Genomic DNA, 115,343 nt, shown 5'->3' with positions numbered 1-115,343 from the left:
ATCAGCTTGTCGCCGTTGGTGTCGCCATTGGTCTTCTTCAGCGCCTCATAGATCAGGTGGATGCCGTCATAGCCGCTCACGGCCATGAAGCCCGGACGGTTGCCGAACGCCTTCTTGTAGGCCGCGACGAAGTCCTTGTTCATCTGCGAGGGATGCGCCGCGGAGTAGAGATGCGCGGTGACGGTGCCGAGCACGGCATCGCCCATGTTGTTGAGCAGGTCGTCATCCGTGACGTCGCCGGGTCCGATCACCTTGATGCCGGCCTTGTCGAGGCCGCGCTCGGCATACTGCTTCATGAAGTTGCCGCCCTGGCCGGCCGGCACGAACACGAAGATCGCGTCGGGCTTGGCGTCCTTCATGCGCTGGAGGAACGGCGCGAAGTCGGGATTGGCGAGCGGCGTCTTGACCTCTTCGACCACCTCGCCGCCGCCGGCGGTGAAATGCTGCTTGAAGAAGTTCAGCGCGTCATTGCCCGGCGCATAGTCCGAGGTCAGCGTCGCCACCTTCTTGATGCCGTTCTTGACCGCCCAGTCGCCGATGATGGTCGAGGACTGCGCCAGCGTGAAGCTGGTGCGCACGATATAGGGCGAACGCTCGGTGATGATGGAGGTGCCGGCCGCCATGACCACTTCCGGAATCTTGGCCTGCGTTGCGAGCGGCGCGGCCGCGAGTGCGGCGGGCGTCACGCCGAAGCCGGCGATGAAATTGACCTTGTCGTTGACGATCAGCTCCTGCGCAGCCGTCTTGGTCTTGTCGGGGATCGCAGCGTCGTCCTTGAGGATGACCTCGATCTTCTTGCCGGCGACGGTGTCGCCCTTCTGCTGCATGTAGAGCTTGATCGCGTTCTCGATCTGCTTGCCGGTCGAGGCCTGGCCGCCGGTCATCGGCAGGATCAGGCCGATCTTGACGCTGTCCTGGGCCTTCGCGGGCGCGACGGCGGCGAGGCCCGCGACGGCCGCGACGGCGGCAGTCCAGTTAAGCTTATGCGAAAGTTTGCGTTCGAACATCAGAGGTCCCTCCCCTTACAATTCCTGATTCTTGTGCGCTGGACCGAGTGCCCGGTCCTTGCCCTAACCTTAGCTCATGCGCGCGTGATATCGCGCGTCACATGGCGTCTTTCGCGCCCACCTTGTCAATCGGACGTTTGGCGACTCTTCCGCGCAAGCCGAGCGTTCCGATTGCCGACGGTGGGGGCGGCTTTGCGGTCACGTCGGAGTAACCCCCGCGCATCCCGATCGCAGCCGCTTCCATTTGTACGATTGTACAAATAAAATGGACCTGTCAACGAAAAAGCCCAAGCGCCAGCCAAGCCAATTTGTCGCGAGCCTGCCGCCTAAGTCTAGGAAAGCGACGGTCTGCGTGGATGGAGGATTTCGTCTTTCTTTTGCAGAATTCGGACATCGGCGAGCAATTGCCGGCCAAGACCCGGTAAGAAATTACCTACCTCGAATAAGTCTATTTTACCTTGTTGAAGGCTACTCTCCTCGCGCCAGGCCGATCTGGCGTCCCAACGACCGAACCCGCGCGCCGCATAATGCCCAAGCCATTCCGCTCCGCTCTCGCCCTCGTTGCGCTCGCTGCTGGACTGGCCGGTTGCGGCACCGTCAACGAAAGGCTCTCGGCTGGCGTGGGCGATTACGTCCCGCAATGGGCTGGCGGCCTGCCTGCCGATGCCCCGCCGCGGCCGGGCACGCCGCAATACGACGCCTACATGAAGGAGCGCGAACGCAAGCGGCTGCTGCCGGCGGCGGATCGCGAAAAGGAAGAGCAGGCGCAGAAGGGGGCGACGGGGTCCACGTCGGCCGGCGCGGTGCGTTGAGGGGGCGAATGGCGAATAGGGAGTGGCGAATATCGCCTCCCTTTCCATTCGCTATTCGCCACTCCCCATTCGCTAATCCACGAACACCACGGTCTTGCGGCCGTTGAGGATCACGCGGTCGTCGAGATGGTAGCGGATCGCGCGGGCAAGCACGCGGCGCTCGATGTCGCGGCCCTTGCGGACCAGATCCTCCGGCGTATCACGATGGCTGATGCGTTCGACATCCTGGTCGATGATCGGGCCCTCGTCGAGATCGCGCGTGACGTAATGCGCAGTGGCGCCGATCAGCTTGACGCCGCGCTCATGGGCTTGGTGATAGGGCTTTGCGCCCTTGAAGCCCGGCAGGAACGAGTGGTGAATGTTGATGCAGCGCCCCGACAGCTTTGCCGAGAGATCGTCGGACAGGATCTGCATGTAGCGGGCGAGCACCACGAGATCGGTCTTCGTACTTCCGACGAGATCCATGATCTGGCCCTCCTGCTCGCGCTTGGTCTCCTTGGTCACAGGCAGATGATGGAACGGAATGCCGCCGAAATCGAGCCCGGCATAGACCTCGCGCGGATGGTTGGAGACGATTGCGGTCGGGATCATCGGCAATTCGCCGGTACGCCAGCGATAGAGGATGTCGACCAGGCAGTGGTCGGACTTCGACACGAGCAGCATGACCTTGCGATGCGCAGCGCGGTCGCGCATCTGCCACTCCATGCCGAAACGCTCGGCGATCGCGGCAAAGCCGGTCTGGAGCGCCGACAGTTCCACGGCGAGATCGGCCGCGGTGAACACCACCCGCATGAAGAACTTCTTGGTCTCGACGTCGTCGAACTGCTGGGCGTCGAGAATGTTCTGTCCGTTGTGGGCGAGGAAAGTCGACACCGCCGAAACGATGCCGGGGCGATCCGGACAGGACAGGGTCAGGACATATTGATGATCTGGCATGTTGATGAACAGGCTTGGCTCTTGATGAAGGTTTGGGCAGAGGCTGCGGAGTCCAGCGATTTGCGCCCTGCTCTATCACCGACCCCGCTCTTGCGCCAATCCCGCACGCGGAGTCAGGATGAACGTACCATTGCGAATTTGAACGGAGCGCACCCATGGCCGACCGCTTGAACGGCACCCGCATCCTGATCCTGGAAACACGCGAGGAGGCGCAGTTTTCCAAGCTTCTGGCCGAGCAAGGCGCCGAGGTCGTGCAGTGCCCGATGTTCACCATCCAGGATGCGCCGGACCCCGCCCCGGTCGAGGCCTGGATCCGCCGCGCCATCGACAAGCCGTTCGACGACCTCGTGCTGATGACCGGCGAAGGCCTGCGGCGGATCATGAAGCTCGCGCGCGCCCGCGGGCTCGACCAGGCTCTCGTCGCAGCGCTCGCCGGAGCGCGCAAATTCACCCGCGGTCCGAAGCCCGGCAAAGCACTGCGCGAAATCGGCCTCGAGGCGCAGCAGACCACGGAGAAGCCGACCACCGAGGGCGTGATCGAGATGCTGGGCAAGCTCGACCTGAAGGCACGTCGTCTCGGCCTCCAGCTCTATCCGGACAAGGACCACAGCGTGCTAACCGGCGCGCTCGCCGCGCAAGGCGCCGAGGTCGATGCCGTGCTGCCCTATGTCTACGATTCCAAGGCAGCGGATGCCAACATCGTCACTGCGATCGACGACATGGCCGAAGGGCGGATCGATTCCATCGCGCTGACCAATCTCGGCCAGGTCCGCCGCCTGATCGAGGCCGCCAAGGCGCATGGCAGCGAGGCGCGGCTTCGCGCCGGCCTCGAGCGGACGCTGATCGCCTCGGTCGGTCCGGCGGTCTCCGGCGAACTCGCCGCGCACGGCCTGCGCACGGATGTCTCGCCGGCGGAAGACGCCTATTTCATGCGTCCGTTGATCTCGGCAATGGCCACGGCGCTGGCAGAGCGGAAGCCAGCGGCGCGCTGATCCGCAGGGCCGCTACATCGCGGCATTGCCCACGAGCACAAACGGCGCCCAGATGCCGGGCTGCGCATTCGCACCGCCCTTCGCAATCAGGGCCGAGATCGAGCGGCGCAGCGCCTCGGCGCGGCCGATATCCGGATGTGCATTGAGGGCATCGATCGTGCCGGTGGTGATGACGACCGCGGCGTCGGAGTTGACCGCCCAGTGCGACACTAGCAGCGCGCGCGTGCCCGCATAGAAGAAGGCCCGCGCAAGGCCCGAGAAGGCTTCGGAATTCGCCGCCTGACCGCCGGCCGTGTTGCATGCCGACAGGATCACCCAGTCGGCGTAGAGCCTGAGACCGGATATCTCCGACGACGAGAGATAGCCGTCATCGGTGGGCGTCGCAGTCGCGGGCGGGCTGAGGATCAGCCCGGGCTCGATCGAGCCACGCACCTGCCCCGCAAGCGCCCCATGTGTCGCGAAATGCAGGATGCGATATTTCGCGAGATCGCCGCTCTGGCTGAGCGTCTTCATCCTGGTCTCGGAGGCATCGTTGGCGAGGACCACATCGCCCTTGGCGGGCGCGAAGGTATTGGCCACCGCACACAATTCGAGCGCGGTTTCCGGCAACGGCATCTGGCGCCTGAGCTGCACAATGTCCGCCGTGCCGCCCGACAGCGCGTCGACGGCACGCAAGCTTCTTTGCGCGACCTGGGTCGCCTGCGTCGGGATAGCGGCGCAGGTTTGGATCTGGCGCGCCAGCTTGGCGCGTGCGATTGCGATCTCGCCGCGGCCATCGCCATCGAGCGTCGGATTGCCGACGCCGAGAAACGGTTTCGACGCCGCGCTCCTGCGCGCGACCTGGCGTAGCGCCTTGAGGCTGGAGACGGAGGGCAAGACGGTAGTCGCAAATCGCTTGACCAGCCAGGACGTCTTCGCGAGATCTCCACCTGCCACGGGCTTGTCCGTCAGCAGGACCTGGAAAGGCAGCGTCGCCAGGGGGCCTGACGGCACCAGGATCAGCTCCTTGCCATCGATGTCGCGCGCGATCGGACCGAGCAGAGCCTGGTAAAGTGCAAAGGCGCGCTCCTGATCGAACGGCAACGGCTCGTCCGCGCCCAGCGGAGTCTTGCGACCGAGCCTCTGGGGGCATGTGGAAGCCTTGTCCAGCCATGCCTCCGCGTCGAGACCGCAGCGCAGGGCGCCGATGGCCTCGTTGAGCTGGCTCTCGCCGAGGTCGGCCGCATGCCAACGCACATCCGCGCGGGTCACCGTCCAGACAAAGGTGGCACGCGACGTCGTCGTGAACAGCAACATCGCCTCATTGGGACGAAGCTGCTTCTGGACGTCCTCGATCGTGATCGGCGTCTTGGTCACCAGCGCCGCATAGTCCGGAAACTGGGCGGCGATCGTGCGATCCAATTCCCTGATCTGGCCTGCGATGGCCGAGGCACGGACGCGAAGCGCCTGCGCCGCAGCCGCATTGCGCGCGCCGTTGGCTTGCGAGATCGCCGCCACCAGCATCTTGTCGGTAGCCACCGCTTGTGCACCGAGATCCTGCCGCTCGCGGACGCGGACCGCGAGATCCCCGCGGCCATCCGCGACTCGGGCCGACATCCCGGCGATCGCGCGCGCGGCCTGCTCGTCACCGATCCACTGCGCCGCCTCGAATGCCTGCGACCGCAATGCGCTCCTCTGCTCGCCACTGGCGGCATTCGCGAGATTGTAGGCGGCAACGATCAATCCTGGATATGGATTGGTGTCTTCACGAGCCCTAAGGTCGCTGCGGCTCTCCTCGCCGAACTCCGCGGCACGGCGTCCGTTCTGAATAGCCACCGCGCGCGCGAACGCGTCGCGTGCCTGCTGCGAATCCTTCAAATCGAGAAAATGGGCGCCGAGATTGGCGAAGCTGTTGGCCACGTCCGGATGCTGCTCGCCGAGAGCACGCAGGCGGATATTCAGCGCGCGCTTCAGCAGCGGCTCGGCCTCCTGCGCGCGGCCGGTGCTGTCCAGAACGACGGCCAAATTGTTGAGGCTGCTCGCGACCAGCGGATGAGAATTGCCGAGCGCGGCTTCGCGTATGGCGAGCGACCGGCGAGCGAACGGTTCAGCCTCGGCGTAGCGATCGCCGTCGCCCATCAGCGTCACCAGATTGTCGAGAGCGATCGCAACGTCGAGATGAACAGGGCCGAGGGCCTTCTCGCGAATGGCGAGCGATTTGCGGAACAGCTGCTCGGCCTCCTGCTTGCGATTGAGATGGGTCCAGGCCTCCGCGAGGTTGTTCAGAGCCGTCGCCACGTTCGGATGCGCCGCTCCGAAGGTCTTTTCCTGAATTGCGAGCGCCCGTGTGAGCAGCCCCTCGGCCTCGGCGTCCCGCCCCTCGCGCGAAAAAACCAAGGCGAGATTGTTGAGGCTCGCAGCGACGTCGGGATGATCGGGCCCGAGTGACTTTTCCCTGATGGCCATGGCCCGGCGGGCCAGTTGCTCGGCGTCCTGAAGCCGCCCCTGCGCGCGCCGGAGCTCGCCGAGATTGTTGAGCGTCGCAGACAAATAGATGCTGTCCGGGCCGTGCCGCTTCTCCTGAAGCGCGAGCGCTTCGACGAAGTTCGCTTCGGCCTCGTGCAACCGGCCTTGCGCGCGGTTGACCTCCGCGATGTTGTTCAGCGTCACCGGGATCATGATGTCAGCCTGTCCCGGAGACTTCCTGAGGACCACGAGGGCGCGGTTGAACATGTCGAGCGCCTCCGTCTCCTTCATCTGGCGGTGACGGAGATTGCCGAGCTGCATGCGCGCCAGCGCCGTCGTGAGTTGGTCCGGGCCGAGCACGCTCTCGTCGATGGCGATGGCGCGTGACGTGTCCCGCTCGGCTTCGCTCAGCCGGCTCAGGCCGAGCTCGATCTGGCCGAGCGTCGTGAGCACGGCGGCGACATCGGGATGATTGGGCCCGAGGCTCTTTTCACGAATCGCAAGCGCCCGCCTCAGCACGGTTTCGGCCTCGCTGGTCTCGCCCTGCGCCTGGAGCGCCTGGCCCAGCACCAACAGCGTGGTTGCCGTCAGCGGCGACTGCGGCCCGAACTCTTCTCGGACTCGGCGACGAGCTTTCGTGCCAGTCCGACCGCCTCGCCGTAGCGGCCTTCCTTGGCCAGCGCCGTGATGCGCTGCATCAGCGTCAGCATGTCCTGTGGACCAGCCCGGCAGGGCGACGCGAGGACGCTCACAAAAATCAGGAGACCCAGAAGCCGCGCGGCAAACGTCTGCCAACGTACCCACATGCTGTGATTGCTCCGCTCCCCCGAGCCCGCCGGCCCTTAGGGCCACAGCAAGATGAAAACTATGTGACCGCATCACGGGTGGGAAGAGGCAACCGGGGACCTCGACGCCCGAGTCTGCGCAAACCCGTGACGCGGCCGGCGCGCTGAAACCGTCGCGCATGGCGGCATGCGGCAGCTTCGATTGACACGGGCATCGCCGGCGCTACGTTCTCGTGCAGAAGAAGAAACAAGGCAAAGGAATCGCCGTGACACGCGTCATCGCGACGTGAGTGGGGTCGCGCGGTCTTCGGCGCTCGCGCCATTCCGCATCCGCAATTATCGCTTCCAGTGGCCGTCCGATCTGCTCACCTCCTGGGCGTTCGAGGTCGAGACGCTGGTGCTCGGCTGGTACATCCTGGTCGAGACCGGCTCGGTGCTGCTGCTTACCGTGCTCGCATCGCTTCAGTTCGTCGGGACCCTGGTTGCGCCGATATTCGGCATGATCGGCGACCGTATGGGTCATCGCGACCTGCTGGTCGCGATGCGTCTTGCCTATACGGTGCTCTCGTCGACCATCATGGTTCTGGCGCTGACCGGTCACTTGTCGCCGCTGAGCGTCATGATCATCGTCGCGATCATGGGCCTGATTCGTCCCTCCGATCTCGGCGTCCGGGGCGCATTGCTTGCCGAGATCATGCCGGCCGAACAACTGGTCGGCGCCATCAGCGTTGCGCGCACGACCCAGGACAGCGCCCGCATCGCCGGCGCATTGACGGGCGCCGGGCTGTTTGCCCTCCTCGGCATCGGCTTCGTTTATGTGGCGATCGCCTGCCTCTACCTCGCGGCCGCGCTTCTCATGTTCTGCCTGACCCGGCCGAAAAGGACCGTCACGACGAGCGATCTTCCGGCGAACAGCCACGCCGTTTCCCGATTACTGGGCGACCTCAAGGAGGGGATCGTCTACGCCTGGAACGGCCCGGGAATGCGCGCGGCGCTCTGCGTCGCCTTCCTGGCCAATCTCACCGCATTTCCCTTCACTGGTGGATTGCTGCCTTACATCGCGCGCGAGATCTTCCAGACCGACCAGACCGGCCTCGGTTATCTCTCGGCGAGCTTCGCCGTCGGCTCATTGATCGGCTCCATCACGCTCAGCCTCGTCAACGGGGTGCGCATTGCCCGGCTTCTGATCGGCGCGACGCTGGCCTGGTACGCCATGCTATTGGTATTCGTCGAGGTCAGGACCATGCCGGTGGCGATGGCCTGCCTCGTGCTCGCCGGCATTGCGCAGAGCATGTCGATGATCTCGGCGGCGGTGATCCTGATGCGAACGGCGAGCGCACATCTGCGCGGCCGCGTGATGGGCGTCCGCATGATGGTGATCTATGGCCTGCCGCTCGGATTGCTTGCGGCCGGCAGCTTGATCGACATCATCGGCTATTCCGCGACGGGCTCGCTCTATGCCGCCGCGGGCTTCATCGCGATGCTGGCGATCGCGCTCCGCTGGCGCGCCGACCTCTGGCCGGTTCACGCCCCCGCCAATGCGCGGTGACGATTGTCGACGCCCTAATCCCCGTAACCGCGCAACCGCTCGATATCGAGGATGGTGACGCCGCCATATTCGAGCCGCAGCAGCCCCTCCTTCTCCAGCCGGTTCAGCGCGCGGTTGGCGTTCTGGCGGGACATGCCGGAGAGCGCGCCGATCTCCTCCTGGGTGATCTCCAGATGCGCGGTCGATTCGGGATAGAGGATCGGGTTGAACAGCGAGGCGATGCTGCGGGCGAGGCGCGCGGTGGCATCCAGCGTGCGGTTGACCTCGAGCATGCCGATGAACTGGCCGAGCCGCTCGTTGAGCTGGCGCACCAGAAAGCGGTTGAAGCCGACGCTGTTCTCGAACAGCCACATGAAGGCGCTGCGTTCCATCAGCGCGACCCGACTATCGCGCAACGCGACCACGTCATAGCGCCGCGGCTCGTTCTTGAGTACGCTGCCTTCGCCGAACCAGGCCCCTGCCGTCAGCCCGGCCAGACTCGTCTCCTTGCCATCGCGCGACACCCCGCCCATCCGGGCGAGTCCGCTCACCATGCCGGCCCAATAGTCGAAGGTATCACCACGCATGAATACGGTCTCGCCGGTGCCGTAAGACCGCTCGGTGATTCCACCGCGTGCGACCTCGATCTCGGCTTCCGTGAGCTCGCGCGACCAGGCGGCGATGCGCTTCAGATGATCCTCTGAAATCATGATGGAGAGGCCAGCCGCACCGTTTCGTCACTCCGCCCTTCTGCTGCACTGCAACACGATCACCCCACGGTCCATCCGACGAAAGATGGCCGCCACGCCCGCCCAAAAACTTTGTCGTCGAATTGTCAGGCCGAAGACATTTCAAAATAGCGCTTTCCCGTATTGAGAGCCACCTTGGGCGATGCGACTTTTGATCCCTCACGGGAACGAAGGCGGCGCGGGTCCGGTCGAGACCATTGGCGGCATGGCCTCACCGGGACGACCGTACTAGGATCGCCCGAAAACAACGGATGAAGAGCGCCACTGAATGCGCCATCACCGGGAGGGATTTGTTTGGTGGCTACCAGTCTCGAAGTGCGCGGCGTGTCCTTGCGATTCGGTGGCGTCCGTGCGCTGACCGATGTCGGCTTCGCCATCAGGGAAGGCGAGCTGTTCTCGATCATCGGCCCCAACGGTGCCGGCAAGACCTCGATCGTGAACTGTATTTCCGGTCGCTACAAGCCGACCGAAGGCCAGCTCTTTTACCAGGGCCGCGACATTACCGGTTTGACGCCGAATGCCCGCGCCTCGCTCGGCATCGGCCGCACCTTCCAGAACCTTGCGTTGTTCCACCACATGAGCGTGCTCGACAACATCATGGTCGGCCGCCATCACCTCTTGAAGAACAATTTCCTCACGGGCTCGCTGTACTGGCTCACCGGCGCGCGCAAGGAGGAGCTCGAGCACCGCCGCAAGGTCGAGGAGATCATCGACTTCCTCGATCTCCAGTCGGTGCGAAAAGCCACCGCCGGCACCCTCTCCTACGGCCTGCGCAAGCGCGTGGAGCTCGCCCGCGCCATGGCGCTGGAGCCGCGCCTCATCCTCCTCGACGAGCCGATGGCCGGCATGAACTTCGAGGAGAAGGAGGATATGGCCCGCTACATCGTCGACCTCAACGAGGAATTCGGGATGACGGTGGTGATGATCGAGCACGACATGGGCGTGGTGATGGACATCTCCCATCGTGTCATGGTGCTGGATTTCGGCAAGAAGATCGCCGAGGGCGATCCCGCCGCCGTCCTCGCCGATCCCCATGTCAAGCGCGCCTACCTTGGTGAGGAAGACGAGGTGCTGGTCGATCCCGATGACGCCTCGCCGGCGCAGGAGAGCGCGGCATGATGGATTACGCAGGACGCGTCGCGCAGGCCGACACCTATCCCAAGATGCTCCGGCTCAACGCCAGGGAGCATGGCAACGAGATCGCGCTGCGCGAGAAGGATCTCGGGCTGTGGCGCCTGTTCACCTGGAACGACTACCAGACGCGGGTGCGCGACTTCGCGCTCAGCCTCGTCGAGCTCGGCCTTGGCCGCGACGACGTCATCGGCATCATCGGCGACAACCGGCCGGACTGGGTCGCAGCCGAGGTCGCGACCCATGCGATCGGTGGATTGAGCCTCGGCCTCTACCGCGACGTGCTGGACGAGGAAGCCTCCTATCTCCTCACCTATGGCGAGGCACAGCTCGTCTTCGCCGAGGACGAGGAGCAGGTCGACAAGCTGCTCGCGCTGGCCGAGCGCGTGCCGAAGCTGAAGCACATCATCTATTCCGATCCGCGCGGGATGCGGAAATATGACGATCCCAGGCTGATGTCGGCGGAGAAGTTCGCCGAGCTCGGCCGCGCGCGGGCTGCGCGGGAGCCGGAGCTTTACGACAAGCTGGTCGATGCCACCAAGGGAGAGGACGTCGCGATCCTCTGCACGACGTCAGGCACGACCTCTCACCCCAAGCTTGCGATGCTCGCCGCCGGTCGCGTGCTCGGCCATTGCGCGACCTATCTCGCCTTCGACCCCAAGGGGCCCGACGACGAATATGTCTCGGTGCTGCCGCTGCCTTGGATCATGGAGCAGGTCTATGTGCTCGGCAAAGGCCTCTTGTGCCGGATGAAGATCAACTTCGTCGAAGAGCCGGACACGATGATGAACGATCTGCGCGAGATCGCGCCGACCTTCGTGTTGTTCGCGCCGCGCGTCTGGGAATCGATCGCCGCCGACGTCCGTGCCAAGGTGATGGACGCCACGCCCTTGAAGCAGCGCATGTTCGATGTCGGCATGAAGTCCGGTCTGGCCGCACTCGCGCAGGGCAAGCGCTCGGGTCTTGCCGACGCGATCCTGTTCCGCGCCCTGCGCGACCGGCTCGGTTTTACGCGCCTGCGCTCGGCCGCGACCGGCGGCGCGGCGCTCGGCCCTGATACCTTCAAGTTCTTCCAGGCCATGGGCGTGCCGCTGCGCACGCTCTACGGCCAGACCGAGCTCCTGGGCGCCTACACGCTGCATCCCGAGGGCAAGGTCGACCCTGATACGACCGGCGTGCCGTTGGCCGACAGCGTCGAGATCCGGATCGACAATGCCGACGTCCACGGCGTCGGCGAGATCGTGGTGCGGCACCCCAACATGTTCCTCGGCTATTACAAGAATCCCGAGGCCAGCGTTGCCGACATCAAGGACGGCTGGATGCTGTCGGGCGACGCCGGCTATTTCAACGACAACCAGCAACTCGTCGTCATCGACCGCATCAAGGATCTCGCCGAGACCTCGCGCGGCGAGCGCTTCTCGCCGCAATTCATCGAGAACAAGCTGAAATTCTCGCCCTACATCGCCGAGGCCGTGGTGCTGGGCGCCGGCCGCGACGCGCTCGCAGCGATGATCTGCATCCGCTACTCCATCATCTCGAAATGGGCGGAGAAGAACCGGCTCTCCTTCACCACCTACAGCGATCTCGCCTCGCGGCCCGAGGTCTACGCGCTGCTCCACAAAGAGGTCGAGACCGTCAACGCCACGCTGCCGCCGGCGCAGCGCATCTCGCGCTTCCTCCTGCTGTACAAGGAGCTCGACGCCGACGACGGCGAGCTCACCCGCACCCGCAAAGTGCGCCGCGGCGTCATCAACGAGAAATACGCCGGGATCATCGACGCGATCTACCGCGGCGATGCCGACATCCCCGTCGACACCGTGATCCGCTTCCAGGACGGCACCACCCAGCGCGTCCGAACCACGCTGCGCGTGGTGGATCTGGGCGAGCACGGGCACTTGGCGGAGGCGGCGGAGTGAATTTGCTTCCAACCCAGCGCGTGATGCTCGTCGATGCGCCCTCTCCCCTTGTGGGAGAGGGCATCTCCCTAGCCAACCACTCCCTCACTCGGGTGAGGGGTCTTCTCTCGGCACCGTCACTGTGGAGACAACCCCTCACCCGTCTTCGCTTCGCGAAGCCACCCTCTCCCACAAGGGGAGAGGGAAAGAGCGCGCCGGACTTGTCAGCGAGCACCACTGCATGAACACCGCCTTCCTCTTCCAGCTCCTGGTCAACGGCCTCGTGGTCGGCACGCTCTATGGCGTGGTCGCGATGTCGTTCGTGCTGATCTACAAGGCGACGCAGGTCGTCAACTTCGCGCAAGGTGAGTTGCTGCTCGTCGGCGCCTGGGTGTGCTGGGCGCTGCTGGCAAAATACCAGGTGCCGTTCTGGATCGGCATGCCGATCACCCTGGTGTTCATGTTCGTGTTCGGCATCGCGGTGCAGGTCCTGATCCTGCGGCCGATGATCGGCGAACCCATCATCTCGGTAATCATGGTCACGATCGGCCTCTCCACCGTGCTGCAGGCGACGCTGAAGTGGATGTTCGGCGTCAACCCGCAACCGTTCCCGCGCGTGTTCGAGAGCCAGTCGGTCAGTCTGCTCGGCCTTCAGATCCAGACCGTCTATGTCATGAGCCTCGTCGTCTCGGTCGCCATGATGATCGGCATGGCCTGGTTCTTTCGCGCCTCCAAATATGGTCTTGCGATGCGCGCCACCGCGTTCAATCAGCAGGTCGCGCAGTCGCTCGGCATTTCCGTCAAGAGCGTATTCGCGATGGCGTGGGCGATCTCGGCAACGGTCTCCGCGGTCGCAGGTGTCGTTGTCGCGGTCGTGAACGGCGTGTCCTCGGGCCTTGCCGCCTACGGCATCAAAGTGTTTCCGGCGGCGATCCTCGGCGGGCTCGATTCCGTCGGTGGCGCCGTGCTCGGCGGCATCATCATTGGGCTACTCGAAAACGTCGCGCAATATGTCGACAGCGAGTACCTGCACTGGGGCAATCTCTACGAGATTGCGCCGTTCTACGTCCTCATCATCGTGCTGATGATCAAGCCCTACGGCCTGTTCGGCACCCACGACATCGAGCGGATCTGATCCATGGCCGGCCCTGCCCTCATCCCCGCTGGTGATTTCCGCACAACCTACGCGGCCGACACCACGATCTTCCCGACCACGACCAGCCGCAATTTTGCGATCGCGGGCGTGCTGCTGCTGTGCCTCGCGCCGCAATTCTTCAGCGGCTACTGGCTCAGCATCCTAATCCAGATCGGCATCTTCTCGATCGCGGCGCTCGGCCTCAACATCCTGGTCGGCTTCACCGGCCAGATCTCGATCGGGCACGCCGCGTTCTTCCTGCTCGGCGCTTTCACGTCGGCCTATATCTCCAACAACGCGCCGATCCCGGTGTTCTTCGCGATCCCGCTCGCGGGCGTCGTCACCGCGCTGGTCGGGCTGATCTTCGGCATTCCGGCGGCGCGGCTGAAGGGACTCTACCTCGTCATCGCGACGCTTGCCGCGCAGTACATCCTGCTCGACTTCTTCTCCCGCGCCGAATGGTTCTCGGGCGGATCAGTACCGGCGAGCGCAAATCCGTTCTCGATCTTCGGCTACACGCTGCGCGGCGACAGGCAGTATTTCTACGTCGTGCTGGCCTATGTGCTGGCGAGCTATATCCTCGTCACCAATCTGATGCGTACGCGCGACGGCCGTGCGCTGGTGGCGATCCGCGACCATTATCTCTCCGCGGAGATCATGGGCATCAACCTCACCAAGTACCGCACGCTGTCGTTCGGCCTCGCCGCCTTCTTCGCCGGCATCGCAGGGGCGCTCTATGCGCATTACCAGCTCGTCGTCTCGCAGGAAGGTTTCGGCATCGAACGCTCGATCCTGTTCCTGGCCATGATCATCATCGGCGGCACCGGCTCGATCATGGGCACGCTGATGGGCACCGCCTTCGTGGTGCTGCTGCCCGAGGCGATGGAATTCGTCAGCCACTATCTCAAGGGCGGCGCGATCGACAAGGCGCTCTCGCTCAACAACAACATCACGTTCCTGCGCGAGATCGCGATCGGCGTGATCATCATCGCGTTCCTGATGTTCGAGCCCGACGGCCTCGCGCATCGCTGGCGGCAGATCAAGGCGTATTGGAAACTCTACCCGTTCTCGCATTGAGCGCGGAAACTTCACTTAAACAATAACAGGAGGAACCGACCCATGACGATGAAGTCCCTTTTGAGCACCGCATCGCTCGCCCTCGTGATCGCCGCATTCTCGGCGGGCGCGCAGGCGCAGATCGCGATCGGGCATCTCGCCGACTATTCCGGCGGCACCTCCGACGTCGGCACGCCCTATGGGCAGGCGGTCGCGGACACGTTCGCCTGGGTCAACAAGAATGGCGGCGTCGGCGGCAAGCAGCTCAACGTCGACACCAACGATTACGGCTACCAGGTGCCGCGCGCCATCGCGCTCTACAAGAAGTGGTCGGCGCCGGACTCCAAGGTTGCCGCAATCATGGGCTGGGGCACCGCGGACACCGAGGCCCTGACCGGCTTCCTCGCCCAGGACAAGATTCCGGACATGTCCGGCTCCTACGCCGCCGCCCTCACCGATCCCGAAGGCGTCAGTGGCAAGGCCAAGCCCGCGCCCTACAATTTCTTCTACGGCCCGAGCTATTCGGATTCGCTGCGCGCGATGCTGATGTGGGCGGCCGAGGACTGGAAGGCCAAGGGCAAGTCCGGCAAGCCGAAATTCGTGCACATGGGCGCCAACCATCCCTATCCGAACGCGCCGAAGGCCGCCGGCGAAGCCATGGCGCAGGAGCTCGGCTTCGAGGTGCTGCCGCCGCTGGTGTTCGCGCTCGCCCCTGGCGACTACAGCGCGCAATGCCTGAGCCTGAAATCATCCGGCGCCAACTACGCCTATCTCGGCAACACCGCGGCCTCCAACATCTCGGTGATGAAGGCCTGCAAGACCGCCGGGGTCGAGATCCAGTTCCTCGGCAATGTCTGGGGCATGGACGAGAACGCCGCCAAGACGGCGGGCGACGCGGCGAACGGCGTGATCTTCCCGCTTCGCACCGCGGTGAGCTGGGGCGGCGATGCACCCGGCATGAAGACGGTGATGGAGATCTCGAAGATGTCCGACCCCACCGGCAAGGTCTATCGCCCGGTGCACTATATCGCGGCCGTCTGCTCGTCGCTCTACATGAAGGAGGCGCTCGACTGGGCCGCCAAGAACGGCGGCGCCACTGGCGAGAACGTCGCGAAAGGCTTCCATCAGAAGAAGGACTGGGTGCCGGCCGGGATGGAGGGCGTCTGCAATCCCTCGACCTGGACCGACAAGGACCACCGCGGCACGCTGAAGGTCGATCTCTATCGCACCAAGGTCTCGGGCGCGACCGACGGCGACCTCAACGACCTCATGGCCAAGGGCACCATCAAGCTCGAGAAGGTCAAGACGGTCGAGCTGCCGCGCAAGCCGGAACTGCTGGGCTGGTGAGGCAATCTCAGACGTCATGGCCGGGCGAAAGCGCGAAGCGCGTCTTCGCGCAGATGTCCCGGCCATCCACGTCTGACCACGCGGCACGATAAACGTGGATGCCCGGGACAAGCCCGGGCATGACGAAAGTAACGGATTGGCGACATACCCAATGACCGAAACCATCGAAGCAACCCGTCCCTCGCCCAGCATCGTGCCCCCCGCCGCCCTCCTCAGTGTGCACAACATCGAGGTGGTCTATGACGACGTCATCCTGGTGCTGCGCGGCCTCAGCCTCGACGTGCCCAAGGGCGCGATCGTGGCGCTGTTGGGGGCCAACGGCGCCGGCAAGTCGACGACGCTGAAGGCGATCTCGGGGCTGCTCAAGACCGAGGACGGCGAGGTTACGCGCGGCGAGATCCTGTTCGAGGGCGACCGCATCAACGGCATCGATCCCGACAAGATCGTGCGCCGCGGCATCTTCCAGGTGATGGAAGGCCGGCGCATCGTCGCCGACATGACCTCGCTGGAGAACCTCAGGCTCGGCGCGTTCACCCGCCGGGATCGCGAGGTCGATGCCGATCTGGACATGGTGTTCAATTACTTCCCGCGCCTGAAGGAGCGCACCGGCCTTGCCGGCTATCTCTCGGGCGGCGAGCAGCAGATGCTTGCGATCGGCCGCGCGCTGATGGCGCGTCCGAAGATGATCTTGATGGACGAGCCGTCCATGGGTCTGTCGCCGCTGCTGGTGAAAGAGGTGTTCTCGATCATCCAGAAGATCAATCGCGACCTCGGCGTCACCATCCTGCTGGTCGAGCAGAACGCGCGCGCCGCACTGTCGGTGGCGAGCCACGGCTATATCATGGAGCAAGGCAAGGTCGTGCTCGACGGCACCGCCGACGAGCTACGCGACAATGAGGACGTCAAGGAATTCTACCTCGGCGGCGCAGGCGACCAGCGCAAGAGCTTCAAGAACCTCAAGAGCTTCAAGCGGCGCAAGCGTTGGCTGTGATCCACAGCGAGCCTAACCCAGCACCTGCTCCGCTTCCGTGACTGCGCAGAGAACATGATAGAACGACGACGCAGGAATGGTGTCGACCAGCGATTTGCCGTCGCGGTCGAACTGATCGTACCAGCAGCCCTTCACGGGGTGGCTGAGATAGTGCCGTTCCAGCCGCACCAGCGCTGCGCGCGCTTGATCCGCCGCGCCGGCCTCGCCGGACTCGGCCTGCGCGATCCACGCCTTTGCGATCTCGGTCTGCGGCCACAGCCGACGCGTGCTGCGACGGATGTTGCCGGCGTCATCGCCCTCGTCGATCAGACAGCCCGTGGCCTCGTCGCGATAGCGCAGCGAGGTCGCCAGCAGTTCGGCGCGCCGCTGCCCGGTCGGGCATCCCGTGATGCGTTCAAATCCCTTCAGGAGCCAGACCCATTCCGCCTGGTGACCGGGCTCGACGCTGACCGGCTCGATCTTCGACCAGTCCTCCTCAAAATACTCGCTGAGCACGCACTTCCGCTTGTCGTAGAGATTGGCGAGAAACAGCGCGAAGAATTCGCCAGCGCGGTTCTGGAACGACAGATCCTGAGTCGCCTCGAAGCACGCGATCATCGCCTCGAACAAATGCATATGCGGGTTCTGCCGGCGCGGCAGCGAGACCGGAAGGCCTTCGTGGACGCCACCATGCGGCGAACGCAGATGACCGTCGACAAAGGCGAGCAGCGCGTCGATCTCGGCGCGGACCTGCGCATCCTGGTCGAGCGCGTAGACGCTCGCGAGGGCAAACAGGATAAAGGCGTGGTCATAGGCATCGCGGCGGCCGTCCAGCACGGACCCCTCCGGCGTCAGCCGGTGCACGTAGCCGGGGCGACCGTCCGGCGCTTTGGCTTTGGCCAGCAGATGCTCCAGCCCCTTCAGCGCGATGGCGCGCCCCGCGGGGTACCAGCCCATCTGTGCGGCCTTGGCATAGCACCAGATCTGGCGCGCCTGCACAAACACGCGCCGGGGCGCGGCGGCGTCCGCCCCGCCGTCACGGTGCAGCCGGTCGATGAAACCGCCCGCGCCGTGATCCCAGCCGATGGTCGACCACAGCGGCAGCGCCTCGTCGATCATGCGACGCTTCAGGCGCACGACGACATCGGTCGCCCCATCCGCCGCAATGCTTCCCTCGTCCGCCATCGGGTCCTCTCTAGGCCTCGCCAATGGCCGTCTGATACCGATGCCGGCGGCGGCGCGCAACGGACCATGCCAACCCGGAAAGATCAGCCATGACCGCCCATTACGACGCTCTCGAGACGCGCGACCAGGGCGCGCGCGAGGCAGAGCTGTTTTCCCGCCTTCCGGAGGTGCTGCGCGGCGCCATGGCCGCTCCAGCCTATGCCGAGCGGCTGCGGGGGCTCGACCCGGCCTCAGTGAGGTCTAGAGAGGCGCTGGCGGGCCTGCCGGTGCTGCGCAAATCGGAATTGCCGGCCCTGCACAAGGCCTCCGCGCCCTTCGGCGGCTTTGTGGCGGCCGCGCCCGGGTCGTTCGCCCGCCTCTTCACCTCGCCTGGGCCCATTTTCGAGCCGGAGGGACGCCAGGCCGATCCCTGGCGCGGCGCTCGGGCGCTGTTCGCAGCCGGATTCCGCCCCGACGACATCGTGCTCAACACCTTCAGCTATCACCTCACCCCGGGCGGCTTCATCTTCGATGCATCGGCACGCGCGCTTGGTTGCGCCGTGATCCCGGCCGGCCCCGGCAATGCCGAACAGCAATTCGAGCTGATCGAGGCTTACCGGCCGGTCGGCTACAGCGGCACACCGGATTTCCTGAAGATCCTGCTCGACGCTGCCGCGAGCTCGGGGCGCGATGTCTCCTCGATCAAGCGCGCGCTGGTCTCGGGCGCGGCGTTCCCGCCCTCGCTTCAGGCCGAGATCAAGGCGCGCGGCATCGACGCCTACCAGGCCTTCGGCACCGCCGATCTCGGCCTGATCGCCTTCGAGACCGAAGCCCGCGATGGCATGGTCGTGAACGAGGACCTGATCATGGAGATCGTCAAGCCCGGCACCGGCGATCCCGTGGCGCCGGGTGACGTCGGCGAGATCGTCGTCACCTCGCTCGACCCGCATCATCCCTGGATCCGGCTCGCTCTCGGCGACCTCACCGCGGCGCTGCCCGGCACGAGCCCGTGCGGGCGGACCAACATGCGCATCAAGGGCTGGATGGGCCGCGCCGACCAGACCACCAAGGTCAAGGGCATGTTCATCCGGCCCGAGCAGATCGCCGAGATCGGCAAGCGCCATTCATCACTCGGAAGACTACGCCTCGTCGTCACGCGCCAAGGCGAGACCGACGGAATGACGCTGAGAGCGGAAACGACGGCCGCGAGCGATGCGCTACGCGAAGAGATCGCCGGCACCTTGCGCGCCGTGACGAAGCTCGGCGGCAATGTCGAGCTGGTCAGCCCCGGCGTGCTGCCGAATGACGGCAAAGTGATCGCGGACGAGCGGTAGTCTCAGCTCGACTTCGAGAGCCGATAATTGCCGAGATACAGCACGTCCAGACCGGAGCAGAAATACGTATGCAACGCCTCCAGCGGGGCATTCACCGTCGGCTGCTCGTTGATGTTGAGGCTGGTGTTGATCAGCACCGGCAGTGAGCTGGCTTTCGCGAACTCGCCGATCAGACGGCTGTAGAGCGGATTGCTGTCTGCATGGACGCTCTGGATGCGCGCGGTGTTGTCGACGTGGACCACCGCGGGCATGGTCTCGGCGACCTTCTCGTTGACCGGGAACGTCACCACCATGAACGGCGCGTCGAACGTGTCCTCGAAGTACTCGGCCTGGCGCTCGTACAACACTGACGGGCAGAACGGACGGAATTCTTCGCGATATTTGATCGTGAGGTTGATGCGGTCCTTCATGCCAGCATGGCGCGGATCGGCCAGGATCGAGCGGTTGCCGAGCGCGCGCGGACCGTACTCCATCCGTCCCTGGAACCAGCCCACGGTCTTCTGATCCGTCAGGTCGGCGACGCAGCGCGACACGGGATCGTCGAGCAGCTCGAACCGCGCGCCGATCTTGTCCAGCGTCTCCCGGATCGTGTCGTTGGAATATTCCGGCCCCCAGTAGGCGTGGGTCAGCGGCGCGATCGCGTGGCCCGCCTCCGCGCATTTCATCATCGCAGCGCCGAGCGCCACGCCCGCATCGTGCGGGACCGGCGGCACATAGAGACGCTTCACCGACGGTTCGGCCGCGATCTCCATGTTCATCTTGCAGTTCAGCCCAACGCCGCCCGCGATGCAGACATCGCCGCAGCCTGTCTCGGCGATCGCGGAACGGATCACCTCGGTGGTGACGATCTCGAGCTGCTTCTGGCCGCTCGCGGCAATGTTGGTCAGGCGCTGGTCGAGCGGCTGGCTACGTAGCCGCCGCGGGCCCAGGATCTCCTCCATCTTCTCGGTGAAGATGCGCTCCTGCCGCGTCGAGAAATCGCTGGTATAAATGTCCGCGTCGCGCCTGCGCTTGTCGAGCGCGGGATCGAGTTCGTAATTGATCCCATTCGGCCTCAGGAGCTTGGCGAACTTGTCGAGATAGTCCGGGGTGCCATAGGAGGACAGGCCCATGACCTTGTACTCGTCATTGGTCATCTGATAGCCGAGATACTGGGTCAGCATCCCGTAATAGAGCCCGAGACTGTTGTGGCGGGCGAACCGCGTCAGCACGCGGAAATCGTTGCCGCGCGCATGCGCGACGAGACCGGAGCTGGAATCGCCCGAAAAGTCGAAGCAGGCCACGGTTGCTTCCGAAAAACCGGAGCCGTAGAACGAGCTCGCGGCATGACAGAGATGATGGTCGTAGAGCTCGATCTTCGGGCTGTGGCCGAATTGATATTTGAAATATTCAGTGAGGCGCTGCGCGTAGTTCGTGTAGGTCTTCAGCGGCGAGCAGATCCAGTCGACTTCACGCATGGTGATGCCGGCCTGCTTCAGGCAGAATCCGATCGCACCACGCGGCAGCTCGCCGCGCGCATGTTTCGCCAGCGTGAAACGCTCCTCTTCGGCGGCGGCGATCAATTCGCCGTCGCGCAGCAACACCGCCGCACCGTCGTGGTGCCCGTGCTTTATCCCTGAGCTGATTCCGATCACATACATGTCGTGTAGACCCCTTGCGGAGCCTTCTATAGAAACGGCAGCCAATGTAAATCGGGGCGGTCAAGTCAACGTGCTTGACAGCGGCAATTTTGGCGCAGCCCCAGCTCCGAGGAACCTTGCATCGCCCATGCGGCTCCCGTATTACCGACGTGGCGTGGCCCCAATAACGGCCCAGAATCGGCCTTTCCCGGACCTCAAACGTGCTTGAACGAACGCTGATCACCGAGACCGAAGCGACCTGCGAAGCCTTTCGGCGCCTCGCCCGGACATGCTCAGCATCTCGAGCCGGCTGTCTTTTGGTGCTTCGGCCGGGGACAAAATGATCGCTGATCTCACGAACACGTCCCTTGTCAGGCAGGGTATCGCAGCGGTCGTTCCGCTTCGTGGCGGATCGAAGTCCATTCCGGGCAAGAACATCAGACCCTTCTGCGGCAAGCCTCTCTGCGAATGGACGCTGAGGGCCCTTCTCGGTTGTGACTTGATTTCGCGGATCTTTGTCTCCACGGATAGCGATGAGATTGCGGCCGTGGCCAGATCAATCGATGCCAGAATCCTGATCCATCCGCGCCCTGCTCATCTGGCCACAGACAGTGCGACCACGGAAGCGGCGCTCGTCGACCTCATCGCCGCCTGCGGCATCGATGAAAAATACCTCGTCACCGCGCAGGCGACGAGTCCGCAAACAACCACCACGGACATCTCGGCGGCGATCAACCATCTTCTCGAATCGGGGGCCGACTCGCTGGTGACCTGTGTAAGGACCCGGCGGTTCTTCTGGAATGACAATGGAACGCCGATAAATTACGATCCGGCAAAACGCCCGCTGCGCCAGCAATGGAACGGCACTCTCATGGAGAACGGCGCCTTCTATATCTCGCTTGTCCAGCAAATCAGAAGCGGCAACGCCCGCCTTCACGGCAAGATTACGATCCACGAGATGGATGAAAGCTCGAGTATCGAGCTCGACGAAATGTCCGATTGGGAAGCAGCCGAGGCAGCGTTCCGCGGGAACATCGCAACATGATCATCGATAGAGATCTTCAAAGCTATCTGATCCACGAAGACGCCTCCATTCAGGAGGCGGCGAGCAAGGTTGCGGCAAACCGTCGTGAAATCGTCTTCTGTGTCGATGGCGGCGGGCGGCTGCTCGGCAGCCTGTCGAATGGCGATATCATTCGCTGGATCGGCGCCGGCGCTTCCGCCGGCGTGGCGGCGGCAGTGGGCGACCTCTGCAACCGTCGCGTCCGCAGCGCCGTCTCGGGTGACCGGGAAACCGCAAATCGGCTGCTCAGAGAGGTGCTCTACGTTCCACTGGTCGACGCCGAACGGCATGTCGTCGGCGTCGCCCGGCAACGGCACCCCGGCGAAGGCATCAAGATCGGTAGCCGCATCATCGCGGAGGAAAATCGGACTTTCCTGATCTCGGAGATCGGAAACAATCATAATGGCAGCCTCGAAGCTGCCTTCGGATTGATCAAGGCATCCGCGGAGGCCGGTGCCGATGCCGCCAAGTTTCAGATGCGCGACATGACTGGTCTGTACGGAAAGCGCACCAAGAGCCAGAGTGAGGACCTCGGCACCGAATACGTGCTGGATCTTCTGGACCGGTTTCAGCTCAGCGACGAGGATCTCTACCGCTGCTTTGACTATACGTCATCGCTGGGGATGGAGCCCCTGTGCACGGCGTTTGACATCAACAGCGCCGACAAGTGCCGAGCCTACGGGTTGAAGGCCATCAAGACCGCATCCGCGGACCTGACCAACCACGAATTGCTGCAGTACATCGTTGACCAGCGTATTCCCACAATCTGCTCGACCGGAATGTCGACGGAAGACGAGATCCGCGAAACGGTGAAACTGTTCCAGACATCCGGAGCCGAGTACGTCATGCTCCATTGCAATTCGACATATCCGGCGCCGTTCCGCGACATCAATTTGAGATACATGCAGCGACTGCAGGAACTCTGCGAGAGCGTCGTAGGATATTCCGGACATGAACGCGACGTCTTCGTTTCCGTCGCAGCCGTCGCGATGGGCGCCCGCCTGATCGAGAAACATTTCACGCTTGACCGCGAACAGGAAGGCAACGACCACAAGGTTAGCCTGCTACCGCATGAGTTCAAACGCATGGCCGAAGGTGTGCGCCAGGTCGAGGACTCCCTGGGCACCGCCCTACCTCGAATTCTGAGCCAGGGGGAAAAAGCCAATCGCATCAGCCTCGGCAAATCGATCTTTGCGGTCGACACGATCGAGGCCGGAGCGACGATCCAGCGCGAGGCGCTGGAAATTCGCAGCCCCGGCCAGGGCCTTTCTCCCAACCGCATCAACGAGGTGATCGGCCAGAAGGCGCGGCGCACGATCCCTGCGCAGACCCCGCTGTATCCATCCGACATTTCGGAGCTCAATCCGATCAGCGGAGACAGCGCGAAACCGGGGTTCCGTCGTCCATGGGGTATCCCCGTGCGCCATCGCGACGCCAAAAAACTGATCGAGGCGATCAATCCCGACTTTGTCGAATTTCACCTCAGCTACCGTGATCTTGGCATCGTCGACGCCGATTTTCTGGGCGAGCGCTATGAGTGCGGGCTGATCGTGCATGCACCGGAACTTTTCGAAGGTGATCATGTCCTCGATCTTACGACGCCCGACGAGGCTTATCGCAGGCGTTCAATCCAGGAAATGCAACGCGTCATCGCCAAGACAAAAGCGCTGGCGCAACGCTTCAGAAAGAACGGCCCCACGGGCATCATCTGCAATGTGGGCGGCTTTTCATCGGTGCGTTTCTTGACAGCGGAAGAGAGGGCCGCCCGTGAGGTTCAGCTCCGGTCAAGCGTGCGGGATCTCACGGATCCGGAGGTCGAGATCTGGCCGCAGACCATGCCGCCCTATCCCTGGCACTTCGGGGGGCAGCGTTACCACAACCTTTTCGTGTCCAGCAGCGACATCTTGCGCAGCTGTCAGGAGCTGGGCATGAAGATCTGCTTCGATACCTCTCACTCCCAGCTTGCATGCACCGAGAACGGCTGGTCCTTCGACGAGTTCATGGAGACGATCGGGCCATTCGTCGCCCACGTGCATATGGCGGATGCACGCGGTGTCGATGGAGAAGGGCTTCAGATCGGGGAAGGTGAGATCGATTTCGGAAACGTCTTTCGTGTGCTCAACAACAAGGCGCCGCGCGCGTCGTTCATTCCTGAAATATGGCAGGGACATGAAAACGACGGAGAGGGTTTTCGGATAGCGCTGCACCGCCTTGCGCATTTCGAGCAGCGTTGAAGCTGCAACCAGTCCTAGGGGGCCGGTTTGAACTCGTAATAACTTGCATAGCTCCAGAGATCACCGAACTTGAGGCCTTTGTTGGTGATGAACCCTGCGAGCGCGATGTATCCTTTTCCCCTTCGGACGCATCTCAGTCCGGCGCGGTTGAGCAGAGAAGTCATGACAGCCGATGGAAACAGCGAAATATGGCCGAATTCGCCGGGCTTCTCGGTGCGATACCTGAAGCTGTTACCCGTCATCAGCCAGGAAAACCTCTGAAACATATTGGCGCAATTGGGTATGGTGACATAAATAGAACCGGAGTCAGTCAACATTTGGCGCATGGAGCGAAGGACTTTCGCCGGCCTTTCGAGGTGCTCCAGCGTGTCGAGGCAAACGATGATATCGAACTTGGAGTCGATCTCGCGTTCGAGAACCTGGTCGTTCAGATCAAGCTGCCTGTAGGAAGACAATACGCCCGGGACCACCGCGGCGGGATCCGTCCAGTCGACACCGTGAATTTCACTGAAGCCGGATGACCTCATGAGCTTGGCCAACAGCCCAGTGCCGCACCCAACGTCAAGTACCCTGCTGCCGAGAGATGGCTTGGCCTCCAACAAGAAGTCAACCAGATCCTGATGGCGTCGATACTGGGGCAAGTTCTCCTTGCTGCCATCAGATGTCTTGATTCGACTGATCATGTCGCCCGTTTGTTCAAACACCTGGTAACTTCAACTGTTGAACCATATTGCCGCAATTCGCAAGAGTAGAATAGTCAGCGAATCACACTACCGGCGAGGACGAAGGGTCGCTACACGCAATATTTTTCACCCCATGGCACGATCATCCTCTCTCACGAACGCGAGCTAGTTTCGGCCTGCCGTGCCCATACCGGAATTACACTCGCGAGCCTTCACCTTAAGCGCTCAAACGACAACAAACGGATGCCCCTAGGAATAGAGCATTCGCGCCGGCCCACATGAACCTGATCGGTATTCCAACATTGCCACGATCTATGCTCTGCTATACAGGCCACGATGCCGGCGCGATCCACCGCGACCAGAGGGCGCAGCGCGAAACGACCGACGCCGTCGCACCCGCTCAGCCGGGGGACAGCTGAGATGCGCTGGCAAGCGAAGGCGCGCGCGTTCGCGGTGTTGTCGAACATCCCGTTTGGAGACGACCTGCACTATGCCCTGCAACGCTACGTCACACGGCGGTTGCCGCGCCCGGAAAAGCAGGTCAGATCGATTTACGGCTTCGCGCAGCGGTTGGTTGGCATCTACGCCGAATACGGCAGTCGACCAATCCAAGACTCGACGTTCTTCGAGTTCGGCGCGGGGCGCGACCTGATCGTTCCACTGGCGTTCAGCGCCCACGGCGCCAAGCGGTTCATCACCGTCGACATCGAACGACTGGCCAAGCTGGACTTGGTCCGTTCGAACGCAGCTGTCATTTCCCGGGCGAGCGGTGCCAACCGCCCCGACATCAATTCCCTGGAAGACCTCGAACAGTCGTGGAGGATCGAATATCGCGCACCAGCCGATGCCCGGACGACGGGCCTGCCGGCCGGTTCGATCGACTGCGCGGTCTCCGTCGAAACGCTCGAGCACATTCCCAAGAGCGACATCGCGGCAATCTTGAAGGAGCTGCGGCGCATCATTCGTCCTGACGGATTGGTCCTCATGCAGATCGACTACGGTGATCACTTCAAAGGCTTCGATCCGTCGATCAGCTCGTTCAACTTCCTGACTTACTCCGAGGAGGACTGGGCACCGTTCCAGTCGCGCTTCCAATACGTCAATCGTTTGCGCCACAGCGAATATCTGGAGCTGTTTCGAGAGGCCGGGTTTGAGCTGCTCAGCGACCAGCCCGACCGCCGGCCAGCGGAGCGGCATATCCTGGAACGATTGGCACCATGCTTCAAAGGCTTCTCCGAAGAGGACCTGTTCACGCTCGGCTCCCTCATCGTCGGCCGCCCGGCCACCCCATCGAAAGGGAATTGAAGCTGCTCGGCCGTCCCGAGCCGGGGAGATCGCGCGATGTGGGCGATCGGCGCGCTTCTGCCGGCTCTGGTGCTCGAGGCTCGCCTTGCCCGTTCCGGGATACTGCTGCTGCCTTGGGTGCTGTTTCCGATGAAAAAAAATCCGGCTCCGGCCGCGGGTTCCCGCGGCTCGGGCGCAGCCGCGACCGAAGCCCCCGCGATCCCGACCACGGACAAACAACCGCAGATAGAAACCGATCCTTCTACGCCTTGCCACGGAGGTTAAGTCTCGGTAAGAGACCGGGAAAATGGGCCTTGGGTCGACAGGATGAGCATGACGATAAATGGCGCCGGGACGACCGCGGCGGATGCATCCAGCGGCCGGAAATTGCGGAATTTTGTCGGCCGGTTTCTGATTCCCCGGTCGCCCGTCCTGCTGTCGCCCTGGCGCTATGTCACGCTGCTGCCGCCGGTTTTCGCACTGCGGTTCCATGCGAGGCGGTTCTTCTGGCGGCTTACCGGGCACGGCCTGAAGCAACTGGTCAGGGGGGAAGGCGTCGAGAGCAGCTTCGTCGCCGAGAAGGTGCTGCCCTACAATCTCGGCAACATCAACATCATCAACCGCGGACGGACCGAGCGCGTCATCGCCCTGCTCCGCTCGATTCGCGGCCTCAAGCTCGGCGCGCTGGACACGCTGGTCGTCGGCCCGCGCAATGAGGCCGAGCTCATGCTGCTGTCCTCCTACGGCTTCGCCGCCTCGAAGCTGACGGCGATCGACCTGTTCTCCTACGCTCCGACGGTGCGTCTGATGGACATGCACGATCTGAAGTTCGGCGACGACCAGTTCGACGCCGTCTACAGCGCGTTCGTCATCACCTACAGCGATGACATTCCGAAGGCAGTGGCCGAGACGATCCGCATCGCAAAGGACGGCGCACTGATCATCTTCGCCTACGAGCACCTCTCCAAGGGCGCGGGCAACCTCTTCGGCAAGAACAATCTTGCCAATGGTCCCGACGATCTGCTCGAAATCTTCGGCGACAAGGCCGGCCACGTCTACTGGAAAGAGGACTTCGAGAGCGAGGGGCGCTTCACGTCCTCGGTGGTATTTCGCATCAACAAGCGCGCCAGCGTCGCTAAATAGCTGTTTGGGGGAGATTGGGACATGCCATCGCTTCGCAAGATCGCTTCGAGGGCGCGCATGCAGACCCGCGTCGCGATGTTCGGCAATAATCACTCGTTCGGCGTCAACCTGCGATATGCGGCCTACGCCAACAACGCGCGGCGGAACTGGAAGCCGTTCGCAAAGGCCACGCCCGAACAGCTTGCCACGGCGGAGCGCTTCAAGCGGGAGGGCTTCGCGGCATTGCCGCCGCCCGCCAAGATGACACCCGAACGGCTCCGAACGATCAAGGAAACGGTCGACCGCAAGTTCGCCGAGCAGAACAACGGCTTCGTAGTCAACTACGGCATGAACCGCATGGTCGACGGCCTCGAGCTCATTCCGGAGATCATCGACTTCATCGACGACGATCTGGAGACCGCTGTCGAGAACTACTACGGCAGCCACTTCAAGCTCTTTGCGGTCTCGTTCTATCGGACCATGCCCACGCCGGATAAGCCGGATTCGAGCTTCCTGTGGCATCTCGACAACTGCCCAAGGCAGGAAATCAAGCTGATGGTCTACCTCGACGACGTCGTCGCCGAGACCGGCGCGCTCAGCGTCAAGGACAAGCCCTTCAGCGACGGACTACGCAAGGAGGGCTTCTTCGACCGCCGCCGGATCAGCCAGTTCGTCAACCGGCTCGACGACAATGGCTCGACCAGGGTGCTTGAAGGCCCCGTCGGCACGCGTCTCTTGTTCGAGAACGGTGGATGCATTCACAAGGCGACCTCGCCCAAGCGCGACCACCGCGACGTCGTGACCTTCGTCTTGATCCCATCGGACATGCATTGGCGCCCGCACTTTGCGCGGAACCGCAATCTGCTAAGCACGAACGCGGGCATCTGCATTGATCCGTTCCGGGATCGGCCTGAGCATGTCGGATATCAGTTCTAGGATTCACACAGCGCGCACGGGAACGGGGGGCGGCGCCGAGCAACGCGCTGCTCGGACGATTCCCCTTTCATGTTGAGACAGGCCGCCATCCTCGTCGGAGGGCTGGGCACCCGGCTAGGTGAGCGCACCAGGCTGGTTCCGAAGCCGATGCTCGACGTCGGCGGGCGGCCGTTTCTCGACACGCTGATCGACGAGCTCGTACGCTATGACGTGTTCGATGAGATACTCCTGCTCGCAGGACACAAGGCCGAGATCGTCGAGACCCATTATGGCAATGCGACCAGGGGCCGGGCGAAGATCCTCGTATCGCGCGAGATCGAGCCGCTCGGCACCGGCGGGGCGCTCGTGCATGCGCGCGACCTGCTGCACGACCGTTTCCTGCTGCTCAATGGTGACTCGCTGTTCGACTTCAACATGCTCGACTTGATCGCGCGGGCCGATGACGGCCGCGTTCATATGGCGCTGCGCGACGGCGTCGTCGGCGATCGGTACGGCCGCGTCGTGCTCGAAGGCGACGTGGTGCGTGACTTCATCGCCCCTGGCGCGGGCGCCACGGGACCGGTCAATGCCGGCATCTACGTCGTCGACAAATCCATTCTCGCCGACATCGCGAAGCTTCCCGCCTCGCTCGAGCAGGACGTGTTCCCCGGCCTTGCCGCGTCGGGGGCGCTGCGGGGCACGGCCTATCGCGGCTACTTCATCGACATTGGCATTCCAGACGATTTCGCGCGCGCCGATCGTGAATTGCGGGAGAAGCTGCGGCGGCCGGCCGTGTTCTTCGATCGCGACGGCGTCCTCAACCACGATTCAGGATACACGTTCGAAACGCACAAGCTCGAATGGATCGATGGCGCCCGCGAGGCCGTGAAAGCCGTCAACGACGCCGGCTATTTTGCCTTCGTCATCACCAACCAGTCCGGCGTCGCGCGCGGCTACTACGAAGAGCACCACGTCGTCACCCTGCATCGCTGGATGGCGGACCAGATGGCGCCGATCGGCGCGCATATCGACGCGTTCGAATACTGCCCTGATCATCCCGACGGCACGGTCGCGCGCTATTGCCGTACGAGCGACCGACGCAAGCCGGCGCCCGGCATGATCACCGACCTTCTCGGGCGCTTTCCCGTCGACATGACGCGCAGCATGGTGATCGGCGACAAGGAAACCGACATGGAGGCGGCGCAGGCGGCCGGCGTGGCCGGCCATCTGTTTTCGGGCGGGAATCTGGAAGCATTCGTGAAGCAACGCCTGATACCGGCCAGGACCGCCTAGAGGTGCCCAAAAGCGCTGCCTCCCCCGGGCATTTGGCGGATGCCGAACGGTGCTCTGTTGCACGCGGCGGCTAGTGTGCTATAGCGCCATCTTGTTGCGAATACTGGCTTAATCGCCTTTTGGGGTCCGGCATGGAAGATCTGAGGGACGCCCGCGTCCTCGTCACCGGCAGCGATGGCTTCATCGGCTCGCATGTCGTCGAGGAACTGGTGAAGGCCGGCGCCCGCGTCAAGGCGGTCGTCTACTACAACTCCTTCAGCTCCTGGGGCTGGCTCGACACGGTCTCGCCCGGCGTGATGACGTCCGTCGAGGTTGTTGCCGGCGACATCCGCGATCCCCATTTCATGATCCAGGCCGCGAGCGGCTGCACCGACGTGCTGCATCTGGCGGCGCTGATCGCGATCCCGTTCTCCTATGTTGCGCCGGATTCCTATGTCGAGACCAACGTTCGCGGCACCGTGAACGTGCTCCAGGCCGCGCGCATGGCCGGCGTGCGCCGCTTCGTGCAGACGTCGACCAGCGAGGTCTACGGCACGGCGCAGAGCGTTCCGATCAAGGAAAGCCATCCGCTGGTCGGACAGTCGCCCTACTCAGCCTCGAAGATCGCCTCCGATCAGATGGCGCTGTCGTTCCAGGCTTCGTTCGACATGCCGGTCGTGGTGATCCGCCCGTTCAACACCTTCGGTCCGCGGCAATCGGCGCGCGCGGTGATCCCGACGATCATCAGCCAGATCGCGACCGGCAAGCGGAAGATCCGCCTCGGCGCCGTCAGCCCGACCCGGGATTTCTCCTTCGTCACCGACACTGCACGCGGCCTGATCGCGGGCCTCACGGCGCCTGCGGAACAGGTCGTCGGTCAGACCATCAATCTCGGCAGCGGTTTTGAGATCTCGGTCGGCGCGACCGCACAGATGATCGCCGACGTCATGGGAACGCCGATCGAAATCGAGACCGACGAGGCGCGCCTGCGCCCCGCCAACAGCGAGGTCGAGCGGCTCTGGGCCGACAATTCCAAGGCACGCCAGCAACTCGGCTGGAGCCCCGAATTCGGCGGTGTCGACGGCATGCGCCGCGGCATGGTCAAGACGGTCAACTGGTTCACCAATCCCACAAATCTCAACCGCTACAAGGCTGACGTCTACAATGTCTGAGGCGATGGTGGACAGTCCCGTGACCAGATCAGACTTCGAGCCAGAGACGATCGTCGACGCCGTACGGCGCGCGGTGGGAACCCCCAATGGAATCCTCGGCCTGCACGAACCGGTATTTGCCGGCAACGAGGTCGCCTATCTCGAAGAGTGCATCAAAAGCACCTTCGTCTCTTCGGTCGGCCCGTTCGTCGACCGGTTCGAGCGCATGCTCGAGGAAATCACCGGCGCCAAGCGCGCGGTTGCCGTCGTCAATGGCACGGCCGCGCTGCATGCCTGCTTCCGCCTCGCGGGCGTCGAGCCCGGCGACGAGGTCATCTCGCCGGCGCTGACCTTCATCGCGACGACGAACGCGATCGCCTATTGCGGGGCTGTGCCGCACTTCGTCGACAGCTCGTTCGAAACGCTCGGCATGGACGCGGGTGCGCTCGCGGTGCGCCTGGACGCGGTCGCGCAGAAGACCGCGACCGGCACCATCAATCGCGAGACTGGCCGCCGCATCGCGGCGATCGCTCCGATGCACACGTTCGGGCACCCCGTCGATCTGGATGCGATCGCCGCCCTCGCGGACGAGTGGAGCATCGCGCTGGTGGAAGACGCCGCGGAGTCGCTCGGATCGACCTACAAGGGCCACGCGGTGGGATCGCGGGCGCGCCTCGCGGCCCTCAGCTTCAACGGCAACAAGATCGTCACCACAGGCGGCGGGGGAGCCATCCTCACCAATGACGAGGAACTGGGACGCCGTGCCAAGCATCTGACGACGACGGCAAAGCTGCCGCACAAATGGGCCTTCATCCATGACGAGGTCGGCTTCAACTATCGCCTGCCCAATTTGAACGCCGCGCTCGGCTGCGCGCAGCTCGAGCAGCTCGACGGGTTCCTGGCGAGCAAGCGCCGGTTGGCCGCGGCCTATGAGCGCGTCTTCGTGAGTGTGCCCGGCGTCCGCTTCTCGCGGGAGCCGAAGGACACCACGAGCAATTACTGGCTCAATGCGATCCTGCTCGACGAGGTCCATGCCGGCCGGCGCGACGACGTGCTCGCCGCGCTGAACGACGCCGGCTTCGGCGCGCGCCCGGCCTGGACGTTGATGCACCGCTTGCCGATGTTCGCGCAAAACCCGCGTGGCGATCTCGGCACCGCCGAATCGATCGAGCGCCGCCTGATCAACCTTCCCTCCAGCGCCAGCATCCGGGCCCGCGATGAGTGAACCAAGCCGAAAGATCTGCTTCGTCACGGGCAGCCGCGCCGATTTCGGCCTCATCATCTGGCCAATGCGGGCGATCCGGGAAACGCCCGGCTTGACGCTTCAGCTCGTCGCCACCGGCATGCATCTGTCGCCCGAGTTCGGCTATACCATCGACAACATCCGGGACGAAGGTTTTGAGGTCGACGAAAGCGTCGAGACACTGCTTTCGAGCGATTCCGGGGTCGGCGTCTCCAAGTCGGTCGGCCTTGGCGTGATCGGATTTGCTGACGCCTTCGCCCGGCTGAAGCCGGACCTCGTCGTCGTGCTCGGCGACCGCTACGAGACCTTTGCGGCGGCGCAGGCCGCGATGTTCATGCGGCTGCCGATGGCGCATCTGTTCGGCGGCGACGTGACCGAAGGTGCGATCGACGAGGCCATCCGCCACGCCATCACCAAGATGTCGCACCTGCATTTTGCCACCAACGCCGACTCGGCGCGGCGGTTGGCCCGGCTCGGCGAGGACCCGGCACGCATCTTCACCGTGGGCTCGCCCGGCATCGATTCGATCAAGCGCCTCAAGCTGATGGATCGCGAGACCATCGGCCGCGAGGTCGGGATGACGCTCGGCAAGCGCAATGTCCTGGTCACGTTCCATCCTGTTACGGTCGAGATGGACCGTTCGGTCGGCGCGCTGGATGAATTGTTCGCATCGCTCGCCGCGCTCGATCCGGAATTCAGCCTGTTCTTCACGCTTGCGAATGCCGATGCGGAAGGCCGCGCGCTCAACGAGCGGATCAAGGCCTTCGTCGCCGGTCGGGCGAACGCCATCGCGGTCGCCTCCCTCGGCCAACTTCGCTACATCAGCCTGATGAACCAGGCCGATGTCGTCGTCGGCAATTCGTCGAGCGGCATCTATGAAGCGCCCTCGCTCAACGTTCCGACGGTCGACATCGGCGACCGGCAGAAGGGACGTGAGCGCGCCGCCTCCGTGTTCCACGCCGCGCCCGATCGCACATCGATCTCGAAGGCGATCGCCGACGCGCTCGCGCGCGGACGGCAGCCGACGGTCAGTCCCTACGGCGACGGCGAGACCAGTCGCCGCGTCGCCGACAAGATTGCGGCGATTGCCGATTTCAACACCCTGCTGAAGAAGGGTTTTTACGACGGCGAGGCCGCGACATGACGCGCACGCTCATCATCGCCGAGGCCGGCGTCAATCATTCCGGCAGCCTGGAAACGGCCCTCGCCCTCGTCGATGCGGCCGCCGATGCCGGCGCCGACATCGTCAAGTTCCAGACCTTCAACGCCAACTCGCTCGCCGGCAAGCGCGCGCGCAAGGCCGATTACCAGCAGCGCACGACGGACGCCGCCGAGAGTCAGCAGGCGATGCTGAAGCGGCTCGAACTGCCGCATGCGGCGCATCCGCCGCTGATCGCCCGCGCCAGGGAGCGCGGTATTGAATTCTTGTCGACGCCGTTCGATCATCAGTCGCTGAATTTCCTGCTCACGCTGGGCCTCCCCCGGATCAAGATCGGCTCGGGGGACCTCACCAATGCGCCGCTGCTGCATGCGATCGCGCGCGCGGACATGCCGCTGATCCTGTCGACCGGCATGGCGACGCTGATCGAGGTCGAGGAGGCGCTGGGCGTGCTTGCGCACGGCTACGGCCGCAGCAACACGCCGCCCGGTCTTGCGGCCTTCCGCGCCGCATGGCGGGACGGCGAAGCCCGCACCCGATTGTCCGAGCGGGTCAGCCTGCTCCACTGCACCACCGAATATCCCTGCCCGTCCGAGGACGTGAACCTTGCGGCGATGCAGACGATGCGGACCGCCTTCCAGCTTCCGGTCGGCTATTCCGACCATACTGACGGTATCGAGATCTCGCTGGCGGCGGTGGCGATGAGCGCCACGATCATCGAGAAGCACCTCACCCTCGACCGTAACGCCGAGGGGCCGGATCATGCGGCATCCCTCGAGCCCGGCGATTTCAAGCGCATGGTCTCCGCCATCCGTCGCATCGAGCAGGCGCGTGGCGACGGCATCAAGACGCCCAGGAATTCCGAGATCAAGAACATCGACATCGCCCGCAAGAGCATCGTGGCCGCGCGCGCGCTGAAGATCGGCGACGTGCTTGCGCCCGAGGATCTCACCTGCAAGCGACCAGGGTCCGGCCGGCCGCCGATCGAATATTGGTCGCTGATCGGCACCACGGTCACCCGTCCTTATGACGAGGAAGAGCCGCTATGAGGATCGGCTATTTCGGCGACGGCGTCTGGGCACAACGCGCCTTCGCCCGACTGATCGACGATCCCCGCTACACCATCGCCTTCGTCGCGGTGCGCGCGTCCCGGCCCGATTCGACGCTTCTCGCGCTCGCGGAGGCCAAGGGCATTCCTGTGCTGAAGCCTGCGGCCGTCAATGCGCCGGAGAGCCTTGCCGAGATCGCGGCCTTTGCGGCCGAGCTTCACGTCTCGATGTCCTATGACCAGATCCTCCGCGAGACCATTCTGGCGCTGCCGCCGCGTGGCACGCTCAATTGTCATGCCGGCGCGCTGCCGTTCTATCGCGGCCGCAATCCGCTGACCTGGGCGCTGATCAACGGCGAGGCCGAGTTCGGCATCACGGTTCACTGGGTCGATCTCGGCATCGACACCGGCGACATCGTGCGGCAGATCAAGGTGCCGATCTCCGCAACCGACACCTATGCAACGCTGCTCGAGATAGCCGAGACGCTTTGCGCCGATACGCTCGTCGAGGCGATCTCCGACGTCTATCACGGCACCGACAAGCGCATCATGCAGTCGACGATCGATCCGGTCGGCCTTTATTGCTGCCGACGCAGGCCGGGCGACGAGGAGATCGATTGGTCATCCGGCAGCGTCGCGCTCGAGCGTTTCGTCCGCGCACTGGTGCCGCCCGGCCCCGGCGCGCGCACGATCTGGAAAGATAGGTCCTACGCCCTCGTTGCAGCCGAGCTGATCCCGGGCGCGCGATCCTATGTCGGTGCGCCCGGCGAGGTAATCGGCAGGGACAATGGCGGCATCCTGGTCAAGACCGGCGACAGCTTCATTCGGATCACGCGCTGGGCGCCGGTCGGAACCGACGGCACCCTAGGCGCGGCGCTCGTTCCGACCGCAACGCGGGGCAGCCGCTTGGGCCGAAACCTCACAGCCGCCTTGGCGCAGGCCGAGGCGAAATTAGCGGCTCTGGAGATCAAACTGGGGCTCGGCCGCAGGGATTGACGTCCCCGTTCGCAGCCGCGATATAGCAGCTTTCTGATCGGGTGAGCGCCGTCTCGGGCGCAGCCGCGAGGTCCATCACCATGAAGTCCTGGCAAAAGGCCATCGTCGGAACGGAAGCCACGGTGAGCGAGGCCATTGCCGCCATCGAGAGCGGCAGCATCCAGATTGCGTTGGTCCTCGACAACGGCAGACTCGCTGGCATTGTCACCGACGGCGATATCAGGCGCGGGCTGTTGCGCGGCATCCCGCTGACCGGCCGCGCGATCGACATGATGAACGCCAGCCCGGTCTCGGCTTCCGTCGCCCTGCCCCGCGACGAACGCCTGCGCCTGATGCGGCAGAGATCGATCAAGCAGCTTCCACTGCTCGATGCCAACGGCAACGTCATCGGCGTCGAAACCTTCGACGAGCTGCTCGAAGCGCCGCAATACGAAAATCCGGTGCTGATCATGGCCGGTGGTCTGGGCGAGCGGTTGGGCGCGCTGACGCGCGAAATGCCGAAGCCAATGCTTCACGTCGGTGGCCGCCCACTGATCGAGACCATCGTGCGCAACTTCGTTCAGCAGGGATTTCGGAACATCTTCATCTCGGTGAACTATAAGGCCGAGTTGATCCAGAACCATTTCGGCGACGGCACCAGCTTCGGCGCAACGATCCGCTACATCCATGAAACCGAGCGTCTCGGCACCGCAGGCGCGCTCGGACTGTTTCCCTCGACGCCCGACCTGCCGCTCGTCGTGACCAATGGCGATATCCTGACGACCATCAATTACGGCGCGCTGGTCGACTTCCACAATGCAACGCCGGCCGAGGCGACGATGGCGGTGCGCGAGCACAAGGTTCACGTCCCCTACGGCGTCGTCACCGCAACCGAAGGATATCTCCAGGTCATCCGGGAAAAACCGACCGAGAGCTGGTTCGTGAGCGCCGGAATCTACGTCATTGGTCCCACCGTCTTCCGGCTCGTCGACCGCGACGTCAGGGTCGACATGCCGGCGGTTCTGGAGCGCGTGGTCGCGAACGAGGGCCGCGTCGCGGTGTATCCGATCCGGGAGTACTGGCTCGACATCGGCCGGGTCGAAGATTTCGAGCAGGCGCATGCCGAGTTTCACGAGGTCTTCCAGTGAGCGCACGCACCGCGGTGGTCGCAGGCCTGGGTTCGATCGGAACGCGCCATGCGCGCATCCTCGCTGAACTCGGCCTTGCGGTCTCAACGGTCAGCCGCCGGGGCGGCGGCGATCACCGCAGCCTCAGCGAGGCGCTTTCGCGCGGCCAGGTCGACTATGTCGTCATCGCCACCGAGACGGCACAGCACGTCCACGCCTTGCGCGAGCTTGCAGAGGCGGGTTTTCAAGGGACCGTTCTGGTCGAGAAGCCGATGCTCGCAAGGCCCGAGCCGCTGCCAGCCCTCCCCTTCGCAAAGCTGTTCGTCGCCTACAATCTGCGCTTCCATCCGGTGATGGTCGCGCTCTTCCGGCGGCTCGAGGGACGCTCCGCTATCACGGTCTCGGCCTATGTCGGACAGGACATCAGGGATTGGCGGCCCGGTCGCGACCACCGCGATACCGCTTCCTCGACGGTTGCCGCCGGAGGCGGCGTGCTGCGTGACCTGAGCCATGAGCTCGACTATCTGCTCTGGCTGTTCGGGCCGTGGCAACGCGTGGCTGCGCTCGGCGGGGCCTCTGGCGCGCGCGATCTCGAGGTCGAAGACCACCTCGCACTGCTGATGGAGATGGCGCGGGCACAGGTCGTGCAGGTTCATCTCGACTATCTTGACCGCGCCGGCCTGCGCCGGATCCGCATCAATCTCGCCGACGAGACGATCGAAGCCGATCTCGTTGGCGGCGCCCTGATCGTCAATGGCGTCGCCACGCCCTGCGCGAGCGAACGTGACACGAGTTATCGGGCAATGCATCAGGCCGCGCTGAGCGGCAGCGACCCGGTCTGCTCGCTCGCCGAAGGCATTGCCGTTGTGGACCTGATCGACGCCAGCGAGCGCGCCCTGCATTCGAAGAGCTGGATTTTCGCATGAGCCTGTTATGTACGATGTGCGCGCGTGGCGGTTCGAAAGGCGTCGCCGGCAAGAATGGCCGCACTCTTCTCGGCAAGCCGCTGCTGGCCTGGAGCATCGCCCAGGCGCGCGAGACCGGCCTGTTCGCGACAATCGCCTTCAGCAGCGATTCCGACGCGCTCCTGGACGCGGCGATGCATGCCGGCGCCGACCTCGCGGTCAAGCGCCCCGATGATATGGCGAGCGACACCGCGCCGAAAATCCCGGCGATCCGTCACTGCCTCGAACAAGCGATGGCGCGGACCGGGCAGACCCCCGACATCTTCGTCGATCTCGATGTCACCTCGCCGCTGCGGCTGGCTTCCGACATCGTCGGAGCAGTGGACTTGTTGCGCTCGTCCGGGGCGCGCAGCGTCATCACGGGTGCCTCCGCCCGTCGGTCGCCCTATTTCAATCTGGTCGAGGAACGCCGCGACGGCACGGTGGGCCTGTCGAAGACCGCCGATCCGCCGATCGTGCGCCGCCAGGACAGCCCGCGCTGCTTCGACATGAACGCATCGATCTATGTCTGGAACGTCGCGGCTTTCCGCGACGATCCGCGCGTATTCTATCCGGACACCCGCCTGTTCGAGATGCCGGAAGAACGTTCGGTCGACATCGATTCCGAGATCGACTTCGCGCTGGTGGAGCTGTTGCTCCGCAAGCGGCAGGCCCAGCAAGGGACATCATCATGATGACGAGCTTCAAGGCGCTGTTCGATCTCACGGGACGGACCGCCGTCGTCACCGGCGGCTGCGGTATTCTCGGTCGTCGCTTTGTCGAGGGCCTTGCCGAGTTCGGCGCCAATGTCGCGATCGTCGATCTCGATCAGGCCGCGACCGACGCGGCGGCGGCCGACGTCGCCTCACGCCATCCCGTCCGCGCCAGAGGCTACGGTTGCGACATCACGAACCCCGATGCGGTGCGCAACGCGGCCGATGCGATCGAAGCCGACCTTGGACCGGCCTCGATCCTTCTCAACAACGCCGCCAGCAAGACCCGCGACATCGATGCCTTCTTCGCCCCGGTCGAGAAATTCTCCCAGGAGACGTGGCGCGAGATCATGTCGGTCAATCTCGACGGCATGTTCAACGTCGCGCAAGTGTTCGGCACCGGGATGGCCGAGCGCGGCTACGGCGCCATCGTGCAGACCGCCTCGATCTACGGATTGATGGCGCCCGACCAGCGCATCTACGAGGGCTCCGAATATCTCGGCCGCGCCATCAACACGCCCGCGGTCTACACGGCGTCGAAAGCCGGTGTGATTGGCCTGACCAAGCACCTCGCGACCTACTGGGCAGCGAAAGGCGTTCGCGTCAATACCCTCACCCCGGGCGGGGTGGAGAGCGGGCAGAACGAGACCTTCAAGGCGCGCTATGGTGCCCGCATTCCGCTCGGCCGCATGGCGCGTGCGGACGAGATGGTGGGGACGATGCTGTTCCTGGTGTCGGATGCGGCCTCCTACGTGACCGGCCAGAACATCGCCGTCGACGGCGGTCTGAGCGCCTGGTGAGTTGGCTCATGCCATGCTGAAGCGCCTCGTCCAGAACACCGTTGTATCCGCGATCGTCTTCGGACTGGTCGCGATACTCGGCGTCGTGGTCATTCCAATTATCATCCAGACCTGGGGTGTCGCCGAGTTCGGAATCATCGTTCTCACACGGCTGTTCCTGCCCTCCGGCCTGATCGGCGTGCTGGACTTCGGCCTGTCTGAAGTGACTACGCAGGTGGTCGCACGCGCCAGGGAACATCGCGACCGTCGTCTGGGCGGCAGCCAGATCCTGCTGTTGACGCTGATGTCGGTGCTCCTCGGTATCGCGATGAGCCTCGTCATATGGTTCGCTGCTCCGCTGATCGTCACCCAGTTCAAGATCGCGCCCGCGGATACCGCCAGCTTCAACAACATGCTGCTCGCGACCGCGGCGAGCAACCTGCTGATGTTTCCCGCGCTCGTCTGGGAAGGCATCGTCAAGGGTTTCGAGCGCTACGGGCTGTTGCGGATTTGCGAACTTCTGACGACTGGTCTCTATGTCGGCGCGGTCATCTACGCCGCAAGATCCGGGCAACCTTACGAGGTGGTCACCTACTGCTACCTTGTCAGCAGCTTGCTGCGCGCGCTCATCCTGCTCGGCGCCTCGGTCGCCGCGCTCAGCCGGACGCGGGTCAGGGCAGCCCGTCCCGCGCCAGGCGTCACGCGTGAAATCCTGCTTCGATGCCTCCTCGTGATGCAGGGCAAGCTGATCGGCGGCATCGTCGCACCGATCCAGCCGTTCCTGATCGGTCTCTATATCGGCCCGCAAGCCGTCGGCGTCTACGATACGCTGCTCAGAATCCCTCGCCTTGCGAAAGTGGTGACGAGCCTGCTGACGGCAGCGCTGCTCCCGGTCGTGAGCAGGCTTGATCAGCGCAACGATCCGGCTCAATTCAACCGGTTCGGCGAGGCAGGCATCATGCTGCTTCCGGTCGTTGCCGTGACGCCCTGCGTCGCTGCGGCGGTCATGTCGCCTGCAATCATGCATGTCTGGATCGGGCCGCAGATCGCTCCCTTTGCACCCTGGATGGGGGTCGCATTCATCGTCACGATCTGCTCGCAATACGTGATGTTCGGAAACACGGTGTTCTTGACGCGCACCAAGGTCCAGGCGCGCCTGAACATGCTGATGATGCTCCATCTGGTCATCTGGGCCGTAATCACCTTTGCCGCCGTGCCCCTGCTGGCGGAGAGAGCGTTCATCCTGGGGCAGTCTTGCGCGCTCGCCGCCATCCTGCCGTGGCAACTCGCCACCTTCGTGAGGGAACTGGACATCAACGGGAAACGGTTCCGGCTGGCCCTCGCGATGCATTGGGTTATCTTGCTGCTTGGCGCCCTGCTGCTTGCCGGGGTCCTGCACTTTGCGCCTGACCCCGGGATCGCGACCCTTGCATTCCTCATGACCGGCTTTTGCGTTGCCGCGTGGGCCGCCCAATATTTCCTGGTTCTGACCCGTCAACAGCGCACGGCGATCAACAGTCTCGCGCGGTCTCTTTTCGGCGGAAAAACTGCCTTTCCGGCCGCACTTTAGGATAGCAAAGGTCATGCCCGGGCGCTAAAGAGGCTTGTTTCATGCAATCGAGCAAGCTCCATGACCGCCATCGATGCAGGTGCCAAGACTCCGAAGCACGCGAAGATTAGCCAATTCCGCCGCCTGCTGTGGCACGTCAACCGCACCGATCTCGGATGGGCGGTGAAGGCAGCTCTGACCGCTCTGCAATTGCCTGCACGCGCAAAACGTGTCGCGCTCCTGAAGCAGCTTCCAACGAGGCCCGAATGGACCGAGGCGAGTCGTAAGCTCGCCGAGGACGGTTATGTCGACGTATCCCGGCTGGTTGATCGGAGCCTCGCGGAAGCCGTTGCATCGTCGGCCGACGCCAAGGTGAAACGCCTCAACGAGCTGGTCGGCCAGCAGAAGGAGGGGCACAAATCGTTCTGGGTCAGCCTGCTCGACGAGGATCTCGTCGGCGGCGCCTTTGCGACCGACCATCCGTTCGTGCGCTACGCCCTGCAGCCGGCTGCGCTGCGCATCGTCGGCGACTTCATGCGCGACCTGCCGCAATTGTCGGACGTGCTACTGACCCTGTCGCAACCGACTCCGAACCAGGCGTTGAGCTACTCGCAGCTGTGGCATCTCGATCACGACGACAAGCGTGTCTGCAAGCTCTTCATCTATCTGACGGACGTGCAGAACACCGCCGACGGTCCTTTCACTTTCATTCCGGCCGGTCCGTCGAAGCCGTTCCGCAACACACTCAAGAGCCACATGAGCGACGCGCAGGTGTTCGGCAAAACCGGTCCCGACGCGGTCAAGGAAATGATCGCGCCCCGCCTGTCGGCCTTCATCGTCAACACCGCACGCTGCCTGCACATGGGAAGCCGGATCCAGTCGGATCACAGTCGTCTGCTGTACACGGCGACCTATATCCAGCAGCCGCGCATCTATCCCGAACCGCCGACGCGCTTCCGCGCTGTCGGCGCCCTGACGGAGCTCGAGCGCACCGTGATGCGGCTCTGACACGGACCTGCCGGGAGCTGACATCTTGCGCATAGGCCTGGTGGTCGATCACCCCAAGCGTGACCTGCCGGGAGCAGTCATGCTCGGCTATCAACTCGCGCGGCGCGGCGTCTCGGTCGCGCTGGTGCCGATGTACGAGCAGGCCGTCGACGTCCCGCGGCTCGGGCTGGACGCACTGGTCGCCAACTATGCACGCCCGGTCAATCTCGACCTGATGCGCAGCTTTGCCAAAGCCGGGCTCGCGCTCTACGTGCTCGATACCGAAGGCGGTGTGCTCGCGGAAAAGGGCGGCAATTCACCACCGGCGATGGCCGCACACATCAAGACCAGCGGTTACGCCGACATCCTGGCGGGCTATTTCTTCTGGGGCAGCCGGCTGCATGACGCCTTCCGAACAGCCGGAACGATGCCTCCGGAGCAGCTTCACCTCACCGGATGCCCGCGCTTCGATTTTGCGGCCCCGCGCTGGCGCGCGCTGCTCGACGGCGAACCGCGCGGCTACCTGCTCGTCAACGCCAACTTCCCGCTGGTCAATTCGCGCTTCACCGGCAAGCCTGGCGGCGAGCGCGAGGCGATGGTGCGGTCCGGCTGGGATGGCGCCTATGTGGATCGCTTCATCGGCGACCTGAGGCAGGTCTTCGCCAACTATCTCGCCGAGATCGATCGCCTCGCCGCAGCGCGGCCCGACCGCAACATTCTGGTGCGTCCGCATCCCTTCGAGAGCGAGGAGGTCTATCGCAACGCGCTCTCGCGCCACGCCAACGTCCTGATCGACGGCACCGGCAGCGTGCTCGACCGCATCCGCAATGCGGCTGCAGTCGTTCATCTCAACTGCGGCACGGCCGTCGAATCGGTATTGCTCGGAAAGCTGCCGCTCCAGCTCGAATATCTGAACACGCCGATCACCGCCGGCCATGCCGCGCTGCCCGCGCGCGTGAGCCGGCAGGTCGCCTCGTTCGATGAGCTACTCGGCGCAATCGATCACATCGAGCGCGAGACCGAGACCTTCGATTTCGCCGGCGTTCATGCTGCCGATGTCGAGGCCTTCTTCCATCTCAATGACGGGCAGGCGGCCGAGCGTGTCGCCGACGTTCTGACCCGCGCAACGACTTCGCGCCGGCCTTACGTTTCACTGCTTGCGACCGTGAAGGGCACGCGCCCCAAGCCGAGCCTCGGCCAGATCGTCAAGGGCGTCGCCAGCGCCGCGCTCGGCTCGGCTGTCACCGAGCGGCTGCGCAGCCAGTTCAATCCGGCCCGGCGCGACAAGCGGATCGAGCCGACCCACGTCAAGTCCCTGCTTCAACGCATCGCAAGCCATGAGCGCGTGAACCCGTCGCAATTTACGGCAAGACGCGCGCATTGCGCGACGACGGGCCTGCCGCTCGCGAGCATTGCGATCGAACACGCCCAATAGACGCATGCCCATTGCAACCACGATTCTCATCACCACTCTTGCCGAATACCAGACCCGCTTCTGGATTCCGGTCGCGCAGCGGTTGCGCGCGGCGGGACATGACGTCGAGCTGCTTGCCTTCGACGATCGCAGCGCCGAGATGTCGGTCGCCGAAGGCGTGCCGGTCACGAACATGTATCGCGAGGGCCTCAAAGCCGGCCCCTCGCCCGACGATCGCAAGGCGTTCGATACGCGCGTCGCCTCCTACGGGCTCGACGGCACCAATTTCCTGTTCAGCCATGAGCGCTTTACCTTCGGCATCCACGACACGGGCGCGCTATGCCGGCGCTTCATGATCTATGCCAATGCCATGGAGGCGGTGCTCGACCGGTTGGAGGGGCAAGGCAAGCGCACCGAACTGGTCCAGGAGCTCGGCGGCTTCCTGTCCGTCATCGCAAGTTTCTACGCCGCCCGGCGCAGGGACATCCGCAACTGGTTCATCGAGCCATCGTTCTTTCGCGGCCGGATGTATTTCACGCCGGACAGCTTTGCCGCACCCGACGTGATGGCAAAACCGGCGGATGCGGTGTCCGCCGATGTGCGCGCCTATCTGGACGAGACGCTGACGCAACGCGCGATCGTCATCCCCAAGAAGGATCAGCACCACTATTCGGCGGCATTCAAGAAGGTCGTCAATGTGCGCAACGCCCATCGTCTCGCCGAGAAGCTCTGGGACCAGTTCGCGCTCGGCAAGCACCAGGAGTTCGGACACAATCTGCGCCACGCCCGCGTGCACGCTGCCATGGCGGTCAACGCGACGCGGCTGCGCAGGCTCTACCGGCCGCTCCCCGACGCGCCCTTCGTCTACTACCCCTTCCACGTTCCGGCCGACATGGCGCTGACGCTGCGCTCGCCGGACTATCTCGACCAAGTCGCGACCGTCGACTTCCTGTTGCGCACGATCCCGGATTCGCATGTCCTCGTGGTGAAGGAACATCCCGCCCAGATCGGCGCGATCTCGGCCGCCCGCCTGTTCGAGCTCGCGCGCCGGTTCGACAATTTCGTGCTGCTGCCGCCGCAGACCAACAATTACACCGTGCTCAATCGCGCCGATGCCGTCGTCTCCGTCAACAGCAAGTCGGGTGCCGAGGCACTGCTGCTCGGCAAGCCGGTCGTGGTGATGGGCGATGCATTCTACCGCTCCTGCCCGCTGGTGCATGCGGTCGACCGTCTGGCCGACGTGCCCGCACGGCTGCGCGAGGCACTCTCCGCCGGACCATTCGACCCCGCCAGGGGTACGCCCTATTTCGAGTCCGCCTGGCGACGGTCTTATCCGGGCGAGCTCTATATCAGCGATCCCAAGCTGCTCGACACGTTTGCGGCCTCCTTGCGCGCCGCAATGGCCGAACCGGCCCGTGCGAACTGAACGGACCCGTCATGCCGCTCGTCTCGATCATCACACCGTCATGGAACGTCGAAGGCCTGATCGGGGAGACGATCCGTTCGGTACAGAGCCAGACATTCGCCGATTGGGAGCTCCTGATCGCCGACGACTGCTCGACCGACAACACGCCGGGCATCGTTGCGGCGATCGGCGAGCGCGATCCGCGCGTCAAGCTGATCCGGCAGGCCAAAAATGGCGGCCCGGCGCTCGCGCGCCAGGCGTCGATCGATGCAGCACAGGGCCGCTATCTCGCCTTCCTCGACAGCGACGATCTGTGGCTGCCCGAGAAGCTCGAGCGGCAACTCGCGTTCGCTCGGCAGAAGCGCGCTGCCCTCAGCTATACCGCCTTCCGCCGCATCAACGAGACCAACACGGTAACGGGTCGGCTGATCGAGGTGCCGGTTTCGCTCAGCTATGGCCAGCTCCTGGAGAACACCGCGATCGCGACGCTGACCGCGATGGTCGACCGCGAGATCGCAGGTCCCATCGCGATGAAGAACGAAGGCTATGACGATTTCTGCCTCTGGCTCTCGATCCTCAAGCGAGGCCACGCCGCATACGGTCTCAACGAGGACCTTGCGCGCTATCGCGTCAGGGGATCCTCGGTCTCCAGCCGCCCGGTGCGGTCGGCAAAATGGGTCTGGCAGATCTACCGCAACGTCGAACACCTATCGCTGATCAGGTCAGCCTGGTGTTTCGCGCATTGGGGTGCGCGGGCCTGGCTGAAGCGGCGCGAATTCTAGCAACGCTCGGCCCCCGCCGCGCAGCCACGTGCAACGGCCGGAATTGAACATTGCGACCGCAGCGGGTTGTCTCTAATCTGCCGGGGATCTCAGGGGGCTTTGCGTGTACAATCAAGGTGTTATTCCACTGGCAGCGCGTCCCCTCGCCGACCGCCGGGCTCGGATGGTCTGGGCGCTGTGCAGCGTGGCTCCCGCAATTTTTCTGCTGTGTCTGTTTGCACTGACCCTGCTCAGCGCGCCCGAACATGACGATTTCTGCTTCGCGGAGCTGTATGCGCGCCACGGCTTCGTCCACACCGTATCGCACTTCTATCATTCACAATCCGGCCGGGTCCTGGCCCTGTGGCTGACCCAGGTTCCGCCGGCAATCTCTGCCGCGACGGGTGTCAGCCTGTTATCGGCCTATTCAGCAACGATGGCGGCGAATGCAGGGCTGTTTCTGGCCGCGACGGCTCTCGCCATGGTCCGCGCCTGGCCGCGCACCGGCGCTCTCCAATTGAGCTTCCTCACACTTGCGTTTGCGAGCGCCGTCGTCGGCGCGGCGCCGAGCGTACGGGACCTGCTCTATTGGCTGTCGTCCGTGACCTGCTACGTCCCGTCGGCTCTGATCACCATTCTGATCCTCGGGGAGTGCATCCGCGCGCTGGACGGGCAGACGGGTTTCTCGTGGTTGCTCACCCTCTCGATGGCGCTGAGCGGATTCGCGGCGGCGCTGGGCAACGAGTTCACCGGCCCCTGGCTCCTTCTGATCGTCTCGGTATCACTGGGCGCGCGCCATCTCTTCGGCCAGCCGCGCCAGATCGTGCAACACACCCTGATCGCGGCAGCCATCGCGGTCGCTTGGATCATCGTTGTATCCGCCAGCGGCAACAGCGCGCGCATGGAACAGCTCCCGAACAGCGGGCATATGATCTGGTCCATTTTTCAGGCGCTTCTCGATTCGCTCGACGGTCTCGGTCGCTTCCTTCGAGAGCCAGCCATCGTCGTCTGGCTCGCCGCTGTCGGCCTCATTGCATTGGTCGAGCCTGACCCGGCGCCCCAAGCGCCGCAAAAGAGCAAGGCCTTGGCTCTCGGCACGATCGCGATCTGCCTGGCGTGCTGCTATTTCGTATATTTTGCTCATCGCTATGCGACGGGGATGCGGCTGGTCGAAAGGGCGCAGAACCCAGCATTGATCCTGCTGCTGTTCGGATCGACGCTGGGCGTCAAGCTGTTCGTCGGCGCCTACCGCCCGCAATTGCGCGAACGCTTTGCGGCGGGCATGTTTCGCGGCCTGCTCGGCCCGGTCGGGATGCCTGCGAGTCTGACGCTCCTCACGGTCGCCTCGCTCTGCCTGAGTTCAACGGCATTCCAGCTGCGCGCACAGTGGCAGGGCCTGTACCCGTACTGGCGCGAGAGCGCCGAACGGCACGCCGTGCTGACAACGAGCCCCGAGCCGGTGATCGTAATTCCCCGGCACAAATGGACGCCTCCTCTGCTGATGACCGCCGATGTGACAGCCAACGCCGACAGGTTGCCTAACGACTGCATCGCCAGATATTACCACAAGTCCGCCGTCTACGCCGCCGACACGTCGCGGTGACCACTTGCCCTGCTCCAGAGATGCGAACGTGAAAACAATCAGCGTCATCACGCCCTGCTACAACGAAGAGCTGAACGTCAGGGATTGCTATGAGGCGATCCGGCAGATCTTCGAGCGCGAGCTGCAGGGTTACCGGCGCGAGCACATCTTCTGCGACAACGCCTCCGATGACCGCACCATGGAGATCCTGCGAGAGATCGCCGCACAGGATCCCGCGGTGAAGATCATCGTCAACGCACGCAACTTCGGACCGCTGCGCAACACATACAACGGGGTGATGGCGAGCAGCGGCGACGCCGTTCTCCTGTTCATGCCGGCGGACCTTCAGGACCCGCCTGAACTGCTTCCACAATTCGTCAAGCTGTGGGAAGCCGGCAACGAGATCGTCTACGGTATCCGTGCTGTCCGGGAAGAGAGCCGCCTGATGCGCGGGCTCCGCAACGCCTATTACCGCGTGCTGACCAGATTCTCCGAGCTCAAGGTCCCTCCGGGCGTCGGCGACTTCCAACTGGTCGACCGGCGTGTCGTCGAGGCCATGCGTCACGTCCGTGACGCCTATCCGTTCATGCGGATGATGACGTTCGAGTGCGGTGGTCGCATGGTCGGCGTGCCCTACACCTGGCGCGAGCGCAAAAAGGGGTTTTCGAAGAACCGCGCCAGCGCGCTCATCGATCAGGGCCTCAACGGACTCGTGTCCTTTACCACGGCACCGGTACGCTTCGGCCTGTTCGCGGGCTTTCTGATCTCGGCCGTGAGCATTGCATACGCGGTCGTCAATTTCATCATCGGCCTCGTGCTCTATCGGAAGCTCGCCGAGCCCGGCATCCTCACGCTGATCGTCGCCATGTTCTTCTTCGGCGGCGTGCAGCTGTTCTTCATGGGCATGATCGGCGAATACGTGCTCGCGATCTACGGACAGGTGCGCGGAAAGCCCGTGGTGTTCGAACGCGAGCGCGTCAATTTCGACCCGCCGCCATCTTCGGGAACGTAAGGCCGAGGCCGCCTCACCGCCTCGCCAGCGATTGCTCGATCCGTGCGACGATCGCCTCGACCGACAGGCCGGCAGCGTCGAGCAGCGCCTCGCGCGATCCCGCATGCGAGGTCTTGCCTCCCTGCTCGGGAATGCCGATGCCCGTGATCGGCGGCCGCTGCGCATCGCCGGCGAACGCGCCCGCCACCAGGGTGAACAGACCTCCGCGCAAAATGTGCTCCTCGAGCGTCACGATCAGCGAGGCACCGCGCACGGCGTCGCGGGTCGCAGTCTCGTCGAGCGGCTTCAGGCAGGAAATGCTGACCACACCGACGTCCCTGCCGCGCCCGGCGAGCTCCGTGGCGGCCTCCAGCGCGCGCGAGGCGATCGGCCCGGATGCGAGGATGACGACCTCCCGTCCCTCGCGCAGGACCCGCGGCTTGCGGAGGTCGGTCACCGCGGCCCCGAGATTCGGCTCACCCTGCCGGCTGAGCCGCAGATAGGACGGCTTGCCGCTTGTTGCGATCAGGCGCGTCGCAGCCCGCACCTCCATGGGATCGCAGGGCACGAACACCTCGATGCCCGGCAGCATCGACATGATGCCAGCGTCCTCCAGTGCGTGGTGGGTGTAGCCCTGGCTGCCATAGGCATAGCCGGCACCGACCGCCACGACCTTGACGTCGGCACCGTGATAGCAGACGTCGTTGCGCAGCTGCTCGAGGCAGCGCAAGGTCGGGAAATTGCCGATCGAGTAGATGAAGACCGTCTTGCCCGACAGCGCGATGCCGGCGGCGATTCCGGCCATGTTCTGCTCGGCGACGCCGACATTGAGATAGCGCTCGGGAAATTTTGCCGCAAAGGGCTCCAGCACGGAATAGCCGAGATCGCCGCAGAGCAGCCAGATATCAGGGTTCTCGCTCGCAGCCTGCGACAGGCTCTCGATGAACGTCGTCCTCATGCGCCGACCTCGGCCAGCGCCTGCGCGAGCAGCTCATCCGAGGGCGAGCGGTAGTGCCATTCGAGCTTGTTCTCCATGAAGCTCACGCCCTTGCCCTTCACGGTGTGGGCGATCACGACGGTCGGACGGCCCGATGGTGCCCGCACGGCGCTCAGAACGCGCTCGAGCGCGTCGAGGTCGTGACCGTCGATCTCCTCGACCTGCCAGCCGAACGATCGCCACTTCTCCGCGAAGGGATCGAGGTTGAGCACCTCGGCGACCGAGCCAAAGCTCTGGATCTTGTTGAAATCGACGATGACGCAGAGGTTGTCGAGCTTGTGATGGGGCGCGAACAGGATGCCCTCCCAGTTCGAGCCCTCGTCGCATTCGCCATCGCTGAGCAGGCAGAACACGCGACTGCCAGCGCCTGCCGAACGCGCCGCGAGGGCCATACCGATCGCAATCGGCAATCCATGGCCGAGCGAGCCGGTCGAAACCTCGACGCCGGGCACCGCATGGCTGACGTGACCGGTGAAGATCGAGCCGTCACGGCAGTAGGTGTCGAGCTCGGCGAGGGAAAAGAAGCCGAATTCGGCGAGTGTTGCGTACATGATTGCGGTGGCGTGGCCCTTGCTGAGCACGAAGCGATCGCGGGTCGGGCTTTGCGGCTCAGCGGGATCGACACGCAGGATCCGCGTGTACAGCACCGCCAGGATGTCCGCCATCGAGAGGCAGCCGCCGATATGGGAAGCCTTCGCGGCGTGCACCATGCGCAACGCGTGCGCACGGATTCGCCGGGCGAACTCCTTCGGCTCAGGACGATTTGCGGGAAGAGGTGGTCGCGTCATGCCAGTTTACCGTTTCGCGTAGGCCTTCATCCAATGACACTTCGGGCCGCCAGCCCAACGCGAGCGTGCGCGAAACGTCCGCAGCCAGGACCATAACTTGATCGGGCCGGTACGCCAACTCGCCGAAGCCGAGCACTGCGCCGGGGTCAATGAGATCACGCAACCGCGTCACCGTCTCGCGCAGCGGCGGCGCGTCCGGACTGCCGACGTTGAAGATCCCGTTCGCAGCGTCATGCGTGATCGCCAGCCGGAAGGCGCTCGCGGCATCGCGCGCGTGCAAAAATCCCCAGCGCTGCTCGCAGGCGGTCAGTGCCATGTGTTGTCCGGAGCGCAAGTTACGGATCATGCTCGGGATCAACCAATGATCGGCATCCCTAGGGCCGTAGGTCGAGAAGATCCTGAACCAGGCCGCACGCAGCCCCCGCTCCTCGCACAGGCGCATCGCCATCGATCCGGCCGCCAGCTTCGCCATGCCGTACAACGTCGTCGGTCGCGGCGCGTCGTCCTCGCGGATCGCGCGGTCATAGGGCCCATACTCCGCCTGCGATCCGGCGCCGACGAAGATGCTGGCGCCGGCCTCGGCTGCGAGTTCGGCGAGTCCCACCGTATCGGCCACGTTGATGGCCTGCACCGGGCTGTTGCGGTCGGCGCCGGCCACGCCACGCCAGGCCATGTGCGCGACCGCCTCCGGCGCGAAAGCCCCGAGCGCTTCGCGCAGCCCGTCCAGATCGGCCAGACTGCCCGGAATCACGTGCAGCCGGTCATAGACCTCGCCAAGACGCCGATGGGAACTTGCGGGCCGCAACAGCACGGCCACCTCGTGTCCCCGCGCCACGAGGTCTGCAACGAGGTAAGAGCCCAGAAAGCCGCTCGCACCGGTGACGAAAATACGCATGGCCCCGGGTAGATCAGCTACCCCGGGGCCGTCAATGTCCCGCTTCCCAACGGCGCACCGGCCGGAGCCGGATTTCGCCCATCGAGCCCGGTCCGAGCTTGATTATCCGGCCCATGCGGCTAAACGGAGGGCCGGATCGACGTTCGACGACGCAGGGGTAGACGTATGAGCGACTTCAGGCTGGCCATGGTTTCCGCAGGCTTCGAGCACGGCGGCAACGTCACCCATCGTCACTTCGATGGCCATCCCGACCTGCTCGTCTATCCGTTCGAGTCGCAGCTCGGCAACCGCAACTTCAACGATTTCCTCGCCTCGGTCGAGCGTGTTCAATACCGCTATCCCGAATTCCCGGAGGGGCTGACGGCGATCGAGCTCTACGAGCAGATGATCGACGAAGAGCTCAAGACGTTCCTGCGCAAGCGCAACGGCTCCAAGTTCCGCGATGCCGACTGCGTGCTCGACGAGAAGAAGCGCGTCGCCGAATTCGTTCGGCTGTGCGGCGAGGCGCCGATCCCGCGCCGCCAGGTGATCGAGGCCTTCTTCCGTTCGACCTTTACGGCTTGGGAGAATTATTACACCAAGCCGCGCCCGGGCATGGTGCATGTCGGCTACTCGCCCGCCATCGGCATCGATGCCGACCGCATGGTGCGCGACTTCCCGAACGTTCGCATCCTGCACATCGTGCGCAATCCGTTCTCGGCCTATCGCGACACCAAGCGCCGTCCTTTCCCGCAGCCGCTGACCAAATACCTGATCACCTGGAACGTCTATCACTCCACGGTCGAGATGTTCGCCAGGATGTATCCGGAGAACGTGCGCATCTTCCGCTACGAGGATCTCGTCGAGGACAAGCGCAAGTTCATGACGGAAGCGGCCGCCTTTATCGGCGTGCCCTTCGCAGACACCATGCTTTATCCGAGCTGGAACGGCGTCGAGATCAAGGACTCCATCGCGCCCTGGGGCACCGTGCTCAAGAGCACCAAGGACTACAATCAGGCCGTCATCCAGGAGCTTTCGGACGACGAGCGCAAGCAGATCGCGCAGGGCACCGCGGCGCTGGCCCGCCATTTCGGCTACGACCGCATCGACTATCTGAGCCCGCTCTATCGTGCTGAGTAAGATCGCGTTCTTCGAAGCCGACGACCGCCCCGACATCGCCGCCGAACGCGCGCGCCTCCTGCCCGCGCTGTGGCGGCATCTGCAATCATCAGGCAGCGACGCTACCGTCACCCCGGTGCCGGACGGCACGCTCGGCATCTGCTTTGCGGCGGACATCTCCGGCGAAAAGCGGTTCATGAAGACGCATCTTCCGGGCGCGACCGCACGTAGCAGCCTCGCCAAGGAAGCCGACATCCTCTTGCAGCTCTACGGCGAGACGATCGTGCTCGACCGTTTCGAAATCCCGCTCGTAGACGGAACGGAGCGGCTCTGTCTGATGATGCCCGCGCTTGCACCGCTGGCGGCCCCCGTGCCGCCTGCTGATGCCGCCACGATGGCAGACGCACTCAGCGAGCGGCTCAGGGACTGGCGACCGGGACATCTTGCCTCGTTCGAGCACTATCTGGCATCCGCCGAACAGGCCCTGGAAACGCTGCAGGAGCGTGGTCTGCTGGAGCGGACCAGCGCCGCCGAGGTGCGCCGGCTGATCGTGCTGCTCGCAGATCGTCTTCGGGACTTGCCCCAAGCCCTCTGCCACGGCGATTTCGGACCGAAGAACATCATGCTCCAGGCAGCCGAGCCGCGCGTTATCGACTGGGAAGACGCCTTCCACGGCATTGCCGGCTACGACTATCTATACTGGCTGACCTTCATGGAAAATCGGCCAATCCTGCAGAGGGATCCCTTCGGCCGAACCGGCCTCGCGCAGGACGTTGAGCGCGCCATCCTCGCACTCGTGGTCCTGCTCAAATCCTATCTGGCGGTCCTGTCAGGCGCGCATCTGAAGCACGCACTGTCGGCCGAGGCGCGCATCGCCGAAATTCTCGACCTGCCACGCTGATCATACTTGCGCGGTACCGACGACCTCATCGAGCTGATCGAGCGAGAATTTGCGCAGGTCGCGCCCGTCACGCAGCGCCTTGTACCAGTCGACGGTACGACGAAGACCCTGCGCCAGATCCAGCCGCGGTCTCCAGCCGAGTTCGCTCCGCGCCTTCGCGCAGTCGAGCCTGAGATAGGCTGCTTCGTGCGGATGTGGACCGGGGTCCGCCGTCCACTGCGCGCCGTCGCCCCATAGCGTGATCAGATGATCGACCACCGTCCCGACGGACACCTCGCTCGCGGCATCGGGCCCGAAATTCCAGCCGCCGACGAAGCGCTGATCGTCCGCCAGCCGCTCGACCAGCGTCAGATAGCCGAGCACGGGATCGAGCGCGTGCTGCCAGGGCCGCACCGAATTGGGGTTCCGGATACGCAGCGCTTCGCCCGCGAGGAACGCCTGCATCGCATCGGGCACCAGGCGGTCGCGCGCCCAATCGCCGCCGCCGAAGACGTTGCCGGCGCGCGCGGTCGCGACGCGCGCAGCGCCCTCCGCATTGAAGAAGCTGTGCCGATAGGAATACGTCGCGAGCTCGGCGCAGGCCTTGCTGTTGCTGTAGGGATCGTTGCCGCCGAGGCGATCGTCCTCGCGGAAAGCGGTGCCGGCGCCGTTGTTCTCGTAGCATTTGTCGGTGGTAACGATCAGGATCGCCTGCACGGAGCGCAAATGCCGCGCGGCCTCCAGCACATGCACCGTCCCCATGACATTGGTCGCAAAGGTCTCGACCGGCTCCTCATAGGAGGGGCGCACCAGGGCCTGTGCCGCCATGTGGATGACAATGTCGGGCTCGGCCTCCGCCATCGCAGCGCGCAAGGTCGGGAGATCACGGATGTCGGCGAGGCGGTGCTTGACGTCGTCGGCGATGCACGCCGTCACGAACAGCGCAGATTGGTGCGTTGGCGGCAGCGCATAGCCGTAGACGCTGGCGCCCAGGCGGCGCAGCAGCAGCGAGGCCCACGCGCCCTTGAAGCCGGTATGTCCGGTCAGGAAGACCTTCTTGCCGCGCCAGAATGCGGGATCCGTCACCAGACCCTCCACTTGGCGCGGTTGCCCGCCCACTCGCCCTCGAGGAAATTGCGATCGCGCAGCGAATCCATCGGATGCCAGAAGCCGGGATGGACATAGGCGCGCAGATCGTCGCCGCGCGCGAGCTGCTCCATCGGCTCGCGCTCCCAGATCGTCTTGTCGCCGGCAATCAGGTCCCCGACCGACGGCGACAGCAGGAAGAATCCGCCATTGATCCAGCCGCCGTCGTCACTCGGCTTCTCCTCGAAATTGACGACCCGGTCGCCCTCGATCGCGACCGCGCCGAAGCGCTTGGCCGGGCGCACCACCGAAACGGTGGCTCTCCGCCCATGCGCCTTGTGGAAGGCGATCTCGGCGGCGAGGTCGATGTCGGCGACGCCGTCGCCATAGGTCAGCGCGAAGAAGGGCTCGTTTGCGACGTAAGGCAGCACGCGCTTCAGCCGGCCGCCGGTCTGGGTGTCCTCGCCGGTATCGACCAGCGTGACCCGCCATGGTTCGGCGGTTTCGCGATGCACTTCCATCCTGTTCTCGGCGAGATGGAACGTCACGTCGGACATGTGCAGGAAGTAGTTCGCGAAATACTCCTTGATCATGTAGCCCTTGTAACCGAGGCAGATCACGAAGTCGTTGAAGCCGTAATGGCTGTAGATCTTCATGATGTGCCACAGAATGGGCCGGCCGCCGATTTCGACCATCGGTTTCGGCCGTGTGCTGGTCTCCTCGGCGATTCGGGTGCCCAGGCCTCCCGCGAGAATTACGACTTTCATTGATCTGCTCCGAACGGGGAGACTCTTCCTCGCACCCCAGACGGCTTCTATACGAACCGGCCCCGCCTGAAAAACCGTCAGCGGTGGCAGACGCACACCCCTATACGGTATTTGAATACCATGCGGCAAACCTATTGGCGTTTCCTTGCGTAATCGATACCACTCAGCCCGCCCCGCCCGCGGACAATCTGGAACCGATCATGCCGTTTGAAAGCTACAAGAACAGCCGCATCCTCGTGACCGGGGGCGCCGGGTTCATCGGATCGCATATCTGCGAGCGACTGCTCGATGCGGGGGCCGAGGTGGTGTCTGCGGACAATTATTTCACCGGCAGCCGGCGCAACATCGCCCATTTGATCGCCAATCCGCTGTTCGAGGCGGTCAGGCACGACGTCACCTTTCCGCTCTACATCGAGGTCGACGCGATCTTCAACCTCGCCTGCCCGGCCTCGCCGATCCACTACCAGCGCGATCCCGTGCAGACCACCAAGACCTCGGTGCACGGCGCCATCAACATGCTCGGCCTCGCCAAACGGCTCAAGGCGCGCATCTTCCAAGCCTCCACCAGCGAGGTCTATGGCGATCCGCTGATCCATCCCCAGACCGAGGACTATTGGGGCAACGTCAACCCGATCGGCATCCGCTCCTGCTACGACGAGGGCAAGCGCTGCGCCGAAACGCTGTTCTTCGACTATTGGCGCCAGCACGGCCTGCCGATCAAGGTCGCGCGGATCTTCAACACTTACGGCCCGCGCATGCAGCCCAATGACGGCCGCGTGGTGTCGTCCTTCATCGTCCAGGCGCTCAAGGACGAGCCGATCACCGTGTTCGGCGACGGCGGACAGACGCGCTCGTTCTGCTATGTCGACGATCTCGTCGAGGCCATCATACGGCTGATGGTGACTGCGGAAGACGTCACCGGCCCGATCAATCTCGGCAATAATTCCGAGTTCACGATCCGCGAGCTCGCCGAGAAGGTCATCGAGCTCACGGGCTCGCGCTCCAAGCTCGTGTTCAAGCCGCTGCCGCAAGACGACCCGCGGCAGCGCCAGCCCGACCTCGCCAAGGCGAAGGCGGTGCTGAACTGGGAGCCGAAGGTCGCGCTCGAGGACGGCCTGAAGGAGACGATCGCCTATTTCAAGCGTTCGCTCGAAATCGCCTGATCCCGCTCGCAACCTCAAAACGTCCGAAGCGAGCCTGTCCGCCATGAACGAGCCGTCCAGCATCATCAGGGACCTACGATCGCGGCTGGATTCGAAGGTTGCGCTCACGCTCCTGGTGCTGCTGCACAGCGCCCTCACATGCCTGTCGCTGATCAAGGTCGCGACCTTCCAGGCCTACATCCACTTCGACGGCGAGCGCGTCTGGATCGCTGTCGCCGTCGCAATCGCCTTCTCGATCGTCTCGCTTTTGTTCGCCGCCGCCCGCTTCAGTTTCGGCTATTTCGTGAGTTTCTATTTCTACACGATGATCCTGGGCTTCCTGTGGATCGACGTCTTCTCCGAATACAGCTACCCGCGATTGCTCGCCGGGCTCTCGGCAGCGCTATCGCTCGTGCTCCTCCTGTTGCCGGCGCTGTTCGTCCAGGCGCCTCTCCGCCAGCGCATCGCGCTGTCCGCTGCCGGCTTCGAGCATCTGCTCACGCTGATCCTGGTGATCTCCATTGCCACCATCGCCGTGGCTTCGACCTATAATTTCCGCATGGTCGCGGTTGCGAACATCTACGACTATCGCGACTCGCTCCAATTTCCCGGAGCCGTACGGTATCTCACGGGCTGGGCGTCGAGCACGCTGCTGCCGTTTGCGTTCGCGTGCTACTGGCTGCTCGGCCAGCGCTTTCGCGCCGGCCTGGTGCTGGTCCTGCTCCTGTTGTTCTATCCCATCACGCTGACCAAGTTCGCGTTCTTCACGCCGGCCTGGCTGATCGCGCTGGCGGTGCTGTCCCGGTTTGTGGAGGCGAGAGCATCGGTCATCGCATCGATCTTCGTCCCGATGCTGCTCGGCCTCGTCGTGATCGTCGTCACCGGTGCCAGCCTCAACAGCATCCCCGGCAAATATTTCGACCTCGTCAACATCCGGATGATGGCGACGGCATCGAGCGCACTCGACATCTACAACCATTTCTTCGCGAGCCATCCGCTGACCTGGTTCTGCCAGATCTCCGTCCTCAAGCCGCTGATGCATTGTCCTTATGAGGAGCCGCTCGCGGTGGTGATGCAAAACACCTACGGCTTCGGCAATTTGAACGCATCGCTGTTTGCGACCGAGGGCATTGCGTCGGTCGGTCCCTGGCTCGCGCCGTTGACCGCGCTGGCATCGGGTCTCGTGCTGGCGCTCGGTAACCGCGCCTCGGCGGGGCTACCGCCCCGCTTCGTCCTGATGTCATCAGGTGTGCTGCCGCACGTCCTGCTCAACGTGCCGCTCACCGTCGCCATGTTCACCCATGGCACCGCTATCCTGTTTCTGCTCTGGTACATGGTACCCCGCAGCCTGTTCGAACCGAAGCCGTGACGCCGTGCGCATCCTGATCCTCAACGCCGACTATCCGCGCTTTCTCTCTTGGCTATACCGCCGCCGGCCGGGCCTTGAGAACGAGCCTTATGCGGCGCAGATGGCGGCGCGGAACGCCAGCCTGTTCGGCGTCGCCGATTTCTACTCGCGCAATTTCGCCGGCCTCGGGCACGTCGCCGCCGACATCCATGTCAACAATCCCTGGATGCGGACAGCCTGGGCGCGCGAGCACGGCCTTGCCGTCACTGATACGCCGCCGCCCGGCGCGCCCGCCGCCCGCGACGCCGTTCCCGGCTGGCTGCAACGTGCGGTTGCACCGTTCAAGCCGGCACTGCGGCCGCTGGCGCGCAAGATCGGGCTCAGCCCGCGGCTCGATGCGGAAGCGGAAAAGATTCTGCTGGCGCAGATCGAGGACTTCAAACCGGATCTCGTCCTCAACCAGGATCTGTTTCACGTCGACACGCGTCTGGCGCGCAGGATCAAGCAGATCGGTCGCCCGATCCTGATCGGTCAGATCGGCATCTCACCATCGCGCGGCGAGGACTGGTCGGTCTACGACCTCATGATCTCGCAGATGGCGGCCGTCGTGGAGTTCTTCCGCAGCCAAGGCGCGCGCGCAGAGGTGGTTCATCTCGCCTTCGAGCCAGCGATCCTCGACACCCTGCCCGCGCCGCCCTCGCAGGATTTCGACGTCACGTTCGTCGGCGCGGTCTCGGCGGATCACCAGCTCCGCGTCGCGCAGCTCGAGGCGGTGGCACGGCGCCACGATCTCAAGCTGTTCGGCAGCGGCCTGCATTCCCTTCCCGCCTCCTCGCCGCTGCACCGCTGCTACCAGGGCGAGGTGTGGGGCGTGGAGATGTACCAGGCTTTGCGCGCCTCGCGCGTCACGCTCAATTCGCATATCGACATGGCCGGGCGCGAGGCCGGCAATGCACGTCTGTTCGAGGCGACCGGCGTCGGCGCATTCCTGCTCACCGACTTCAAGGACAATCTGCACACCTTGTTCGCTCCCGAGCGCGAGGTCGTTGCATGGCGCAGCGTCGAGGACTGCCTTGCCATGATCGATCGGTATCTCGCCGACGATGCGGCGCGCCTGTCCATTGCGAAGGCGGGACAGGCCAGGACCTTTGCCGCCCACACCTTCCGCCGGCGTGTCGAGGAGATCCTCACGTTCATTGATTGAAGTCCCGTCGGCGGGCGCAGCAATCGTCCTCGTCCGTCCGCCCTTGACGGTCCCGGCCAAAATGGCCAAAGTGCGCAGCAGGATAGCTATCTTACTCTAATCACAGCGATTTTTGTCGAGGCCCACGATGGAACACGTCGAACATGTTCGATTCGGCGACCAGCTCTACGCGATCATCGTGCGCGCCTCGTTCCGCGAGCCGGGCATCCACTTCTTTTCGACGCCGGAGTTGTCGCAGCAGCTCGCCTTCATGAGCCATCCGCAAGGAAAGACCATCGAGCCGCACCGCCACAACAAGGTGACGCGGGAGGTGCACTACACCCAGGAGGCCCTCCTGATCCAGAAGGGCAAGCTCCAGGTCGACTTCTACACCGTCGAGGAAAAATATCTCGAAAGCCGCGTGCTCGGTGCCGGTGACATCATCCTGTTGTGCAGTGGTGCGCACGGCTTCCATGTGCTCGAACCGCTCGAGATGTTCGAGATCAAGCAGGGTCCCTATTCCGGCGAGGACGACAAGACCCGGTTCGCCGAAGCCTCCCCATCCGAAATCCGGATCAAAGGCCCAGGCCTGTGACCGCACCGTTCATTCCCGTCAACACGCCGCTGCTCGACGGCAACGAGGCCGACTATCTCGCCGAATGCATCCGGACCGGATGGATCTCCTCGGAGGGACCGTTCATCAAGCGCTTCGAGCAGGCAATGGCCGAAGCCGCGGGGCGACGGCACGGCATCGCCGTAACCAACGGTTCGGTCGCGCTCGACATCGCCGTCCATTCACTCGGGCTCGCGGAAGGCTCCGAGGTCATCATCCCGACCTTCACGATCATCAGCTGCGCCGCCGCCGTGGTGCGCGCCGGCCTCGTGCCTGTTGGCGTCGACTGCGATCCTGCGACCTGGAACATGACCGTCGAGGGCGTGGAAGCCGCCATCACGCCGCGCACGCGCGCGATCATGCTGGTTCATATCTACGGTCTGCCGGTCGACCTCGATCCGATCCTGGCGCTCGCCCGCAAGCACGATCTGAAGGTGATCGAGGATGCCGCCGAGATGCACGGCCAGACCTATCGCGGTGCGCCCTGCGGCGGCTTCGGCGACGTCTCGACCTTCAGCTTCTACCCCAACAAGCACGTCACGACCGGTGAAGGCGGCATGATCCTCACCGACGACGACGCGCTCGCCGATCGCCTGCAAGGCTATCGCAATCTCTGCTTCCAGCCGCAGCAGCGCTTCGTCCACGAGGAGTTCGGCTGGAACGCGCGCATGACCAACCTCCAGGCCGCGCTCGGCGTTGCCCAGGTCGAGCGCCTGCCGCGCACGGTCGAGATGAAGCGCCGGATCGGCGGGCTCTATGACCAGCATCTCGGAGGACTCAATCGCATCCGCCGCCCGGTCGCCCGCACCGGCTATGCCGACAACATCTATTGGGTCTACGGCATCGTGCTGAACGACGACGTCCCGTTCGACGCCAAGGAGGCGATGCGCCGCCTCGGCGAAAAGGGCATCGGAACGCGGCCGTTCTTCTGGTGCATGCACGAGCAGCCGGTGCTGCGCCGTCTGGGCCTGATGCTCGACGAGAGCCATCCGAACGCGGAATACATCGCCCGGCGCGGCTTTTACCTGCCGAGCGGACTTGCCCTGACCGACGACGAGATCGCCCGCGCGGCGGAGGCGCTGAAGGAGATTTTGGCGTGACGGTGTTCGCCGAATACGCGCCCTGGTACGATCTCCTCTATCAGGACAAGGATTACGCGGCGGAGACGGCGTTCGTGGAGGCGCGCTTGCGCGACCACCGCGTCACCTCGGGCAGGCTGCTCGATCTCGGCTGCGGCACCGGCCTGCACGCGCTCGCCTTCGCCCGCCAGGGGTGGAACGTTGCCGGCATCGATCTCAGCCATGACATGATCGCGAGCGCCAAAGCGCGCGCTGAACAGGCCGGGCTGTCCATTCCGTTCCGGCAAGGCGATGCCTGCGAAGCGGGCCCCGAGCGGGACTTCGACGCGGTCGTGTCACTGTTCCACGTCGCGAGCTACCAGACCAGCCGCGATGCGCTGGCGGCGATGCTCCGCACCGCGCACGCCGCGCTGAAGCCGGGCGGGGTGTTCTTCTTCGATTATTGGTATGGCGGCGCCGTGCTGGCCCAGGGCGTCGAGACCCGGGTCAAGGTGATCGAGCAAAAACCGCTGCGTCTGACCCGCATCGCGCAATCCGACCATGACGAACCAGCCGCGACCGTCACCGTGAACTACACGCTGTTCTGCGAGGACATGGATCGCGCCACGATCCGGCGTGTCGACGAAGCGCACCATTTGCGCTACTGGTTTCCGTTCGAGATCGACGCTGCGCTTGCCGCAAGCGGCTTTCAACCCGCCACTCACGCCGCGTGGCTGACCGAGGACGCGCCGCACACGAAGAGCTGGGCGGCCTACGCGATCGCCAGAAAGAGCGTCACACCGTGAGACCGCTGCGGCTCGCTGTCATGCTGGAACAGGCCCTCGAGGTCGGCGGCGGTTTTCAGCAGCCGCTGAGCGACCTGCTCTGGCTGCGCGACTGGGCGTCCAAATCGGGCAACGAGATCGTGGTGTACTCGCCCTATCCGAAGACGCTGGACATCCTGAAGGAGTTCGGCGTCGCGGCGCGCCTCCTCAAGTTCGGCCCGCTCGACCATGTCTTCCTGTTCCTGAAATATTGCGGGCCGTTCGATCTCGTCCAGATCGCATCGAAGCTGAAATCACCGTTCGAGCGCACGCTGATCCGCGACGGCATTGACGTCGTGCATTTCACCTCGACCTCGAAGCGGCATTTGCTGCTCTACGACCTGCCCTTCATCATTACCATCTTCGACGGCTGCCATCGCGACGCGCCGGAGTTTCCGGAAGTGAGGACCTTCGGCGAATTCGAGCGCCGCGAAATCCTGTTCGGCCTCGCCAGCACCAAGGCGGCGGTCGTGATCGTCAACGCGCCCGAGCTGACCGACGATCTCTGCCGGCGTTACGCCATGGAAAGAGAGCGCGCGGTCTGCATCCCGTTCTCGCCCTCCACCTATGTCAGCCAATCCCTGCCCGATGCCGCCACCGACGCGGCGGCGCTGTCAAAGTACCGGCTCGAGCCCGGCTATCTGTTCTATCCGGCGCAGTTCTGGCCGCACAAGAACCACATGACGCTGCTCGCCGCGCTCGCACTCCTGCGCGAGCGGGGCATCACCGAACGGCTGGTGCTGTGCGGCTCGGACCGTGGCGGCCGCGACAAGATCGACGCGGCGATTCGCGCCTACGGATTGTCCGATCAGATCTCCATCATCGGCTTTGTCGAGTCGGCCGAACTCGGCGCGCTCTATCGCGGTGCCGCGGCGCTGGTGATGCCGAGCTATTTCGGCCCGACCAATCTTCCTCCCTTGGAAGCCTGGGCCGTTGGCACCCCGGTGATCTATCCCGAGGCGTTCAAGGCGCAGGCCGGTGATGCCGCGATCCTGTTCGACTATGACGATCCGCGCTCGCTGGCGGAGGCGATCATCGCTCTGCGCACCGACGGCACGCGCGAACGGCTGCGCGCGGCCGGCCATCTCAGGCTCGCGCAGTTTGCGGCGGAGACCGAAGCGGGCCGTCTTCAATTCGCCCGCCACCTGGAACGGTTGAAACACCGTCTGGCATTGACCGCGCGTTGAATGGCAACCGCTAGGCCGGAATCAGCGCCCGCAAGCGCTCGCGCAGCGCCGTGCTCAGCAGCGGGCTTGCGAGCAGGCCGACCGCGGCCAGCCAGATCGCGCACTCGACGACGAAGTGAATGAGCCCACTCCCCGGCACGAGCACGGTGATCGCCTGCCCGATCAGCCAGCCCGAGGCCACGATGGCGCCGGCCATGAGCATCAGGAAGGCGATGTGCCTGAACGGATGATGCAGCGTCTGGCGCATCACCATCAGCGCGAGCAGTCCGAACTGCACGAGGATGTCGCTTGCAACCACGGCGAGCGCGGCGCCGAGCGGCCCGAGCCGCGGGATCAGGACGATGGACAGCGCCAGGAAGACGACGAGCTGAAGTCCCTTGGTCCGGATCAGGAGGTCGCCGCGATTGCTGTGGTTGGCAAAGACCAGCGCCAGCAGCGACGGGGCGACGGCCGCCGAGCCGAGCAACAGGGTCACCGTGAGCGGGGCGTCATAGGGGATGCTGCCATGGGTCCACAGCGCGAAGAAGTCGGGCCAGAACGGCAGCAGGCCCGCTACGATCAGGCACGCGAGGCCCGTCACGAACACCGAGCCGTGGGCGTAGAGGCGCCGCAGCCGCTCCTTGTCGCCGATCGCATGATCGTGGCCGAGCTCGGCGGCGAGCGGCAGCGTCACCTGGAGGCAGAGGCCGCGCACCAGGCTCGCGATCACGCGCGTCAGGCCCCATTGCGCCACCGCGACGCGGTTCGTGACCAGCGCGGAGACCAGCAGCACCGGGACGTTGACCAGCGCGAGCTCGGTGATGTTGGCGACCGCGAAGGGCAGCGCGCGGCCAAACTGCCCGATGCTCCAGCGCAGGGATGGCGACACGAATGGTGGCTTGCCGGCACGACGCAGGAACGGAAAGAGTCGCGGCGCGTCGAACGCAGCGAGGAAGATGGCAAACAGCAGCTGCATCGACACGAAGGCAATCGCGACTGCGAGCAGGCTGCCAAACGTCGCAAGCGCAGCGAGCTGCGCGATCTGTCCGAGCAGCAGGGCAGCATTTTGCAGCCAGACCGTCCGGCCATACCGGCCGCGCACGCGATAGAGGCCGGAGACGAGGTTGGCGGGCAAGGTCAGAAGCATGCCCAGAATCATCACCAGCATCGCGGCATCGAATGTCGGCGTCGCGTGAAAGCCGAGCACCGCCGATGGCGGCGCCAGGATAACGGCCGCGCACAAGAGGACACCGAGCCCCGCGATGATCGCGAGATAGATCCGCATCAGGGCTGAATAGAAATTCGCCGTGCGCCCGTCGCAATCGGCGCAGGACTTGAACGCGAGAAAGCGGTTGATCGCGCGAAGCTGCAATCCTGCGTCCGCCACGACGATGAGGCTGCCGGCCGCATAGATCGTGAGCCAGCCCGCAAGCATGTCGCCGGTCCAGACATGCAGGAAGGCCGGGATCAGCAGCAGCTGCTGGGTCAGCCCCAGCACCATCTGGACCAGGTTCGCCGACCAGCCGTGCAACAGCCGGCGGGCGCGGCCGGCGCCGCTCGCACCGTCGGCCTTTCCGGGCGCCTCAAACTGCGTGTCGGTCAAGCCGCGTCCTTCCCGGCGAGCGATCGGCCTCGCCAATCGAGGAGTCCTGGCATCTCACACGCGCGATAATCGTCATGTCCGAGGCGGCTCTCACAAAAAAGCGCGAAACAACCCCATGCAAAGTAGACGGACACAGCTTTGTCAATGACTTAGCTGCCGCCCTGGTCGCTTTGCGGATTTTGCGAATCGATTTGACACGTCGGGCAAAACAGGGGCATCATGTCACGATGGCGATGGTGCCCGATCCGGGCCCGTCATGCCCTGCCCCACTCAGCCAGCCTCAGGCGGTACTGCTCATCGCGCGGCGAAGCGCCCCCATTGCCGGAGCTTGCGGCTCGCTGAGGGCCTATCGGTTCAGCGACGAGACGCGCGTTGTCAGCGGAGCAGGAAGCCGTGCTCCTGCAGAGCATGGAGAAGGTCAACTGGGCTGATCTGCGCCGTGACGTCCTGGCTTGCCGGCGCCTCAGCGAATGCCGACGATGAGGACGTGGCCTGCGCGCCAACCCAACCGGGCATCGTATCGGGCACCTCCGCCGAGCTGGAGGATGACGATCCCCCCTGATCGAAATTGAACACGAAACCGTTGGTCCAGGGCGCGGCGCCGACAGCGCCGTCGCCGTTGAGATCCTGATGAAGCGTCGGCTCCAGCGCTTTCAGCGCTGCATCATTCCCCAGCATCTCGGGAGCCGAGCCGAGAGTCCTGAGGAAGTTGCCGGCGCTGTCCGTGCTCCAGACCGAATAATGCGCGTTCGACGAATCCTTCCAGACCACGTCGTACCCACCACCCGACACCTGCTCGGCCGCGATGACTGACCAGGTGGTGTAATTGGCCGTGTTCACCACATTGCCTGCATATTTCAGCGTTGGCCCGGTGCCGGTCGAGAGGCTGTTCAGATAGTAGTTGCCACCTGACACCACCAAGCTGGTCGATCCGAACGTCTCGATGGTGACGGGGCTGGCGACCGGCACCCCAATCGTGCCGTCGCCGTTGAGATCCTGCTGCAGCATCGGCTCCAGCGCCTTCAGCGCTGCATCGTTCCCCAGCATCTCGGGAGCCGAGCCGAGAGTCCTGAGGAAGTTGCCGGCGCTGTCCGTGCTCCAGACCGAATAATGCGCGTTCGACGAATCCTTCCAGACCACGTCGTACCCACCACCCGACACCTGCTCGGCCGCGATGACTGACCAGGTGGTGTAATTGGCCGTGTTCACCACATTGCCTGCATATTTCAGCGTTGGCCCGGTGCCGGTCGAGAGGCTGTTCAGATAGTAGTTGCCACCTGACACCACCAAGCTGGTCGATCCGAACGTCTCGATGGTGACGGGGCTGGCGACCGGCACCCCAATCGTGCCGTCGCCGTTGAGATCCTGCTGCAGCATCGGCTCCAGCGCCTTCAGCGCTGCATCGTTCCCCAGCATCTCGGGAGCCGAGCCGAGAGTCCTGAGGAAGTTGCCGGCGCTGTCCGTGCTCCAGACCGAATAATGCGCGTTCGACGAATCCTTCCAGACCACGTCGTACCCACCACCCGACACCTGCTCGGCCGCGATGACTGACCAGGTGGTGTAATTGGCCGTGTTCACCACATTGCCTGCATATTTCAGCGTTGGCCCGGTGCCGGTCGAGAGGCTGTTCAGATAGTAGTTGCCACCTGACACCACCAAGCTGGTCGATCCGAACGTCTCGATGGTGACGGGGCTGGCGACCGGCACCCCAATCGTGCCGTCGCCGTTGAGATCCTGCTGCAGCATCGGCTCCAGCGCCTTCAGCGCTGCATCGTTCCCCAGCATCTCGGGAGCCGAGCCGAGAGTCCTGAGGAAGTTGCCGGCGCTGTCCGTGCTCCAGACCGAATAATGCGCGTTCGACGAATCCTTCCAGACCACGTCGTACCCACCACCCGACACCTGCTCGGCCGCGATGACTGACCAGGTGGTGTAATTGGCCGTGTTCACCACATTGCCTGCATATTTCAGCGTTGGCCCGGTGCCGGTCGAGAGGCTGTTCAGATAGTAGTTGCCACCTGACACCACCAAGCTGGTCGATCCGAACGTCTCGATGGTGACGGGGCTGGCGACCGGCACCCCAATCGTGCCGTCGCCGTTGAGATCCTGCTGCAGCATCGGCTCCAGCGCCTTCAGCGCTGCATCGTTCCCCAGCATCTCGGGAGCCGAGCCGAGAGTCCTGAGGAAGTTGCCGGCGCTGTCCGTGCTCCAGACCGAATAATGCGCGTTCGACGAATCCTTCCAGACCACGTCGTACCCACCACCCGACACCTGCTCGGCCGCGATGACTGACCAGGTGGTGTAATTGGCCGTGTTCACCACATTGCCTGCATATTTCAGCGTTGGCCCGGTGCCGGTCGAGAGGCTGTTCAGATAGTAGTTGCCACCTGACACCACCAAGCTGGTCGATCCGAACGTCTCGATGGTCGTTGACACCAGGCTGGAGCTCGCGATGGTGCCATCCGCAAACTGGAAATATTCAACGCCGGTGACGGTGTCGGTGCCGTTGGGCACACCACTGCGCTGGTCGGTCAGAGTGAACGTCTGGGTCGCCGCATTGTACGAGACCAGATAGTTGGCCCGGCTGCCTGAATAGACCGCGGTGTCGGTGCCCGAGCCGCCATTGATGACGTCGTTGCCTCCACTGCCGGTGATCGTGTCGTTGCCGCCGCCGCCGTTCAACGCGTTGGCGATGGCGTTGCCCATCAGCGTGTCGTTGCCGGACCCGCCGATGGCGTTGTCGATGTAGGACCGCGCGTCGCCGTTATAGAGATAGGCGTTGTAGACGTTGCCCGATGCGTAATGGCCGTTGCCGAGATTGGCCAGTTGCACCGAGGAGAATAGCGACGACGCACCGGGATTGAGGTTGATGCTCAAATTCGTCGTATAGTTCGACAGGTCATAGGTATCGACGCCGCCGCCGTCCCAGACCGTCTCGTAAATGCGATTGGCCGAGCCGCCGACGCCTCCGCCCGGCGCGAGCTGCCCGACGCCGTTGATTAACGCCTGCCCCGTGGTCGGATTCCAGGTGTAGACCGTGTTGCTGCTCTGGGTCGTGAAGTTCGCGCCGTACATCGTCTGCAGCGCGAGGATATCGTTGGCCATATAGGTCTGTGAAAAGCCGTACGCCTCGTTGGTGTATCCGCCCGTGGTCGAAGCGCCGACATAGCTGCGATAGCTCATGACGGTATATTCGCTATCGTCGTGCGCGCTCGGCACTGCGACGTTGGCCGGACCACCGGTCTCCTGGCTGTGCTTGAGGCCGACGGCGTGGCCGAGTTCGTGCAGCGCGGTCGCAAAGTAATAATTGCCGAGCTTGGCCAGCGAGTAGTCGTATTGAGTCCCGAACCAGATGTCGCCGCCAGACGCATAATTGCCGGGATAGTAGGCGTAGGAGGTCGGGTTGGCCGACGGCGACTGCGCGATCATGATGTCGGCGCCGTTCGTGCCTGCGTACTGGACGTTGGCGTTGGTGTAGCCGTTGATCAAACCGATGGCGTAGTTGACCGCCGCCTGCATCTGGGTCGGCGCCGAGGCGAAGCCCGAAGTGGTCGGCTCGCTGCTGCCGCCGGAATAGGGATTGGAATAGTCGCCGGGCGCGTCGGGAAAGCTGTAGGTGATCGTGCCGGTCCACTTGTAGCCGGACAGCAGGCCGTCGATGTCGGCGTTGTTGGTCTTGGTGACCGTGACCGCGGTTGCCAAAGCGAATCTCCGAAGCGGCGAGCCCCGTTTGATTCGGGGCGTGGACAGTTAATTCTAGCTGGAGAGTTGAACGTTCGGTTTAAATGGAGCAAGCGGACTGCACTTCTATAACACGCCGTTAGCTATTAAATCCCGTACTCATACGGGATACGAGCAAGAACCTCGGTTCCCGCGGCGCCCTTAATATGCAGGGTTTCATGAAACGACGTTCACTCGCGGCCGGCCTGTTTGGCGCCCTTGCGGCTTTCGCCGGAGTCGATCACACGCCCTTCGGAGGATTGCCCGTCATGGTGGAAAAGGCCAATGCGGATGACAGCGGCAAGGCGGGACGCTCGCCCACCATGCCAATGGCCCGCGATCCCTCCGCTGCGGTGGCGGAGGAGTACGAAGCCGCTCGCCGGAAGGGAACGCGGGAGGCGTTCGAACTCTTCATCGCGCGCCATGGCGATGACCCGCTGGCCGAGCAGGCGCGCGCGGAACTGAAGCGCCTGCCGCGCTGATCCTTTCACGCAGCGCTGCAAACCGCGCCAGGCATTGCATTTCGACAGGCGGCATCCGCGCCGGCCCAGACTTGTCGCATGGCCTTTCGGCACTATGGTAGGCCCGCAATCTGTCCCGGAGCCCTTCAAGATGCCCTTCCCGCATGCCTCGGAAGCCCTGTCTCGCTTCACCGTGCTCGATCTGACCCGGGTCCGGTCCGGGCCTACCTGCGTGCGTCAGCTCGCGGATTGGGGCGCCAATGTCATCAAGATCGACGCGCTGACCGAGGATTCCGGTGGCGAGCAGCCCGGTGGGCCCCGGCGGGGGTCCGACTTCCAGAATTTGCACCGCAACAAGCGGGCGATGACATTGAACCTGAAGGACGAGCGCGGACTCGCGGTGTTCAAGCGCCTGGCCGCCAAGGCCGACGTCGTGGTCGAAAACTTTCGCCCCGACGTGAAGAAGAAGCTTGGCATCGACTATGAGAGCCTCGCCAAGATCAACCCGCGCATCGTCTATGGCAGCATCTCCGGCTTCGGCCAGGATGGCCCCTATCACAAGCGGCCCGGTTTCGATCAGATCGCCCAAGGCATGGGCGGGCTGATGTCGATCACCGGCGCGCCGGGCCAGGGACCGATGCGGGTCGGCATCCCCGTCGCCGACCTCACCGCCGGCCTGTTCTGCGCCATGGGCATCCTCACCGCGCTGCTCGAGCGCGAGGTCTCCGGCAAGGGCCAGTGGGTGCAGACGTCGCTGCTGCAGGCCCAGATCTTCATGCTCGACTTCCAGGCCGCGCGCTGGCTGATGGAGAAGGAGGTCGCCAAGCAGGCCGGCAACAACCACCCGACCAGCATCCCGACCGGCGTGTTCAAGACCTCGGACGGCTACATCAACATCGCCACCACGGGCGGGCGGATCTGGGAGCGCTGCGCACAGGCGATCGGCGCGCCAGAGCTCTTCGACCATCCCGACTACGCAACGGCCCCTGCCCGCTCCAAGAACCGCGACGCGCTCAACGCCGAAATCGAGAAGCGCACGGTGGCGAAGTCGACCGAGACCTGGGTCCGCGAACTCAACGAGGCCGGCGTGCCCTGCGGGCCAATCTATGCCATCGACCAGATGTTCGAGGACGCGCAGGTCAAGCATCTCGGCATCGCGCAGGACGTGCCGAACGACGATGACCGTCACATCCGCCTGGTCGGCCAGCCCGTGACCCTGTCGCGCACGCCGAGCAGGATGGTGGCGCGGCCGCCGGAATTCGGCGAGCAGACCGAGGAGGTGCTGAAGGAGTTCGGCTTCGCCGCCGACGAGATCGCCAGGCTTCGCGACGCGAAGGTGGTATGAGCGCCTCGCCTGACGTCGAGAGTGCCCCCTAGCGCGGTGCCGGCTTGCCTCCCTGCGTCAATCCGATACGGCCCAGCAAGCCGTCGATCACCGGCCAGAACAGCAGCACGATCGCCAGCGTCGTGATCGAGCCGACCAGCCCGTTCGACCAGAACACCTTGAGGGTGCCGCCCGAACCGATCATCGACAGGCGAAAGGCATCCTCGGCGCGGTTGCCGAGCACCAGGGCCAGCGTGAACGGCGCCAGGGGAATGCCGATCTTCTTGAAGACATAGCCGACCAATCCGAAGCCCAGCATCAGCCAGATGTCGAACATCGCGTTCTGGATCGCATAGGCGCCGATCGCGCAAGACACCACGATCATCGGTGCCACCGCGGCAAACGGCACGCGCAGGATCGAGGCGAAGATCGGCACCGTCGTCAGCACCAGCACGAGGCCGACGACATTGCCGAGATACATCGAGGCGATCAGGCCCCAAACGAAATCCTTGTGCTCGACGAACAGCAGCGGGCCGGGATTGAGGCCCCAGACCATCAGGCCGCCGAGCAGGATCGCGGCGGTACCGGAGCCGGGAATGCCGAGCGCCAGCATCGGCAGCAGCGCCGCGGTGCCGGAAGCATGCGCCGCCGTCTCCGGCGCGAACACGCCCTCGATGCGGCCCTTGCCGAAGCTCTCGGGCTCCTTGGCGAAGCGCTTTGCCAGATTGTAGCCCATGAAGGACGCCGCGATCGCGCCGCCCGGGGTGATGCCGAGCCAGCAGCCGATGAAAGAGGAGCGCACCAGCGTCACCCAATATTTCGGCAGGTCCCTCCACACGCCGAGTACGACGCGGAGCGAGATGCTCGCCGCGTGCCCGCGCAGCGCCAGCCGTTCCTCCATCGTCAGCAGGATTTCGCTGATGCCGAACAGGCCGATGACGGCGACCAGGAAGTTGATGCCGCGCAGGAGCTCGGCCGAGCCGAAGGTCATGCGCAGATTGCCGGACACGGTGTCCATGCCGACGCCGGCGAGCAGCAGGCCCAGCGACATCGAGATGACGGTCTTGTGCTTGGCCTCGCGCCCGAGGCCGACGAAGGAGCAGAAGGTCAATAGATACACGGCGAAGAACTCGGGCGGGCCGAACTTCAACGCGAAGGAGGAGATCATCGGCGCGAGGAAGGTGATCAAGAGCACCGCGACCAGCGAGCCGATGAAGGAGGACGTGAACGCCGCGGTCAGCGCTTCCGCCGCCCTGCCCTGCTGCGCCATCGGATAGCCGTCGAAGGTGGTCGCGACCGACCAGGCCTCGCCGGGAATGTTGAACAGGATCGAGGTGATCGCGCCGCCGAACAGTGCGCCCCAATAGATGCAGGACAGCATCACGATCGCCGAGGTGGGATCCATCGTGAAGGTGAGCGGCAACAGGATCGCAACGCCGTTGGGGCCGCCGAGGCCGGGGAGCACGCCGACGAAGATGCCGAGCACCAGCCCGACCATCATCAGCACGAGCGTCTTCCACGTCAGCAGGACGGCGAAGCCGTGAAGCAGGAGACCGAGAGCTTCCATCGCGGACCCGTCCTAGCGCCCGAAGGCCGCTTCGAGCGGCCCTTTCGGCATGATGACGTCGAAGGCGACATCGAAGGTAACGAACATGATCGCCGTGAACACGACAGCGGTGAGCAGCGACTTCCACAGCGCGATCTTGCCGACGAAGCGCATGAAGCCGGAGATCAAAAGGAAGCTCGCGACATAGAGGCCGAGGAACTGGGTCACCAGGCAGAACAGCAGCGTCGGCACGAATACCGCCATCACGCGGCGGGCTTGCGCCCGCGTGACGAAGCTCTCGCGCGCGGTGCGGTGCGCGACGAGCGCCACGATCAGGCCGTAGAGGCTGCCGCCGCCGAGAATGATGGAGAGGTAGAACGGGAAATAGCCGGGCTCGGGCCCGGTCGCATCCCAGGACGCGCCGGTGCGCCAATTGTCGTAGCCAAGCGTGACGGCAAGCGCGAGCAGCAGGAGGCAGACGATGACCTCGATCGTGGCCGAAGAGACGACGGAAGGGGAGTCGTCTTCAGGCGCGGTCGGATCCTCGACGACGATTTCAAGTTCGGTTTGGGACATGCTCTAACAACAAACGCTGTGGCCAATCCCCTCTCCCCGCTTGCGGGGAGAGGGTTAGGGTGAGGGGGAGGGGGAGTCTCCACGGAGACGGTGAAAGTTGGACTCGTGGAGAGTCCCCCTCACCCGGATCGCGCTGGACGATGCTTCGCATCGGCAGGTGCAATCCGACCTCTCCCCGCAAGCGGGGCGAGGTGAAGAAAACCGGTCACTTCGCGACGAAGCCGGCTTCCGTCATCAGCGACTTGTTGACGGCGTCGTCCTCCTCGAGGAATTTCACCATGTCCTTGCCGGTGAGGAAGATCGGCTTCAGCGCTTGCTTCTCCATGTAGTCCTTGTACTCGGCGGTCTGCGTCACCTTGTGGAACAGATCGACATAGAACGCCTGCTGCTCCGGCGTGACCTTGCCGGGCAGGAACATCGCGCGCAGCATCAGATACTGGACGTCGACGCCCTCCTCCTTGCAGGTCGGGATGTCGGCCCAGGACTGCGTCTCCGTCACCTTCGTGGTGTAGGCGATGCGCTCCTTGTCGAACACGCAGAGCGGACGCACCTGGCCGGCGCGCCAGACCTCGAGATTTTCGGAAGGATTGTTGACGTTGGATTCGGTGTGATTGCCGACGAGCTGGGTCGCGGCCTCGCCGCCGGACTTGTAGGGCAGATAGGAGAACTTCGCGCCGGTCTTCTGCTCCAGGAAGACGGTCAGCACGTGATCCTCACGCTTGGAGCCGGTGCCGCCCATCTTGAACGGCGCGCTTGCCGCCTTGGCGGCGGCGACGAACTCCTTCACCGTCTTGGGACCCGCGCTGTTGTCCCACAGCACGAACTGGTCGAGCGCGATCACCGAGACCGGGGTCAGCTCGCGCCAGTTGAACGGGATCTTCGCCGACAGCGGCAGCATGTAGATCAGCGAATAGGCGATCAGCACCTTGTTGGGATCGCCCTCGCTCGATTTCATGTACATCAGCGCTTCCGCGCCCGATGCGCCGCCCTTGAGCGAGACGACCATCGGCTGCTTCATCAGATTGTTCTTCTGGATCGCAGCCTGCATCATCCGCGCCATCTGGTCGGAGGCGCCACCCGCACCCGCCGCCACCACGATCTCGACGGGCTTTGCCGGTTCCCAGCCGGCGAAAGCCGGCGTGCTCAACAACAGCGCCGTCGCGGCGCCGACGGCTTTCACTGGAATTCGCACGAGTTTCGTCCCCTGATGTTTTTTGACTTTGTGTTGCGGAAAATTCTATCTCTGCATTGTGCGGACTAATACTGACGAGTTCAAGCAGGCGGGCAATTCGACGCATATGACTTTCGACTGACGGAGCCGAAAGCCCATGATGCTTTACCTGCCCTTCCAGATCGGCGCGCGCTTGTTGAGGAAGGCATCCATGCCTTCGCGGAAGTCTTCGCTCATATAGGCTTTCAGGATCAGATCCTCGCCTTCTTCGCGCGACAGCGTGCGACGGATGCGGCGCACCGCTTCCTTGGTCGCTTCCAGCGTGAGCGGCGCGTGGCTGGCGACGAGCCTTGCGGTCTCGTCGGCGCGACGCTGCAACGTCTCAACGTCGGGCACGACTTCGTTGAGCAGGCCGAGTGCGAGGGCTTCCGGCGCCTCGACGAGGCGCGCCTTGAAGATCATATCCTTGGTGCGGGCGGGACCCACCAGCGCGACGACGCGGCTGATGTTCGACATCGACAGGCAGTTGCCGAGCGTGCGCGCGATCGGAAAGCCCATCCGCGTCGTCTCGGTACCGATGCGGAGATCGCAGCAGGCCGCGATGCCGGCGCCGCCGCCGGTGCAGGCACCGGCAATGGCCGCGATCACGGGCACGCGGCACTGCTCGAGCGTGCCGAGCACGCGGTCGATGCGGGCCTCATAGTCAAGCGCATCCTGCGCGGTTTTGAACGCACGGAACTGAGAAATATCGGTGCCGGAGGCAAACGCCTTGTCGCCGGCCCCGGTCAGGATCAGCGCCTTGATCGAGCGATCGGCGTTGATCTCCTGGCAGATCTCCGCCATGCGGTCATACATGGCGAAGGTCATTGCGTTGCGCGCCTGCGGGCGGTTGAAGGTGATCCGCGCGATGCCGTCCTGGACGGAGTAGAGCAGGTCTTCGTTCGTCGTCGGTGCGTTCATCGCGCGTCTCTTCTTCTATTTAGGTCGGTTCAGGCCAGCTCAACCTCTAGGCCACCTGAGCTTTTGCCATCGGCACCGCGTCGCGTCCCTTCAAGACGTCCATCGCCGCCAACACGCCGCCGCTCCGGTGCGGAATCTTCGCAAGATCGAGGCCCATCTCGACGCCCGCGAGCGTGCCCATCAGCATCAGATCGTTGAAATGGCCGATATGGCCGATGCGGAACACCTTGCCCTTGACCTTGTTCAGGCCGGTGCCGAGCGACATGTCGAAGTTTTCCAGCACCACCTTGCGGAAGGCATCGGCGTCGTGTCCATCGGGAACGCGCACGCCGGTCAGCGCCGGCGAATGTGCGGCAGGGTCGGCGCATTGCGTCTCCAGGCCCCAGACCTTGACCGCGGCGCGCGTCGCGGCGCTGTGGCGCTTGTGGCGGCTCCAGACGTTCTCCAGTCCCTCCTCTTCCAGCATCTTGACCGCTTCGCGCAGGCCATAGAGCAGGTTGGTTGCGGGCGTGTAGGGGAAGGTGCCGAGTTGGTTGAAGCTGATGACCTCCTGCCAGTCCCAGTAGGAGCGCATGCCGGGGTTGGCCTTCGCAACGCTGAGCGCCTTTTCAGAGACAGCGTTGAAGCCGAGGCCGGGCGGCAGCATCAGGCCCTTCTGGGAGCCTGCGACGGAGACGTCGATGCCCCAGGCATCGTGCTCATATTCCATCGAGCCGAGGCCGGAGATGGTGTCGACCATCAAGAGCGCCGGATGCTTGACGCGGTCGAGCAGCTTGCGCACTTCGAGCGGCGGCGTCACGCAGCCGGTCGAGGTCTCGTTGTGGACGACGCAGACCGCCTTGATCGCATGCTGCTTGTCGGCGGCAAGGCGCTTCTCGATCTCGGCGAGGTCGGCACCATGCCGCCAGTCGCTCGGGATGAAGTCGACGTCGAGCTTGAACTTGTCGGCGATGCCGCGCCACAGCACGGCGAACTGGCCGGTCTCGCACATCAGGACCTTGTCGCCGGGCGCGAACACATTGACCATCGCCGCTTCCCAGGCGCCGGTGCCGGACGAGGGGAAGATGATCACGGGCTGCTTGGTGCGGAACACCCGCTGCATCGAGGCGAGAACCGCAAAGCCGAGCTCGGCGAACTCCGGACCGCGATGGTCCAGCGTCGGCATGTCCATCGCCCGCAGCACCCTATCGGGCACGTTGGTCGGTCCTGGAATCTGTAAGAAATGCCTTCCAGTATGCACGGTCATCGGCGTCCTTCCCGGTCTAGCCTTGGTTTGATGGCCGCCGAATAGCACCATTTGACCGGCTTGTCCCCTCTCTAAAGGGGCCGTCCGAGCATGGCAGGCGGGCCTGCCCTCGGATGCCATCCCCCTCCCCGCGAACACCCTCACGTGACCACTTTCAGGTGCGGCGAGGCATTGCCCTGCGGCCGCTGCTCCAGGAGCTTCATCGCGACATCGACGCCGCCGGCACGGTGCGGCACGCCGGCGACGGACAGGCCCATCTCGACGCCGGTGAGCGCGCCGAGCAGCGTCAACGCGTTGCATTCGCCGAGATGGCCGATGCGGAAGACCTTGCCGGCAACCTTCGACAGGCCCGAGCCGAGCGACATGTTGTAATTGTCGAGCACCACTTTCCGGAATTGATCGGCGTCATGTCCCGGCGGCATCAGCACCGCCGTGAGCACCGGCGAGAATTCGGCCGGCTCCTGGCAGAGGATCTCGAGGCCCCAATGATTGACGGCAGCGCGCGTTGCGGCCGCGAGCCGCTGATGGCGCGCAAACACGTTGTCGAGCCCCTCCTCGAGCAGCATCGCGATCGCCTCGCGCAGGCCGTACAGCAGATTGGTCGCCGGCGTGTAGGGGAAGAAGCCTTTTGCGTTGGGCTTGAGCATCTCCTCCCAGTCGAAATAGGAGCGCGGCATCCTGTTGGTCTTGGATGCGGCGCGGGCCTTCTCCGAGATCGCGTTGAAGCCGAGGCCGGGCGGCAGCATGAACCCCTTCTGCGAGCAGCTGACGCTGACGTCGACCTTCCATTCGTCGTGGCGATAGTCGACCGAGCCTAGCGAGGAGATGGTATCGACCATCAAGAGAGCGGGATGCAAGGTGCGGTCGATCGCGGCGCGGATCTCGGCGATACGGCTGGTCGCACCGGTCGAGGTCTCGTTGTGAACGACCATGACGGCCTTGATCGCGTGCGCGGCGTCGGCGGCGAGCCTGGCCTCGATCACGGCCGGATCGGCGCCGCGGCGCCAATCGCCCGGGACGAAATCGACCTCGATGCCGAAACGCCCGGCCATCTGCCGCCACAAGGTGGCGAAATGGCCGGTCTCGACCATCAGCACCGTGTCACCCGGCGACAGCGTGTTGACGATCGCAGCCTCCCACGCCCCCGTCCCCGACGAGGGGAAGATCACGACCGGTCCTTTGGTCTGGAAGATCTTCTGGCTGCCTTCGAGCACGGTCCGGCCGAGTTCGCCGAACTCCGCGCTGCGGTGGTCGATGACCGGCATGTCCATCGCGCGCAGAACGCGCTCAGGGACCGGGCTCGGGCCCGGAATCTGAAGGAAATGGCGTCCCTGATGCATGAAAACCTCCCTTTCGGCGGGTTCTGCTCGGCTCTTTCCGGCTATTTTGCATTCATTTTTTGTCCTTTCAATCAAAATTTGGTATTCGATTGTATCCATCGACGCGACCAAACGGTCAAACTATTGTGCTGCAAATGAAATCCACGATTCCCGACACCGGGGTTCCGATCGCCCCGCCGACCGCAAATGGCGGCGACCGCCAGGACGCCTCGCTTCATGACGAGATCCTCTTGCGGCTGCGCGATTACGTGGTCGAGGGCAACATTCCGGAAGGCGCTCGCGTTCCCGAGCGGCAGCTTTGCGAGATGCTCGGCATCTCCCGCACGCCATTGCGCGAGGCGCTCAAGGTGCTCGCCGCCGAGGGCCTGATCGAGCTCCTGCCCAACCGCGGCGCGCGGGTGCGGCAGCTCAGCCAGCGCGACCTCGAGGAGCTGTTCGACGTGATGGCCGGGCTGGAGAGCCTCGCCGGCCGTCTCGCCTGCGAAACCATTACGGATGCGGAAATCACCGCGATCGAGCAGCTGCATTACGAGATGTATGGCCACTATTTGCATCGCGACATGCACGGCTATTTCCAGGCCAACCAGCGCATCCACGAGAGCATCGTCGCGGCCGCGCGCAACGAGACGCTGAAGACGGCCTACGCCAATTTCGCCGGCCGGATCCGCCGCGTCCGCTACTCCGCCAATTTCGCCCGCAAGCGTCAGCGCTGGGCGGAGGCGATGCGCGAGCACGAGGCGATCCTCGATGCGCTGCGCCGCCGCGCCGGCAGCGAGCTCAGCGACATCCTGTTCCAGCATCTGCGCAACAAGCGGGCGGCCGCGATCGAGCACCTCGCCGAGCCCGAAGAGGGCGCGCCGGCCTCGCCTTAGGCGCCGCCTGGCTTGCTCAATTTGAATTCATAATATAATCGAACGCGATCCATAATGAATAACTCAGCAAGGGTGACCCACCTCGCTGGATCAGGCGGGACTCAGGGATGACAAACGCCTCCTCGCTCGAACGGCGCCTGCGCGCCGAAATGACCGGCGACGTCCTGTTCGACGGCTTCAGCCGCGGCCGCTATGCCACCGATGCCTCGTTCTACCAGATCATGCCGGCGGGCGTAGTCGTCCCCCGGACCATGGACGAGGCCTTGCGGGCGCTGGCGATCGCCCGCGACGAGGGGCTGAAGGTCACCCCGCGCGGAGGCGGCACCTCGCAATGCGGCCAGACAGTCAATGACGGGCTCGTGGTCGATCTCTCCAAGCACCTGAACCGGATCCTGTCGCTCGACGTCGAGAACCGGACCTGCGTGGTCGAGCCCGGCATCGTGCTCGACGACCTCAACCGCCAGCTCAAAAAGCACGGCCTGTGGTTTCCGGTCGACGTCTCCACGGCCTCGCGCGCCACCATCGGCGGCATGGCCGGCAACAATTCCTGCGGCGGCCGTAGCTTGCGCTACGGCACCATGCGCGACAACACGCTGTCGATGGAGGCCGCGCTTGCCGACGGCACGCTGAGCCGCTTCGGCGAAGTGTCGCGCGATCTCTCCGATCTTGGGCCCGGCGACAGCGCACGCGCCCTGTTCCGCGACATGCTCGATCTCGGGGCCCGCGAGGCCGACGAGATTGCGACGCGCTTCCCAAAGGTGCAGCGCCGCGTCGGCGGCTACAATCTCGATGCGCTGGTGCCGCGCAATGCGCCGAACAACATGGCGCATCTGCTGGTCGGCTCCGAAGGCACGCTGGCCTTCACCACCAAGGTCGAGCTGAAGCTGTGGCCTGTGATCCGCAACAAGGCGCTGGGCGTCTGCCATTTCGGCAGCTTCTACGAGGCGATGGACGCGGCCCAGCATCTGGTCAAGCTGAAGCCGATCGCAGTCGAGCTGGTCGACCGCACCATGATCGCGCTCGGCCGCGACATCGCGATGTTCAGGCCAATCATCTCCGCCGCGATCAAGGGCGATCCGGATGCCGTGCTGGTGGTCGAGTTCGCCGAGGAGGACCAGGCGGACAATCTCGCGCGCCTCAAGCAGCTCGGCGAGCTGATGGGCGATCTCGGCTTCGGCTGGAACAACGACACGCGCAAATGGGGCGGCGTGGTCGAGATCACTGAACCTGCGCTGCAGAGCGGCATTGCCGATTTCCGCGCCGCCGGCCTCAACGTCATGATGTCGATGAAGCAGGAGGGCAAGCCGGTCTCCTTCGTCGAGGACTGCGCCGTGCCGCTGCCGCACCTCGCCGACTACACCGCGCGGCTGAACGAGGTGTTTGCCAGGCACGGCACTAGCGGCACGATGTATGCCCATGCATCCGAGGGCTGCCTGCACGTGCGCCCGGTGCTGAACCTGAAGCTGGAGAAGGACGTCAAGGCGATGCGCGCCATCGCCGAGGAGGCCTTCGCGCTGGTGCGCGAATACAAGGGCTCGCATTCCGGCGAGCATGGCGACGGACTGGTGCGCTCCGAATTCCACGAGACGATGTTCGGCGAGCGCCTCGTCGCCGACTTCAGGGAAGTGAAGCACCGCTTCGATCCCGACAGCGTGCTCAATCCCGGCAAGATCGTCGATGCGCCCAAAATGGACGATCGTTCGCTGTTCCGCTTCAAGCCCGACTATCGCGTCGGCGAGCTGAAGACAAAACTCGACTGGTCGGCCTATCCCGGCGCCGGCGGCGGCTTCCAGGGCGCGGTCGAGATGTGCAACAACAACGGCGCCTGCCGCAAGCTCGAAGGCGGCGTGATGTGCCCGTCCTATCGCGCCACGCGCAACGAGAAGGACGTCACGCGAGGGCGTGCGAACACTTTGCGGCTCGCGATCTCCGGCCAGCTTGGTGCCGATGCGCTCTCCTCCGACGAAATGATGGAGACGCTGAAGCTCTGCGTATCCTGCAAGGCCTGCCGTCACGAGTGCCCGACCGGCGTCGATATGGCCAAGATGAAAATCGAGGTGCTTGCCGCGCGCGCCGCCTCTCACGGCCTGACACTGCGCGACCGGCTGGTCGGCTACCTCCCGCGCTATGCCGGCCTTGCCTCACGCTTCGCGCCACTGGCGAACTTGCGCAACAATAGCCCGCTGCTGCGAAAGCTGTTCGAGCGCTTTGCCGGCATCAGCGCGCGACGGGCCCTGCCCGCCTTCCGCGGCGACGTCTTTGTGCCGCCGGCTGAAAGCGTCGGTCCGGAGACCGGCCGCGAGGTTGTTCTGTTCGCTGATACGTTCAACCGCATCTACGAACGCGAAAATCTTCAGGCCGCACTGCGCGTGCTCGCGGCCGGCGGCTATCGCGTGCATCTGCCGAAGCCCGCGAGTGGCAGTCGCCCGCTGTGCTGCGGCCGGACCTTCCTGTCGGCCGGTCTCGTCGATGAAGCCAAGGCCGAGCTCGATCGCCTGGTGGCCGCCTTCGCGCCCTTTGCGGCGCGCGGAGTGCCAATCATAGGCCTCGAGCCGAGCTGCCTCTTGACGCTGCGCGACGAGCTTTCTTCGCTACGCAAGGACAACGATGCCAGGGCGGTCGGCGCCCACGCGCTGACCTTCGAGGAGTTCCTGGTACGCGAGGCCGAGGCCGGCCGGCTGCAATTGCCGCTCGGTACCATCGCTGACAAAGCGATTGTGCACGGCCATTGCCACCAAAAATCCTTCGGCGCCTTCAAGCCGGTCGAGCAGGTGCTGCGCCTCGTCCCCGGCCTTGAGGTCGAGACCATCGAGTCGAGTTGTTGCGGCATGGCCGGCGCCTTCGGCTACGGTGCGGACACCTATGACGCCTCGATCGAGATGGCCGAACTGTCGCTGCTGCCGGCCGTGCGGCGTGCGGACAGAGATACGCTCGTCGTTGCCGACGGCACCTCGTGCCGGCACCAGATCCACGACGGCGCCCAGCGCGAAGCGCTCCACGTCGCCCGCGTGCTGGCGATGAGCCTCGATCGCGCCGACATCAACTCCACTTCTCCAGCTGCAAAGGAACCCAGCCATGGCTGAACTCACGCTCGAAATCGCCCGCAAGATCCTCGACGCTGCCTTCGCCAAGGCCGGCGAGCTGAAGCTGAAGCCGCTGGTCGTCACCATCCTCGACGCACGCGGCGTGCTCAAGCTCGCGGCGGCGCAGGACGGCACAAGCCTGATGCGCGCCGAGATCGCGCACGGCAAGGCCTATGGCGCGCTTGCCATGGGCATGGGCTCACGCGCGCTGTTCCAGCGCGCCCAGGAGCAGGCCTATTTCATCGACGCCGTGAACACCATCGCCAAGGGCGCGCTGGTGCCGGTCCCCGGCGGCGTGCTGATCATGGACGGCTCGACGCTGCTCGGCGCCGTCGGCGTCTCCGGCGACACCTCCGACAATGACGAAGCCTGCGCGGTCGCGGGTATCCAGACGGCGGGATTGAAGGCGAACGCGGGGTAGCTCGTCATTCCGGGACGCGCCCTCTTGGCACAAGGCGGGACGACGGCCCTTCCCCTTGCTCCGTCATTGCGAGCGCAGCGAAGCAATCCAGACAGCCGCCGCGGAAAGATACTGGATTGCTTCGCTGCGCTCGCAATGACGAGCGTTGGAGCATTTTCGCAATTCCTCGCCAACGTCGTCCTGGCTGTCGCCAGGACGACCCAAGAACTTCCCTCACCTCCCCGTCCAGACCGGCTTGCGCTTCTCGCTGAACGCCTTCAGGCCTTCCTTGGCGTCCTCGGTCATCGCGAGCAACGCGATCTGGCTTTCGGTGTAGGCGATGCTCTCGTCGAACGACATCGAGGCGATCGCGCGCATGGCGTATTTGCCGCGGCGGATCGCGGTCGGCGATTTGTCGACGATGCGGCCGATTAGCCAATCGACCTTGGCATCGAGCTCGGCTGTGGGCACGACGTAGTTGAGAAGGCCTGCGCCCAGCGCGGCCCTGGCGTCGAACGGCTCGCCCGTGAGCGCCCATTCGTTGACGAGCCGCGGCGGCGCGATGCGCTGGAGCAGGCTCAAGACCTGCATCGGGAACACGCCGACCTTCACCTCCGGCAGGCCGAAGATGACGTGGTCGGCCGCAATCGCCATGTCGGTCATGCACAACAGGCCCATGCCGCCGGCCATGCAGACGCCGCCGACCCGCGCAATCGCTGGCTTGGTGGAGTTCTGTGACAAACGTAACAGATCAGCATAGTCGACATTTGGTTTGGAATGATCCATCGCGAAAGCCGCGCCGGAATTCTGCAAGTCGGCGCCCGCGCAGAACGCCTTGTCGCCCGCGCCCGTCAGCACGATGACGCGGACGTCCTTGTCGTCATGCGCGTCGCGATAGCCTTTGGTGATACCGGCGATGACGTCGCCGTTCAGCGCGTTGCGTTTCTCCGGCCGGTTGATGGTAATCCAGAACGCCTGCCCGCGCTTCTCGGTGATGACGCCAATGGAGTTGGTCATGGCACGCTCGCTTCCTTGCTCCCGTTTTGCTGTCATTTGCGGCAGGTCGGGCGGCGCACGCAAGGGCAATCTGCAATGCCCTGTCACCATAGCGTGTGGGCGCAACTTCGTTGGTCGATTGAATTACGGGTCGTGGCCGCTATCCTGACGGGAGATTTTGATCACCGATGAGCCATTTCATGCGCGCCGCACTTGTGTTGTTGCTGGCCGGGCTGGTCGTGCTAAGCGGCGGCACCGCCAGCCGCGCGGCCGATGCCGCGAAGATCGCGCTCGTGATCGGCAATGCGAGATATCCGGACAATGAACTCGTGCTCAGCGACGTCGCCAACGACGCACAGGACGTCGCCGAGGAATTGAAGCGCGACGGTTTCGTCGTCGACAGGCAGAGTAACCTCACGGGCGATGCCATGCGACAGGTGCTGGATCGCTTCTACGCCCGCATCGAACGCGGCGCGGTAGCGCTGATCTTCTTCGACGGCTTCGCCATCCAGTCCAACCGGCAGACCTACCTGCTACCGGTCGACGCGCAAATCTGGACCGAGCCTGATGTCTCGCGCGACGGCTTCAGCCTCGACACCATTCTCGCCGAGGTGAACACGCGCGGCGCCGCGATCAAGATCGCATTGATCGACGCCTCGCGCCGCAACCCGTTCGAGCGGCGTTTCCGCCGCTATTCGGCCGGCCTTGCGCCGGCGATCGCGCCGAACAATTCGCTCGTGCTCTACTCGGCCGCGCTCGGCGCGGTCACGGCCAGCGGCAAGACCGATCGCAGCCTGTTCGTCTCCGAGCTGCTCCGCGAGATGCGCGCGCCGAACATCAGCGCCGAGCAGGCCTTGACCAACACCAAGAACGGCGTGGTCGCTGCCACCAACCGCGAGCAGGTGCCGTGGCTGTCCTCCTCGCTGACGACGGAATTCTCATTCGCGGGTACCGTCACGCGACCACCGGACAACAAGGCTCAGGCCAGGCCGGACACCCAGACGCAGGAGCCGCAGAGGCCGGCCTGCGAGGTGCCGCAAGTAGCGCCCGCCCCAACCGCCGACGAGTTGGCAAGAGATCCAGTCATCGCCGACCTCAGTCGCAAGATCGCGGCCAATGCCAACGACCTCGCGTCACGCTACAAGCGCGGCCAGGTCTACGCGATCAAGCGCGCCTATGCGCTCGCCATGCAGGATTTCGACGTCGTGATCCGCCGCGCTCCCAGGGATGGGGAAGCGCTGAACAACCGCTGCTGGACCCGGGCTGCGACCGGCGACCTGCAGGGCGCGCTCGCCGACTGCAATCTCGCACTGCAGGTCAATCCCGGATTGAGCGATGCGCTCGACAGCCGCGGGCTCGTCAACCTCAAGCTCGGGCGGACCACCGAGGCGATCAAAGATTACACCGACGCGATCCAGCGCAACCCGCGCTCCTCATCCTCGCTGTTCGGCCGCGGCGTCGCCACCCGCAAGAGCGGCGGCGACGGCGCCACCGACATCGCGCAGGCGAAGTCGATGAACCCTGATATCGCGAAGGAGTTCGCGGGCTACGGCGTCACGGAGTGCGTGCCTTGAGGCGCGATGATTTAGGGCGTAGCGCTCCGCGAACGCAGCTGCGCTCCTCGGCCGCGCCCGAACGAGCGCCTCGTCCTTCGAGACGACCGCTTTGCGGTCTCCTCAGGATGAGGCTGAGCGCCATCTTTGCCCTGTTGAAATTGCCGCCGCACACTCCGTCCTCATCCTGAGGGCCCACCAAGGGCGGGCGTCTCGAAGGATGGCCGATTAGACGTAAATAGCCTTCCTGATCCAGACCTTGTTGTCGTGGAATGCAGCGCCGCCGATCGGCGCGATGGTGTCCGCGCCCGTCAGCATGTTGATGCCGCGGCCGCCAACATGATTCTTGTTCGGGTGAACGGATTCGGCGACCAGCACGCCGCGCCGCACGCCCTCGAACAGCGCAGCGACCAGCGTGGTCTCACCGCGCGTATTGCCGAGCGTCACCGCATCGCCATCGGCGATGCCCAGCGCGGCGGCATCCAGGGGATGGATCATCACGCTGGCCCTGCCCTCGCGCGCCTGCGAGGATGGCGTCTCGTTGAACGTGGTGTTGAGGAAGCTGCGCGAGGGGCTGGTCGCGAGCCGGAACGGATGGACCTGGTCGGTGTGCTCGATCACCGCCCAATGGTCCGGCAGATCAGGCATCTTGTCGAAATCACCCATGGTCTGGCCGAACGGCGGATGCGCCCAGTCCGCCCTGAAGTGGAATTTCTTGTCGGCATGGGCAAAGCCGTCGAGATAATGCGAGGTGCGGAAATCCGGTTGCAGGTCGCGCCAGAGATCGGCTTCGAGCCCGGCGATGTCGCCGTGGTCGCTGAGCTTCAGCGTCGCATCGATCAATTCGCGCGGCGTCAGCTCGAAGCCCGGATGCTTCGCGCCAAGCCGCGGCGCCAGTGCCTGCAACACCTCGTGGTTGGAGCGGCACTCGCCGGGCGGATCGATCAGCTTCGGCCCGACCGAGATGTGCTGATGGCCACCGCCGTAATAGAGGTCGTCATGCTCCATGAACATGGTCGCCGGCAGCACGATGTCGGCCATCGCGGCGGTCTCGGTCATGAACTGCTCGTGCACCACGACGAACAGATCCTCGCGCGCAAAGCCCTGCCGTACCAGCGCCTGCTCCGGCGCCACCGTCATGGGGTTGGTGTTCTGGATCAGCATCGCCTTGACCGGGCCCTTGCCGTGCAGGGCTTCGGCGTCGCCGGTGAGGATGCGGCCGATCTGCGATTGGTCGAGCGCACGCGTGGTCTTGTCGATGGCGTCGTGGCCTTCGATGATGGATTCGTTGAAGTGCCATAGCGCGTAATTGTTGAAGAACGCGCCGCCGCCTTCATATTGCCAGGCGCCCGTCACCGCGGAAATGCACAGCGCTGCGTGCATCTGAGTCGCGCCGTTGCGCGAGCGGGTGAAGCCGTAACCGAGACGCAGGAAGGTCCGCTTGGTCTCGCCGACGGCCCTGGCAAAGGCCTCGATCTCCGACACCGGCACGCCTGAGATGGCCGAGGCCCATTCGGGCGTGCGCGTCTTCAGATGCGCCTCGAGCTCATCCGGGCAATCGGTATATTTGTCCATGTAGGCGCGGTCGGCATAGCCGTCGCGGAACAGGACATGCATCACGCCGCAGGCGAAGGCGCCATCGGTGCCGGGCCGCAGGATGATCTTGATGTCAGCCTGCTTCATGGTGTCGTTGTCGTAGATGTCAACCGCCGCGATCTTCGCGCCGCGCTCCTTGCGCGCGCGGGCAGCGTGCGTCATCACGTTGACCTGGGTGTTGACGGGATTGGTGCCCCAGATCACCACGAGGTCGGACAGCGCCATCTCGCGCGGATCGACGCCGGCGATCTTGCCGGTGCCGATCGCGAATCCGATACGCGCGACATTGGCGCAGATGGTCTGATAGAAGCGCGAATATTTCTTCACATGGGTGAGGCGGTTGAGGCCATCGCGCATCACCAGCCCCATCGTGCCGGCGTAGTAATAGGGCCAGATCGATTCCGCGCCGAACTCGCGCTCGGCCTGGTTGAAGCGATCGGCGATCTCGTCCAGCGCCTCATCCCAGGAGATCCGAGCAAACTGTCCGGAGCCCTTCGGCCCGATGCGGCGCATCGGAAATATCACCCTTTCAGGATGATGGATGCGCTCGGCGTAGCGGGCGACCTTGGCGCAGACGACGCCGGCCGTATAAGTCTGCTTCTTCGAACCGCGGACGCGGCCGATGCTGCGTCCCTCGACCACCTCGACATCGAGGGCGCAGGCCGAGGGGCAATCATGCGGACAGGTCGAATGGCGAATTTCGATCTTGGCGTGCTGGTTCATGGCCAAATTCGTAACATCAAAATACCTGTCAGCCGAGGCATTTATCCGGCAATGCCCATGCGATTTGCTCAGATCACGTGCGCCGCCGGTTCCTGCCGCGACTGCGAAGGGCGCACGGTCACACCGAAACCGTCCCGATATTCCTGGCAGGATCGACCTTGTGATCCGTCGACAGTTCGTATCCCCTGCCGCTACAGTGCCGGCCAACAAGAACGACATCAGGGAGGTGGGCATGACAGCCCGAAGGTTCATGCTGGCGCTGGCTGCCAGCCTGCTCGGGGCCCTCTCTGCAGTCCCCTCATTGGCTCAGGACTATCCCACCCGCGCGGTCCGGATCGTGGTGCCCTTTGGCGCCGGCGGACCGGCGGACGTCGCGGCACGGCTGATCGGCAACGTCCTCCAGGAGAGCTTTGGCCAGCCTTTCGTGATCGAGAACCGCACCGGGGCTGGCGGTGTGATCGGCACGATCGAAGCGGCGAAAGCACCCGCCGACGGCTACACGCTGTTGATGATGTCCAACACCCAGACCGCGAATGAATCGCTGCTGACCCTGGACAAGCGCAAATATGAATTGATGCGCGACCTCGTGCCGATTGCGCCGGTGAACTATTCCGACCTCGTCATCGTGGTGAACCCGCAAGTTCCCGCGAAGACACTGCAGGAGTTCATCGCGCTCGCCAAGGCGCAACCGGGCAAATTGAACTACGCCTCTTCCGGCCAGGGCACGCCCTATCACATGGCGGGCGAGCTGTTCAAAGCCATGGCCGGAACTGACATCGTCCACGTCCCCTATCGCAACAGCGGCGAGGCACGCAGCGGCGTGATCGGCGGACAGGTACAGATGATGATCGACGCCGTGCCGGCGATGGCCCCGAACATCGGCGAAAACCAGGTCCGCGCACTCGCCACCACCGGCAAGCAGCGCTCGGCGGTGCTGCCGAACGTGCCGACCGCGATCGAGGCCGGAGTGCCCGGCTATGAGGCGACGATCTGGCTCGGCCTGATGGCGCCCGCGGGGACGCCGAAGCCCGTCATCGACAAGCTCAATGCGGCCGTCAACGCAATGGTGAAGCGACCCGACATCGTCAAGCTCTGGACCGAGCAGGGTGCCGTCCCCATGTCGATGACACCGGAGGAATTCGAGAAATTCCTGCGCGGCGACATCGAGAAATGGGCCGACGTCGTCAAGAAGTTTGACAAGAGCTGAGGTCGTAGAGCGAGAATGTCCGCCATCCAATTCCAGCTCAACGGCGCGGCGACGGCCGTGGACGTCGATCCCGATCGGACGCTGCTCGATGTGCTGCGCGGCCGGCTCGGCGTCACCGGTGCACATTTCGGCTGCGGCGCCGGTGAGTGCGGTGCGTGTCACGTCATGGTCGAGGGCCGCGCGCTGGCCGCCTGCGACATGCCGATGTGGTCGGTCGCGGGCAAGGACGTCGTCACAGTGGAAGGCCTCGGCACGGTCGAACAGCCGCATCCGCTGCAACGCGCCTTCATCTCCGAGCAGGCGATGCAATGCGGCTATTGCGTCTCGGGAATCCTGATCAGCGCGGCGGCGCTGCTCAAGCGCAATCCGTCGCCGACGGAGGCCGAGGTCAGAGCGGCGCTCGATCGCAATCTGTGCCGGTGCGGATCGCATAATCGTATGGTCCGCGCGGTGATGCGGGCCGCATCGGAGATGGCGACGTCATGAATGTGCCGTCCCCTGCCCCGAAGCTGCCCGTCAGCCTCGCAGCCAATCCAAGGCTGTCGTCCTGGGTGAGGTTTACCGAAGGCCGGGTGGCGATCTCGCCCGGCAAGGTCGAGATCGGCCAGGGCATCGTGACGGCGTTGGCCCAGATCGCCGCGGACGAGCTCGATGTCGATATTGGGCGCATCGAGATGATCCGCGCCTCGACGGCGGCCAGCCCTAACGAAGGCGTCACCTCCGGCAGCCTCTCGATCCAGCAATCCGGCCGCGCGCTGCGCCATGCCTGTGCCGAAGTCCGCCAGCGCTTCCTGACCGCGGCATCGGAACGTCTCGGCGTCGATGCGTCGCTGCTCGATATCGACGACGGCACGATCGCGGGACCCGGCAATGTCAGGACCAGCTATTGGGAGCTCGCTGGTGACGTCTCGCTCGACCACGACGCCACCGCGGGCGCGACAGCGAAGAGTGCCGCCGAGCGAGCCATCGCCGGACACTCGGTCCAAAGGGTCGACATTCCCGACAAGGTGTTCGCGCGACCGCGCTTCATCCACGACTATGCGCTGCCGGGCCTTTTGCACGGATGCGTACTACGGCCGGATGTCTCGGGCGCTAAATTGATTGCGCTCAATGAAGAGGCTGCGGACAACGTTCCAGGCCTCCTCACGATCGTCCGCGACGGCGGCTTTGCCGGCGTCGTTGCCGACAGCGAGGCAGCGGCGGAAGCCGCGCTAAAAGCCCTGGGCAAGGGCGCGACTTGGTCGGCCGGCGAGCCGCTGCCCGACGAGGATGATCTGGCGAGCTTTCTGAGGAGCCAGCCGGTCGAGACTGATGTCATCGACACCAGGACGGCGACGACGGACAGGCCGGCCCAAACCCTGCGCCGGCAATACACCCGCCCCTACATCGCACACGGCTCGATCGCGCCATCCTGCGCCGTGGCGCAATGGAATGGCGATCGCGTCCATGTCTGGACCCACAGCCAGGGCGTCTATCTGCTACGCGCCGATCTTGCGATCGTGCTCAAGCTGCCGGCCGAGAACATCGTCGTCGAGCATATGGAGGGCGCCGGCTGCTACGGACACAACGCGGCCGATGACGTCGCGCTCGATGCGGTGCTGCTGGCGAAGGCTGCCGGCGGCCGTCCGGTGCGGGTGCAATGGTCGCGCCACGACGAGATGTCCCACGCGCCGTTCGGCGCGGCCATGGCCATCGAAATCGAGGCCGATCTCGATGCGGGCAACGAAATCATCGGCTGGCGCCATGCGATCTGGAGCAACGGCCACGCAGCACGGCCGGGACGCGCGACGCAGCCCGCGCTGCTTGCGGCGACCGAGATCGCAAACCCCTACCCGCGCATGATCTCGACGAATCCGCCCGCGGCGAATGGCGGCGGCGGCGATCGCAACTCGGTGCCGCTCTATGACCTTCCAGCCTGGACGGTCATGAGCCACCGGCTGCTGACCATGCCGGTGCGCACCTCGGCGCTGCGGACGCTCGGCGCGCAAGGCAACGTGTTCGCCATCGAATCCCTGCTCGACGAGATCGCCGCCCTGCGCGGCGAAGACCCGATCGCGTTCCGTTTGCGGCATCTGCGCGACGAACGCGCCAAGGATGTCATCCGCGCCGCAGCGCGGCGCGCCGCGTGGAAGCCGCAGAAGCAGTCCGGCATCGGCCATGGCGTCGGCTTTGCCCGCTACAAGAACATGGGGGCCTACTGCGCGGCGATTGCCGAAATCGAGGGCACTGACGACATCCGCGTGAAGCGATTGACGCTTGCGGTCGATGTCGGCGAGGCCATCAATCCGGACGGCGTCATCAACCAGATCGAGGGCGGTGCCATCCAAGCGACGAGCTGGGTCCTGAAGGAGCGTGTTCGCTTCGACCGGTCGCGCATCATGTCGACCTCCTGGACGGACTATCCGATCCTGAAATTCAGCGAGGTGCCGGCGGTGGATGTCGAGATCATCCAACGGCCGGAGATCGAACCGGTCGGCGCCGGCGAAGCCGCGCACGGTCCGGTGACGGCGGCGATCGCCAATGCGGTCTACGACTGCCTCGGCGTGCGCGTGCGCGACCTGCCGATCACGCGCGACAGGATCATTGCAGCCGCGGAGCTTGCATCGTGACGACAGTGAACATCTTGAGCGGCGGCGCAGCGCAAGGCCTGGTGCGCGGCCTCACCGACGCCTTCAAGGCGCAGACCGGCTTCGGCATCGACGGCGAATTCGGCGCGGTCGGCATCATGGCCGACAAGCTGCGCGCGGGAACGCAGGCGGATCTCGTGATCCTGACCCAGGCGCTGCTTGCAAAGCTCGCCGCGGAAAAGCTCGTCATCCCCTCTTCGATCGCCGATGTCGGCCGGGTCGAGACAGCGCTCGCGGTCCGCAACCGCGATCCCAGGGTGACGGTGAAGACCGAAGCCGATCTGCGTGACGTGCTGCGCGGGTCTGATGCGATCTACGTGCCCGATACCAAGGCCTCGACGGCAGGACAGCACGTTGCAAAGGTGCTGGACCAGCTCGGCATCGCCTATGAGACCGCGTCACGCCTCAAGGTATTTCCGAACGGCGCAACCGCGATGCGGGAGCTTGCTGCGTCCACCGCGCAACGGCCGGTCGGCTGCACGCAGGCGACCGAGATCATCGCGACCGAGGGTATCGCGCTGTCGGGGTCGCTGCCACCGGGCTGCGAGCTCGTGACGATGTACACCGCCGGCGTCACCACGCGGGCCGCCCATCCGCAAGAGGCCGCCGCGCTGATCGCGTTGCTGACCGGCGCAGACCGGAAGGAGCTGCGCCGGCAAGCGGGCTTTACCGGCTAGATGCCGGCGACGCCCTATTTGTGCAGCTGGGTGAGACCGGTCGGCGGGCCGTCGACGGCAGTCCAGCCGCCATCGACGAACAGCGTGCTGCCGCTGACATAGCTCGCGGCATCCGAGGCGAGATAGGCCACGGCGGTGGCGACCTCGTCGGCGCTGCTCCAGCGGTTGAACACGGTGTGGCCGGCGTAGAGATTGTAGATGTCGGGCCGCTGCTTGAACGGGCCGGTCAACGCGGTCTCGGCGATGCTCGGCGCGATCGCATTGACGCGCACGCCGGCGTGGCCGACCTCGGAGGCAAAGCCCTTCACCAGGAGGCCGATCGCCGCCTTGGTCGAGCCGTAGACGCCGAGACCCGGCTCGATGGTAACTGCGCGCACCGAGGAGCAGGCGATGATGCTGCCGCCCTTCTGCTCGACCATGATGCGGCCAAAGGCCTGGAAGAACCAGACCGTGCCCTTGACGTTGAGATTCAGCACGCGATCGAGATCCTCCTCGGTATAGTCGAGGATGGTCTTGCGGATGTTGAGCCCGGGCGTCGTCACGGCGATGTCGAGTCGCGAAAATTTCTGCATGACGGTTTTGGCGAGCGCGTTGACGTCCGCAGCGCTTGCGGCGTCGCAAGCCGCTGCCTCCGCCCAGCCACCCTTGTCGCGAATGCCGGCGGCGGTCGCTTCCGCGGCGTCGCGTGCGCGATCGGCGCAGACGACCCGGGCGCCGAGCCCGGCCAAGGCCTCGGCCGACGACTTGCCGATGCCGGATGCGGCACCGAGGACGACGGCGGTCTTTCCGGTGAGATCGAAGAGCTTGCGATAGTCCGTCACGAACGAAGTCTCCCTGTAGCTGCTAGCCCTTGTACCCCATCAGCAGGCGGGGCAGCCACAGCGAGAATGCAGGGACGTAGGTCACGAACATCAGTGCTGCGATCAGTGCGGCATAGAACGGCAGGATGGTGCGCATGACCGCGCCGACCGAGATGCCGCCGATGGCGCAGCCCACGAATTGCGTCGTTCCGACCGGCGGGGTATTGAGCCCAAGCGCGCAGTTGATCAGCATCAGCATGCCGAACTGCACCGGATCCATGCCTGCCTTCATCGCGATCGGCAGGAAGATCGGGGTGCAGATCAGAATGGTCGCGGCCATGTCCATGAACGTGCCGAGCACGAACAGGATGACGTTGATGAGTAGGAAGACGACCCAGGGCTGCGTCGACACCTTGCTCATCATCTCGCCGGCGAGGTCGGCCACCTCGTACAATCCCATCAGATACTGGAACATGGTGGAGACGCCGATCAGCAGCAGCACGACGCCCGTCGTCTTCACCGCCTTGGCGGCGGCGCGCAGGAAATTGCCCCAGGACATGGTGCGGTAGATGAAGAAGGTCAGCAGAATCGTATAGGTGACCGCGACAGCTGCGGATTCGGTTGCCGTGAAGACGCCGGACAGGATGCCCGCCAGGATGATGCCGACGATCAGAAGCCCCGGCAGCGCGGCCGCCAGCGAGCGGAAAACCTCGGGCCAGCCCGGAAACTTGCCGGCCGGATAGCCTCGCTTCACCGCGACTGCATAGGCGGCGACCAGCATGCAGACCATCAGCACCATCGCCGGCAGGAGGCCGGCCGCGATCAGCGCGCCGATCGAGACCTTGCCGCCGGCGGCCAGGGCATAAATGATCATGTTGTGGCTGGTCGGCATCAAGGCTCCGACCAGCGAGGCGTGGGTGGTGACGTTGACGGCGTAGTCGGTATCGAAACCTTCCTTCTTCATCATCGGAATCATCACGGCGCCCATGGCCGACACGTCGGCCACGGGCGAGCCCGAAACACCGCCGAACAGGGTGCAGGCGACCACGTTCGACATGCCGAGCCCGCCGCGGATGTGCCCGACGAGATTCTTGGCGAGCTGCACGATCTTGTCGGCGACGCCGCCATGCAGCATCAGCTCACCGCTGAAGACGAAGAACGGAATGGCGAGGAACGAGAAGATGTTCATCCCCGACATCATCTGCTGGAAGATGACGGCGACCGGCAGGCCTTCGTAAAGGATGGTGCAGATCGCCGAGAGGCCGATCGCGAAGGCGACGGGAACGCCGAGGATGAGGAAGCCGAAGAACGTGGCGCCGAGGATGATCAGTTCCATGAGGGGACGACCTCTTCGCCGCGGAGGAGAGCAATGATGTGCTCGATTGAAAAGGAGACGATCAGGAGACCTGAGGCGATCAGCGGCACGTAGCGGACAACCTCGGGCAGGCCGAGATTGGGGATATGCACGGTCCCGACCGACGCGCCGAGGATCCAGCCGTTGTAGACCATCGCAACGCCGAACACGGCCACCAGGACGTGGATCAAGAGCTCGATCTTCTCCCGCACGTGATCCGGGAGCATGACCAGCAAGCTGTCCATGCCGATGTGTCCGGCATCGCGCACGCCGACGGCGGCGCCGATCAGCGTGACGTAGAGGATCAGGACCAGCGCGAGGTTCTCCGTCCAGGTCGGGCTGGAATTGAGCACGTACCGCCCGAACACCTGGTAGAACACGATGACGACGATGGCGAGCAGGCCGGTCACCGACAGATACATGCCCAAGCGAGCGACGGGAGCATTGATCCGCGACAGCAAGCCGGTCGACGGGCGTCCGGCGACCTCCTGCTCGTGGCTTGCGACGTGTGGGTCTGTCATGCGCGCCTCCCCTGGAAGGTCCGGTGTCGCCTTGGGCGACGCCGGACCCGACGCTGTGGTCTTTCTTACTTCGTGGCCTGGATCCGCTTGACGAGGCCCTTCAGCTTCTCGTCACCGGCGAACTTGTCGTACACCGGCTTCATCGCGTCGACGAATTCCGCCTTGTTGGCGATCGTGACGACCTGGACGCCGGCCGCCTCGACGGTCTTGCGGGAGGCCTGCTCACGCTCGTCCCAGAGCTTGCGCATGACGGGCACCGATTCCTTGGCCGCCTTGCGGATCATCGCCTGATCCTCCTTGCTCAGCGTGTCCCAGACCTTCTTCGACATCACGAGAACTTCGGGCGCCAGCGAGTGCTCGGTCACGTTGTAGTACTTGGCGGCCTCGAAATGGCGCGAGGATTCGTAGGAAGGCCAGTTGTTCTCGGCAGCGTCCACCAACCCGGTCTTGAGCGCGGTATAGACCTCGCCATAGGGCATCGGCGTCGGGTTGGCCCCGAGGCTCTGGATCATGCCGACCCACAGGTCGGATTGCTGCACGCGGATCTTCAGGCCCTTGAGGTCGGCGAGCGATTTGACCGGTGCCTTGACGGTGTAGATGGACCGGGCGCCGCTGTCGTAATAGGCAAGCCCGACCAATCCCGCGGGCTCCATCGCCGCCAGGATCTCATCGCCGATCGGCCCGTCGAGGACAGTGCGCATGTGCTGCGTGTCCCGGAAGACGAAGGGCAGGCACAACGCGATGGTTTCGGGCACGAAGTTGTTCAGCGGCGATGCGTTGATCCGCATCATGTCGAGCGCGCCGATCTTGAGCTGCTCGATAGTATCCTTCTCGGAGCCCAGGGCGCCGTTCGGAAACACCTTCACGCCGAGCTTGCCGCCGCTCGCCGCCGCGAGCTGCTTGCCCATGAACTTGACGGCCTCGACGGTCGGATAGTCGGCAGGATGGACGTCGGCGGAGCGGAAATCGCGTGCGGTCGCCAGGGGCGCTGAGACCGCCAGTGCAACGGCTGTAATGATACCGGTGAGTGTCTTCATCTGGGCTTTCCTCCTGGATTGATTATGTCGTTGTCGGGCAAGTGCTGCGAGCTGCCTTGGGTCGCTCCACCTCAGGCGTGAAGTCAAGCGCCAATGTCGTCCCTAGGGCGGGCGGCATTCTCTGTCCAAGCCAAATCCGGCATCGATCGATGCAACAGTTGCATCGATCGATTTCTGGCGCAATTCGCATTATGGCGGGTGCAGCGGGCAGGCTCGACGTCGCCGGCACGTTACTTGACGCCAGCAATGGAGGTCCTCCAAGCTGCCCGGCGCAGCGGACCATCTGGAAGGAGTGCCCATGCCGCGGAAGCTGGTCGACATCTCCGTGCCGCTCAGAAACGACGTGACGGCCGATCCACCGGGTAACCACCCGACGATCCAGTATATCGATCACCAGCAGGGTCTGCCGCGCATGCTGCAGTTCTTCGACGGTCTCAAGGCGCAGGACCTGCCGGACGGCCAGGGCTGGGCCGTCGAACAGGTCTCGCTGTCGACCCATAACGGCACCCATCTCGACGCGCCCTGGCACTTCCATCCGACCATGAACCGCGGCGAACGGTCATGGACGATCGACGAGGTGCCGCTGGAATGGTGCTTTCAACCCGGCGTGAAGCTCGACTTCCGGCATCTGCCCGACGGCTACGTGGCGAGCGCCGACGATGTCGAGAAGGAGCTGAAACGGATCGGCCACACGCTGTCGCCGCTGGAGATCGTCGTCGTCAACACCAGCGCCGGCGCAAAATTCGGTCAAGCCGAATACGTCAACTCCGGCTGCGGCATGGGCTATGAAGCCACCATGTACCTGCTCGAGCGCGGCGTCCGCCTGACCGGCACCGACGGCTGGAGCTGGGACGCACCGTTCGTCTACACCGCGAAGAAATATGCCGAAACGAAAGACGCCGGCCTGATCTGGGAGGGTCACAAGGCGGGACGGCATATCGGCTATTGCCATCTCGAGAAGCTGCACAATCTCGATCAATTGCCCGCGACCGGGTTCACGGTCTCATGCTTCCCGGTGAAGATCGAGCGCGCCTCCGCCGGCTGGACCCGCGCGGTCGCCATCATCGACGGCTAGGTCCGAGGAATCACGCGCCGTCGAGGCCGCTCTCGGCAAGTTCGCGCAGCGCATCGGTATCCAGCACGACGATGGCGCCGTGCTCGAGGCGAACCCAGTTGCGGCCGGACCAGGCGCGCAATTGCTTGTTGATGCTCTCGCGCGTCATCCCCACCATCTCGCTGATCTCCTGCTGGGTAATGGCAAGCGTGCCGCTGCCGGAGTCGAGCTTGCGCTCCTCGGTGAGACCGAGCAGCGCACTGGCGAGCCGGCCCGGCAGGTTCTGGAGGATCACCTGCTCGACCTGCTGGCTGGTCCAGCGCAGGCGCGCGCAGAGCAGTTCGATGAACTTCATCGCCAGCGCCGGCTGGCTCTTCACGAAGGGCAGGAAGTCCCGGCGGTCGATGATGTAGAGCTCGCAATTGGTGTTGGCGGTGGCGTCGGCCGACCGGGGCGCACCGTCGAGCACCGCGATCTCGCCAAAGATTTCTCCCGGACCGATCAGATTGAGAATGGCATTCCGTCCATCCGGCGAGGAAGAGGAGATCTTCACCGTTCCCGTGATCACCGCGAACAAATTGTTGCCGGGATCGCCCTTGGCGGCGATCGTCGAACCGCGCTTCACGGTGGTGTGCTTGGCATAGCGGCAGAGCTGATCGAGCGCGTCCGGCTCCAGATCCGCGAAGATCGGGTGCTTGCGCAGGACCGATAGTTTGTTACCCGCCGACTGTCGGGGATCGCCGGTCTTGTCCTGAGGCACGCCGCGGAGCTCCTAAGACTGCGAGGCACTGAGGTTCCTGCGTAGTCAACGTTATCAAGCTTTTCAACCGGAAAGCAGGGGGTGCGGTGTCGGGCCATTGCTGCGAAAACGCCGTGGTCAGGCGGAGGGCGGCATCCAAAGGATGCGCCGATGCACTCAAATCGATGCAAAGTTGCAGGCAACGCAAGTCGCGATTGCGTTGAGGCGCTGCCGAACCGCCGAGGCCGGCCGGACGAACACCGTCGGTCGGCGGGTTGGATCGGAGGAGCATTTCGGAGCTCAAGCGCCCGAAATCCGGATCGAGTGGCTTTGCTCTGGTTTGCCGGTCCGCCCAGGCCAGACCGCGGCAAATGCGACGAAGATCGCGACGACGCGTACGCTCCCGAGGCTCAGGTGTCAGGTGCAGTGCATCATCTACTCAGCCCGGTCGTGCCGATACTGGGGCCGCTGATCGCGTGCATCATCGAGAATCTGCGGAAGACGGGCCAACTGCTGCACAGTTTGCGCTAACGCGGCCCTTCGGGTCCGGATTCATGCTCTAGCGCCCCCTCGCTCAGAGTTTCAGCCTGACGTCGCAGATATCAGGCTCGGTCGGGTCCGGCTTCACTTCGAAGCCGAGCTGCCGGCACATCTCGAGCATCGCGGTGTTCTCCTGGAGCACGTCGCCCGATATGGTCTTCAGTCCTTCCGACTTCGCGTAGTCGATGATCAGCTGCATCAGGGCCCATCCGAGTCCCCTGCCCTTGAGATCAGACCGCAGCAGGATGGCGTATTCGCCGCTCTCGTAAATTGAGTCCGAATGCAGCCGGACGACGCCGACCATCTCGCCGGTCTCCTCGTCGAATGCGATGAAGGCCATCGCGCGCGCATAGTCGAGCTGGGTCAGGCGCGCGATGAACTCGTGGGTAAATTCCTTCATCGGTGCGAAGAAGCGCAGGCGGAGGTCGTGCGCCGTGACGTGACGCAGGAATTCATGGATGGTCGGCTCGTCCTCGGGACGCAATGGCCTCACGAAGATGCGCCAGTCGTCCTTCAGCTTCACGTGCCGCTCCCATTGCGACGGATAGGCCCGAACGGCAAAATTGGCCGGTCCGGAACCGGCGAACTTCCGCTGCGGCGGCCCCACCGCGACACGGGCATCGACGGCGGTCACGCCGGTTTCGTCCGCAAGCAGCGGGTTGATGTCGAATTCGCGGATCTCAGGAACGTCGGCGGCCATCTGCGCCAGCTTGACCAGCACCATGGCGACGGCATCCGGCTTCACGGCCGGCACGTCTCGATAGGCGCGAAGAAGCCGTGATACGCGCGTGCGGTCGATCAAGTCGCGGGCGAGTTGCAGGTCGAGCGGCGGCAGCGCCAGCGCCTTGTCGTTGATGATCTCCACAGCCGTCCCGCCCCGGCCGAACACGACGACGATTCCGAAGGTGGGATCGTCGGCGAGGCCGAGGATCAGCTCGCGCGCCTTCGCCTTGACCACCATCGCTTGCACAATGACCCCACCGATGCGGGCGTCGCGCCGCAGCTTCCTCGCCCGGTCGAGAATGTCAGTGGCGGCCGCGCGCACCGCATCCGGCGTGGTCAGATTGAGGACGACACCGCCGACATCCGACTTGTGAACGATGTCGCGCGACATGATCTTCAAGACGACGGTGGCACCTTGCACGAAGATCTCGTTCGCATAGGCCACTGCCTGCTCGACACCCTCAGCGGCATAGGTCGGCACCATCGCGATGTCGTAGGCTTCGAGCAGGTGCTTGATCTCGACGGGCTCGAGCCACTTGCGGCCGTCGGCGATGGCTGCGGTCACGATCTGTCTGGCGGCCCGGGCGTCCGGGACGAATGTTTCGGGCATCGCGGGCGGAACCTGACTCAGCTCCTCCACCACTTCGCGATGCCGGACCAGATGCATGAAGCCGCGCACGGCATCGTCCTCGGTCGGGTAATTCGGAATGCCCGCGCCGGAGAGCGACTGAATGATCTTCTGATCGGCACCGACCCAGCCGGCCAGCACAGGCTTTGCCCATCGGCGATGCTGCTCGCGGTATCTTGCGACGAGCTCCGTCACGGCCGTGGCGATGTCGGCAGCCGAGGCGATCGCCGTTTGCACGTTGAGGACAAGGACTGCGTCATTGTCGGGATCTGCGAGCAGCACCTCCAGCGCCGCCGCGTAGCGCGCGGCGTCAGCGTCGCCAACGATGTCGACGGGATTTGCACCGGACCAGGTCGGCGGCAGCGCGGCATCGAGTTTCTTGCGGGCCTCCGCCGAGATCGATGCCGGAATTCCGCCCAGTTCGACCAATCGATCGATGGCGAGGACGCCGAGGCCGCCGCCATTGGTCAGGATGGCGAGACGCTTTCCCGTCGGCGATTCAACGCGGCCGAGCGTCTCGGCGCAATCGAACAGCTCGCGCAGGTCGGACACCCGCAGGACGCCCGCGCGGCGGAACGCGGCGTCGTAGACCGCGTCGGCGCCGGCGAGCGCGCCGGTATGCGTGGCAGCGGCCTTCGCGCCCTGCACCATGCGGCCGGACTTCACCACGACGACCGGCTTCACGCGCGCGGCGGCACGGGCGGCCGACATGAACTTGCGCGCGTCCTTGATGGCCTCGATATAGAGCAGGATCGCGCGGGTCTTGTGATCCATCGCGTAATAGTCGAGCAGATCGGCAAGGTCGACGTCGATCTGATCGCCGATCGAGACGATGCCGGAGAAGCCGACGCCACGTTGCGCCGCCCAATCGACCATGCCGGCTGCGATCGCCCCCGATTGCGAAATCAGTGCGAGATTGCCTGCTCCCGGCATGTGTGCGGCGAAGCTGGCATTGAGGTTCACCTCGGGCATCATGATGCCGAGACAGTTCGGACCGATCAGCCGCATGCCGTATTTTCGGGCCGCGGCGATTGCAGCCTCGTGCAGGGAGCCCGGTCCGTGGCCGAGCCCGGCCGAGACGATCAGCGCGCCCGCCGTGCCGCGATGCCCGGCCTGGTCGATGATCCCAGGAACCTCCCGCGCCGGCGCGGTGATGACCACGAGCTCGGGAACGAAAGGCAACTTGTCCAGGCTCTTCACCGCGGCGATGCCGCCGATCTCGGCATGGCGCGGATTGACGAGGCCAAACTGTCCCTTGAATTCGGCGCTGCGGATGTTGTCGAGGACGGCGCGTCCCACGGAGACCGGGCGGGCACTCGCGCCGACCAGCGCGACGGAGCGCGGCGACAGCAGATTCTTCAGACGGTAGGTCGACATGAAAGCAAATGCACCCGGTCGCTGACGGTTCCGATGATGGAAATTCAGGCTGGAAACTGCGAGCCTGGTACGAGATCATAACCCAACATGGTGGCTGGCCAATGACGGTCTTGTCACACCGCCCCAGACGATCTCGTTCAGGCACCAGCAGGAATGACCGACGAGTCTGCGACCCAGGACCGGATCTTTGCGGCTCTCACCGATTCCGCCATACATCCGGGCGTGAGACGGATCGATACGCACGCCGCCTCGGTCTTTCTCGACGGCAAGCGCGCGCTGAAAATCAAGCGGGCCGTGCATTTTCCGTTCCTCGATTATTCGACGCTCGATAAGCGCAAGGCGGCCTGCGAGGAGGAGATCAGGATCAACCGGCCGCTGGCGCCGCAGATCTATCATCGCGTCGTCGCGATCACGGAGGAGCCTGATGGCTCGGTGCAGATCGACGGGCCCGGCCGGCCGATCGAATATGCGGTCGAGATGTCGCGCTTCGACGAAAGCCAAACGCTGGATCATCTGGCCAAGGACGGCCCGCTGGATGAGACTCTCGCCTCGGCTGCCGCCGACGCGATCGTGGGTTCGCATGCCGCAGCGCCCCGCTCCGACGGCAGGGCTTGGGTTTCCTCCATCCGCGGCCTGATCGATGGAAACGACAGTGGCCTGCGGACCGGCAACCATCTCGAAGCTGATGCGATCGGACTGCTCGGCAGGGCCTCGCACGCGACATTCCTGCGCCTTCGGCCTCTGCTCGAGGAGCGCGGCCGCCTCGGCTTCGTGCGGCGCTGCCACGGCGACCTGCATCTTGCGAATATCGTGTCGATCGACCAACAGCCTGTAATGTTCGACGCCATCGAATTCGATGCGAGAATCGCAACTGTCGACGTGCTCTACGATCTCGCATTCACATTGATGGACCTGTTGCGCCACGATCAGGCACGCGCGGCCAACATCGTCCTGAACCGATATCTCGCTGCGACTCCGCCCGACAATCTCGGCGCGCTCTCCGTCCTGCCGCTGTTCATGTCGATCCGGGCGGCAATCCGCGCCCAGGTGGCGCTGGCACGGCTAAAGCCGCCGCGTTGTGACGACCCTGATATCCTTGACGACGCACGGCGCTATTTCGACCTCGCCCGGGTGCTGATCCAGCCTGCCGCTCCGCGGCTGATTGCCGTCGGCGGACTGTCAGGCACCGGAAAGACGGTTTTGGCGCGCGCGCTCGCGCCGTTCGTCGCGCCGTCGCCGGGAGCAATCGTGCTGCGCAGCGACGTCATCCGCAAGCAGATGTTCGGGGTCAAGGACACGCAGCGGCTGCCGCCATCCGCATACACGCCAGAGGTCACGGCCCGCGTCTACGACACGCTGGCTCAGCACGCCCGGCGGGTGCTGGCGCAAGGCCATTCGGCGATCATCGACGGTGTATTCGCCGCCGAGGACGAACGAGACGCGATCGCCGCACTGGCGCGCGAGAGCAACGCGCCGTTGAACGGGCTGTTCCTGGTTGCGGATCTCGCCACCCGCCAGGCGCGAATCGGACGTCGCCGGGGAGACGCATCCGACGCCACGCAAGAGGTTGCCGCGCAGCAGGAGGGCTATAATATCGGCCATGTCGGTTGGGCGACCATCGATGCATCCGGGACACAAGAGCAGACGCTGCAGAGCTGTCGGGACGCAATCGTTGAGGGCAAATAAGGCAATCTGATTGACGCGGGCAAGGATGGCGCGACCCAGCACGACCTCGACGGCCGCTCGCGCCATGCCGGCGACGCGGCGTAGTGCCTTGCCCGGCCGCCTCAGCCCCGGCATGGCCTGCGACACGGCGTTCCGGATCATCGCCCGCCGTCACCTCGATGCCGTGCTCGCCCAGCACGACGGCACCTGCCGCGGCGACCCCGACGCCCTGCACCAGATCCGGATCGCGCTGACGCATCTGCGCACCGCCATTCGCTTCTTCTCGCGAATGGTCGACGACGCGCGGCGGCCGGAGATCTGGACCGAGTTGAAATGGCTGAACGGCCAACTCGGCATGGTCAGGGACCTCGACGTGGCGATCGAGCGCGTCGTCGCCGAGACCGGCGACGAGCTCTCCGTGATCGCCGAGCTCCGACATTGGGACGAGAAGCGCGCCGAGAGCCACCGCCTGCTGGCGCGCGCGCTGCAATCCGCGCGCTATCGCCGCCTGGTCGAGCAAACTTCCGGCTGGATCGAGAGCGGCCCCTGGTCGACCCGGCGCAGCAAGGAAGCGATCAGATTGCGTCGCACCTCGCTCGCCGACCATGCGATGGCGCAGCTGACCGCGTGGGAAAAGACGCTGCTCAAAAAGGCGCGCAAGCTCCGCAAGCTCGACGTCGAGAAGCGCCACAAGCTACGGCTCCTCAACAAGCGGATGACATATTCAGTCGAGTCGCTGGAAGACCTGTTCGCCGACGAGTCCTTGACGAAGCAGAAGTCGATCCTCAAGCAATTGCGAAAGGCGCAAAAGTCGCTCGGCCAGTTGAACGATGATGCTCGCGGGCAAACGCTGGCGGCCTCGTTGAATGAAATCGTCCCCGAGGCAGGGATTCGCTTCCTCGACCGCAAGCGGGAAAAGAAGTTACTGCGAGCCGCCTCGAAGGCCTATCGGAAGCTGGACAAGGCCAAGCCGTTCCGCTCCTCGGACCTCGCGCCGAATTCGGAGCCCGAGGACTAGGTGTGCATTATCTCTGTTGACATGATCTCTGTTGACATGCGTCAAACTCCTCCGCAGCCCCTGATCTAAGCTTCGCGTATGCTGATCGCGGCCGGGCTCAGCGAGGAATGACGGCGGTGGCCTCGATTTCGACGCGCGCCGCCTTCTCGACGAGCCGGACGACCTGGACCAGGGCCATCGAAGGATAGTGCGCTCCGAAGACCTCGCGATAGACCCTGCCCAGCTCCTTCAGATTGCCCAGGTACTCGTTCATGTCGACGACGTACCAGGTCAGGCGTACGAGGTGCTCGGGCCGGGCGCCGGCCTCGGCCAGGATCGCGGCGATGTTACCCAGGGTCTGGCGCACCTGCGCGACGAAGCCGTCCGCGAGACGCTCTTCGGCATCCCAGCCGATCACCCCGCCAGTGACGACGATACGTCCCTCAACAGCCATGCCGTTGGCATAACCCTTCGGCACCGGCCAGCCAGACGGCTGGAGGATCTGCGCCTTGGGGCGGGTTTCGTGCTCGGCTGCCGTCGGCAGCACCGCGAGCTGAGGGCCATTTGGCGTCGTCACGGACAATTCTCTATCCTTCTCTCATTCCGCCGCGACGCCCGAGGACGTCGCCTGCGCCAGCTGACGCAGGGCGAAGCGTTTCAACTTGCCGGTCTCGGTCTTCGGCAATTGCGTCACGAATTCGATCGCGCGCGGATATTTGTACGGCGCGATCTCGCGTTTGACATGCTCCTGCAGCTCGGCGACGAGCTGCGCGTCCGGCGTCACACCGGGCGCTGCAATGACATACGCTTTCACGATCATGCCGCGCGCCTCGTCCGGCGCTCCCACCACACCGCACTCGACGACGGAGGAATGCGTGAGCAGCGCCGCCTCGACGTCGGTCCCAGCGATATTGTAGCCGGCCGACACGATCATGTCGTCGGAGCGCGACTGATACCAGAAGTAACCATCGCTATCCATCAGGTAGGTGTCGCCGGTGATGTTCCAGCCGTTCTGGACATATTTGCGTTGCCGCTCGTCGGCAAGATAACGGCAGCCGGTCGGCCCCCGTACCGCCAGGCGGCCCATCGTCCCGGGCGGCACGTCGGCGCCCTCGTCGTCGACGATCTTGGCCTCATAGCCCGGAACCGGCTTGCCGGTCGCGCCGGGGCGGATCTCGTCCTCGGTGGCGCTGATGAAGATGTGCAGCAGCTCGGTCGAACCGATGCCGTCCATCAGCTTGATGCCCGTGGCCTTCAGCCAGGCTTCGAATGTCGGCTTCGGCAGCGTCTCGCCCGCGGAGACGCATTTGCGGAGCGAGGAGATGTCGCGGCCCGGCAGCTTGGCGACCATGGCACGGTATGCGGTCGGCGCCGTGAAGCAGACCGTGGTCTTGTACTGCTCGATCGCATTCAGAATGTCGTCCGGCGTCGTCTTTTCCAGCACGACGAAGGAGGCACCGATATGCATCGGAAACAACACGCCGCCAAAGCCGAAGGTGAAGGCGAGCGGTGCCGATCCGACGAAGCGATCCTTCTGCTCGGCGCGCAAGATGTTGCGCGCGTAGCCGTCGCACACCGCCAGCATGTCCCGGTGGAAATGCATGGTGCCCTTGGGATCGCCTGTCGTGCCCGACGTGAAGGCGATCAGGCAGACGTCGTCGAAGGCGGTATCGACGGCCCTGAACTCCGGACTCGCATCCGCGGTCAGCGCTTCGAGCGAATCGGGGCCGCCGTTGCCCCAATAGACCACGTGCTTGAAGCCTGGCGCCGCGGATTTCGCCTTCTCCATCTCCTCGGAGAGCTTTCCGTCACACAGCGCAAGCGTGATCTCCGCTTTCTGAATCGGATAAGACAGCTCCTTGGCGCGCAACAGCGGCATGGTGGCGACGACGATGCCCCCGGCCTTGATGATCGCGAGATAGGTTGCGACCATCATCGGATTGTTGGCCGAGCGCAGCAACACGCGCCCGCCGGTCACCAGCCCCAGCTTGCCGACCAGCACGTTTGCGATGCGGTTCACGAGAGCCTGCAGCTCGCGATAGGTGTAGCTGACCGCAGGACTGATGACGCAAGGCGCATCACCGTGGCCCTGCTCGACCCAGCGATCGAGGAAGTAGCTGACGCAGTTCAATCGCGCCGGATAGCGCAGCTCCGGCCGCGTGAAGATGAAATCGGGCCAGAGCTCGCGCGGCGGCAGATGTTGCCGCGCGAACGTATCGATATGGGCCGTCGCAGCATTGCCGTCACACGAGCCCGACACTTGAACCTTGGCGGCGTTGGCCATCGCACGCTCCTTTCAGCATGGATTGCACCCGGCAGCACGATCTGGAAACATTTTAGGCTTAAAACAATTTCGCGCAATAGCGGATTTTGGCCTGACGTGCTTTTTCCTGTGGCAAAAGGGTTTGGCGGCCTGTCCCGCCCGCGCGGTTACGGCCGGCGGCGCGCGGCCGATTTCTGCGCCGACGCCTTGGTCTTGGCCAAGAGCCGCATCAGTTCGCGCACATCCTTCGGCGAGAGGTCGGCGAAGAGGTCGGCAATCCAGGTTTCGTGTTCCGCAGCCATCCTGCGAAACTCGGCACGCCCGAGTTTCGTGAGGCGGATCACCTGGACGCGGCGGTCCGTGTCCGAGGTTCGCCGGTCGAGATGACCGGATTCCACGAGACGCTCGACGAGGCCGGTGACATTGCCATTCGACACCATCATGCGCTTGGACACATCGGACAGCGTCATGCCATCCGGCGCCTTGTCGAGCTGCGCCATCAGGTCGAAACGCGGCAAAGTGACGTCGAAGCGCTGGCGCAGCCGGCCACGAACCTCGCCCTCGATCAGGGTCGTGCAGGTCAGGAGCCGCAGCCACAGCCGAAGCTCTTCGGCGTGGTCCTCCGGCGTTTCGACGGCCTTGGTCTCGGAATCGAGCATGTTGATGCAGTCAATCACGGCCGGCATTGGCGCGGGCACGAATTCCCCAACGTTTTGAGCTTCAAATAAATCGGAGCCGGCTGCAAGTCCAAAGCTGCAGCAATCAACCGCACGTCGATTTCTTTAGGCTTCAAATAATTGGCGCGCCGCTTGCATGGGCCGCTGCCGCAGGATGTAACGCGTCGCGCTTGGCTTGCCGCGGCGGCCATCATCGGCATAAGCTTGGATTGGAGTACGTGGCTTGCAACGCGAGCCGATCGTCACGAGGGACAGATCATGAAGACGCAAATGACCTTGGCCGCAGCCGCCATGCTGCTCGGCACCGCGATGACCCCTGCCCTCGCCCAGGAGAAAATCAAGCTGGGTGTGGTCGTGACCCTGTCGGGACCTGCCGCTGCGCTGGGCCAGCAAGTGCGTGACGGCTTTGCACTCGCGGTGAAGGATCTCGGCGGCAAGATGGGCGGCCGCGACGTCGAGGTCGTCGTGGTCGATGACGAGCTCAAGCCGGACGCGGCGGTGACCAAGGTCAAGGGCTTGCTCGAGCGCGACAAGGTCGACTTCGTGGTCGGCCCGATCTTCTCCAACATCCTCCAGGCGATCCACAGGCCCATCACAGAGTCGAAGACCTTCCTGATCAGCCCCAATGCCGGTCCGTCGACGTTCGCCGGCAAGGACTGCAACCCGTTCTTCTATGTGACGTCCTATCAGAACGATCAGGTGCACGAGATCCTCGGCAAGGTCGCGCAGGATCGCGGCTACAAGCGCATGTATCTGATGGTCCCGAACTATCAGGCCGGCAAGGATTCCGTGGCGGGCTTCAAGCTCGACTACAAGGGCGAGATCGTCGAGGAATCCTACATGCCGCTCAACACGCTGGACTTCCAGCCGGAGCTTTCCAAGATTTCCTCGCAGAAGCCCGATGCGCTGTTCACGTTCATGCCGGGCGGTCTCGGCGTCAATCTCGTCAAGCAATACCGGCAGGCCGGCCTCGCCGACAGCATTCCGGTGCTCTCGGCCTTCACGGTGGATGAATCGACCTTGCCGGCGCAGCAGGACGCGGCGGTCGGCATGTTCGGCGGTGCAAACTGGGCGCCCAATCTCGACAACCCGCAGAACAAGAAGTTCGTTGCCGCCTATGAGGCTGCCTATAACGGCGTGCCCGGCACCTACGCTTTCCAGGCCTATGACGCCGCGATGCTGATCGACAGCGCGGTGAAGTCGGTGAAGGGCGACCTCTCGAACAAGGATGCCGTTCGGGCGGCGCTCAAGAAGGCCGACTTCACCTCGCTGCGCGGCACCTTCAAGTTCAACACCAACGGCTATCCGATCCAGGATTTCTACCTGACCAAGGTCGCCAAGCGCCCGGACGGCAAGTTCCAGACCGAGATCGTGCAGAAGGTCTTCGAGAATTACGGCGACCGCTATGCCAAGGACTGCAAGGCGGCGAACTGAGCCGAGCGTCGCGTCAAGGGAGGACGTCAATGAGCAGCGAAATCACCGGCATCACGCGGGCGAACGAGGGGATCCAGGGCATTTCCTGGAACATCCTCGGCCAGACCTATGTGCCGAAAAGCAAGACGGAGCACAGCTTCTCCTGGCATGCGACACTGCCGCCGGGCACCTTCGTGCCGCCGCACATTCATCCCGACCAGGATGAGTATCTCTACATGCTGGAGGGCAAGCTCGACTTCATGCTCGGCAATTCGGAGTCGCAGGCGACCGCGGGCGATCTGATCCGGCTCGGCATGGGCGTACCGCACGGCATCTTCAACAAGTCGGAGCAGACGGCAAAGGTGCTGTTCTGGGTGTCGCCGAGCCGCAAGCTGTTCGAGTTGTTCTGGGGCCTTCACAACATGAAGGAGCAGAAGCCCGAGGACGTGGTGGCGATGGCCGCCGAGTTCAATATCCACTTCCTGCCGCCGCCGCCCGGCGGCTAGCAGCGTGTCTTAAGCCCGCACCGCCGCAAGTCCCGGCACTGCGGCGAAGCCTGCCTTGGTGGCATAGCCGCGCACGATGGCTTCGCGCTGGGAGTAGCTCAGGACGTTGTCGACATTGTCAAAGCCATCAGGCGCGAGCTGCTCGACGGCGTCGATGACGCCCTCGGGACCGCCGCGCCGGTTGGACCGGACGATATCCGCCGTCATCGGCAGGCGCTTCTTCTCGTATTCGAGCAACGCCTGACGCGGGTGTTCGGCGCGCACCAGCGCGTCCGCAAGGCAGCGCGCGTCGAGGATGGCCTGCGAGGCGCCGTTCGATCCGACCGGATACATGGGATGCGCGGCGTCGCCGAGCAGCGTGACGCGCCCCGATGACCAATAGGGCAAGGGATCGCGGTCGCAGGTCGGATATTCGTAGAATTCGGGCGTCGCGGAGATCAGGCTCTTGACGTCGATATAGGGGACCGAGAAGCGCGCGACGTGCGGCATCAGCTCTTCGCGGCGGCCCGGCCGGGACCAATCTTCTTTCCGCGGCGGCGGAGCGTTGCCCTCGCCGACCTTCACCAGGACGGCCCAATTGGTCAGGCGGCTCGCCGGGCTCGATCCTTCCGCGATCGGATAGATCACCACCTTGGCATTGAGACCGCCGGCCACGATCATGGATTTGCCGGTCAGGAATAGCGGCCAGTCACGCGCACCGCGCCACAGCATCAGGCCGTTCCAGCACGGCGGGCCCTCGTTCGGGAACAGCGTCTCTCGGACGCGCGAATGGATGCCGTCGGCGCCGATCAGGATATCGCCTCGCGCGGTGTGAACATGTGCACCGGCGCGATCGAAGAAATAGGCGGTGACACCGCCCTCGTCCTGCGTGAAAGCGCCGAGCCGGCAGCCGGTGTGAATCGCGGCCTGTCCGAGCCGCTCCTCGACCGCGCGATGGATGACGCCCTGAAGACGGCCACGGTGGATCGAGAATTGCGGCACGTCGTGGCCGGCGTCGATGCCGCGGGCTTCGCGCCAGACCTCCTGGCCGTGGCGATTGAGATAATAGAGCTGATCGGTGCGGATCGCGACGTCGTCGAGCTTCTGCAACAGGCCAAGCCCTGCCAGCTCGCGCATGGCATGCGGCAGCGTGTTGATGCCGACGCCGAGCTCGCGAATGGTGTCGGCCTGCTCGAAGATCTCACAATCCAGGCCGCGCGAGCGCAGCATCAATGCCGTGGTGAGACCACCGATACCGCCACCGACGATAATCGCCTTCATCGCCCAAACTCCACTCGAAACACAGGCAATGGGTTAACGTCGCACGGGCGGTCACTCCGCCGCAAGCGGCTTTGTCGCCTCCGCCTTGAGCTCGGCCCGGGTCTTGGGCTTAGCCTTAATTCTCAGCTCCTCGAGGTCCTGCCGATCGCGGACGCTGTTGCGGAAAATCTGATCTTTTCCGGGCAGATATTGCGGCGGGCAGAACGCGTCATTTGCCCCGTACCAGGCCGCCGCCTTCATGGTGAAGAAGGGGTCAACCAGATGCGGACGGCCGAGCGCGACAAGGTCGGCGCGGCCGGCGGCAAGGATGGTGTTGGCCTGGTCCGCCGTCGTGATGTTGCCGACGCACATGGTGGCCACCCGCGCCTCGTTGCGGACCTGGTCGGAGAACGGCGTCTGGAACATGCGCCCGTAGACCGGCTGCGAATCGCGCACGGTCTGCCCGGTCGAGACGTCGACGAGATCGACACCGGCCTCGGCGAACGCACGCGCGATGGCGACAGCGTCGTCGCCGCCGATACCGCCTTCAGCCCAATCGGTCGCAGAAATGCGAACCGACATCGGCTTGTGCGACGGCCACACCGATCGCAGCGCCTCGAAGACCTCGAGCGGGAAACGCAGACGGTTGGCGAGCGAACCGCCATACTCGTCCGTGCGGGTGTTGGTCAGCGGCGAGATGAAGCTGGCGAGCAGATAGCCGTGGGCGCAGTGCAATTCGAGCATGTCGAAGTCGCAGCGCTCGCCGCGCTCGGCTGCCGCAACGAACGCGTCTCTCACCGCATTCATGCCGGCGCGATCGAGCTCGCGCGGCACCTGACTGTCGGGGAAATAGGGCAGCGGCGATGCCGAAAAGACCTCCCAGCCGCCCTGATCGAGCGGCCGGTCCATCCCATCCCACATCAGCTTGGTCGCGCCCTTGCGGCCGGCATGGCCGAGTTGCAAGCAAATCTTCGCGGCCGAATTGCCGTGGACGAAATCCACGATGCGATGCCACGACGCTTCCTGTTCGTCATTCCACAGGCCGGCGCAGCCAGGCGTGATCCGGGCGTCACGGCTGACGCAGGTCATCTCGGTGAAGATAAGCCCGGCGCCGCCGATCGCGCGCGAGCCGTAATGCACCAGGTGGAAATCGGTCGGCACGCCTTCCTTGGCCGAATACATGCACATCGGCGACACCACGGCACGATTGGCGAGTTCCATCTCGCGCAAACGGAAAGGCTGGAACAGCGGCACCATCGGCCGGTCGGTGTCGACATCGAAGCCGTTGCCGCGCACCTGCCTCGCAAACGATTTATCCACCTGCGCCACGAAATCCGGCGCGCGGAGCTTCAGATTGTCATAGGTGATCGCCTTCGAGCGCGTCATGACGCCGAAGGCGAACTGCACGGGATCAAAGTCCCAGAAGCGGTCGACGTGCTCGAACCAGACCAGCGAGACGTCGGCGGCGTGCTGCGTCTTCTCGACCTCCTCGCGGCGGCCGTGCTCGTAGACCTCAAGCGCGGCCTTGACGCTGGGCGCCTTCTCCATCGCGTCGGCCAGCGCGATCGCATCCTCCATCGCGAGCTTGGTGCCCGAGCCGATCGAGAAATGCGCGCTCGCCTTGGCGTCGCCGAGCAGGACCATGTTGTCCTTGACCCAGCGCTTGCTGCGGATCATCGGGAAGTTGCGCCACATCGAGCGGTTGGTCAGCAGCTGATGCCCGCCGAGGAACCAGCCGAAGATGTCCGCCATCCGCGCGGCGGACTGAGCCTCGTCCAGCCCTGTCAGCCCGGCCCGCTCGAAGGTTTCAGGGTCCGTCTCGAAGATCCAGGTCGAATGCCCGACCTCATACTGATAGGCATGGGCAATGAACGGCCCCCACTCGGTCTCCTGGAAGATGAAGGTGAAGGCATCGAGCGGTTTGGTCGAGCCCATCCAGGCAAACTTGTTGGAGCGAACGTCGACCTCGGGCTGGAAATGATCGAGATACTTCTCACGGAAGCGGCTATTGATGCCGTCCGCAAGCAGGATGAGGTCGGCGTCGGCGAAGCGGGCTTCGTCGTCGATATCCACTTCGAAATGCAGGGCGACGCCCAGCTCGCGCGCACGCTCCTGGAGGATCAGCAGCAGCTTCTGCCGTGAGCAGCCGCAGAAGCCGTTGCCGCCGACCCGATGCACCGTGCCGCGGAAATGCACGGCAATGTCATCCCAATAGGCGAATTCCTGGGTGATGCGGCGGTAGCTCGGAAGATCGTGCTTCTCGAAATTGTCCAGCGTGGCATCGGAGAACACCACGCCGAAGCCGAAGGTATCATCGGCCCGATTGCGCTCATACACGGCGACTTCGGCGCCCGGGCGCTGCTTCTTGAGCAGGATCGCAGCGTAGAGACCCGCAGGTCCACCACCGATGATCGCGACTTTCATGGGAGCCTCGCCAATTCACCTGGTCATGGAAACTATTTTAAGCCTAAAATAATTTCACGCAAGTCCCCCGTTGCTGATGTGGCCCCCGCAAAGATGACCGCCCTAATCGCCCCTGAAGACCGGCTTGACCTTGTTGGCAAAAGCCTCGAAGGCGCGCTCGAAATCCGCCGTCGTCATGCACAGCGCCTGGGCAACGGCTTCGGCCTCGATCGCCTCCTCCACCGACATCGCCCACTCCATCGCCAGCATCCGCTTGGTCATGGTGTTGGCGAAGGTCGGTCCTTCCGCGACCTGCTTGGCCAGCAACTGCGCCTGCGGCAGCAGCTGCTCGGACGTGACGAGGCGGCTGAAGAAGCCCCAGCGCTCGCCTTCGTCAGCGGTCATGAACCGGCCGGTGTAGAGCAGTTCGGAGGCACGTGACTGCCCGATGATCCGCGGCAGAATTGCGCAGGCGCCCATGTCGCAGCCGGCCAGCCCCACCTTGTTGAACAGGAACGCGACCTTTGTGCCACTCGCCGCGAGGCGCATGTCCGAGGCCATGGCAATGATCGCGCCCGCCCCGGCGCAGATGCCCTCGACCGCAGCCACGATCGGCTGCGGGCAGGCCCGCATCGCCTTGACGAGATCGCCGGTCATGCGCGTGAAGGCGGTCAGCCCTTTGGTATCCATCTTCACGAGCGGGCCGATGATCTCGAACACGTCGCCGCCGGACGAGAAATTGCCGCCGGCGCCCGTGACGACGATGGATTTGACCGCGTCGTCGAACGCACAGGCGCGGAAGAAATCCGTCAGTTCCCGGTAGCTCTCGAAGGTGAGCGGATTCTTTCGCTCGGGGCGGTTGAGCGTAACAGTCGCGACACCGTCGACCACGGCCAGCAGGAAGTGCTGCGGCGAGTAATCCGCAAGCGGTATGGTGACGGGATTGGCTGGTCTGCTCATGCGATCTCCTTGGATTCCTTGTTCCGCGTCTGCGCACACACGCTAGATTTCACCGCCGGCAACCGCGATCGCCTGTCCGGTGATCGCGCCGGCACCCTCGCCGCATAGCCAGAGCACCGCGTCGGCAACCTCCTGAGGCGTGATCAGACGCCCTTGCGGATTATGTTTCGCAAGCTCGGCGATCGCCTGCTCGCGGGTTCGGCCGGTCTTCTTCATGATGTTTTCGATGCTACCGGCGACCAGGTCGGTGTCGGTGAAGCCGGGACACACCGCGTTCACAGTCACGTTGCTTCCGGCCATTTCGAGCGCAAGCGAACGCACCAGTCCGACCACGGCGTGCTTGGCGGCAGCGTACGCGCTGACATACGCGTAGCCCTTGAGACCGGCCGTGGACGCGACCGCAACAATGCGGCCATAGGGGCGGTCCTTCATCCCCGGCAACACGCCACGGATGGCATGGACCACGCCCATGAAATTAACGTCCATCATGCGGTTGAAGAGGGCGTCGTCCGATTTCGCGAACGGTGCCGATTCAGCGCTGCCCGCGTTGGCAATCAGGATATCGATCGGCTTGCGCGCACCCGCTTCAAGGATGGCCGCCTTCAACGACGCTTCGTCGGAGACGTCGGCAACAGCTGAAATATGCGCGGAGCCTGCGTCGACGACTTCGGCAAGGCTCGCCGCATTCCGGCCGAGCACGGTTACGGTCGCGCCAGCGCCGACGAGAGAAGCGGCTATCGCGCGGCCGATGCCGCGACCGCCACCGGTCACCAGCGCGTGCGGCGAATGCGGCAATCCGGACATGCGCTGGCTCCCTAAGATGCTGATCGTTCCCTCGATATATTTTAACCTTCAAATTTTTGCAACGAAAGCGCCGATCGATATCGCGAACACCCGCACGACGACCGGCCCGAAAATTGCTTTAAGTATAAAATTATCCCTTCCCATCGCCGGCAAGCCTGTTAGCATCAACGGGCCAAGCAAAAGGATGTCGCGTGTCGCAGCCTGCGCCAATGATAACAAAAGACGGACGCTTCGCCTACGAAGCCGCGGGCGATCCGGGCGCAACACCTTTGATTTTCCTGCATGGCATTGGCGGCGCGGCGCGAGCCTGGCGACACCAGCTTGCCACATTCGGTAACCGCTTTCGCGCGATCGCATGGGATATGCCGGGCTATGGCGGTTCGGCGCCGCTCGCCAGCGTCAGCATCGCTGCGCTGGCGGATGCGCTCCAACAATTCATTGAGCAGCTCGACGTTAGCAGGCCTGTACTGGTTGGCCATTCGATCGGCGGCATGATCGTCCAGAAATGGTTGGTGCAGTCGCCGAAACCGGCGCGCGCGGTCGTGCTGGCGCAGACCAGCCCGGCCTTCGGCAAGGCCGACGGCGACTGGCAGAGATCGTTCATCGCGGCGCGCCTTGGGCCGCTCGATAGCGGAGAAACGATGAAGTCGCTCGCACCCTCGCTGGTAAAGGAGCTGGTCGGCGACGATCCCGATCCTGAGGGCATGGAGCTCGCTCGCGACTGCATGGGGAGCGTGCCTGAGGCCAGCTATCGCGCCATGATGCTGGCTCTCATCGGCTTCGATCAGCGCAGCACGCTCAAGAATATTTCCGTCCCGACGCTGCTGCTGTCGGGTTCCAAGGACAACAACGCGCCTGCGTCGATGATGGCGAAGACGGCGACATACATCCCTGGAGCTGAATATGTCGAGCTCGCAGGCGTTGGCCATCTCGCCAATCTCGAACGCCCTGATGCCTTTGACGAGGTTCTGGGCCGTTTCCTGAACTCCATCACGGCAAAAGCGTAAGGCGGGATTCTGCCATGACCATGCAAGTCCGCAAGAACATTGGCGCGAGCGACAAGGTCGTGCTCGATGCTCCGATCTTCGATCCCGTGGCATTCCGCCTGAGCGACGAGCAGGCCGCGATCATCGCGCGCGCCCGCGAGATCGGCCAGACCGTGTTCGCGGGCCGCGCCGCGACCTACGATCGCGAGGCGACCTTCCCGACCGAGAATTATCGCGATCTGCATCGCGTCGGCCTGCTCGGCATTGCCGTCCCCAAGAAGCACGGCGGTCTCGGCGCGAACTACCAGACCTATGCCTTGGCAGCGGCCGAGATCGGCCGGTACTGCGGCGCGACCGCGCTGACCTGGAACATGCATGTCTGCTCGACCCTGTGGTCGGGCCCCCTCGCCGACGATCTCGATATGGACGCGGACACCCGCGCTGAGCACGAGCGACGGCGCGCGGTTCACTACAAGCGCATCGTCGAGGACGGTGCGATCTATTCACAGCCCTTCTCCGAAGGGGGGGCAGCGGCCGCGGGCGGCGTCGCTTTTGGCACGGAGGCAAGGCCGGTCGCGGGTGGCTGGATCGTCAACGGCAAGAAAATCTTTGCATCGCTTTCCGGTCATGCCGACTATTACGGCGTGCTCTGCACCGAGATCGAGGAAGGCGCGAAGGCATCGCGACGCAATACGCTTTATCTGGCCATCTCCGCCAGGTCGGAAGGCGTCTCCGTCGTGGGCGATTGGGATCCGCTCGGCATGCGGGGAACAGTCTCCCGGACGCTCCTGTTCAAGGACGTGTTCGTGCCGGAGGATTCCGCGCTGATGCCGCGCGGCGTCTATTTCCAGGCCGCAATGCGCTGGCCGCACATGTTCCTGACGCTGTCGCCGACCTATATGGGCCTGGCGCAAGCCGCCTACGATTTCACAGTACGGTACCTGCGCGGCGAAGTTCCGGGCATGCCGCCCGTGAAACGCAGGATGTACCCGACCAAGCAGATCGCGGTCGCGCAGATGCAGATCAAGCTCGAGCAGATCAAGGCAATCTGGTTCCAGGCCGTGACCGAAGCCCGCGCCAATCCGAGCAAGGAACAGGTTCTTCGCTCCTATGCCGCGCAATATTCGGTGATGGAGGGCGCTAATGAGCTCGCCGCGCTCGCGATCCGCACTTGCGGTGGTCAGGCCATGCTGCGGTCATTGCCGCTGGAGCGGATCTATCGCGACAGCCGCTGCGGCTCGCTGATGCTGCCCTGGACCGCCGAGCTCTGCCTCGACCGGATCGGACGCGAGGCACTGTACGAAGCCGGCGAGACGGACGACTGACGGTGGACCTCTGTAGTCTGATCGATCGCAACGCGGCGTTCGCGCCAGACAAGACGGCCATTGCCTTCGAAGGCGAACGGCTGAGCTATGCGGCATTCGCCGCTCGCATCGAACGGACCGCAAGCGCCCTGAAGCGGGAGCTCGGCGTCGGCCGCGGCGACCGCGTCGCGATCTTGAGCCTGAACCGGCCGGACTACCTGGTCCTTCTCTACGCTTGCGCGCGGCTCGGGGCGATGCTCGTGCCGCTGAACTGGCGGCTGGCCGTCGCCGAGCAGCTGTTCATTCTGAGTGACGCCGGCGCCAAGGTCCTGGTGCTCGAGCAGGCATTTGCGGAAGTCCTTGCCGAACTTGGGCGGACCGCGCCGGGAATATCCGTCGTCGGCCTCGACTTCGAGCCCCCTGGCGGCACGACGTTTCAAAGTCTGCTGGAAGACAGCGAGGGCAATGGCGGCAACCCGCACACCGATCTCTCCTGCCCGCTCCTCATCGTCTACACGTCGGGAACGACGGGACGGCCAAAGGGCGCGGTGCTGCGGCAAGAGGCGCTGTTCTGGAACGGCGTCATGAGCCAACATATGCACAACATGACGTCTGACGATCATGTGCTGACCGTGTTGCCGTTCTTCCACGTCGGCGGCCTCAATATCCAGACCACGCCGGCGCTGCAACTGGGCGCAACCGTCACGGTCCACGCCCGCTTCGCGCCGGATACGGCGCTCGCGGCGATCGAGCGCGAGCGGCCGACGCTGACCGTGATGGTGCCGACGATCATCCAGGCCGTGAGCGAGCATCCAGCCTGGGCAGCGGCCGATCTCTCGTCACTGAAGGCCGTTGCCACCGGTTCGACCATCGTGCCGCCGCACCTGATCGATCGCTTCACCGCGCGGAGTGTTCCCGTGCTTCAGGTCTACGGCTCCACGGAAACCTGCCCCATCGCGATCTATACGCGCCTCGGCGGCGACCTCTCGCGGGTGGGATCGACCGGAATTGCCGGCTTGTGTTGCGAAGCAAAGGTCATCGATCAGGCTGGCGCCGAGATGCCGCCGGGCACGCCGGGCGAGATCGCAGTGCGCGGCGCCAGCGTGTTCTTCGAATATTGGGGCAATGCCGACGCCACGCGCGATGCGCTGCACGACGGCTGGTTTCGCACCGGAGATGTCGGCCTGTGCGATGCGGACGGTTATTTCTGGGTGCGCGACCGCAAGAAGAACTTGATCATTTCCGGCGGCGAGAATGTCTATCCGGCAGAGGTCGAGCGCGTCCTGCTCGAACATCCCGATGTCAGCGAATGCGCCGTGATCGGCCGGCCGGATCCGCGCTGGGACGAAGTCCCCATCGCCTATGTGATCCGGCGATCCGGCTCCCGGCTCGAGGCGGATGAGCTCAGAACACACGTCCAGGCGCAGCTCGCGCGCTACAAAGTTCCACGCGAAATCGTCTTCGTCACCGACCTGCCGCGCACGGCGCTGGGCAAGGTCCAGCATTTCCTGCTGAAGCAGCTCGATGCGCAATCGCGCGCGCAAGGAGAAACATCTTGAAGATTACGGTTCTGGGCGGGGGAAACGGCTCTTTCGCGGCCGCGGGCGATTTTGCGCTGTCGGGGCATGAGGTCCGGCTCTGGCGCCGCGACGCGGATCAGGTCGCCGCGCACCGCGCCGCCGGCTCGCGCATCGTGGTCAAGGATCATAACGGTCGCCACGACGTGAAGCTCGCGCTGGTCACGGCCGACATCGCCGAAGCCGTTGACGGCGTTGAGCTGATCCTCTGCCCTGCCCCCGCCTTCGCACAGCCGGACATTGCCCGCCTGCTCGCTCCGCATCTGCGGGACGGCCAGGTCGTATTTCTGCCGCCGGCGACATTCGGCTCGATGATCTTCGCCCAGACCGCCCAAGATGCCGGCAACCGCGCGAAGCCAAGCTTTGCCGAGACCGGCACATTACCCTGGCTGACCCGCAAGCACGGACCGTTCGAGGTCGCGATCACCATCCGCGCCAAGCGACTTCCGGTCGGCGTGTTTCCGCTCGATCAGGCGCCGCATGCACTCGAAGTCATCGGACGCGCATTCCCGGGCGTGATCGAACCGTGTGGGGACGCGCTGTCCGGAGCGCTGATGAATGCAGGACCCATCATCCATCCGCCGTTGATCGTGATGAACGCCGGTCCGATCGAACATTTCGAGCGCTGGGACATTCACAAGGAGGGTACGCAAGCCGCGATCCGTCGTGTCACTGACGCGCTCGACGCGGAACGCATCGCGGTGCGCGAGGCACTCGGTTACAGTGCACCGCATTTTCCGCTCGCGCACCATTATGCCAAGGAAGGCGAGATCTGGATGTATGGCCGCGGCTCGCACGACCGGCTGACCGATTCCGGCGACTGGCGCGAACGGATCGTGCTGACCGAGCACCGCTACATGCGGGAGGACCTGCGGCTCGGGCTGTCGCTGCTGGTGTCCGTCGCCGGCCTGGCGGGCGTCAACACACCGCTGGCCAAGGCGTTCCTG

97 protein-coding genes (2 of these 97 cut by a window edge) are annotated in these 115,343 nt (G+C 64.3%); 61 read left to right on the top strand and 36 right to left on the bottom strand.

Annotation, left to right across the window (positions count from 1 at the left end):
• On the bottom strand, positions 1 to 1,007 hold the 5' portion of the coding sequence (locus NLM27_RS06105) for an ABC transporter substrate-binding protein (RefSeq protein ID WP_254142492.1). Its footprint begins 181 nt before the window's first position; 1,007 of the gene's 1,188 nt are visible here — the first part of the coding sequence; its start codon is at positions 1,005 to 1,007; its stop codon lies beyond the left edge, outside the window.
• 527 nt (positions 1,008 to 1,534) lie between these two features.
• Between NLM27_RS06105 and NLM27_RS06100 the strand changes: the two genes are divergently transcribed.
• Positions 1,535 to 1,819, top strand: a complete 285-nt coding sequence (locus NLM27_RS06100) for a hypothetical protein (protein ID WP_254142491.1) — start codon at positions 1,535 to 1,537, stop codon at positions 1,817 to 1,819.
• A gap of 72 nt (positions 1,820 to 1,891) precedes the next feature.
• Here NLM27_RS06100 and purU read toward each other — a convergent pair whose 3' ends face one another.
• On the bottom strand, positions 1,892 to 2,755 hold the full coding sequence (gene purU, locus NLM27_RS06095; RefSeq protein ID WP_254142490.1) for a formyltetrahydrofolate deformylase: 864 nt from the start codon (positions 2,753 to 2,755) through the stop codon (positions 1,892 to 1,894).
• 155 nt (positions 2,756 to 2,910) lie between these two features.
• Between purU and NLM27_RS06090 the strand changes: the two genes are divergently transcribed.
• Positions 2,911 to 3,747, top strand: coding sequence for a uroporphyrinogen-III synthase (locus tag NLM27_RS06090; RefSeq protein WP_254142489.1), 837 nt, complete (start codon positions 2,911 to 2,913; stop codon positions 3,745 to 3,747).
• 12 nt (positions 3,748 to 3,759) lie between these two features.
• Here NLM27_RS06090 and NLM27_RS06085 read toward each other — a convergent pair whose 3' ends face one another.
• Complete coding sequence (locus NLM27_RS06085) at positions 3,760 to 6,768, bottom strand: CHAT domain-containing tetratricopeptide repeat protein (RefSeq protein ID WP_254148764.1); 3,009 nt, start codon at positions 6,766 to 6,768, stop codon at positions 3,760 to 3,762.
• An 11-nt stretch (positions 6,769 to 6,779) separates the two neighbouring features.
• Complete coding sequence (locus NLM27_RS06080; RefSeq protein WP_254149058.1) at positions 6,780 to 6,998, bottom strand: hypothetical protein; 219 nt, start codon at positions 6,996 to 6,998, stop codon at positions 6,780 to 6,782.
• A 265-nt stretch (positions 6,999 to 7,263) separates the two neighbouring features.
• On the opposite strand from NLM27_RS06080, the gene NLM27_RS06075 reads away from it, so the two are divergent.
• Positions 7,264 to 8,526, top strand: a complete 1,263-nt coding sequence (locus NLM27_RS06075) for an MFS transporter (RefSeq protein WP_254142488.1) — start codon at positions 7,264 to 7,266, stop codon at positions 8,524 to 8,526.
• 14 nt (positions 8,527 to 8,540) lie between these two features.
• Here the strand turns inward: NLM27_RS06075 and NLM27_RS06070 are convergent, their stop codons facing one another.
• Entirely contained in the window at positions 8,541 to 9,215 is a 675-nt protein-coding gene (locus NLM27_RS06070) for a Crp/Fnr family transcriptional regulator (protein ID WP_254142487.1), read from the bottom strand.
• Positions 9,216 to 9,551: 336 nt separating this feature from the next.
• On the opposite strand from NLM27_RS06070, the gene NLM27_RS06065 reads away from it, so the two are divergent.
• The 6 genes from NLM27_RS06065 (at position 9,552) to NLM27_RS06040 (ending at position 16,809) form a co-directional block, all read left to right on the top strand.
• Entirely contained in the window at positions 9,552 to 10,373 is an 822-nt protein-coding gene (locus tag NLM27_RS06065) for an ABC transporter ATP-binding protein (protein ID WP_008555160.1), read from the top strand.
• Positions 10,370 to 12,301, top strand: coding sequence for a long-chain fatty acid--CoA ligase (locus NLM27_RS06060; protein WP_254142486.1), 1,932 nt, complete (start codon positions 10,370 to 10,372; stop codon positions 12,299 to 12,301). Before NLM27_RS06065 ends, NLM27_RS06060 begins: the two co-directional genes overlap by 4 nt.
• A 220-nt stretch (positions 12,302 to 12,521) precedes the next feature.
• A complete protein-coding gene (locus NLM27_RS06055) occupies positions 12,522 to 13,415 on the top strand; it encodes a branched-chain amino acid ABC transporter permease (RefSeq protein ID WP_254142485.1) in 894 nt (297 codons plus the stop codon).
• Between the two features lie 3 nt (positions 13,416 to 13,418).
• Positions 13,419 to 14,492 carry a branched-chain amino acid ABC transporter permease gene (locus NLM27_RS06050; protein ID WP_254142484.1) on the top strand — a complete coding sequence of 358 codons (1,074 nt, stop codon included), beginning with the start codon at positions 13,419 to 13,421 and terminating at the stop codon, positions 14,490 to 14,492.
• Between the two features lie 42 nt (positions 14,493 to 14,534).
• Positions 14,535 to 15,818 (top strand): ABC transporter substrate-binding protein, encoded by a 1,284-nt coding sequence (locus NLM27_RS06045; protein ID WP_254142483.1) that lies wholly within the window; start codon positions 14,535 to 14,537, stop codon positions 15,816 to 15,818.
• 151 nt (positions 15,819 to 15,969) lie between these two features.
• The gene (locus NLM27_RS06040) at positions 15,970 to 16,809 is read left to right on the top strand and encodes an ABC transporter ATP-binding protein (RefSeq protein ID WP_254142482.1); all 840 of its coding nucleotides are present in this window, start codon (positions 15,970 to 15,972) and stop codon (positions 16,807 to 16,809) included.
• Positions 16,810 to 16,821: 12 nt separating this feature from the next.
• Here NLM27_RS06040 and NLM27_RS06035 read toward each other — a convergent pair whose 3' ends face one another.
• On the bottom strand, positions 16,822 to 17,973 hold the full coding sequence (locus tag NLM27_RS06035) for an AGE family epimerase/isomerase (RefSeq protein WP_254142481.1): 1,152 nt from the start codon (positions 17,971 to 17,973) through the stop codon (positions 16,822 to 16,824).
• Positions 17,974 to 18,062: 89 nt separating this feature from the next.
• Here NLM27_RS06035 and NLM27_RS06030 point away from each other — a divergent pair, with 89 nt between their 5' ends.
• Positions 18,063 to 19,286, top strand: a complete 1,224-nt coding sequence (locus NLM27_RS06030; RefSeq protein ID WP_254142480.1) for a phenylacetate--CoA ligase family protein — start codon at positions 18,063 to 18,065, stop codon at positions 19,284 to 19,286.
• Between the two features lie 2 nt (positions 19,287 to 19,288).
• Here the strand turns inward: NLM27_RS06030 and NLM27_RS06025 are convergent, their stop codons facing one another.
• Positions 19,289 to 20,926, bottom strand: a complete 1,638-nt coding sequence (locus NLM27_RS06025; RefSeq protein WP_254142479.1) for a carbamoyltransferase C-terminal domain-containing protein — start codon at positions 20,924 to 20,926, stop codon at positions 19,289 to 19,291.
• Positions 20,927 to 21,245: 319 nt separating this feature from the next.
• On the opposite strand from NLM27_RS06025, the gene NLM27_RS06020 reads away from it, so the two are divergent.
• Complete coding sequence (locus tag NLM27_RS06020) at positions 21,246 to 21,950, top strand: cytidylyltransferase domain-containing protein (RefSeq protein ID WP_254142478.1); 705 nt, start codon at positions 21,246 to 21,248, stop codon at positions 21,948 to 21,950.
• Positions 21,947 to 24,202 carry an N-acetylneuraminate synthase family protein gene (locus tag NLM27_RS06015; RefSeq protein ID WP_254142477.1) on the top strand — a complete coding sequence of 752 codons (2,256 nt, stop codon included), beginning with the start codon at positions 21,947 to 21,949 and terminating at the stop codon, positions 24,200 to 24,202. Before NLM27_RS06020 ends, NLM27_RS06015 begins: the two co-directional genes overlap by 4 nt.
• A gap of 14 nt (positions 24,203 to 24,216) precedes the next feature.
• Here the strand turns inward: NLM27_RS06015 and NLM27_RS06010 are convergent, their stop codons facing one another.
• Complete coding sequence (locus tag NLM27_RS06010) at positions 24,217 to 24,906, bottom strand: methyltransferase domain-containing protein (protein ID WP_254142476.1); 690 nt, start codon at positions 24,904 to 24,906, stop codon at positions 24,217 to 24,219.
• A gap of 399 nt (positions 24,907 to 25,305) precedes the next feature.
• Between NLM27_RS06010 and NLM27_RS06005 the strand changes: the two genes are divergently transcribed.
• The 21 genes from NLM27_RS06005 to NLM27_RS05905 all read left to right on the top strand — a co-directional run bounded on the left by NLM27_RS06005 (position 25,306) and on the right by NLM27_RS05905 (position 47,327).
• The gene (locus NLM27_RS06005) at positions 25,306 to 26,190 is read left to right on the top strand and encodes a class I SAM-dependent methyltransferase (protein ID WP_254142475.1); all 885 of its coding nucleotides are present in this window, start codon (positions 25,306 to 25,308) and stop codon (positions 26,188 to 26,190) included.
• A gap of 36 nt (positions 26,191 to 26,226) precedes the next feature.
• Positions 26,227 to 26,454: a hypothetical protein gene (locus NLM27_RS06000; RefSeq protein WP_254142474.1), complete on the top strand. Its 228-nt coding sequence runs from the start codon at positions 26,227 to 26,229 to the stop codon at positions 26,452 to 26,454.
• Positions 26,455 to 26,496: 42 nt separating this feature from the next.
• On the top strand, positions 26,497 to 27,312 hold the full coding sequence (locus NLM27_RS05995) for a class I SAM-dependent methyltransferase (protein WP_254142473.1): 816 nt from the start codon (positions 26,497 to 26,499) through the stop codon (positions 27,310 to 27,312).
• Positions 27,313 to 27,333: 21 nt separating this feature from the next.
• Positions 27,334 to 28,227 carry a hypothetical protein gene (locus NLM27_RS05990; protein WP_254142472.1) on the top strand — a complete coding sequence of 298 codons (894 nt, stop codon included), beginning with the start codon at positions 27,334 to 27,336 and terminating at the stop codon, positions 28,225 to 28,227.
• Between the two features lie 69 nt (positions 28,228 to 28,296).
• A complete protein-coding gene (locus tag NLM27_RS05985; protein WP_254142471.1) occupies positions 28,297 to 29,499 on the top strand; it encodes an HAD-IIIA family hydrolase in 1,203 nt (400 codons plus the stop codon).
• Between the two features lie 131 nt (positions 29,500 to 29,630).
• A complete protein-coding gene (locus NLM27_RS05980) occupies positions 29,631 to 30,650 on the top strand; it encodes an NAD-dependent 4,6-dehydratase LegB (RefSeq protein WP_254142470.1) in 1,020 nt (339 codons plus the stop codon).
• 19 nt (positions 30,651 to 30,669) lie between these two features.
• Complete coding sequence (locus tag NLM27_RS05975; RefSeq protein WP_254142469.1) at positions 30,670 to 31,854, top strand: LegC family aminotransferase; 1,185 nt, start codon at positions 30,670 to 30,672, stop codon at positions 31,852 to 31,854.
• Positions 31,847 to 33,016 (top strand): UDP-N-acetylglucosamine 2-epimerase, encoded by a 1,170-nt coding sequence (gene neuC / locus NLM27_RS05970; protein WP_254142468.1) that lies wholly within the window; start codon positions 31,847 to 31,849, stop codon positions 33,014 to 33,016. Before NLM27_RS05975 ends, neuC begins: the two co-directional genes overlap by 8 nt.
• Positions 33,013 to 34,080 carry an N-acetylneuraminate synthase gene (gene neuB / locus NLM27_RS05965; protein WP_254142467.1) on the top strand — a complete coding sequence of 356 codons (1,068 nt, stop codon included), beginning with the start codon at positions 33,013 to 33,015 and terminating at the stop codon, positions 34,078 to 34,080. Before neuC ends, neuB begins: the two co-directional genes overlap by 4 nt.
• A complete protein-coding gene (locus NLM27_RS05960; protein WP_254142466.1) occupies positions 34,077 to 35,075 on the top strand; it encodes a methionyl-tRNA formyltransferase in 999 nt (332 codons plus the stop codon). Before neuB ends, NLM27_RS05960 begins: the two co-directional genes overlap by 4 nt.
• An 80-nt stretch (positions 35,076 to 35,155) precedes the next feature.
• Positions 35,156 to 36,202: a nucleotidyltransferase family protein gene (locus tag NLM27_RS05955; RefSeq protein WP_254142465.1), complete on the top strand. Its 1,047-nt coding sequence runs from the start codon at positions 35,156 to 35,158 to the stop codon at positions 36,200 to 36,202.
• Positions 36,199 to 37,107: a Gfo/Idh/MocA family oxidoreductase gene (locus NLM27_RS05950; RefSeq protein WP_254142464.1), complete on the top strand. Its 909-nt coding sequence runs from the start codon at positions 36,199 to 36,201 to the stop codon at positions 37,105 to 37,107. The genes NLM27_RS05955 and NLM27_RS05950 overlap by 4 nt, the downstream gene beginning before the upstream one ends.
• Complete coding sequence (locus NLM27_RS05945) at positions 37,104 to 37,820, top strand: cytidylyltransferase domain-containing protein (protein ID WP_254142463.1); 717 nt, start codon at positions 37,104 to 37,106, stop codon at positions 37,818 to 37,820. Before NLM27_RS05950 ends, NLM27_RS05945 begins: the two co-directional genes overlap by 4 nt.
• Complete coding sequence (locus NLM27_RS05940; protein WP_254142462.1) at positions 37,817 to 38,638, top strand: SDR family oxidoreductase; 822 nt, start codon at positions 37,817 to 37,819, stop codon at positions 38,636 to 38,638. The genes NLM27_RS05945 and NLM27_RS05940 overlap by 4 nt, the downstream gene beginning before the upstream one ends.
• Positions 38,639 to 38,651: 13 nt before the next feature.
• On the top strand, positions 38,652 to 40,187 hold the full coding sequence (locus tag NLM27_RS05935) for a hypothetical protein (protein WP_254142461.1): 1,536 nt from the start codon (positions 38,652 to 38,654) through the stop codon (positions 40,185 to 40,187).
• 60 nt (positions 40,188 to 40,247) lie between these two features.
• Positions 40,248 to 41,174, top strand: a complete 927-nt coding sequence (locus tag NLM27_RS05930) for a hypothetical protein (RefSeq protein WP_254142460.1) — start codon at positions 40,248 to 40,250, stop codon at positions 41,172 to 41,174.
• Positions 41,175 to 41,199: 25 nt separating this feature from the next.
• Entirely contained in the window at positions 41,200 to 42,588 is a 1,389-nt protein-coding gene (locus NLM27_RS05925) for a surface carbohydrate biosynthesis protein (protein ID WP_254142459.1), read from the top strand.
• 4 nt (positions 42,589 to 42,592) lie between these two features.
• Positions 42,593 to 43,993, top strand: coding sequence for a capsule biosynthesis protein (locus tag NLM27_RS05920; protein ID WP_254142458.1), 1,401 nt, complete (start codon positions 42,593 to 42,595; stop codon positions 43,991 to 43,993).
• Between the two features lie 11 nt (positions 43,994 to 44,004).
• Positions 44,005 to 44,754, top strand: coding sequence for a glycosyltransferase family 2 protein (locus NLM27_RS05915; RefSeq protein WP_254142457.1), 750 nt, complete (start codon positions 44,005 to 44,007; stop codon positions 44,752 to 44,754).
• A 103-nt stretch (positions 44,755 to 44,857) separates the two neighbouring features.
• A complete protein-coding gene (locus NLM27_RS05910; protein WP_254142456.1) occupies positions 44,858 to 46,336 on the top strand; it encodes a DUF6056 family protein in 1,479 nt (492 codons plus the stop codon).
• Between the two features lie 28 nt (positions 46,337 to 46,364).
• Positions 46,365 to 47,327, top strand: coding sequence for a glycosyltransferase family 2 protein (locus NLM27_RS05905; RefSeq protein ID WP_254142455.1), 963 nt, complete (start codon positions 46,365 to 46,367; stop codon positions 47,325 to 47,327).
• 13 nt (positions 47,328 to 47,340) lie between these two features.
• Here NLM27_RS05905 and NLM27_RS05900 read toward each other — a convergent pair whose 3' ends face one another.
• Genes NLM27_RS05900 through NLM27_RS05890 form a run of 3 tightly spaced genes read right to left on the bottom strand, consistent with a single transcriptional unit; the run spans position 47,341 to position 49,986 of the window.
• Positions 47,341 to 48,264, bottom strand: a complete 924-nt coding sequence (locus tag NLM27_RS05900; protein WP_254142454.1) for a transketolase family protein — start codon at positions 48,262 to 48,264, stop codon at positions 47,341 to 47,343.
• Positions 48,261 to 49,091: a transketolase gene (locus tag NLM27_RS05895; RefSeq protein WP_256569934.1), complete on the bottom strand. Its 831-nt coding sequence runs from the start codon at positions 49,089 to 49,091 to the stop codon at positions 48,261 to 48,263. The genes NLM27_RS05900 and NLM27_RS05895 overlap by 4 nt, the downstream gene beginning before the upstream one ends.
• Positions 49,057 to 49,986: an NAD(P)-dependent oxidoreductase gene (locus NLM27_RS05890; protein ID WP_254142452.1), complete on the bottom strand. Its 930-nt coding sequence runs from the start codon at positions 49,984 to 49,986 to the stop codon at positions 49,057 to 49,059. Before NLM27_RS05890 ends, NLM27_RS05895 begins: the two co-directional genes overlap by 35 nt.
• A gap of 165 nt (positions 49,987 to 50,151) precedes the next feature.
• On the opposite strand from NLM27_RS05890, the gene NLM27_RS05885 reads away from it, so the two are divergent.
• Together NLM27_RS05885 and NLM27_RS05880 are read left to right on the top strand one after the other, a co-directional pair.
• Positions 50,152 to 51,105, top strand: coding sequence for a sulfotransferase (locus tag NLM27_RS05885; RefSeq protein WP_254142451.1), 954 nt, complete (start codon positions 50,152 to 50,154; stop codon positions 51,103 to 51,105).
• Positions 51,095 to 51,985 (top strand): phosphotransferase, encoded by an 891-nt coding sequence (locus NLM27_RS05880; RefSeq protein WP_254142450.1) that lies wholly within the window; start codon positions 51,095 to 51,097, stop codon positions 51,983 to 51,985. The genes NLM27_RS05885 and NLM27_RS05880 overlap by 11 nt, the downstream gene beginning before the upstream one ends.
• Here the strand turns inward: NLM27_RS05880 and rfbG are convergent, their stop codons facing one another.
• The gene (gene rfbG / locus NLM27_RS05875; protein WP_254142449.1) at positions 51,986 to 53,050 is read right to left on the bottom strand and encodes a CDP-glucose 4,6-dehydratase; all 1,065 of its coding nucleotides are present in this window, start codon (positions 53,048 to 53,050) and stop codon (positions 51,986 to 51,988) included.
• Positions 53,047 to 53,817, bottom strand: a complete 771-nt coding sequence (gene rfbF, locus NLM27_RS05870; RefSeq protein WP_254142448.1) for a glucose-1-phosphate cytidylyltransferase — start codon at positions 53,815 to 53,817, stop codon at positions 53,047 to 53,049. The genes rfbG and rfbF overlap by 4 nt, the downstream gene beginning before the upstream one ends.
• A 200-nt stretch (positions 53,818 to 54,017) precedes the next feature.
• Here rfbF and NLM27_RS05865 point away from each other — a divergent pair, with 200 nt between their 5' ends.
• The 7 genes from NLM27_RS05865 to NLM27_RS05835 all read left to right on the top strand — a co-directional run bounded on the left by NLM27_RS05865 (position 54,018) and on the right by NLM27_RS05835 (position 61,172).
• The gene (locus NLM27_RS05865; protein ID WP_254142447.1) at positions 54,018 to 54,980 is read left to right on the top strand and encodes a UDP-glucuronic acid decarboxylase family protein; all 963 of its coding nucleotides are present in this window, start codon (positions 54,018 to 54,020) and stop codon (positions 54,978 to 54,980) included.
• Positions 54,981 to 55,023: 43 nt separating this feature from the next.
• The gene (locus tag NLM27_RS05860) at positions 55,024 to 56,328 is read left to right on the top strand and encodes a hypothetical protein (RefSeq protein WP_254142446.1); all 1,305 of its coding nucleotides are present in this window, start codon (positions 55,024 to 55,026) and stop codon (positions 56,326 to 56,328) included.
• A 4-nt stretch (positions 56,329 to 56,332) separates the two neighbouring features.
• On the top strand, positions 56,333 to 57,511 hold the full coding sequence (locus NLM27_RS05855; RefSeq protein WP_254142445.1) for a glycosyltransferase: 1,179 nt from the start codon (positions 56,333 to 56,335) through the stop codon (positions 57,509 to 57,511).
• A gap of 127 nt (positions 57,512 to 57,638) precedes the next feature.
• Positions 57,639 to 58,085, top strand: coding sequence for a hypothetical protein (locus NLM27_RS05850; RefSeq protein ID WP_254142444.1), 447 nt, complete (start codon positions 57,639 to 57,641; stop codon positions 58,083 to 58,085).
• Positions 58,082 to 59,203: a DegT/DnrJ/EryC1/StrS aminotransferase family protein gene (locus tag NLM27_RS05845; RefSeq protein ID WP_254142443.1), complete on the top strand. Its 1,122-nt coding sequence runs from the start codon at positions 58,082 to 58,084 to the stop codon at positions 59,201 to 59,203. The genes NLM27_RS05850 and NLM27_RS05845 overlap by 4 nt, the downstream gene beginning before the upstream one ends.
• On the top strand, positions 59,200 to 59,967 hold the full coding sequence (locus tag NLM27_RS05840) for a class I SAM-dependent methyltransferase (RefSeq protein ID WP_254142442.1): 768 nt from the start codon (positions 59,200 to 59,202) through the stop codon (positions 59,965 to 59,967). The genes NLM27_RS05845 and NLM27_RS05840 overlap by 4 nt, the downstream gene beginning before the upstream one ends.
• Positions 59,964 to 61,172, top strand: coding sequence for a glycosyltransferase (locus tag NLM27_RS05835; RefSeq protein WP_254142441.1), 1,209 nt, complete (start codon positions 59,964 to 59,966; stop codon positions 61,170 to 61,172). Before NLM27_RS05840 ends, NLM27_RS05835 begins: the two co-directional genes overlap by 4 nt.
• A gap of 10 nt (positions 61,173 to 61,182) precedes the next feature.
• Here NLM27_RS05835 and NLM27_RS05830 read toward each other — a convergent pair whose 3' ends face one another.
• Positions 61,183 to 62,754, bottom strand: coding sequence for a hypothetical protein (locus tag NLM27_RS05830; protein WP_254142440.1), 1,572 nt, complete (start codon positions 62,752 to 62,754; stop codon positions 61,183 to 61,185).
• A 375-nt stretch (positions 62,755 to 63,129) separates the two neighbouring features.
• Positions 63,130 to 66,453: a M10 family metallopeptidase C-terminal domain-containing protein gene (locus tag NLM27_RS05825; RefSeq protein WP_254142439.1), complete on the bottom strand. Its 3,324-nt coding sequence runs from the start codon at positions 66,451 to 66,453 to the stop codon at positions 63,130 to 63,132.
• Positions 66,454 to 66,650: 197 nt separating this feature from the next.
• Here NLM27_RS05825 and NLM27_RS05820 point away from each other — a divergent pair, with 197 nt between their 5' ends.
• Together NLM27_RS05820 and NLM27_RS05815 are read left to right on the top strand one after the other, a co-directional pair.
• Positions 66,651 to 66,953 carry a hypothetical protein gene (locus NLM27_RS05820; RefSeq protein WP_254148763.1) on the top strand — a complete coding sequence of 101 codons (303 nt, stop codon included), beginning with the start codon at positions 66,651 to 66,653 and terminating at the stop codon, positions 66,951 to 66,953.
• A 130-nt stretch (positions 66,954 to 67,083) separates the two neighbouring features.
• Positions 67,084 to 68,277, top strand: coding sequence for a CaiB/BaiF CoA-transferase family protein (locus NLM27_RS05815; RefSeq protein ID WP_254142438.1), 1,194 nt, complete (start codon positions 67,084 to 67,086; stop codon positions 68,275 to 68,277).
• A gap of 28 nt (positions 68,278 to 68,305) precedes the next feature.
• On the opposite strand, the gene NLM27_RS05810 is transcribed toward NLM27_RS05815, so the two are convergent.
• The 6 genes from NLM27_RS05810 to NLM27_RS05785 all read right to left on the bottom strand — a co-directional run bounded on the left by NLM27_RS05810 (position 68,306) and on the right by NLM27_RS05785 (position 75,095).
• Entirely contained in the window at positions 68,306 to 69,823 is a 1,518-nt protein-coding gene (locus tag NLM27_RS05810; protein ID WP_254142437.1) for a tripartite tricarboxylate transporter permease, read from the bottom strand.
• A gap of 12 nt (positions 69,824 to 69,835) precedes the next feature.
• The gene (locus tag NLM27_RS05805) at positions 69,836 to 70,378 is read right to left on the bottom strand and encodes a tripartite tricarboxylate transporter TctB family protein (protein WP_254142436.1); all 543 of its coding nucleotides are present in this window, start codon (positions 70,376 to 70,378) and stop codon (positions 69,836 to 69,838) included.
• A gap of 205 nt (positions 70,379 to 70,583) precedes the next feature.
• Entirely contained in the window at positions 70,584 to 71,570 is a 987-nt protein-coding gene (locus NLM27_RS05800) for a tripartite tricarboxylate transporter substrate binding protein (RefSeq protein WP_254142435.1), read from the bottom strand.
• A 144-nt stretch (positions 71,571 to 71,714) separates the two neighbouring features.
• On the bottom strand, positions 71,715 to 72,509 hold the full coding sequence (locus NLM27_RS05795; protein WP_254142434.1) for an enoyl-CoA hydratase/isomerase family protein: 795 nt from the start codon (positions 72,507 to 72,509) through the stop codon (positions 71,715 to 71,717).
• 46 nt (positions 72,510 to 72,555) lie between these two features.
• On the bottom strand, positions 72,556 to 73,755 hold the full coding sequence (locus NLM27_RS05790; protein WP_254142433.1) for an alanine--glyoxylate aminotransferase family protein: 1,200 nt from the start codon (positions 73,753 to 73,755) through the stop codon (positions 72,556 to 72,558).
• 140 nt (positions 73,756 to 73,895) lie between these two features.
• Positions 73,896 to 75,095 carry an alanine--glyoxylate aminotransferase family protein gene (locus NLM27_RS05785; RefSeq protein ID WP_254142432.1) on the bottom strand — a complete coding sequence of 400 codons (1,200 nt, stop codon included), beginning with the start codon at positions 75,093 to 75,095 and terminating at the stop codon, positions 73,896 to 73,898.
• 134 nt (positions 75,096 to 75,229) lie between these two features.
• On the opposite strand from NLM27_RS05785, the gene NLM27_RS05780 reads away from it, so the two are divergent.
• From NLM27_RS05780 to NLM27_RS05770, 3 genes are all read left to right on the top strand, one after another.
• Positions 75,230 to 75,967, top strand: coding sequence for a GntR family transcriptional regulator (locus tag NLM27_RS05780; protein WP_254142431.1), 738 nt, complete (start codon positions 75,230 to 75,232; stop codon positions 75,965 to 75,967).
• Between the two features lie 107 nt (positions 75,968 to 76,074).
• Complete coding sequence (locus NLM27_RS05775; protein WP_254142430.1) at positions 76,075 to 79,050, top strand: FAD-binding and (Fe-S)-binding domain-containing protein; 2,976 nt, start codon at positions 76,075 to 76,077, stop codon at positions 79,048 to 79,050.
• A complete protein-coding gene (locus NLM27_RS05770) occupies positions 79,043 to 79,471 on the top strand; it encodes a heme-binding protein (RefSeq protein WP_254142429.1) in 429 nt (142 codons plus the stop codon). The genes NLM27_RS05775 and NLM27_RS05770 overlap by 8 nt, the downstream gene beginning before the upstream one ends.
• Before the next feature lie 213 nt (positions 79,472 to 79,684).
• On the opposite strand, the gene NLM27_RS05765 is transcribed toward NLM27_RS05770, so the two are convergent.
• The gene (locus NLM27_RS05765) at positions 79,685 to 80,467 is read right to left on the bottom strand and encodes an enoyl-CoA hydratase/isomerase family protein (RefSeq protein ID WP_254142428.1); all 783 of its coding nucleotides are present in this window, start codon (positions 80,465 to 80,467) and stop codon (positions 79,685 to 79,687) included.
• A 179-nt stretch (positions 80,468 to 80,646) separates the two neighbouring features.
• On the opposite strand from NLM27_RS05765, the gene NLM27_RS05760 reads away from it, so the two are divergent.
• Entirely contained in the window at positions 80,647 to 82,020 is a 1,374-nt protein-coding gene (locus NLM27_RS05760) for a caspase family protein (RefSeq protein WP_254142427.1), read from the top strand.
• Positions 82,021 to 82,227: 207 nt separating this feature from the next.
• On the opposite strand, the gene NLM27_RS05755 is transcribed toward NLM27_RS05760, so the two are convergent.
• Complete coding sequence (locus NLM27_RS05755) at positions 82,228 to 84,318, bottom strand: molybdopterin oxidoreductase family protein (RefSeq protein WP_254142426.1); 2,091 nt, start codon at positions 84,316 to 84,318, stop codon at positions 82,228 to 82,230.
• Between the two features lie 232 nt (positions 84,319 to 84,550).
• Between NLM27_RS05755 and NLM27_RS05750 the strand changes: the two genes are divergently transcribed.
• From NLM27_RS05750 to NLM27_RS05735, 4 genes are read left to right on the top strand one after another with little or no spacing between them, the layout of a single operon-like run.
• Positions 84,551 to 85,525, top strand: a complete 975-nt coding sequence (locus NLM27_RS05750) for a tripartite tricarboxylate transporter substrate binding protein (RefSeq protein WP_254142425.1) — start codon at positions 84,551 to 84,553, stop codon at positions 85,523 to 85,525.
• Between the two features lie 15 nt (positions 85,526 to 85,540).
• Entirely contained in the window at positions 85,541 to 86,011 is a 471-nt protein-coding gene (locus NLM27_RS05745) for a (2Fe-2S)-binding protein (RefSeq protein WP_254142424.1), read from the top strand.
• On the top strand, positions 86,008 to 88,134 hold the full coding sequence (locus NLM27_RS05740) for a molybdopterin cofactor-binding domain-containing protein (protein WP_254142423.1): 2,127 nt from the start codon (positions 86,008 to 86,010) through the stop codon (positions 88,132 to 88,134). The genes NLM27_RS05745 and NLM27_RS05740 overlap by 4 nt, the downstream gene beginning before the upstream one ends.
• The gene (locus tag NLM27_RS05735; protein WP_254142422.1) at positions 88,131 to 88,829 is read left to right on the top strand and encodes a substrate-binding domain-containing protein; all 699 of its coding nucleotides are present in this window, start codon (positions 88,131 to 88,133) and stop codon (positions 88,827 to 88,829) included. The genes NLM27_RS05740 and NLM27_RS05735 overlap by 4 nt, the downstream gene beginning before the upstream one ends.
• A 14-nt stretch (positions 88,830 to 88,843) precedes the next feature.
• On the opposite strand, the gene NLM27_RS05730 is transcribed toward NLM27_RS05735, so the two are convergent.
• The 4 genes from NLM27_RS05730 to NLM27_RS05715 form a co-directional block, all read right to left on the bottom strand.
• A complete protein-coding gene (locus tag NLM27_RS05730; RefSeq protein WP_254142421.1) occupies positions 88,844 to 89,650 on the bottom strand; it encodes an SDR family oxidoreductase in 807 nt (268 codons plus the stop codon).
• Positions 89,651 to 89,672: 22 nt separating this feature from the next.
• A complete protein-coding gene (locus tag NLM27_RS05725; RefSeq protein WP_254142420.1) occupies positions 89,673 to 90,965 on the bottom strand; it encodes a TRAP transporter large permease in 1,293 nt (430 codons plus the stop codon).
• Positions 90,956 to 91,504 carry a TRAP transporter small permease gene (locus NLM27_RS05720; RefSeq protein ID WP_254142419.1) on the bottom strand — a complete coding sequence of 183 codons (549 nt, stop codon included), beginning with the start codon at positions 91,502 to 91,504 and terminating at the stop codon, positions 90,956 to 90,958. The genes NLM27_RS05725 and NLM27_RS05720 overlap by 10 nt, the downstream gene beginning before the upstream one ends.
• Positions 91,505 to 91,569: 65 nt before the next feature.
• Positions 91,570 to 92,541 carry a TRAP transporter substrate-binding protein gene (locus tag NLM27_RS05715; RefSeq protein ID WP_254142418.1) on the bottom strand — a complete coding sequence of 324 codons (972 nt, stop codon included), beginning with the start codon at positions 92,539 to 92,541 and terminating at the stop codon, positions 91,570 to 91,572.
• A 298-nt stretch (positions 92,542 to 92,839) separates the two neighbouring features.
• Between NLM27_RS05715 and NLM27_RS05710 the strand changes: the two genes are divergently transcribed.
• Complete coding sequence (locus NLM27_RS05710) at positions 92,840 to 93,616, top strand: cyclase family protein (RefSeq protein ID WP_254142417.1); 777 nt, start codon at positions 92,840 to 92,842, stop codon at positions 93,614 to 93,616.
• Positions 93,617 to 93,626: 10 nt separating this feature from the next.
• Here the strand turns inward: NLM27_RS05710 and NLM27_RS05705 are convergent, their stop codons facing one another.
• Together NLM27_RS05705 and NLM27_RS05700 are read right to left on the bottom strand one after the other, a co-directional pair.
• On the bottom strand, positions 93,627 to 94,355 hold the full coding sequence (locus NLM27_RS05705) for a Crp/Fnr family transcriptional regulator (RefSeq protein WP_254142416.1): 729 nt from the start codon (positions 94,353 to 94,355) through the stop codon (positions 93,627 to 93,629).
• A 553-nt stretch (positions 94,356 to 94,908) separates the two neighbouring features.
• A complete protein-coding gene (locus tag NLM27_RS05700; protein WP_254142415.1) occupies positions 94,909 to 97,602 on the bottom strand; it encodes a bifunctional acetate--CoA ligase family protein/GNAT family N-acetyltransferase in 2,694 nt (897 codons plus the stop codon).
• Positions 97,603 to 97,755: 153 nt separating this feature from the next.
• On the opposite strand from NLM27_RS05700, the gene NLM27_RS05695 reads away from it, so the two are divergent.
• Together NLM27_RS05695 and NLM27_RS05690 are read left to right on the top strand one after the other, a co-directional pair.
• The gene (locus NLM27_RS05695; RefSeq protein WP_254142414.1) at positions 97,756 to 99,288 is read left to right on the top strand and encodes a bifunctional aminoglycoside phosphotransferase/ATP-binding protein; all 1,533 of its coding nucleotides are present in this window, start codon (positions 97,756 to 97,758) and stop codon (positions 99,286 to 99,288) included.
• A gap of 25 nt (positions 99,289 to 99,313) precedes the next feature.
• Positions 99,314 to 100,285, top strand: a complete 972-nt coding sequence (locus tag NLM27_RS05690; RefSeq protein ID WP_254142413.1) for a CHAD domain-containing protein — start codon at positions 99,314 to 99,316, stop codon at positions 100,283 to 100,285.
• A 97-nt stretch (positions 100,286 to 100,382) separates the two neighbouring features.
• Here the strand turns inward: NLM27_RS05690 and NLM27_RS05685 are convergent, their stop codons facing one another.
• The 3 genes from NLM27_RS05685 to NLM27_RS05675 all read right to left on the bottom strand — a co-directional run bounded on the left by NLM27_RS05685 (position 100,383) and on the right by NLM27_RS05675 (position 103,213).
• Positions 100,383 to 100,847: a RidA family protein gene (locus tag NLM27_RS05685; RefSeq protein WP_254142412.1), complete on the bottom strand. Its 465-nt coding sequence runs from the start codon at positions 100,845 to 100,847 to the stop codon at positions 100,383 to 100,385.
• A 15-nt stretch (positions 100,848 to 100,862) separates the two neighbouring features.
• Positions 100,863 to 102,548 (bottom strand): benzoate-CoA ligase family protein, encoded by a 1,686-nt coding sequence (locus NLM27_RS05680; protein WP_254142411.1) that lies wholly within the window; start codon positions 102,546 to 102,548, stop codon positions 100,863 to 100,865.
• Between the two features lie 146 nt (positions 102,549 to 102,694).
• Positions 102,695 to 103,213, bottom strand: coding sequence for a MarR family winged helix-turn-helix transcriptional regulator (locus NLM27_RS05675; RefSeq protein ID WP_254142410.1), 519 nt, complete (start codon positions 103,211 to 103,213; stop codon positions 102,695 to 102,697).
• A gap of 249 nt (positions 103,214 to 103,462) precedes the next feature.
• On the opposite strand from NLM27_RS05675, the gene NLM27_RS05670 reads away from it, so the two are divergent.
• Complete coding sequence (locus tag NLM27_RS05670; RefSeq protein ID WP_254142409.1) at positions 103,463 to 104,638, top strand: ABC transporter substrate-binding protein; 1,176 nt, start codon at positions 103,463 to 103,465, stop codon at positions 104,636 to 104,638.
• Between the two features lie 29 nt (positions 104,639 to 104,667).
• Positions 104,668 to 105,123: a cupin domain-containing protein gene (locus NLM27_RS05665; protein WP_254142408.1), complete on the top strand. Its 456-nt coding sequence runs from the start codon at positions 104,668 to 104,670 to the stop codon at positions 105,121 to 105,123.
• 9 nt (positions 105,124 to 105,132) lie between these two features.
• Here NLM27_RS05665 and NLM27_RS05660 read toward each other — a convergent pair whose 3' ends face one another.
• From NLM27_RS05660 to NLM27_RS05645, 4 genes are all read right to left on the bottom strand, one after another.
• The gene (locus tag NLM27_RS05660) at positions 105,133 to 106,383 is read right to left on the bottom strand and encodes a flavin-dependent oxidoreductase (RefSeq protein WP_254142407.1); all 1,251 of its coding nucleotides are present in this window, start codon (positions 106,381 to 106,383) and stop codon (positions 105,133 to 105,135) included.
• 51 nt (positions 106,384 to 106,434) lie between these two features.
• Complete coding sequence (locus NLM27_RS05655; protein ID WP_254142406.1) at positions 106,435 to 108,786, bottom strand: bifunctional salicylyl-CoA 5-hydroxylase/oxidoreductase; 2,352 nt, start codon at positions 108,784 to 108,786, stop codon at positions 106,435 to 106,437.
• Between the two features lie 102 nt (positions 108,787 to 108,888).
• Entirely contained in the window at positions 108,889 to 109,725 is an 837-nt protein-coding gene (locus NLM27_RS05650; RefSeq protein WP_254142405.1) for an enoyl-CoA hydratase family protein, read from the bottom strand.
• Positions 109,726 to 109,767: 42 nt separating this feature from the next.
• Positions 109,768 to 110,529 carry an SDR family NAD(P)-dependent oxidoreductase gene (locus tag NLM27_RS05645; RefSeq protein ID WP_254142404.1) on the bottom strand — a complete coding sequence of 254 codons (762 nt, stop codon included), beginning with the start codon at positions 110,527 to 110,529 and terminating at the stop codon, positions 109,768 to 109,770.
• 191 nt (positions 110,530 to 110,720) lie between these two features.
• On the opposite strand from NLM27_RS05645, the gene NLM27_RS05640 reads away from it, so the two are divergent.
• The 4 genes in view from NLM27_RS05640 to NLM27_RS05625 are tightly spaced (at most 14 nt apart) and all read left to right on the top strand, a layout consistent with a single transcriptional unit that may run on beyond the window.
• Positions 110,721 to 111,536, top strand: coding sequence for an alpha/beta fold hydrolase (locus NLM27_RS05640; RefSeq protein WP_375142231.1), 816 nt, complete (start codon positions 110,721 to 110,723; stop codon positions 111,534 to 111,536).
• A gap of 14 nt (positions 111,537 to 111,550) precedes the next feature.
• Positions 111,551 to 112,840 carry an acyl-CoA dehydrogenase family protein gene (locus tag NLM27_RS05635; RefSeq protein ID WP_254142402.1) on the top strand — a complete coding sequence of 430 codons (1,290 nt, stop codon included), beginning with the start codon at positions 111,551 to 111,553 and terminating at the stop codon, positions 112,838 to 112,840.
• Positions 112,841 to 112,842: 2 nt separating this feature from the next.
• Entirely contained in the window at positions 112,843 to 114,378 is a 1,536-nt protein-coding gene (locus NLM27_RS05630; RefSeq protein WP_254142401.1) for a class I adenylate-forming enzyme family protein, read from the top strand.
• Positions 114,375 to 115,343, top strand: partial view of an NAD/NADP-dependent octopine/nopaline dehydrogenase family protein gene (locus NLM27_RS05625; protein ID WP_254142400.1) — the 5' portion only. It continues 120 nt past the right edge of the window; 969 of the gene's 1,089 nt are visible here — the first part of the coding sequence; the start codon lies at positions 114,375 to 114,377; its stop codon lies beyond the right edge, outside the window. The genes NLM27_RS05630 and NLM27_RS05625 overlap by 4 nt, the downstream gene beginning before the upstream one ends.

Origin of the sequence: Bradyrhizobium sp. CCGB12, assembly GCF_024199845.1 — a bacterium.
In the GTDB taxonomy this organism is placed as follows: Bacteria; Pseudomonadota; Alphaproteobacteria; order Rhizobiales; family Xanthobacteraceae; genus Bradyrhizobium.
Note: the sequence above shows the minus strand (reverse complement) of the source record. Positions and strands in the feature narration are given on the sequence as shown.

Excerpts from the sequence above, each read along its gene's own strand:
- NLM27_RS06055 (WP_254142485.1), top strand. The coding sequence starts at position 12,522 with ATGAACACCGCCTTCCTCTTCCAGCTCCTGGTCAACGGCCTCGTGGTC.
- NLM27_RS05785 (WP_254142432.1), bottom strand. The coding sequence starts at position 75,095 with ATGCATCAGGGACGCCATTTCCTTCAGATTCCGGGCCCGAGCCCGGTC.
- NLM27_RS05665 (WP_254142408.1), top strand. The coding sequence starts at position 104,668 with ATGAGCAGCGAAATCACCGGCATCACGCGGGCGAACGAGGGGATCCAG.
- NLM27_RS06045 (WP_254142483.1), top strand. The coding sequence starts at position 14,535 with ATGACGATGAAGTCCCTTTTGAGCACCGCATCGCTCGCCCTCGTGATC.
- NLM27_RS05805 (WP_254142436.1), bottom strand. The coding sequence starts at position 70,378 with ATGTCCCAAACCGAACTTGAAATCGTCGTCGAGGATCCGACCGCGCCT.
- NLM27_RS05655 (WP_254142406.1), bottom strand. The coding sequence starts at position 108,786 with ATGAAAGTCGCGATCATCGGTGGTGGACCTGCGGGTCTCTACGCTGCG.
- NLM27_RS06030 (WP_254142480.1), top strand. The coding sequence starts at position 18,063 with ATGACCGCCCATTACGACGCTCTCGAGACGCGCGACCAGGGCGCGCGC.
- NLM27_RS05900 (WP_254142454.1), bottom strand. The coding sequence starts at position 48,264 with ATGAGGACGACGTTCATCGAGAGCCTGTCGCAGGCTGCGAGCGAGAAC.
- NLM27_RS05885 (WP_254142451.1), top strand. The coding sequence starts at position 50,152 with ATGAGCGACTTCAGGCTGGCCATGGTTTCCGCAGGCTTCGAGCACGGC.
- NLM27_RS06020 (WP_254142478.1), top strand. The coding sequence starts at position 21,246 with ATGATCGCTGATCTCACGAACACGTCCCTTGTCAGGCAGGGTATCGCA.
- NLM27_RS06015 (WP_254142477.1), top strand. The coding sequence starts at position 21,947 with ATGATCATCGATAGAGATCTTCAAAGCTATCTGATCCACGAAGACGCC.
- neuB (WP_254142467.1), top strand. The coding sequence starts at position 33,013 with ATGACGCGCACGCTCATCATCGCCGAGGCCGGCGTCAATCATTCCGGC.
- NLM27_RS05635 (WP_254142402.1), top strand. The coding sequence starts at position 111,551 with ATGACCATGCAAGTCCGCAAGAACATTGGCGCGAGCGACAAGGTCGTG.
- NLM27_RS05740 (WP_254142423.1), top strand. The coding sequence starts at position 86,008 with ATGAATGTGCCGTCCCCTGCCCCGAAGCTGCCCGTCAGCCTCGCAGCC.
- NLM27_RS06100 (WP_254142491.1), top strand. The coding sequence starts at position 1,535 with ATGCCCAAGCCATTCCGCTCCGCTCTCGCCCTCGTTGCGCTCGCTGCT.
- NLM27_RS05660 (WP_254142407.1), bottom strand. The coding sequence starts at position 106,383 with ATGAAGGCGATTATCGTCGGTGGCGGTATCGGTGGTCTCACCACGGCA.
- NLM27_RS05850 (WP_254142444.1), top strand. The coding sequence starts at position 57,639 with ATGGAACACGTCGAACATGTTCGATTCGGCGACCAGCTCTACGCGATC.
- NLM27_RS05860 (WP_254142446.1), top strand. The coding sequence starts at position 55,024 with ATGAACGAGCCGTCCAGCATCATCAGGGACCTACGATCGCGGCTGGAT.
- NLM27_RS05915 (WP_254142457.1), top strand. The coding sequence starts at position 44,005 with ATGCCGCTCGTCTCGATCATCACACCGTCATGGAACGTCGAAGGCCTG.
- NLM27_RS05815 (WP_254142438.1), top strand. The coding sequence starts at position 67,084 with ATGCCCTTCCCGCATGCCTCGGAAGCCCTGTCTCGCTTCACCGTGCTC.
- NLM27_RS05750 (WP_254142425.1), top strand. The coding sequence starts at position 84,551 with ATGACAGCCCGAAGGTTCATGCTGGCGCTGGCTGCCAGCCTGCTCGGG.
- NLM27_RS05955 (WP_254142465.1), top strand. The coding sequence starts at position 35,156 with ATGAAGTCCTGGCAAAAGGCCATCGTCGGAACGGAAGCCACGGTGAGC.
- NLM27_RS05710 (WP_254142417.1), top strand. The coding sequence starts at position 92,840 with ATGCCGCGGAAGCTGGTCGACATCTCCGTGCCGCTCAGAAACGACGTG.
- NLM27_RS05945 (WP_254142463.1), top strand. The coding sequence starts at position 37,104 with ATGAGCCTGTTATGTACGATGTGCGCGCGTGGCGGTTCGAAAGGCGTC.
- NLM27_RS05690 (WP_254142413.1), top strand. The coding sequence starts at position 99,314 with ATGGCGCGACCCAGCACGACCTCGACGGCCGCTCGCGCCATGCCGGCG.
- rfbF (WP_254142448.1), bottom strand. The coding sequence starts at position 53,817 with ATGAAAGTCGTAATTCTCGCGGGAGGCCTGGGCACCCGAATCGCCGAG.
- NLM27_RS05745 (WP_254142424.1), top strand. The coding sequence starts at position 85,541 with ATGTCCGCCATCCAATTCCAGCTCAACGGCGCGGCGACGGCCGTGGAC.
- NLM27_RS06040 (WP_254142482.1), top strand. The coding sequence starts at position 15,970 with ATGACCGAAACCATCGAAGCAACCCGTCCCTCGCCCAGCATCGTGCCC.
- NLM27_RS05985 (WP_254142471.1), top strand. The coding sequence starts at position 28,297 with ATGTTGAGACAGGCCGCCATCCTCGTCGGAGGGCTGGGCACCCGGCTA.
- NLM27_RS06000 (WP_254142474.1), top strand. The coding sequence starts at position 26,227 with ATGTGGGCGATCGGCGCGCTTCTGCCGGCTCTGGTGCTCGAGGCTCGC.
- neuC (WP_254142468.1), top strand. The coding sequence starts at position 31,847 with ATGAGTGAACCAAGCCGAAAGATCTGCTTCGTCACGGGCAGCCGCGCC.
- NLM27_RS06060 (WP_254142486.1), top strand. The coding sequence starts at position 10,370 with ATGATGGATTACGCAGGACGCGTCGCGCAGGCCGACACCTATCCCAAG.
- NLM27_RS05920 (WP_254142458.1), top strand. The coding sequence starts at position 42,593 with ATGCCCATTGCAACCACGATTCTCATCACCACTCTTGCCGAATACCAG.
- NLM27_RS05675 (WP_254142410.1), bottom strand. The coding sequence starts at position 103,213 with ATGCCGGCCGTGATTGACTGCATCAACATGCTCGATTCCGAGACCAAG.
- NLM27_RS05930 (WP_254142460.1), top strand. The coding sequence starts at position 40,248 with ATGACCGCCATCGATGCAGGTGCCAAGACTCCGAAGCACGCGAAGATT.
- NLM27_RS05755 (WP_254142426.1), bottom strand. The coding sequence starts at position 84,318 with ATGAACCAGCACGCCAAGATCGAAATTCGCCATTCGACCTGTCCGCAT.
- NLM27_RS06005 (WP_254142475.1), top strand. The coding sequence starts at position 25,306 with ATGCGCTGGCAAGCGAAGGCGCGCGCGTTCGCGGTGTTGTCGAACATC.
- NLM27_RS05700 (WP_254142415.1), bottom strand. The coding sequence starts at position 97,602 with ATGTCGACCTACCGTCTGAAGAATCTGCTGTCGCCGCGCTCCGTCGCG.
- NLM27_RS05865 (WP_254142447.1), top strand. The coding sequence starts at position 54,018 with ATGCCGTTTGAAAGCTACAAGAACAGCCGCATCCTCGTGACCGGGGGC.
- NLM27_RS05645 (WP_254142404.1), bottom strand. The coding sequence starts at position 110,529 with ATGTCCGGATTGCCGCATTCGCCGCACGCGCTGGTGACCGGTGGCGGT.
- NLM27_RS05725 (WP_254142420.1), bottom strand. The coding sequence starts at position 90,965 with ATGGAACTGATCATCCTCGGCGCCACGTTCTTCGGCTTCCTCATCCTC.
- NLM27_RS05760 (WP_254142427.1), top strand. The coding sequence starts at position 80,647 with ATGCGCGCCGCACTTGTGTTGTTGCTGGCCGGGCTGGTCGTGCTAAGC.
- NLM27_RS06050 (WP_254142484.1), top strand. The coding sequence starts at position 13,419 with ATGGCCGGCCCTGCCCTCATCCCCGCTGGTGATTTCCGCACAACCTAC.
- NLM27_RS05790 (WP_254142433.1), bottom strand. The coding sequence starts at position 73,755 with ATGACCGTGCATACTGGAAGGCATTTCTTACAGATTCCAGGACCGACC.
- NLM27_RS05940 (WP_254142462.1), top strand. The coding sequence starts at position 37,817 with ATGATGACGAGCTTCAAGGCGCTGTTCGATCTCACGGGACGGACCGCC.
- NLM27_RS05780 (WP_254142431.1), top strand. The coding sequence starts at position 75,230 with ATGAAATCCACGATTCCCGACACCGGGGTTCCGATCGCCCCGCCGACC.
- NLM27_RS05650 (WP_254142405.1), bottom strand. The coding sequence starts at position 109,725 with ATGAGCAGACCAGCCAATCCCGTCACCATACCGCTTGCGGATTACTCG.
- NLM27_RS06035 (WP_254142481.1), bottom strand. The coding sequence starts at position 17,973 with ATGGCGGACGAGGGAAGCATTGCGGCGGATGGGGCGACCGATGTCGTC.
- NLM27_RS05895 (WP_256569934.1), bottom strand. The coding sequence starts at position 49,091 with ATGACGCGACCACCTCTTCCCGCAAATCGTCCTGAGCCGAAGGAGTTC.
- NLM27_RS05775 (WP_254142430.1), top strand. The coding sequence starts at position 76,075 with ATGACAAACGCCTCCTCGCTCGAACGGCGCCTGCGCGCCGAAATGACC.
- NLM27_RS05715 (WP_254142418.1), bottom strand. The coding sequence starts at position 92,541 with ATGAAGACACTCACCGGTATCATTACAGCCGTTGCACTGGCGGTCTCA.
- NLM27_RS05720 (WP_254142419.1), bottom strand. The coding sequence starts at position 91,504 with ATGACAGACCCACACGTCGCAAGCCACGAGCAGGAGGTCGCCGGACGC.
- NLM27_RS05935 (WP_254142461.1), top strand. The coding sequence starts at position 38,652 with ATGCTGAAGCGCCTCGTCCAGAACACCGTTGTATCCGCGATCGTCTTC.
- NLM27_RS05990 (WP_254142472.1), top strand. The coding sequence starts at position 27,334 with ATGCCATCGCTTCGCAAGATCGCTTCGAGGGCGCGCATGCAGACCCGC.
- NLM27_RS05995 (WP_254142473.1), top strand. The coding sequence starts at position 26,497 with ATGAGCATGACGATAAATGGCGCCGGGACGACCGCGGCGGATGCATCC.
- NLM27_RS05795 (WP_254142434.1), bottom strand. The coding sequence starts at position 72,509 with ATGAACGCACCGACGACGAACGAAGACCTGCTCTACTCCGTCCAGGAC.
- purU (WP_254142490.1), bottom strand. The coding sequence starts at position 2,755 with ATGCCAGATCATCAATATGTCCTGACCCTGTCCTGTCCGGATCGCCCC.
- NLM27_RS05890 (WP_254142452.1), bottom strand. The coding sequence starts at position 49,986 with ATGCGTATTTTCGTCACCGGTGCGAGCGGCTTTCTGGGCTCTTACCTC.
- NLM27_RS05765 (WP_254142428.1), bottom strand. The coding sequence starts at position 80,467 with ATGACCAACTCCATTGGCGTCATCACCGAGAAGCGCGGGCAGGCGTTC.
- NLM27_RS05820 (WP_254148763.1), top strand. The coding sequence starts at position 66,651 with ATGAAACGACGTTCACTCGCGGCCGGCCTGTTTGGCGCCCTTGCGGCT.
- NLM27_RS05680 (WP_254142411.1), bottom strand. The coding sequence starts at position 102,548 with ATGGCCAACGCCGCCAAGGTTCAAGTGTCGGGCTCGTGTGACGGCAAT.
- NLM27_RS05810 (WP_254142437.1), bottom strand. The coding sequence starts at position 69,823 with ATGGAAGCTCTCGGTCTCCTGCTTCACGGCTTCGCCGTCCTGCTGACG.
- NLM27_RS06025 (WP_254142479.1), bottom strand. The coding sequence starts at position 20,926 with ATGTATGTGATCGGAATCAGCTCAGGGATAAAGCACGGGCACCACGAC.
- NLM27_RS06090 (WP_254142489.1), top strand. The coding sequence starts at position 2,911 with ATGGCCGACCGCTTGAACGGCACCCGCATCCTGATCCTGGAAACACGC.
- NLM27_RS05770 (WP_254142429.1), top strand. The coding sequence starts at position 79,043 with ATGGCTGAACTCACGCTCGAAATCGCCCGCAAGATCCTCGACGCTGCC.
- NLM27_RS05670 (WP_254142409.1), top strand. The coding sequence starts at position 103,463 with ATGAAGACGCAAATGACCTTGGCCGCAGCCGCCATGCTGCTCGGCACC.
- NLM27_RS06080 (WP_254149058.1), bottom strand. The coding sequence starts at position 6,998 with ATGTGGGTACGTTGGCAGACGTTTGCCGCGCGGCTTCTGGGTCTCCTG.
- NLM27_RS06070 (WP_254142487.1), bottom strand. The coding sequence starts at position 9,215 with ATGATTTCAGAGGATCATCTGAAGCGCATCGCCGCCTGGTCGCGCGAG.
- NLM27_RS05960 (WP_254142466.1), top strand. The coding sequence starts at position 34,077 with ATGAGGATCGGCTATTTCGGCGACGGCGTCTGGGCACAACGCGCCTTC.
- NLM27_RS05980 (WP_254142470.1), top strand. The coding sequence starts at position 29,631 with ATGGAAGATCTGAGGGACGCCCGCGTCCTCGTCACCGGCAGCGATGGC.
- NLM27_RS05695 (WP_254142414.1), top strand. The coding sequence starts at position 97,756 with ATGACCGACGAGTCTGCGACCCAGGACCGGATCTTTGCGGCTCTCACC.